The 114,977-nt window shown below is 56.5% G+C and carries 105 protein-coding genes (2 of these 105 running past the window's edge); 62 read left to right on the top strand and 43 right to left on the bottom strand.

Annotation, left to right across the window (positions count from 1 at the left end; all coding sequences use genetic code 11):
* On the top strand, positions 1–444 hold the 3' end of the coding sequence (locus LC417_RS02665; RefSeq protein WP_223565417.1) for an MFS transporter. It extends 792 nt beyond the left edge of the window; 444 of the gene's 1,236 nt are visible here — the last part of the coding sequence; its start codon lies beyond the left edge, outside the window; its stop codon occupies positions 442–444.
* Positions 445–536: 92 nt separating this feature from the next.
* Here the strand turns inward: LC417_RS02665 and pspF are convergent, their stop codons facing one another.
* Positions 537–1,538, bottom strand: a complete 1,002-nt coding sequence (gene pspF, locus LC417_RS02670; RefSeq protein WP_010244584.1) for a phage shock protein operon transcriptional activator — start codon at positions 1,536–1,538, stop codon at positions 537–539.
* A gap of 164 nt (positions 1,539–1,702) precedes the next feature.
* Between pspF and pspA the strand changes: the two genes are divergently transcribed.
* The 7 genes from pspA (at position 1,703) to tyrR (ending at position 7,626) form a co-directional block, all read left to right on the top strand.
* Entirely contained in the window at positions 1,703–2,368 is a 666-nt protein-coding gene (gene pspA, locus LC417_RS02675; RefSeq protein ID WP_052271819.1) for a phage shock protein PspA, read from the top strand.
* 35 nt (positions 2,369–2,403) lie between these two features.
* The gene (pspB, locus tag LC417_RS02680) at positions 2,404–2,631 is read left to right on the top strand and encodes an envelope stress response membrane protein PspB (protein WP_010670226.1); all 228 of its coding nucleotides are present in this window, start codon (positions 2,404–2,406) and stop codon (positions 2,629–2,631) included.
* Entirely contained in the window at positions 2,628–2,978 is a 351-nt protein-coding gene (pspC, locus tag LC417_RS02685; protein ID WP_061703921.1) for an envelope stress response membrane protein PspC, read from the top strand. Before pspB ends, pspC begins: the two co-directional genes overlap by 4 nt.
* A gap of 61 nt (positions 2,979–3,039) precedes the next feature.
* The gene (gene pspD / locus LC417_RS02690) at positions 3,040–3,288 is read left to right on the top strand and encodes a phage shock protein PspD (protein ID WP_010670225.1); all 249 of its coding nucleotides are present in this window, start codon (positions 3,040–3,042) and stop codon (positions 3,286–3,288) included.
* Positions 3,269–4,666 carry a YcjX family protein gene (locus LC417_RS02695; protein ID WP_010244602.1) on the top strand — a complete coding sequence of 466 codons (1,398 nt, stop codon included), beginning with the start codon at positions 3,269–3,271 and terminating at the stop codon, positions 4,664–4,666. Before pspD ends, LC417_RS02695 begins: the two co-directional genes overlap by 20 nt.
* A complete protein-coding gene (locus tag LC417_RS02700) occupies positions 4,663–5,724 on the top strand; it encodes a YcjF family protein (protein ID WP_010670224.1) in 1,062 nt (353 codons plus the stop codon). The genes LC417_RS02695 and LC417_RS02700 overlap by 4 nt, the downstream gene beginning before the upstream one ends.
* A gap of 336 nt (positions 5,725–6,060) precedes the next feature.
* A complete protein-coding gene (gene tyrR, locus LC417_RS02705; protein ID WP_031591537.1) occupies positions 6,061–7,626 on the top strand; it encodes a transcriptional regulator TyrR in 1,566 nt (521 codons plus the stop codon).
* Between the two features lie 50 nt (positions 7,627–7,676).
* Here the strand turns inward: tyrR and tpx are convergent, their stop codons facing one another.
* Positions 7,677–8,180, bottom strand: coding sequence for a thiol peroxidase (gene tpx, locus LC417_RS02710; RefSeq protein WP_010244619.1), 504 nt, complete (start codon positions 8,178–8,180; stop codon positions 7,677–7,679).
* A 146-nt stretch (positions 8,181–8,326) separates the two neighbouring features.
* Here tpx and ycjG point away from each other — a divergent pair, with 146 nt between their 5' ends.
* A complete protein-coding gene (gene ycjG / locus LC417_RS02715; RefSeq protein WP_010670221.1) occupies positions 8,327–9,310 on the top strand; it encodes an L-Ala-D/L-Glu epimerase in 984 nt (327 codons plus the stop codon).
* Here ycjG and mpaA read toward each other — a convergent pair.
* Positions 9,285–9,992: a murein tripeptide amidase MpaA gene (gene mpaA / locus LC417_RS02720; RefSeq protein WP_010670220.1), complete on the bottom strand. Its 708-nt coding sequence runs from the start codon at positions 9,990–9,992 to the stop codon at positions 9,285–9,287. The two genes, ycjG and mpaA, sit on opposite strands and share 26 nt — an antisense overlap.
* Before the next feature lie 152 nt (positions 9,993–10,144).
* Here mpaA and LC417_RS02725 point away from each other — a divergent pair, with 152 nt between their 5' ends.
* Both LC417_RS02725 and zntB read left to right on the top strand, forming a co-directional pair.
* Entirely contained in the window at positions 10,145–11,764 is a 1,620-nt protein-coding gene (locus LC417_RS02725; protein ID WP_223565418.1) for an ABC transporter substrate-binding protein, read from the top strand.
* A 117-nt stretch (positions 11,765–11,881) separates the two neighbouring features.
* The gene (gene zntB / locus LC417_RS02730; RefSeq protein ID WP_010244630.1) at positions 11,882–12,865 is read left to right on the top strand and encodes a zinc transporter ZntB; all 984 of its coding nucleotides are present in this window, start codon (positions 11,882–11,884) and stop codon (positions 12,863–12,865) included.
* Positions 12,866–13,351: 486 nt separating this feature from the next.
* Here zntB and ttcA read toward each other — a convergent pair whose 3' ends face one another.
* From ttcA to LC417_RS02745, 3 genes are all read right to left on the bottom strand, one after another.
* The gene (gene ttcA / locus LC417_RS02735; protein ID WP_033767345.1) at positions 13,352–14,287 is read right to left on the bottom strand and encodes a tRNA 2-thiocytidine(32) synthetase TtcA; all 936 of its coding nucleotides are present in this window, start codon (positions 14,285–14,287) and stop codon (positions 13,352–13,354) included.
* A 1,155-nt stretch (positions 14,288–15,442) separates the two neighbouring features.
* A complete protein-coding gene (locus LC417_RS02740; protein ID WP_050679887.1) occupies positions 15,443–15,703 on the bottom strand; it encodes a hypothetical protein in 261 nt (86 codons plus the stop codon).
* A 213-nt stretch (positions 15,704–15,916) separates the two neighbouring features.
* Entirely contained in the window at positions 15,917–16,573 is a 657-nt protein-coding gene (locus tag LC417_RS02745; RefSeq protein ID WP_050679888.1) for an MgtC/SapB family protein, read from the bottom strand.
* 184 nt (positions 16,574–16,757) lie between these two features.
* Here LC417_RS02745 and LC417_RS02750 point away from each other — a divergent pair, with 184 nt between their 5' ends.
* Positions 16,758–17,033: a DUF333 domain-containing protein gene (locus LC417_RS02750; RefSeq protein WP_003853763.1), complete on the top strand. Its 276-nt coding sequence runs from the start codon at positions 16,758–16,760 to the stop codon at positions 17,031–17,033.
* Between the two features lie 31 nt (positions 17,034–17,064).
* Here the strand turns inward: LC417_RS02750 and LC417_RS02755 are convergent, their stop codons facing one another.
* The gene (locus LC417_RS02755) at positions 17,065–18,057 is read right to left on the bottom strand and encodes a 2-hydroxyacid dehydrogenase (RefSeq protein WP_050679889.1); all 993 of its coding nucleotides are present in this window, start codon (positions 18,055–18,057) and stop codon (positions 17,065–17,067) included.
* 146 nt (positions 18,058–18,203) lie between these two features.
* On the opposite strand from LC417_RS02755, the gene LC417_RS02760 reads away from it, so the two are divergent.
* The 3 genes from LC417_RS02760 to LC417_RS02770 are packed head-to-tail and all read left to right on the top strand — an operon-like array spanning position 18,204 to position 21,369.
* On the top strand, positions 18,204–20,834 hold the full coding sequence (locus LC417_RS02760) for a YdbH family protein (RefSeq protein ID WP_304622682.1): 2,631 nt from the start codon (positions 18,204–18,206) through the stop codon (positions 20,832–20,834).
* Positions 20,831–21,019 carry a YnbE family lipoprotein gene (locus LC417_RS02765; RefSeq protein ID WP_009090058.1) on the top strand — a complete coding sequence of 63 codons (189 nt, stop codon included), beginning with the start codon at positions 20,831–20,833 and terminating at the stop codon, positions 21,017–21,019. Before LC417_RS02760 ends, LC417_RS02765 begins: the two co-directional genes overlap by 4 nt.
* An 11-nt stretch (positions 21,020–21,030) precedes the next feature.
* Positions 21,031–21,369, top strand: coding sequence for a YdbL family protein (locus LC417_RS02770; RefSeq protein WP_033779117.1), 339 nt, complete (start codon positions 21,031–21,033; stop codon positions 21,367–21,369).
* A 64-nt stretch (positions 21,370–21,433) separates the two neighbouring features.
* Here LC417_RS02770 and azoR read toward each other — a convergent pair whose 3' ends face one another.
* The gene (gene azoR / locus LC417_RS02775; RefSeq protein ID WP_010244651.1) at positions 21,434–22,033 is read right to left on the bottom strand and encodes an FMN-dependent NADH-azoreductase; all 600 of its coding nucleotides are present in this window, start codon (positions 22,031–22,033) and stop codon (positions 21,434–21,436) included.
* Between the two features lie 257 nt (positions 22,034–22,290).
* Between azoR and hrpA the strand changes: the two genes are divergently transcribed.
* Complete coding sequence (hrpA, locus tag LC417_RS02780; RefSeq protein ID WP_223565419.1) at positions 22,291–26,193, top strand: ATP-dependent RNA helicase HrpA; 3,903 nt, start codon at positions 22,291–22,293, stop codon at positions 26,191–26,193.
* Positions 26,194–26,251: 58 nt separating this feature from the next.
* Here the strand turns inward: hrpA and LC417_RS02785 are convergent, their stop codons facing one another.
* The 5 genes from LC417_RS02785 to rstA form a co-directional block, all read right to left on the bottom strand.
* Positions 26,252–27,061: a serine protease gene (locus LC417_RS02785; protein WP_010670211.1), complete on the bottom strand. Its 810-nt coding sequence runs from the start codon at positions 27,059–27,061 to the stop codon at positions 26,252–26,254.
* A gap of 277 nt (positions 27,062–27,338) precedes the next feature.
* Positions 27,339–27,866, bottom strand: a complete 528-nt coding sequence (gene asr / locus LC417_RS02790) for an acid resistance repetitive basic protein Asr (protein ID WP_223565420.1) — start codon at positions 27,864–27,866, stop codon at positions 27,339–27,341.
* Between the two features lie 158 nt (positions 27,867–28,024).
* Positions 28,025–29,512, bottom strand: a complete 1,488-nt coding sequence (locus LC417_RS02795) for a carboxypeptidase M32 (protein ID WP_039392257.1) — start codon at positions 29,510–29,512, stop codon at positions 28,025–28,027.
* A gap of 19 nt (positions 29,513–29,531) precedes the next feature.
* Positions 29,532–30,833, bottom strand: coding sequence for a two-component system sensor histidine kinase RstB (gene rstB, locus LC417_RS02800; protein ID WP_111533837.1), 1,302 nt, complete (start codon positions 30,831–30,833; stop codon positions 29,532–29,534).
* A complete protein-coding gene (gene rstA / locus LC417_RS02805) occupies positions 30,830–31,555 on the bottom strand; it encodes a two-component system response regulator RstA (protein WP_010244666.1) in 726 nt (241 codons plus the stop codon). Before rstA ends, rstB begins: the two co-directional genes overlap by 4 nt.
* Before the next feature lie 178 nt (positions 31,556–31,733).
* Between rstA and LC417_RS02810 the strand changes: the two genes are divergently transcribed.
* Complete coding sequence (locus LC417_RS02810) at positions 31,734–32,147, top strand: hypothetical protein (RefSeq protein ID WP_010244668.1); 414 nt, start codon at positions 31,734–31,736, stop codon at positions 32,145–32,147.
* 127 nt (positions 32,148–32,274) lie between these two features.
* On the opposite strand, the gene LC417_RS02815 is transcribed toward LC417_RS02810, so the two are convergent.
* Together LC417_RS02815 and ydgH are read right to left on the bottom strand one after the other, a co-directional pair.
* A complete protein-coding gene (locus LC417_RS02815) occupies positions 32,275–33,666 on the bottom strand; it encodes a basic amino acid/polyamine antiporter (RefSeq protein WP_033757764.1) in 1,392 nt (463 codons plus the stop codon).
* A 206-nt stretch (positions 33,667–33,872) separates the two neighbouring features.
* Positions 33,873–34,826 carry a DUF1471 family protein YdgH gene (gene ydgH, locus LC417_RS02820; protein ID WP_010244673.1) on the bottom strand — a complete coding sequence of 318 codons (954 nt, stop codon included), beginning with the start codon at positions 34,824–34,826 and terminating at the stop codon, positions 33,873–33,875.
* A 540-nt stretch (positions 34,827–35,366) separates the two neighbouring features.
* Here ydgH and pntA point away from each other — a divergent pair.
* Positions 35,367–36,899 (top strand): Re/Si-specific NAD(P)(+) transhydrogenase subunit alpha, encoded by a 1,533-nt coding sequence (pntA, locus tag LC417_RS02825; RefSeq protein WP_010670207.1) that lies wholly within the window; start codon positions 35,367–35,369, stop codon positions 36,897–36,899.
* 3 nt (positions 36,900–36,902) lie between these two features.
* The gene (gene pntB, locus LC417_RS02830) at positions 36,903–38,291 is read left to right on the top strand and encodes a Re/Si-specific NAD(P)(+) transhydrogenase subunit beta (protein ID WP_010670206.1); all 1,389 of its coding nucleotides are present in this window, start codon (positions 36,903–36,905) and stop codon (positions 38,289–38,291) included.
* A gap of 46 nt (positions 38,292–38,337) precedes the next feature.
* Here the strand turns inward: pntB and uspE are convergent, their stop codons facing one another.
* Both uspE and LC417_RS02840 read right to left on the bottom strand, forming a co-directional pair.
* Entirely contained in the window at positions 38,338–39,294 is a 957-nt protein-coding gene (gene uspE, locus LC417_RS02835; protein WP_010244683.1) for a universal stress protein UspE, read from the bottom strand.
* A 117-nt stretch (positions 39,295–39,411) separates the two neighbouring features.
* Positions 39,412–40,164 carry an FNR family transcription factor gene (locus LC417_RS02840; RefSeq protein ID WP_010244686.1) on the bottom strand — a complete coding sequence of 251 codons (753 nt, stop codon included), beginning with the start codon at positions 40,162–40,164 and terminating at the stop codon, positions 39,412–39,414.
* Positions 40,165–40,481: 317 nt separating this feature from the next.
* Here LC417_RS02840 and smrA point away from each other — a divergent pair, with 317 nt between their 5' ends.
* Positions 40,482–41,048 (top strand): DNA endonuclease SmrA, encoded by a 567-nt coding sequence (gene smrA / locus LC417_RS02845; RefSeq protein WP_033787783.1) that lies wholly within the window; start codon positions 40,482–40,484, stop codon positions 41,046–41,048.
* Here smrA and LC417_RS02850 read toward each other — a convergent pair.
* Entirely contained in the window at positions 41,045–41,965 is a 921-nt protein-coding gene (locus tag LC417_RS02850; protein WP_010670205.1) for a LysR substrate-binding domain-containing protein, read from the bottom strand. The genes smrA and LC417_RS02850 overlap by 4 nt on opposite strands.
* Before the next feature lie 322 nt (positions 41,966–42,287).
* Between LC417_RS02850 and LC417_RS02855 the strand changes: the two genes are divergently transcribed.
* The 4 genes from LC417_RS02855 to LC417_RS02870 all read left to right on the top strand — a co-directional run bounded on the left by LC417_RS02855 (position 42,288) and on the right by LC417_RS02870 (position 48,867).
* The gene (locus LC417_RS02855; protein ID WP_010244695.1) at positions 42,288–43,622 is read left to right on the top strand and encodes an aromatic acid/H+ symport family MFS transporter; all 1,335 of its coding nucleotides are present in this window, start codon (positions 42,288–42,290) and stop codon (positions 43,620–43,622) included.
* A gap of 67 nt (positions 43,623–43,689) precedes the next feature.
* On the top strand, positions 43,690–45,033 hold the full coding sequence (locus tag LC417_RS02860; protein ID WP_223565421.1) for a VOC family protein: 1,344 nt from the start codon (positions 43,690–43,692) through the stop codon (positions 45,031–45,033).
* 431 nt (positions 45,034–45,464) lie between these two features.
* Positions 45,465–46,985, top strand: a complete 1,521-nt coding sequence (locus tag LC417_RS02865; protein WP_154209983.1) for a carboxylesterase/lipase family protein — start codon at positions 45,465–45,467, stop codon at positions 46,983–46,985.
* 217 nt (positions 46,986–47,202) lie between these two features.
* Positions 47,203–48,867, top strand: coding sequence for a methyl-accepting chemotaxis protein (locus tag LC417_RS02870; protein ID WP_187493192.1), 1,665 nt, complete (start codon positions 47,203–47,205; stop codon positions 48,865–48,867).
* Here LC417_RS02870 and LC417_RS02875 read toward each other — a convergent pair.
* A complete protein-coding gene (locus LC417_RS02875) occupies positions 48,825–49,706 on the bottom strand; it encodes a LysR substrate-binding domain-containing protein (protein WP_223565422.1) in 882 nt (293 codons plus the stop codon). The genes LC417_RS02870 and LC417_RS02875 overlap by 43 nt on opposite strands.
* A gap of 125 nt (positions 49,707–49,831) precedes the next feature.
* Between LC417_RS02875 and LC417_RS02880 the strand changes: the two genes are divergently transcribed.
* Positions 49,832–50,998, top strand: a complete 1,167-nt coding sequence (locus tag LC417_RS02880) for a methionine aminotransferase (protein ID WP_033757747.1) — start codon at positions 49,832–49,834, stop codon at positions 50,996–50,998.
* A 65-nt stretch (positions 50,999–51,063) separates the two neighbouring features.
* Positions 51,064–51,840, top strand: coding sequence for a transporter substrate-binding domain-containing protein (locus LC417_RS02885; RefSeq protein WP_010670199.1), 777 nt, complete (start codon positions 51,064–51,066; stop codon positions 51,838–51,840).
* 36 nt (positions 51,841–51,876) lie between these two features.
* Here LC417_RS02885 and pepT read toward each other — a convergent pair whose 3' ends face one another.
* Positions 51,877–53,103, bottom strand: coding sequence for a peptidase T (gene pepT, locus LC417_RS02890; RefSeq protein ID WP_223565423.1), 1,227 nt, complete (start codon positions 53,101–53,103; stop codon positions 51,877–51,879).
* A 127-nt stretch (positions 53,104–53,230) separates the two neighbouring features.
* On the opposite strand from pepT, the gene LC417_RS02895 reads away from it, so the two are divergent.
* Complete coding sequence (locus LC417_RS02895; RefSeq protein ID WP_223565424.1) at positions 53,231–54,826, top strand: ABC transporter substrate-binding protein; 1,596 nt, start codon at positions 53,231–53,233, stop codon at positions 54,824–54,826.
* Positions 54,827–55,268: 442 nt separating this feature from the next.
* Here LC417_RS02895 and LC417_RS02900 read toward each other — a convergent pair whose 3' ends face one another.
* Entirely contained in the window at positions 55,269–56,183 is a 915-nt protein-coding gene (locus LC417_RS02900; RefSeq protein ID WP_033771823.1) for a LysR family transcriptional regulator, read from the bottom strand.
* A 140-nt stretch (positions 56,184–56,323) separates the two neighbouring features.
* Between LC417_RS02900 and LC417_RS02905 the strand changes: the two genes are divergently transcribed.
* Positions 56,324–57,745 (top strand): M20 family metallopeptidase, encoded by a 1,422-nt coding sequence (locus tag LC417_RS02905; RefSeq protein WP_223565425.1) that lies wholly within the window; start codon positions 56,324–56,326, stop codon positions 57,743–57,745.
* The gene (locus tag LC417_RS02910) at positions 57,742–59,010 is read left to right on the top strand and encodes an MFS transporter (protein WP_010244731.1); all 1,269 of its coding nucleotides are present in this window, start codon (positions 57,742–57,744) and stop codon (positions 59,008–59,010) included. The genes LC417_RS02905 and LC417_RS02910 overlap by 4 nt, the downstream gene beginning before the upstream one ends.
* Before the next feature lie 75 nt (positions 59,011–59,085).
* On the opposite strand, the gene aldA is transcribed toward LC417_RS02910, so the two are convergent.
* Positions 59,086–60,522 (bottom strand): aldehyde dehydrogenase, encoded by a 1,437-nt coding sequence (gene aldA, locus LC417_RS02915; protein WP_010244734.1) that lies wholly within the window; start codon positions 60,520–60,522, stop codon positions 59,086–59,088.
* A 196-nt stretch (positions 60,523–60,718) separates the two neighbouring features.
* On the opposite strand from aldA, the gene LC417_RS02920 reads away from it, so the two are divergent.
* A complete protein-coding gene (locus LC417_RS02920; protein WP_010244737.1) occupies positions 60,719–60,985 on the top strand; it encodes a DksA/TraR family C4-type zinc finger protein in 267 nt (88 codons plus the stop codon).
* A 3-nt stretch (positions 60,986–60,988) separates the two neighbouring features.
* Here the strand turns inward: LC417_RS02920 and LC417_RS02925 are convergent, their stop codons facing one another.
* Complete coding sequence (locus tag LC417_RS02925) at positions 60,989–61,087, bottom strand: YoaK family small membrane protein (protein ID WP_008925225.1); 99 nt, start codon at positions 61,085–61,087, stop codon at positions 60,989–60,991.
* A gap of 43 nt (positions 61,088–61,130) precedes the next feature.
* Positions 61,131–61,454, bottom strand: coding sequence for a hypothetical protein (locus LC417_RS02930; protein WP_010244743.1), 324 nt, complete (start codon positions 61,452–61,454; stop codon positions 61,131–61,133).
* 359 nt (positions 61,455–61,813) lie between these two features.
* Here LC417_RS02930 and rhaT point away from each other — a divergent pair, with 359 nt between their 5' ends.
* Entirely contained in the window at positions 61,814–62,848 is a 1,035-nt protein-coding gene (rhaT, locus tag LC417_RS02935; RefSeq protein ID WP_010670192.1) for an L-rhamnose/proton symporter RhaT, read from the top strand.
* 347 nt (positions 62,849–63,195) lie between these two features.
* On the opposite strand, the gene rhaR is transcribed toward rhaT, so the two are convergent.
* Positions 63,196–64,059, bottom strand: a complete 864-nt coding sequence (gene rhaR, locus LC417_RS02940; protein ID WP_062757684.1) for an HTH-type transcriptional activator RhaR — start codon at positions 64,057–64,059, stop codon at positions 63,196–63,198.
* 11 nt (positions 64,060–64,070) lie between these two features.
* Positions 64,071–64,892 (bottom strand): HTH-type transcriptional activator RhaS, encoded by an 822-nt coding sequence (gene rhaS / locus LC417_RS02945; protein ID WP_029519076.1) that lies wholly within the window; start codon positions 64,890–64,892, stop codon positions 64,071–64,073.
* A 291-nt stretch (positions 64,893–65,183) separates the two neighbouring features.
* Here rhaS and rhaB point away from each other — a divergent pair, with 291 nt between their 5' ends.
* The 4 genes from rhaB to rhaM are packed head-to-tail and all read left to right on the top strand — an operon-like array spanning position 65,184 to position 69,062.
* A complete protein-coding gene (gene rhaB, locus LC417_RS02950; RefSeq protein WP_223565426.1) occupies positions 65,184–66,656 on the top strand; it encodes a rhamnulokinase in 1,473 nt (490 codons plus the stop codon).
* Entirely contained in the window at positions 66,649–67,905 is a 1,257-nt protein-coding gene (locus LC417_RS02955; RefSeq protein WP_050680446.1) for an L-rhamnose isomerase, read from the top strand. Before rhaB ends, LC417_RS02955 begins: the two co-directional genes overlap by 8 nt.
* A gap of 10 nt (positions 67,906–67,915) precedes the next feature.
* Complete coding sequence (rhaD, locus tag LC417_RS02960) at positions 67,916–68,758, top strand: rhamnulose-1-phosphate aldolase (RefSeq protein WP_022625622.1); 843 nt, start codon at positions 67,916–67,918, stop codon at positions 68,756–68,758.
* On the top strand, positions 68,748–69,062 hold the full coding sequence (gene rhaM, locus LC417_RS02965; protein ID WP_010670186.1) for an L-rhamnose mutarotase: 315 nt from the start codon (positions 68,748–68,750) through the stop codon (positions 69,060–69,062). The genes rhaD and rhaM overlap by 11 nt, the downstream gene beginning before the upstream one ends.
* Positions 69,063–69,109: 47 nt before the next feature.
* Here the strand turns inward: rhaM and LC417_RS02970 are convergent, their stop codons facing one another.
* The gene (locus tag LC417_RS02970) at positions 69,110–69,760 is read right to left on the bottom strand and encodes a TetR/AcrR family transcriptional regulator (RefSeq protein WP_159226441.1); all 651 of its coding nucleotides are present in this window, start codon (positions 69,758–69,760) and stop codon (positions 69,110–69,112) included.
* A 307-nt stretch (positions 69,761–70,067) separates the two neighbouring features.
* Here LC417_RS02970 and LC417_RS02975 point away from each other — a divergent pair, with 307 nt between their 5' ends.
* Positions 70,068–70,325 (top strand): DUF1471 domain-containing protein, encoded by a 258-nt coding sequence (locus LC417_RS02975; RefSeq protein WP_010244768.1) that lies wholly within the window; start codon positions 70,068–70,070, stop codon positions 70,323–70,325.
* 39 nt (positions 70,326–70,364) lie between these two features.
* Entirely contained in the window at positions 70,365–70,622 is a 258-nt protein-coding gene (locus LC417_RS02980; protein WP_010670183.1) for a YdgH/BhsA/McbA-like domain containing protein, read from the top strand.
* A 61-nt stretch (positions 70,623–70,683) separates the two neighbouring features.
* Here the strand turns inward: LC417_RS02980 and LC417_RS02985 are convergent, their stop codons facing one another.
* The 4 genes from LC417_RS02985 to LC417_RS03000 all read right to left on the bottom strand — a co-directional run bounded on the left by LC417_RS02985 (position 70,684) and on the right by LC417_RS03000 (position 74,379).
* A complete protein-coding gene (locus tag LC417_RS02985; protein WP_010244774.1) occupies positions 70,684–71,868 on the bottom strand; it encodes a sugar transporter in 1,185 nt (394 codons plus the stop codon).
* Between the two features lie 174 nt (positions 71,869–72,042).
* Complete coding sequence (gene cybB, locus LC417_RS02990) at positions 72,043–72,585, bottom strand: cytochrome b561 (RefSeq protein ID WP_010244777.1); 543 nt, start codon at positions 72,583–72,585, stop codon at positions 72,043–72,045.
* 112 nt (positions 72,586–72,697) lie between these two features.
* Complete coding sequence (locus LC417_RS02995; RefSeq protein WP_010244780.1) at positions 72,698–72,958, bottom strand: hypothetical protein; 261 nt, start codon at positions 72,956–72,958, stop codon at positions 72,698–72,700.
* Positions 72,959–73,125: 167 nt separating this feature from the next.
* Positions 73,126–74,379, bottom strand: a complete 1,254-nt coding sequence (locus LC417_RS03000; protein ID WP_033771812.1) for an MFS transporter — start codon at positions 74,377–74,379, stop codon at positions 73,126–73,128.
* A gap of 95 nt (positions 74,380–74,474) precedes the next feature.
* Between LC417_RS03000 and LC417_RS03005 the strand changes: the two genes are divergently transcribed.
* From LC417_RS03005 to LC417_RS03020, 4 genes are all read left to right on the top strand, one after another.
* A complete protein-coding gene (locus LC417_RS03005; RefSeq protein ID WP_223565427.1) occupies positions 74,475–75,368 on the top strand; it encodes a LysR family transcriptional regulator in 894 nt (297 codons plus the stop codon).
* 130 nt (positions 75,369–75,498) lie between these two features.
* Positions 75,499–76,716, top strand: a complete 1,218-nt coding sequence (locus tag LC417_RS03010) for an ROK family transcriptional regulator (RefSeq protein WP_010244790.1) — start codon at positions 75,499–75,501, stop codon at positions 76,714–76,716.
* Between the two features lie 113 nt (positions 76,717–76,829).
* A complete protein-coding gene (bioD, locus tag LC417_RS03015) occupies positions 76,830–77,528 on the top strand; it encodes a dethiobiotin synthase (RefSeq protein WP_033767301.1) in 699 nt (232 codons plus the stop codon).
* 180 nt (positions 77,529–77,708) lie between these two features.
* Positions 77,709–79,085 carry a nucleobase:cation symporter-2 family protein gene (locus LC417_RS03020; RefSeq protein ID WP_010670178.1) on the top strand — a complete coding sequence of 459 codons (1,377 nt, stop codon included), beginning with the start codon at positions 77,709–77,711 and terminating at the stop codon, positions 79,083–79,085.
* Positions 79,086–79,515: 430 nt separating this feature from the next.
* On the opposite strand, the gene osmV is transcribed toward LC417_RS03020, so the two are convergent.
* From osmV to LC417_RS03040, 4 genes are read right to left on the bottom strand one after another with little or no spacing between them, the layout of a single operon-like run.
* A complete protein-coding gene (gene osmV / locus LC417_RS03025; protein ID WP_010244799.1) occupies positions 79,516–80,652 on the bottom strand; it encodes an osmoprotectant ABC transporter ATP-binding protein OsmV in 1,137 nt (378 codons plus the stop codon).
* The gene (gene osmW / locus LC417_RS03030; protein ID WP_010244802.1) at positions 80,652–81,299 is read right to left on the bottom strand and encodes an osmoprotectant ABC transporter permease OsmW; all 648 of its coding nucleotides are present in this window, start codon (positions 81,297–81,299) and stop codon (positions 80,652–80,654) included. Before osmW ends, osmV begins: the two co-directional genes overlap by 1 nt.
* A gap of 9 nt (positions 81,300–81,308) precedes the next feature.
* Positions 81,309–82,220 carry a glycine betaine ABC transporter substrate-binding protein gene (locus tag LC417_RS03035; RefSeq protein WP_010670177.1) on the bottom strand — a complete coding sequence of 304 codons (912 nt, stop codon included), beginning with the start codon at positions 82,218–82,220 and terminating at the stop codon, positions 81,309–81,311.
* Positions 82,221–82,237: 17 nt separating this feature from the next.
* On the bottom strand, positions 82,238–82,954 hold the full coding sequence (locus LC417_RS03040) for an ABC transporter permease (RefSeq protein WP_010244807.1): 717 nt from the start codon (positions 82,952–82,954) through the stop codon (positions 82,238–82,240).
* A gap of 392 nt (positions 82,955–83,346) precedes the next feature.
* Between LC417_RS03040 and LC417_RS03045 the strand changes: the two genes are divergently transcribed.
* Positions 83,347–84,813, top strand: coding sequence for an MDR family MFS transporter (locus tag LC417_RS03045; RefSeq protein WP_223565428.1), 1,467 nt, complete (start codon positions 83,347–83,349; stop codon positions 84,811–84,813).
* A gap of 39 nt (positions 84,814–84,852) precedes the next feature.
* Here the strand turns inward: LC417_RS03045 and LC417_RS03050 are convergent, their stop codons facing one another.
* Together LC417_RS03050 and LC417_RS03055 are read right to left on the bottom strand one after the other, a co-directional pair.
* Positions 84,853–85,149, bottom strand: coding sequence for a DUF1161 domain-containing protein (locus LC417_RS03050; RefSeq protein WP_033771805.1), 297 nt, complete (start codon positions 85,147–85,149; stop codon positions 84,853–84,855).
* A gap of 44 nt (positions 85,150–85,193) precedes the next feature.
* Positions 85,194–85,517 (bottom strand): DUF1283 family protein, encoded by a 324-nt coding sequence (locus tag LC417_RS03055; protein ID WP_010244816.1) that lies wholly within the window; start codon positions 85,515–85,517, stop codon positions 85,194–85,196.
* A gap of 280 nt (positions 85,518–85,797) precedes the next feature.
* Here LC417_RS03055 and LC417_RS03060 point away from each other — a divergent pair, with 280 nt between their 5' ends.
* On the top strand, positions 85,798–86,124 hold the full coding sequence (locus LC417_RS03060) for a YnfA family protein (protein ID WP_031292947.1): 327 nt from the start codon (positions 85,798–85,800) through the stop codon (positions 86,122–86,124).
* A 31-nt stretch (positions 86,125–86,155) separates the two neighbouring features.
* Here LC417_RS03060 and ydfG read toward each other — a convergent pair whose 3' ends face one another.
* Entirely contained in the window at positions 86,156–86,902 is a 747-nt protein-coding gene (ydfG, locus tag LC417_RS03065) for a bifunctional NADP-dependent 3-hydroxy acid dehydrogenase/3-hydroxypropionate dehydrogenase YdfG (RefSeq protein WP_010244822.1), read from the bottom strand.
* Positions 86,903–87,303: 401 nt separating this feature from the next.
* On the opposite strand from ydfG, the gene guaD reads away from it, so the two are divergent.
* From guaD to dcp, 5 genes are all read left to right on the top strand, one after another.
* Entirely contained in the window at positions 87,304–88,632 is a 1,329-nt protein-coding gene (gene guaD / locus LC417_RS03070) for a guanine deaminase (protein WP_111533821.1), read from the top strand.
* The gene (xdhA, locus tag LC417_RS03075; RefSeq protein ID WP_223565429.1) at positions 88,629–90,071 is read left to right on the top strand and encodes a xanthine dehydrogenase small subunit; all 1,443 of its coding nucleotides are present in this window, start codon (positions 88,629–88,631) and stop codon (positions 90,069–90,071) included. The genes guaD and xdhA overlap by 4 nt, the downstream gene beginning before the upstream one ends.
* A complete protein-coding gene (gene xdhB / locus LC417_RS03080; RefSeq protein ID WP_223565430.1) occupies positions 90,061–92,427 on the top strand; it encodes a xanthine dehydrogenase molybdopterin binding subunit in 2,367 nt (788 codons plus the stop codon). The genes xdhA and xdhB overlap by 11 nt, the downstream gene beginning before the upstream one ends.
* Entirely contained in the window at positions 92,414–93,190 is a 777-nt protein-coding gene (gene xdhC, locus LC417_RS03085) for a xanthine dehydrogenase accessory protein XdhC (RefSeq protein ID WP_010670170.1), read from the top strand. Before xdhB ends, xdhC begins: the two co-directional genes overlap by 14 nt.
* 61 nt (positions 93,191–93,251) lie before the next feature.
* Positions 93,252–95,297, top strand: a complete 2,046-nt coding sequence (gene dcp, locus LC417_RS03090) for a peptidyl-dipeptidase Dcp (protein ID WP_223565431.1) — start codon at positions 93,252–93,254, stop codon at positions 95,295–95,297.
* A 51-nt stretch (positions 95,298–95,348) separates the two neighbouring features.
* Here dcp and hpxO read toward each other — a convergent pair whose 3' ends face one another.
* Entirely contained in the window at positions 95,349–96,506 is a 1,158-nt protein-coding gene (gene hpxO / locus LC417_RS03095) for an FAD-dependent urate hydroxylase HpxO (RefSeq protein WP_010244840.1), read from the bottom strand.
* A gap of 619 nt (positions 96,507–97,125) precedes the next feature.
* On the opposite strand from hpxO, the gene LC417_RS03100 reads away from it, so the two are divergent.
* From LC417_RS03100 to LC417_RS03120, 5 genes are all read left to right on the top strand, one after another.
* Positions 97,126–98,307 (top strand): glycosyltransferase family 4 protein, encoded by a 1,182-nt coding sequence (locus LC417_RS03100; RefSeq protein ID WP_010670168.1) that lies wholly within the window; start codon positions 97,126–97,128, stop codon positions 98,305–98,307.
* Positions 98,308–98,374: 67 nt separating this feature from the next.
* The gene (locus tag LC417_RS03105; protein WP_022625634.1) at positions 98,375–98,620 is read left to right on the top strand and encodes a hypothetical protein; all 246 of its coding nucleotides are present in this window, start codon (positions 98,375–98,377) and stop codon (positions 98,618–98,620) included.
* Between the two features lie 31 nt (positions 98,621–98,651).
* Positions 98,652–99,806 (top strand): class C beta-lactamase, encoded by a 1,155-nt coding sequence (ampC, locus tag LC417_RS03110; RefSeq protein WP_052271938.1) that lies wholly within the window; start codon positions 98,652–98,654, stop codon positions 99,804–99,806.
* An 89-nt stretch (positions 99,807–99,895) separates the two neighbouring features.
* Positions 99,896–100,348: an antitoxin Xre/MbcA/ParS toxin-binding domain-containing protein gene (locus LC417_RS03115; RefSeq protein ID WP_010244850.1), complete on the top strand. Its 453-nt coding sequence runs from the start codon at positions 99,896–99,898 to the stop codon at positions 100,346–100,348.
* Positions 100,348–100,818, top strand: coding sequence for an RES family NAD+ phosphorylase (locus LC417_RS03120; protein ID WP_223565432.1), 471 nt, complete (start codon positions 100,348–100,350; stop codon positions 100,816–100,818). The genes LC417_RS03115 and LC417_RS03120 overlap by 1 nt, the downstream gene beginning before the upstream one ends.
* A gap of 40 nt (positions 100,819–100,858) precedes the next feature.
* Here the strand turns inward: LC417_RS03120 and LC417_RS03125 are convergent, their stop codons facing one another.
* The 3 genes from LC417_RS03125 to LC417_RS03135 form a co-directional block, all read right to left on the bottom strand.
* Entirely contained in the window at positions 100,859–102,682 is a 1,824-nt protein-coding gene (locus tag LC417_RS03125; protein ID WP_223565433.1) for a glycoside hydrolase family 15 protein, read from the bottom strand.
* 93 nt (positions 102,683–102,775) lie between these two features.
* Positions 102,776–103,669 (bottom strand): SDR family oxidoreductase, encoded by an 894-nt coding sequence (locus LC417_RS03130; RefSeq protein ID WP_010244858.1) that lies wholly within the window; start codon positions 103,667–103,669, stop codon positions 102,776–102,778.
* A gap of 264 nt (positions 103,670–103,933) precedes the next feature.
* Entirely contained in the window at positions 103,934–104,968 is a 1,035-nt protein-coding gene (locus tag LC417_RS03135; RefSeq protein ID WP_022625638.1) for a LacI family DNA-binding transcriptional regulator, read from the bottom strand.
* Positions 104,969–105,189: 221 nt separating this feature from the next.
* On the opposite strand from LC417_RS03135, the gene LC417_RS03140 reads away from it, so the two are divergent.
* From LC417_RS03140 to LC417_RS03155, 4 genes are all read left to right on the top strand, one after another.
* On the top strand, positions 105,190–106,215 hold the full coding sequence (locus LC417_RS03140; RefSeq protein ID WP_033771789.1) for an ABC transporter substrate-binding protein: 1,026 nt from the start codon (positions 105,190–105,192) through the stop codon (positions 106,213–106,215).
* Positions 106,216–106,302: 87 nt separating this feature from the next.
* The gene (locus LC417_RS03145; protein WP_223565434.1) at positions 106,303–108,528 is read left to right on the top strand and encodes an iron ABC transporter permease; all 2,226 of its coding nucleotides are present in this window, start codon (positions 106,303–106,305) and stop codon (positions 108,526–108,528) included.
* Positions 108,525–109,586 (top strand): ABC transporter ATP-binding protein, encoded by a 1,062-nt coding sequence (locus LC417_RS03150; protein ID WP_223565435.1) that lies wholly within the window; start codon positions 108,525–108,527, stop codon positions 109,584–109,586. The genes LC417_RS03145 and LC417_RS03150 overlap by 4 nt, the downstream gene beginning before the upstream one ends.
* A gap of 23 nt (positions 109,587–109,609) precedes the next feature.
* A complete protein-coding gene (locus LC417_RS03155) occupies positions 109,610–110,404 on the top strand; it encodes an inositol monophosphatase family protein (protein ID WP_022625642.1) in 795 nt (264 codons plus the stop codon).
* Between the two features lie 33 nt (positions 110,405–110,437).
* On the opposite strand, the gene LC417_RS03160 is transcribed toward LC417_RS03155, so the two are convergent.
* A complete protein-coding gene (locus LC417_RS03160; RefSeq protein ID WP_223565436.1) occupies positions 110,438–110,875 on the bottom strand; it encodes a GNAT family N-acetyltransferase in 438 nt (145 codons plus the stop codon).
* 180 nt (positions 110,876–111,055) lie between these two features.
* On the opposite strand from LC417_RS03160, the gene hipB reads away from it, so the two are divergent.
* From hipB to LC417_RS03185, 5 genes are all read left to right on the top strand, one after another.
* Positions 111,056–111,304 (top strand): type II toxin-antitoxin system antitoxin HipB, encoded by a 249-nt coding sequence (gene hipB, locus LC417_RS03165; protein WP_022625644.1) that lies wholly within the window; start codon positions 111,056–111,058, stop codon positions 111,302–111,304.
* Positions 111,304–112,617, top strand: a complete 1,314-nt coding sequence (locus LC417_RS03170) for a type II toxin-antitoxin system HipA family toxin (RefSeq protein ID WP_207090855.1) — start codon at positions 111,304–111,306, stop codon at positions 112,615–112,617. Before hipB ends, LC417_RS03170 begins: the two co-directional genes overlap by 1 nt.
* 104 nt (positions 112,618–112,721) lie before the next feature.
* Positions 112,722–112,928, top strand: coding sequence for a type II toxin-antitoxin system MqsA family antitoxin (locus LC417_RS03175; protein WP_010244885.1), 207 nt, complete (start codon positions 112,722–112,724; stop codon positions 112,926–112,928).
* Between the two features lie 171 nt (positions 112,929–113,099).
* On the top strand, positions 113,100–114,521 hold the full coding sequence (locus tag LC417_RS03180) for a Xaa-Pro peptidase family protein (protein ID WP_223565437.1): 1,422 nt from the start codon (positions 113,100–113,102) through the stop codon (positions 114,519–114,521).
* A gap of 75 nt (positions 114,522–114,596) precedes the next feature.
* Positions 114,597–114,977, top strand: the start of a protein-coding gene (locus tag LC417_RS03185; protein ID WP_223565438.1) for an FUSC family protein. 1,665 nt of this gene lie beyond the right edge of the window; 381 of the gene's 2,046 nt are visible here — the first part of the coding sequence; it begins with the start codon at positions 114,597–114,599; its stop codon lies off the right edge, out of view.

Consider the following 114,977-nt stretch of genomic DNA (forward strand, 5'->3'; position numbering starts at 1 on the left):
GCTCATAGCGTAGGTTTAATTGCAGGTTCATTTCTGGCCATGAAATGGCATCCACGTCGTGACCTTCTGATTGGCGCGATGCTGGCAGGTCTTTGCGCACTTCCAATATTTATGTTGAGCCAGGATGCGTCAGCAGCACTGCTGATAGTAGGGTTCTTCATTGCTGGCATGTCATTGGGCCTGTTCGGCGTAACCTGGGCGCACTCATTACAGACTCATATCCCACCGGATAAGCTGGCTCGCGTGTACGCTTATGATGCAATGGGTTCCTTTATCGCCATTCCCTTTGGACAACTGGTCGCGGGGCCGCTGGCAACACACTTTGGTATGAGTGCTGTATTGCTGATGTCAGCGCTGGCCGTGGTGATGGCTACCGCTGGCGTCGGTCTGGTTCCTGCCATCAGGCAACCTGAAAAAATGGGGACTAAGTCGCACAACACATAATGGATAGGTGGCTCAACGTGAAAAAAAGCCCGGTTTATACCGGGTTGTTAATTCACAAAGCAGAGAAAAATCATAGGTTGGGGCGGCGTTAATTAACTCTCTGCTTTTATATCGTGCTTCTTCATCATTGCGCGCAACTGATGATAGGTGACGCCTAATAAGCCAGCCGCACGGCGTTGGTTATAACGTGCCTGTTGCAGGCTGGCTTCCACCAGATCCCGCTCCTGCTGATTCTGCCATTGACGCAGATCCAGCGGCAGGGCAGGCAGCGCGCTGCTATCCGCCTCCTGACTGGTCCGGATGACAGCAATCGGTTCAGGGCGTGAAGCAAACGGGTTGATAATCACATTATCCAGCGGCTGCTCGCTGCTGTTATGACGATAGACGGAGCGCTCCACCACGTTTTTAAGTTCGCGAACGTTGCCGGGCCAGTGGTAATCAAGCAGAGCCTGCTGTGCCCGTGCGGTAAAGCCGGGAAAAAGTAACAGGCCGAGCTCGCGACACATCTGGATAGCGAAATGGTCGGCCATCACCAGTATATCGCTGCGTCGTTCGCGCAGTGGCGGTAACTGCACCACATCAAAGGCCAGACGATCCAGCAAATCGGCGCGGAATTTTCCCGCCGCCGCCAGCGCGGGCAGGTCTTCGTTGGTCGCACAGACCAGTCGCACATTTACCTGCAGGGAGTGATTGCCGCCGACCCGCTCCAGCTGTCCATATTCAATTACCCTGAGCAGCTTTTCCTGAACCAGCATTGGTGCCGTTGCCAGCTCATCGAGAAACAGCGTGCCGCCGTCAGCACGTTCAAAACGGCCAAGATGGCGCTTCTGCGCGCCAGTAAAGGCGCCAGCCTCATGACCAAACAGTTCAGAATCGAGCAGATTTTCATTCAGCGCGGCACAGTTCAGCGAGATAAACGGCCCCTGCCAGCGGTCAGAGAGATAGTGCAGTCGGCTGGCGATCAGCTCTTTGCCCGTTCCACGCTCGCCAATCACCAGTACCGGTTTCTCAAGGGGAGCCAGTTTGGAAACCTGCTCCAGCACCTCAAGAAAATTGTTCGACTCCCCCAGGAGATTATCGCTAGTGCCTGTCATGATGAATTTCGCCACCCCTTAATCATTTTGACTATCTTAAAACAAGCGGGAAGGGCTGTAAAATTTAAAATATTATAAAAATCAATAAATTATAAAATTGGCACGCATTTTGTATAAACTCAGCAGGGCTTCACGTTTTAAAACATTAAAAGAGGAACATCATTATGGGTATTTTTTCTCGTTTCGCCGACATCGTTAATGCCAACATTAATTCCCTGCTGGAGCGTGCGGAAGATCCGCAGAAACTGGTCCGGCTGATGATTCAGGAAATGGAAGACACCTTAGTTGAAGTACGCTCCACCTCTGCACGAGCACTGGCTGAAAAGAAACAGTTGTCACGCCGTATTGAGCAGGCGGAGATTCAGCAGGCTGAGTGGCAGGAAAAAGCGGAGCTGGCGCTGCGCAAAGATAAAGATGATCTGGCCCGTTCGGCGCTGATTGAAAAACAGAAACTGACCGATCTTATCGCCTCCCTGAAACAGGAAGTGGGTCATGTTGAAGAGACGCTGGAGCGCATGAAAGGCGAAATCAGCGAGCTGGAGAAAAAACTGAGTGAGACACGTGCCCGCCAGCAGGCGTTGACGCTGCGTCATCAGGCGGCCTCTTCATCACGCGATGTTCGTCGTCAGCTGGACAGCGGTAAGATCGATGAAGCAATGGCCCGGTTTGAATCTTTTGAACGTCGCATCGACCATATGGAAGCGGAAGCAGAAAGCCACGGTTTTGGTAAACCAAAGACGCTGAACCAGGAGTTTACTGACCTGAAAGCGGACGATGAAATCAGCGAGCAGCTTAATGCGCTGAAAGCCAAAATGAACCGCAGTGAGTAATCATCGACGTTGCGATAAGTGATTAAGGAGAGTCAATGAGCGCACTTTTTTTCGCCATACCGTTAACGATCTTCGTGTTGTTTGTCGCACCGATCTGGTTATGGCTGCATTACAACAACAAACGCAACGGCGGTTCGGAACTGTCGCAAAACGAAATCCAGCGCCTGCAGCGCGTGACCCAGGACGCGCAGCGGATGCGCGAACGTATTGACGCGCTGGAAGCGATTCTGGACGCCGAACATCCAAACTGGAGGCAGCCATGATTAAAGGACGCAAGTTGTGGCGCAAGCCAGATGAAGGGAAATTCATGGGTGTCTGCGCAGGCCTGGCAGAGTATCTCGATATTCCGGTTCGTCTGCTGCGTGTCATCGTGGTGTTATCACTGTTCTTTGGCCTGTTTCTCTTTACGGTGATCGCCTACTTTGTGCTGGGTTTTGTGCTGGATGTGAAACCCGCCTCTGCCTTCCAGACTGAGCGCCAGCCCAGCGCCAGTGAACTGCTGGATCAGCTGGAGAGCACCCTGCAACGGGATGAGCGCAGCGTGCGCGACCTGGAACGCTATGTGACGTCTGAAACCTTCAGCGTGCGCAGCCGCTTCCGCCAGATTTGATTCTGCTACTGTTATTGCCGGGCCTGTCTCAGGCCCGTTCGCTTACTCAATGGAGGTGTTGATGTCTTTTTCGCGATCCACTGCTTTTCGTCACCGCGCGGCACCTGCATTGAAGTCGGCCGCTAAATTCATCATTATTAATGCTGTTACCTACGGTCCCGCCGGTGTCACTGGCTGGGCAGTGAAATCGGTAGCGCGACGCCCGTTACGTCTGCTGCTGGCTGTGGCGCTTGAGCCATTGCTGAAACGCGTGATGAACCGGGTGGCATCGCGCTTCATCAGGGAGAAAGATGAAAAGACTGCAAACTGAATTGATGGCGTTGATGAACCGTGGCGTTGATCGCCACCTGCGGCTGGCGGTAACCGGATTAAGCCGCAGCGGCAAAACCGCCTTCATCACCTCACTGGTTAATCAGCTTTTAACCGTTCACAGCGGCGCGCGTTTGCCGCTGTTTTCCGTGGTGCGGGATGAGCGCCTGTTAGGCGTAAAGCGGGTGCCCCAGCGTGACATGGGCACGGCCCGTTTCACCTATGACGAAGGGCTGGCACAGCTCTACAGCACGCCGCCTGCCTGGCCCACACCCACACGCGGCGTCAGCGAAATGCGACTGGCGCTGCGTTATCGTCCCAATGATTCGCTGCTGCGTCATCTGAAAGAGACCGCGACACTCTATCTGGAGATTGTCGACTATCCCGGCGAATGGCTGCTGGATCTGCCGATGCTGGCGCAGGATTATCTCGCCTGGTCCCGGCAGATGAACGGTCTGCTGCAGGGCGATCGTGCTGAGTGGGCAAAGCCCTGGCGAACCCTCTGCGAAAAACTCGACCCGCTTGCACCCGCCGATGAAACCCAGCTGGCAGAGATTGCCGCTGCCTGGACCGACTATCTGCATCGCTGTAAATCTGAAGGCTTACACTTTATTCAGCCCGGTCGCTTCGTGCTGCCTGGCGATATGGCAGGCGCCCCCGCGCTGCAGTTCTTCCCCTGGCCGACGGCTGATGAAGCGCAACTCACTAAGCTGGCACAGGCGGACAAGGGCAGTAACTTCAGCATGCTGCAGCAGCGGTTTAACTACTACTGTCAGCATGTGGTGAAAGGTTTCTATAAAAATCACTTCCTGCGTTTTGACCGTCAGATTGTGCTGGTTGACTGCCTGCAACCGCTTAACAGCGGACCCCAGGCGTTTAACGACATGCGGCTGGCACTGACGCAGCTGATGCAGAGTTTTCATTACGGTCAGCGAACCCTGTTTCGTCGGCTCTTTTCACCGGTAATCGACAAATTGCTGTTTGCCGCCACCAAGGCCGATCACATCACCAGCGATCAGCACGGCAATATGGTGTCACTGTTGCAGCAGCTGGTGCAGGATGCCTGGCAGAACGCGGCGTTTGAGGGGATTAGCATGGATTGCATCGGGCTGGCGTCGGTGCAGGCGACGCAGAGCGGGCTGGTCGATCACCGGGGCGAGAAGATCCCGGCCCTGCGCGGAAACCGGCTGGATGATGGTGAGCCGCTCACCGTCTATCCGGGTGAAGTCCCGCCGCGTCTGCCTGGTAATGCCTTCTGGCAACAACAGGGTTTTCAGTTTGAACAGTTCCGGCCGCAGCAGCTTGACGTCGATCGCCCGCTGCCACATATCCGCATGGATGCCGCGCTGGAATTTTTATTGGGAGATAAATTGCGATGAGTGATCCGTTGAAGCCGCGTATCGATTTTGCCCGTCCGCTGGATGAGAGCAGCGCCACGCCGCTGCGCCCGGCACAGACTTTTGAAGCGGAAGCGCAGGCGGCGTTTCTGGCGGTGCAGGATGAAGAAGTCGCTGTCGAAGAGGAGGGCGCAGGTGAACGGGCGGTGGAGGCTGCGCTGAAACCTAAGCGCAGCCTGTGGCGCAAACTGGTGATCGCTGGCGCGCTGCTGTTTGGCGTCAGCGTGATTGCGCAGGGTGTCCAGTGGACACATGACGCCTGGCTGGCCCGCGACTGGTTTTCACTGGGCAGCGGCGTGGCGGGTGGTCTGATCGTCCTGGCGGGGGTGGGTGCGCTGACCACCGAGTGGCGTCGTCTCTATCAGCTGCGTCAGCGCGCCGAGGAGCGGGATGTGGGCCGTGAGCTGCTGCACAGTCATGGCATCGGCAAAGGCCGGGCCTTCTGCGAAAAACTGGCGCAGCAGGCAGAGCTGGATCAGGCGCATCCGGCCCTGCAGCGCTGGCATGCCTCGCTGCACGAAACCCACAATGACAGTGAAATTGTCCGCTTATATGCGCAACTGGTGCAGCCGGTGCTGGATCGGCAGGCGCGGCGCGAAATCAGCCGTCATGCTGCTGAAGCCACGCTGATGATTGCGGTCAGCCCGCTGGCGCTGGTGGATATGGCGTTTATCGCCTGGCGTAATCTGCGGCTGGTCAATCGCATCGCGGCTATTTACGGCATTGAGCTGGGCTACTTCAGCCGCATCCGGCTATTCCGTCTGGTGCTGCTCAACATGGCCTTTGCCGGGGCTTCCGAACTGGTGCGGGAAGTGGGTATGGACTGGATGTCGCAGGATATCGCCGCCCGGCTTTCCACGCGCGCCGCGCAGGGTATTGGCGCGGGTTTGCTGACTGCAAGACTGGGCATCAAAGCGATGGAGCTGTGCCGTCCACTGCCGTGGCTGGAGCAGGATAAACCACGGCTTGGCGATTTCCGTCGTGAGCTGCTGGGCCAGTTGAAAGAGGCGTTGCAGAAGGGCGGCAATAAGTCAGCCTGACGCTCTCGTGATAAATTAAAGGCGGCATTGCCGCCTTTATTCTTTAGTGTGGCTGGCGCAGCACTTGTCGGGAGTCGATGACCAGACACTCACCCGGACAGCCCGACTCATCAGTGATCACCGGATCCGCTGGCAGCGTGTAGGCCATTCCATTTTTCTCCCTGATAAAATGCGCCATCCCGGCAAATATTTGTGACCACTCATCAGGATTTTCTCCGGCAGTACAAAAGTCCGCCATACGCGCCGGAGCTGTCAACTTTTCCTGACAGATCCCTTTCTGCAGGTGCGCGACTTAGCGTATTATTGTCTTATCTGAACCTGATTAAGGCGAACGCAATGCGTCTGGAAGTGTTCTGTCAGGACCGACTCGGTCTGACGCGTGAACTGCTCGATCTGCTGGTGGCACGCAACATTGATTTACGCGGTATCGAAATCACGGCGCTGGGCCGCATCTACCTGAACTTTTCTGCACTGGAATTTGACGCCTTCAGCAATCTGATGGCGGAAATCCGGCGTACACCGGGCGTAACAGATGTGCGCACGGTAGCGTACATGCCCTCTGAACGCGAGCATCGTGCGCTGAGCGCCCTGTTGGTGGCGATGCCGGATCCGGTTTTCTCCATCGATCTGAAAAGCAAGGTTGAACTGGCTAATCCGGCCGCACAGAACCTGTTTAATCTCGATGAAGAGAAGATGCGCAACTTCAGCGCCGGTAACCTGATTAACGGCTTCAACTTCATGCGCTGGCTGGAGAGCGATCGGGTTGAAGCGCAGGCGCAGCATGTGGTCATTGAGGGCCGCGATTTTCTGATGGAAGCGCGTCCTATTTATCTGCCGGGCGAAGAGGGCCAGAATGACAGGCCGGTGGGGGCGATGGTGATGCTGAAGTCGACAGCCCGCATGGGTCGTCAGTTGCAGAATCTGGTGGTCACCGATGAATCGGAGTTTGACCATATCATTGCTGTCACGCCGAAGATGCGTCAGGTGGTGGATCAGGCGCGTAAACTGGCGATGCTTGATGCACCTTTACTGATTGTTGGCGACACCGGCACCGGGAAAGATATGCTGGCACGTGCCTGCCATCTGCGCAGTGCCCGCGGTAAGAATCCCTTTTTGGCGCTCAACTGTGCCTCACTTCCAGATGACGTCGCTGAAAGCGAGCTGTTTGGTCATGCCGCCGGAGCCTATCCGAATGCGCTGGAAGGCAAGAAAGGCTTTTTTGAGCAGGCTAACGGCGGCTCTGTGCTGCTGGATGAGATTGGTGAGATGTCGCCGAGAATGCAGACCAAGCTGCTGCGTTTTCTCAATGATGGCACCTTCCGCCGCGTCGGTGAAGAGCATGAAGTGCATGTCAATGTGCGGGTAATCTGCGCTACGCAGAAAAACCTGATTGAGCTGGTGCAGCGCGGAGAATTCCGCGAGGATCTCTTTTACCGGCTCAATGTGCTGACGCTGCAACTGCCGCCTCTGCGCGATCGTCCGCAGGATATACTGCCGCTGACCGAGATGTTTGTTGCCCGCTTTGCGGATGAGCAGGGAATGGCGCGTCCGCGACTCTCGCCGCAGCTTAACGCTTTTCTGACTCGCTACGCCTGGCCTGGTAACGTGCGTCAGCTGAAAAATGCGCTTTATCGGGCGTTAACCCAACTGGAAGGTTACGAACTGCGTCCGCAGGATATCGTGTTGCCTGAACAGGCACTGGATGTGTCACTGGGCGATGAGGCGCTGGAAGGGACGCTGGATCAGATCACCAGTCGTTTCGAACGGTCAATTCTGACGCGGCTCTATCTCTCCTATCCCAGCACCCGAAAACTGGCAAAACGGCTTGGTGTGTCGCATACGGCGATTGCGAATAAATTGCGGGAGTATGGTCTGGGGCAGAAGCGCACCGAAAGCGAGTAAACGGCAAACAGAAGATGAGAAGCGGATAACCTGGTTATCCGCTTTTTTTATTACTTCAGCGCGGTCAGCGCAGCGTCATAATCTGGCTCAGTGGTGATTTCATCAACCAGCTGGCTGTAGATCACTTTATCGTTCTCATCCAGCACAATCACGGCACGTGCGGTCAGACCTTCCAGCGCACCATCGGCAATTTCCACGCCATAATCATATTTAAACTCTGAGCCGCGCAGCGTCGACAACGTCACCACGTTGTTCAGGTTTTCTGCGCCACAGAAGCGCGACTGGGCAAACGGCAGATCGGCAGAGATGCATAACACCACGGTGTTATTCAGTTCGCTTGCAGCCTGATTGAACTTGCGCACCGATGAAGCACAGACACCGGTATCTACGCTCGGGAAAATGTTCAGAATTTTGCGTTTTCCTGCATACTCAGAGAGCGCGACGTTAACCAGGTTTTTCGCTACCAGCGTGAAAGCTTTGGCTTTATCGCCAGCCTGAGGAAACTGACCAGCAACCGGTACGGCATTACCCTGAAAATGAACAGTCTGAGACATAGTGATTCCTTTTAATGATAAAAAAGATCTGACACAAAACGGCTAAAGATAGCCGTTGTTTATGACATAAATGTTAAGGGTTTACGAGTTCAATTGTGGAATTTAACGTGGCGGTCTGCCACTGCGTCACACATTGTGGAGTGGAAATGAGAACGGTAAAAAGTTATCCCGAAGCCTGGCCGTTGCACACGCCGTTTGTCATTGCCCGTGGAACCCGGACTGAAGTCAAAGTGGTGGTGGTTGAAATTGAGGAAGACGGAGTAAAAGGCGTTGGCGAAGCGACGCCTTATGCGCGCTATGGTGAAAGCGAGGCGTCGGTGCTGGCGCAAATCGCCGCGCTGCTGCCCGCGCTGCAACAGGGCATGACGCGCGAGGCGTTACAACAGGCGCTGCCCGCCGGGGCGGCGCGCAACGCCATTGACAGCGCACTATGGGATCTCGCCTCACACCAGCAGCAGAGCAGCCTCTGGCAGCTTAGTGGCGTGACTGCACCGGAGGATGTGGTGACCGCGCAGACCGTCAGCATTGATACTCCCGAGGCGATGGCCAGCAGCGCGCTGGCGCTGTGGCAGCATGGGGCAACACTACTGAAGATTAAGCTGGATAATAATTTCATTACCGAACGGCTGATGGCGATTCGCGCCGCCGTGCCGGACGCGACCCTGATTGTGGATGCCAATGAATCCTGGCACGCCGAAGGTCTGGCGGCGCGCTGTCAGCTGCTGGCGGACATCAATGTGGCGATGCTGGAACAGCCCCTGCCAGCGGGTGAGGATGCGGCGCTGGAGAACTTTATCCATCCATTGCCCATCTGCGCCGATGAGAGCTGTCACACCCGCGAAAGTCTGGCGTCGTTGCGAGGCCGTTATGAGATGGTCAATATCAAGCTGGATAAAGCGGGCGGGCTGACCGAGGCGCTGGCGCTGGCCAATGCGGCTCTGCAGCAGGGTTTTGCGGTAATGCTCGGCTGCATGCTCTGCACCTCGCGGGCGATACGCGCCGCACTGCCGCTGGTGCCGCAGACCCGCTTTGCCGATCTCGACGGGCCGACCTGGCTGGCGGTGGATGCAGAACCGGCGATTAAAGTGCGCAACGGTCAGCTGATCATTGCTGCCAGCGCAGCAGATTAACCATCATCTCCAGGTAGGTTTCAGTGGCTTCATCCACTGAAATCACCGGCATTTCAGCGGTCACGCAGGGCAGGCTGAGATCTTTACACCAGCTGCCGAATGAGCCTGGTGTGTCATAACCAACACTGCTGACCCGCGGAAGGCCGGTGTGGCTGGCCAGCCAACCACCAATCTCTGCCTGATGCGGGTCGTCAATACAGCCCAGCGGTTCATGCCATGAGACGATCCAGCGTGGTTTCAGCTGATGAATCAGCGCGCAGAGCGCCTGGGTTTCCGGTTCAGAAGCCGGATGAGCCCCGGTCGAGAGCGCCACATCACGCTCATCGGCAGCGCTGTTCCAGCGATACACCGTCTCGCCTGACTGCCAGTTCGCCGCCGGAAAGTTGCGGTTGAGATCGACGCCGTTAGCGTTCGCGCGCAGTCCGAGCTGACAGCCATCAGGATTGACCGCCAACACCACGTGGTGCCGACGCATTCCATCAGGCAGCGTCCGTAATGCGGCGGAGAGGGTGGCGATGGCCGCATTCTCATCACCGTGAGTGCCCGCCAGAATCAACCCGCTCTCGGGATCGCCCAGCGGCGCCGGAAACCAGAGCAGCGGCGCGCCCAGCACTGAGCGGCCATACTGCTGATAGGGGACGTCCAGTTTGCCGCGCAGGGGACGTGGATGGAGTGGCGACATAGTTATTTCCTCAAAGGGTTTTACTAAAAGTAGCGGAAAAGCCGTGCGCGGAAAATAGCTATTTATCTGTCAGCCATTTGCGCTAAAGTGCCCTGCACAAGTTGCATCGGCAACAGACTGATGCAGCGCTTCTTTGGGGTAAAGGAGTGATAATGGTCAAGACCTTTCGCATGACGCTGGCAGCAATCAGCCTGAGCAGCATCATCACACCCGCCATCGCGGCGAATCCACCCGCTGGCGCACAGCTGGCTGAACAGCAGCAGATCGTTCGCCATATTAAAGATGAACCCGCTTCGCTCGATCCGCTTAAAGCGGTAGGACTGCCTGAAATTCAGGTGATACGCGATCTGTTTGAAGGGCTGACCAATCAGGATGCGCAGGGCAAAATCGTGCCGGGCGTGGCGCAGAGCTGGAGCAGCAGTGATAACAAAACCTGGGTCTTTACGCTGCGTAATAACGCGCGCTGGTCGAACGGTGATCCGGTTACGGCTCAGGATTTTGTCTACAGCTGGCAGCGCCTGGTCGATCCGAAAAACAGTTCAGCCTTTGCCTGGTTCGCGGGCTTAAGCGGTATTCAAAATGCGGCAGCGATAACCAAAGGCGAAATGACGCCCGACAAGCTGGGTGTGGTCGCACAGAGTAAAAACCAGCTGAAGGTGACGCTGGATCGTCCGGTGCCGTGGTTCCCGGCGCTGGTGGCTAACGTGGCGCTTTTCCCGGTGCCGCAGAAAATTATTGCGCAACAGGGTGACAGCTGGACGTCACCCGGCAAACTGGTGGGCAACGGGGCCTATCAGCTTAGCGAACGCGTAGTGAACGAAAAAATCGTACTGACACGTAATCCTCACTACTGGGATGATGCCCATTCGGTGCTGACGAAAGTGACTTTCGTGCCGATTAATGAAGAGTCGAGCGCCACTAAACGTTATCGATCCAACGATATTGATATCACCGAATCCTTCCCGAAAAACATGTATGCACTACTGAAGAAAACCCTGCCCGGAGAGGTCTACACACCTGACCAGTTAGGCACCTATTACTACGCGTTTAACACGCAGAAAGGGCCGACGGCCGATGTGCGGGTTCGCAAAGCGCTCTCCTGGTCTATCGACCGGAAAGTGATTGCTGAAAAAGTGCTGGGCACCGGTGAGAAACCGGCGTGGCACTTTACGCCAGATGTGACAGCAGGCTTTAAGCCATTGCCCACATTCATGCAACAGCACGATCAGAACAGCCTGAATGCACAGGCTAAATCGCTGCTCGCTGCTGCCGGTTACGGTCCCGGCAAGCCGCTGAAACTCAAACTGCTCTACAACACCTCTGAGAGCCACCAAAAGATTGCGATTGCTGTGGCCTCGATGTGGAAAAAGAACCTGGGTGTGGATGTCACGCTGGAGAACCAGGAGTGGAAAACCTATATCGACAGCCGTAACAGCGGAAACTTCGATGTGATCCGCGCCTCGTGGGTCGGTGACTACAATGAACCCTCCACTTTCCTGAATCTGCTGACGTCGGGCAACAGCAGCAACATCGCGCGCTTTAGCAACGCGGATTATGATGCGGTTATCGCCAAAGCCAGCCGGGAGACCAGCGATCAGGTACGTAACAGCGACTACAACCGTGCCGAGCAGATCCTGGCTGAGCAGGCTCCGATCGCCCCCATCTATCAGTACACCAATGGCCGCCTGATTAAATCCTGGGTCAAAGGCTATCCCATCACTAACCCTGAAGATGTCGCCTACAGTCGTGAACTGTGGATTGAAAAGCACTGAGTGCAGGTGGCCGGTCAACCGGCCACCCTCTGACATCTTTCTACACAGCCCGGAGATTGCAACTCAACACCGTCACGCTAGACTGTATCGTATTGATTTTAGTAGTGAGGCGACGGTGTGGACGTAATTGAAGGAAAAGCATTACAGGTTTCAGATGCCATAATTTCCTGCCAGCTGGATGGCAAGGGCGGGATGATCCCGATTGCTGAAGATGAAGTCATCCAGTGTGAGCAGCCCTGCTGGCTCCATCTGAACTATACCCACCGTAAGAGCGCGGAATGGCTGCAGTCGACGACACAAATCCCTGATGCCGTGCGTGACGCCTTAGCGGGCGACAGTATGCGTCCACGCGTCAGCCGGCTGGGCGACGGCTTTATGATCGTGCTGCGCAGCGTCAACCACAACAGCGATGCGCGTCGCGACCAGCTGGTGGTGATGCGGGTATTTATCAACGATAAGCTCATCGTCTCGACCCGGCGGCGTAAAGTTTCTGCCGTCGATGAAGTCCTCACGGATTTGCAGAATGGTAACGGCCCGATTGACTGCGGTAGCTGGCTGGTCGATATCTGTGATGCCCTGACCGATCACACCAGCGAGTTTATCGAAGATTTACATGACAAAATCATTGAGCTGGAAGATGCGCTGCTTGACCAGCGGATGCCGGCACGAGGCGAACTCGGCCTGCTGCGCAAACAGCTGATTGTGATGCGGCGGTATATGGCGCCGCAGCGTGATGTCTATGCGCGGCTGGCCAGTGAAAAACTGGCCTGGATGGATGACACCGAACGCCGCCGGATGCAGGAAATCGCCGATCGGCTGGGACGCGGGCTGGATGATCTGGATGCGGGGGTGGCGCGTACCGCGATTCTGGCTGATGAGGTTGCTTCTGCGATGGCGGAGTCGATGAACCGACGTACCTATACCATGTCACTGATGGCGATGATTTTTCTGCCAGCCACCTTCCTGACCGGCCTGTTTGGCGTCAACCTGGGCGGTATTCCAGGCGGCGAATGGCGATACGGTTTCTCTATCTTCTGTCTGCTGCTGGTGGCACTGGCCGTGGGGGTAGCGGGGTACCTGCGCAAGCGGCGCTGGCTCTAGCGTTATGCGTAGCGTATCGGTTATCTGCGCTGAAAATCCAGTTAAGGACGCAAAAGCTGATCGACATCAAGAACCCATTGTCGCTGCTGACGCAAACTCTCTCCCGCAGGTGAATGCAACGTCAAGCGATGGGCGTTGCGCTCCATATTGTCTTACTTCCTAATTTAGAATTAATGCATAGCACATTTAATTCGAAACATGCCGGCCCGTGTGCCGGCTTTTTTTTTGCCCGCCTGGCTGTAACGCCGTTCCTTACCTAAGCTTAAAGTCCATTCGCAACAAAAGGAGTACGGCATGAGCGCGATTCTTAACAGCGAGCCGATCCCCACGGATCCGATCCCGATTCCTGAGCCTATTCCTCAGCCACAACCCCAGCCTGATCCGCCGACAGATCCGGAATTTCCGCCGATAATGGATCCACCACCGCATCGCAACATATAAAAAAAGGGCGTGCTGCCAGCAGCACGCCCTTAACCTTTCCAGCACTTATTTAATCTGAATCACATCCAGACGCGCGCTGGTATCCGGGGCATCCTCTTCATCAGCCCGCCAGCCAATTGGCTGCAGCGGCAGAGATTCCCGGTCAAAGGCGAGATCCCCGCCGTCAACCACCGCATCGCCATGCTTAATGCCTTTAAAATCGAACAGGTTGATATCCGCCATATGTGACGGCACCACATTCTGCATCGCGCTGAACATGGTTTCGATACGGCCAGGATAGCGCTTATCCCAGTCTCGCAGCATATCGGCCACCACCTGACGCTGCAGGTTCGGCTGAGAACCGCAGAGGTTACACGGAATAATCGGGAACTGACGCGCTTCTGAGAAGCGGATGATATCTTTCTCGCGGCAGTAAGCCAGCGGACGGATCACAATCTGCTTGCCATCGTCGCTCATCAGCTTTGGCGGCATGCCTTTCATTTTTCCGCCGTAAAACATGTTCAGGAACAGCGTCTGCAGAATGTCATCGCGATGGTGGCCCAGCGCAATTTTAGTACAGCCCAGCTCAGTTGCGACGCGATAGAGAATGCCACGGCGCAGGCGCGAGCAGAGTGAGCAGGTGGTTTTGCCTTCCGGGATCTTATCTTTGACGATGGAGTAGGTATCTTCTTCGATAATCCGATACTCAACGCCCTGCGACTCAAGATATTCCGGCAGGATATGCTCAGGGAAGCCCGGCTGTTTCTGGTCGAGGTTAACGGCAATCAGGCTGAAGTTGACCGGCGCACTTTTTTGCAGACTGCGCAAAATTTCCAGCATGGTGTAGCTGTCTTTGCCGCCCGACAGGCAGACCATGATGCGGTCGCCTTCTTCAATCATATTAAAATCTGCAATGGCTTCGCCGACGTTACGACGCAGACGTTTTTGCAGTTTATTGAGGTTGTACTGTTCTTTCTTGTCAACCGTTTGATTATCTTGCATTTTTACCTATCTCAAAATCCAGAAAGCGTAGCTAAAGGGCAAATTGCCGTGCGCGTTCAGCCAGACACTTCACTGCGGTGTCACGAATATGCAGCGTATGGTACGGATTGTTGCCGCGAATGCCAGTACTGGAGTGAAGTAATCAGCGGATAGCCGCCCGGGAAATCCGGCAGAGACTACCCGTTAAGGGGGCAGCGATATAAATCGATGCGGCGGTACTCAGTGAAAAATGAGGGCGGGCCTTACCAGGTCATTACCCAAAAATTGCGGGCTGATGTGTCACGGATAGCGTTCAACTATGCGATGTCAGCTGGCTGGCACATCTTTCCACTGGCAATCGATTTCATCATTGTGCGCAGAACAGGATGGCAGTGATGCCTGGTAAGCATCAGCCCGCGCATTCTCTTTTTTTGCCGCACAACCCGCAGTCATAAAAATGATTGTGATAATTAACAGATATTTCATCAGAGCGACCAGTTAACAAAAAAAAGAGCATGCACCGCTATTAATCAATCATGCATAAACGGAGTCCTGTTTATGCTTATCTGATTTTAAATTTCCCTTCGAATTGTTGCTATAAATTCGCAGGGAGTTAAATATCCTGATGCACTGTTAATTTCATTAACGCCTGAATCTGAAAAACGCTGCTGTTGAATATGCGTTGACACTGCCGGGTTATAATTGGGAATGCGTAAGATGCACAGGCATCACTGTTTTTTTGTATCCCATTAAATCTGAATCGATTCTACTGGCAGATATCACCACGTCCAAAACTGTTGCTTTTCAAAGCAGAAGGGTGAAATTAAAGCCATTAAAATGAATATGAAAGTTAAAAAGGGCGGCTTTAATTTTTACACTCATAACTGTTTTTCCTGAGAGACCAGCTGTGACTTCATCGTTCCGCACATCGTGGTAATGCGGGCAGCGTAACAAATCGTTAAATTGCTGGCTATATAGGTGAATAAGGACGGAGCAAACTTTAAATTCGATGAAACATCCGGTAAACACTCACGATATAAAAAATTATGGTGTCCGATTTATATTGACGCTGATACTCTTTTTACTCTGCTATGTTGCAGTCATGTATTGCGGCGTTTTGTTGCTGGTAAACCGACACGGATTACTGCATTTCCTGCTGCACTGAATTCATTATTACTAACCACAGGCTTTAAAAATCCAGCGATAAGCATGATGTAAAAAATGTCTGAGCACTTCCAGCAAACTTTCAGCGCCTTCCCCCACCAGACACTGTCCGGTCTCAAGCGCATTATTTATGGAATTACGATGATCCAGGATCATCATGATGGCCACTGCGCCTGCTATCAGCGTAAAGATGAGCATGCTCAGTGCTGGCCAGCTACTTTTACGTACAGAAGCGGACAGGGTTTCGTCACGATGGTCAGAGTTCTGGCGCATTTTTCCCCGGATAAATGGTTACCTTAATAAACAATCACGGATTATGACATTAATTCCCGGCGGGCTCTATATCTCAGGTCAGGCTGCATGATGATGATAATAGATGAATCTGATGGAGAGGGCAGAAGGCAGTGCGCACCGATAACTCCCTTCTGCAACGTCCTAGCGCTGACCGGCCTGTGTTCAGCAGGAATGATCTTTATGGAAAGGAATTTATATCATCTCCAGCGACTGAACTCCTTTGATCTCCATGACCTTATCGTAGAGGTGAGCATCGTTTGATTTGCGGGACAGCGTTACCTGAACGCTGAGCTCACACAGACCACTCTCCTCATCCCGATTAATCACCGTCACATTGCCATAGCGAATGCCTTCCCGCTGCATGACCAGCAGCACCAGCGGCACACTTTTGGGCTTAAGAAAAACCAGCAGCGTATGATGTTTACCGATGAGAAAATGGCTCAGGCGGCGGAAGACTTCCAGCACCACCAGCGCCAGCACTGTGCCATAAATGCCTATCTCATACATGCCGCTACCAATCACCAGACCAATCGCCGCAGTCACCCATAATCCCGCCGCCGTGGTTAAGCCTTTCACCACCTGCTTCTGAATCATAATGGTGCCTGCGCCAAGGAAACCCATGCCGCTGACTACCTGGGCAGCAATACGGCTGGGATCCAGTGCCACATGGTCACTATTGAGCATATCGGCGAAGCCATATTTCGATACCAGCATAAACATCGCACTGCCGATACCGACCAGAATATGGGTACGCAGTCCCGCTTCTTTGGCCCGCATCTGGCGCTCCATGCCGATCAGGCCGCCGAGAATACCGGCCAGCGCTATGCGAATTAACATATCCATTAACATGGCTTTACTCCGAATTAATAAGGGCCGAAAAAGGGTGACAGTTCAGCGATAACAGGTAAACAAGATAATTCTGCTTGCAAATGACGCCGGAGAATTTTGTAAAAAGCTGTTTCACCTCTCGACCCGTTGTGCTGCCTGACATATGCTGAGCCAGCCTTTTCCCCCACTTCCCGGAGTCCGACTGATGAAAGCAGCCACTTTTTTGCTGGCCGGTGCCGCATTATTACTCTCTGCCTGCAGCAGCAACAGTGATGATAACGAGCCACCGCAACAAGCCACCGCCGCCCACATCCAGCCACGGGTGGTGATGTCTTCCCTGGCAGAAAGCACCTGTTCAAATGCGGGTGGAACGCTGGCATTTTCGCATCAGCTGGATGGCTCAAGAGTGGGGATGTGTCAGTTAGTCAATGGACGTCGCTGTGATGAGCAGGCGTTAATTGGCGGGAATTGCGCGCGCTGATGATCAGGCCGGATCGCTCCGGCCCGCACAGTCAGGCAGAGAGTCGGTTCGGGCAGTTTTCACCCCGGTCGAGCTGGCTGAGATTATTCAGTGTCGTTTCAGAAATGGCGGTCAGCGCTTCGGCGGTTAAAAACGCCTGATGGCCGGTGAACAACACGTTATGGCACGCCGACAGACGGCGGAACACATCGTCCTGAATCACATCATTCGACTTATCTTCAAAGAACAGATCACGTTCATTCTCATAAACATCCATGCCGAGCGCGCCGATTTTCTGCTGTTTCAGCGCGTCAATCGCCGCCTGTGAATCAATCAGACCACCCCGACTGGTGTTGATAACCATCACCCCATCACGCATCTGTTTAAACGCGTCGGCGTTGAGCAGATGATGATTTTCCGGCGTCAGCGGACAGTGCAGGGTAATGACGTGGGATTCAGCAAACAGCGTCTTCAGATCGACATATTCCGCGCCCAGTTCCAGCGCCTGCTCACTCGGGTAGGGATCATACGCCAGCAGCCGCATACCAAAACCTTTCAGAATCCGCATCGTCGCGATCCCGATTTTACCGGTACCGATAATACCCGCGGTTTTGTTATGCATGTTGAAACCGGTCAGGCCGTCGAGCGAAAAGTTTGCGTCACGGGTACGCTGATAAGCGCGATGAATACGGCGATTCAGGGTCATCATCAGGCCGATAGTATGTTCAGCGACCGCTTCCGGTGAGTAGGCCGGCACGCGCACCACTTCCAGACCCAGCTCTTTTGCAGCAGCCAGATCAACATTATTGAAACCGGCACAGCGCAGCGCGATGTATTTCACACCCAGCCCGGCCAGCTCTTCCAGCACCGGGCGACTGCCGTCATCGTTTACAAAGATACAGACAGCATCGCAACCCACAGCGGTTTTGGCGGTGCTTTCAGAGAGTAAAAAGTCAAAAAACACCAGTTCAAAGCCGAACTGCTGATTGACCTGCTCAAGGTATTTCTGATCGTAATGTTTGGTGCTGTAAACCGCGATTTTCATCGTTGTGCTCCTGCAGAGGTGATAGAGCAAGGATAACGTTTTCTGACTGACTTTGCTGAAACAGCTGACTTGTGTCCGGCGCAGACCTTCACCTCTGGCAGATTACATGCCATCATCGTTGTCAGGATACTGTAAGGAAAAGGATTATGGCTTTTATGCCACGGATGTTCCGGCGACGGCTGGCCGTCATTCTGGCGCTGATTCTGCTGCTGCTCGGCCTGATCTTGACTGTCACGCAATGGCTGCCGCGGCTGGTCGGCATCTGGCTACCTGAAGATACCCGCATTGAGCTGTCGGGCGCACCGCGCTGGCGGGAGGGTGGCCTGTGGTTGCCACAACTTCGTTATCTCGCAGGGGATTGCTCCCTGGCAACGGTAAAGGCGGTGTCACTGGGCTGGCATCAGTCGCGCTGGAAACTGAATGCGTCAGAGCTGACGCTGGATAGCACCTGCCTGCAAAAATTACCTGCCAGTGATGGCAGCACGGCAGCCCCCAAAACGCTGGCCGAATGGCAGGCAATGCTGCCTGGCGCCGACGTTCATCTGGGCAAATTAATCGTTACGCCGTGGCAGACGTATGCGGGCGCGCTGGATCTGACGCTGGAAAAAGATCGTCAGCAACTCAGTTATCAGGGCGATAATCTGCAGCTGGCGGCAACGCTGACCGGTCAGCAGCTCGCTATCAGTCGCCTGACGCTTACCCATCCTGCACTTCCTGAACCCGTCACGCTGAGTGGTCATCTGGCGTTACCCACCTTTGCCACTGATCTGCCGGTGAACGGCGAGGTGACCGGACAGCTGGCGCTGGACGCGCTGCCGCATCCCCTGAAGCTGACGCTTAACTGGCAGCAGCAGCAGGGCGAGCTACGCGTGGCAATGGCCAAAGTGACCCGGCCGCTTCTCAGACTGCCGTGGCAGATCAGCCGCGATCAGATTCGGATTGAAAAGGGCGAATACTTCTGGCCGCTGGAGGCTCAGCCGCTATCAGGGTTTGTTAACCTGACGCTGGATAACTGGCAGTCTGGCCTTGAAAGTAGCCAGATTAGCGGTCGCGTTAACCTGCTGACCCAGGGACGCGGCGGCAAGGGCAACGTGGTGCTCGGCGTCGGGCCCGGCAATCTCAGCCTGACCAACAGCAACCTGCCGTTTCAGCTAACCGGCGAAAGCAAGCTGGCCGACCTGCAACTTTACGGCTCCATTCCGGGCGTGCTCAGCGGCTCGATCCTCGATCCTCAACTGGTGCTGCAACCTAAATCGCTGCTGCGCCTGCGGGGCCGGTTGCTGTCAACGCTGGAAGTGGACGAAGCGCGCTGGCCGCTGGCGGGCGTACGACTCTCCTCGCAGGGTATTGATGGCCGCCTGCAGGCCATTCTCAATGCGCACGATGCCAGTTTTGGCCGCTTCCGGTTGCATCTTGATGGCCGCGCCGATGATTTCTGGCCCGATAAGGGCGAATGGAACTGGCGCTACTGGGGAGGTGGCGAGATGCTGCCGCTGCAGGCGCGCTGGGATGTTAAAGGCACGGGCGGCTGGCACGACACCCTGATCCATCTGGATACCTTGTCCACCGGTTTTAATCAGCTGGCGTATGGCAGTGTCAACGTTGCAAAACCGCGTCTGACACTGACTAAACCGGTAAACTGGCAGCGTGATGCGGCGCATCCGGCGTTCAATGGGCATTTCCGCCTGCAGGCAGGAGAGACCCGCTTCAGCTATGGCGGACATCTGGCAGACTCCACGCTCGACTTTGAGGCTAAAGGTCGTGATCCCGGCTATTTTATCTGGCGAGGCAGTTTACAGGCGGGCAAGGTTGGCCCGCTGCGGGTTAACGGCCGCTGGGATGGCGAACGGCTGCGCGGCCAGGCCTGGTGGCCGGCACAGTCGCTGACGGTGTTTCAGCCGTTGCTCAGCCCCGACATGAAAATGCAGATCCAGGGCGGCAGTTTGCAGGCACAGGTCGCTTTTTCCGCCGCAAGTGAGCAGGGTTTCCAGGCGGGAGGCCACTGGACGGTAAAACAGGGCAGCATCTGGACGCCTGACAGCCAGGTTAACGGTATCGATTTCTCGTTGCCGTTCAGATTCCATGAGCAGCAATGGCAGTTTGGTCAGCATGGCCCGGTATCACTGCGCATTGCCGAGGTTAAGAACCAGTTTGCGATGCAGAATATTCGCGCTGACCTGCAGGGTAACTGGCCGTGGTCCGAACAGGCGCCGCTGACGTTGCAGGATGTCAGCCTTGATCTGCTGGGCGGACAAATTACGCTGCCCGCTTTGCGCATGCCGCAGCATGAGCCAGCCCGGGTGTCGCTGCGCAATATCAGCCTCAGCGAGCTGGTGACGGCGCTGAAACCTAAACAGTTTGCCATGTCGGGCAAGGTCAACGGTGAACTGCCGCTGTGGCTCAATAATCCACACTGGCTGGTGGAGAAAGGGTGGATTGCCAACAGCAGTCCGCTGACCTTCCGGCTGGATAAAGATATGGCGGATGCGATTACCCGCAATAACGTGGCGACGGGCGCCGCGCTGGACTGGTTACGCTATATGGAAGTCTCCCGCAGCTGGGCCACGATCAATCTGGATAATCTTGGCGACCTCACCATGGAGGCGCAGGTGCAGGGCGTCAGCCAGTTCAGTAACCGTCGTCAGACGGTTAATCTCAACTATCATCATCAGGAAAACCTGTTTCAGCTCTGGCGCAGCCTGCGCTTTGGCGATAATTTGCAATCCTGGTTAGAGCAACATGCGAATTTGCCATCCAACAAGGACACTTCACCATGAGCCTGAGGGCACTACTGGTTCTGGCGGCCGGACTGCTGAGCATCGGCTGCGTGCCGCGCATTGAAGTCACGGCACCTAAAGATCCCATCACCATCAACATGAACGTGAAAATCGAACATGAGATCCACATCAAAGTCGATAAAGACGTGGAAGCGCTATTGAAAAACCAGAGCGGTCTGTTCTGAGGAGAGCAACGATGAAACGCATAAGCGCGGTGCTGTTCCTCGCCCTGACGATGGCGCAGCCTGCCTGGGCACTGACGCTGGATCAGGCGCGTCAATCGGGGCGGGCAGGTGAAACGCTCTCCGGCTATCTGGCGGCACGTGCGCAGGATAGTGAAACGCTGGCACTGGTGCAGCGTATTAATGCCGGACGTCAGCAGGAGTATCAGCGACTGGCAGAACAGAATAATCTCTCCACGGCCGATGTCGCCAGTATTGCCGGACAGAAGCTGGTGAGCCGTGCGGCAGCGGGGGAATATGTGCGCGGCATTAACGGTCAGTGGCTGAGAAAAGCGGCAGAAAGCAGTCAGTAACCGGCGAAAAAAAACCGGGCGCATGGCCCGGTCTTTTAAAGCGTCATCCTGAGATGAGTGAGACTTATGCCGTCACGATCTGCTTGATAGCGTCTTTCGCTTCAGCGGTCGCTTTGCTGGCCACTTCCGGACCGTAAGCGATGCCTTCAGCAAACACGAACTCAACGTCAGTGATGCCGATGAAGCCCAGGAACAGCTTGACGTAAGGGGTCAGCAGGTCAGTAGGGGTATCTTTATGAATGCCGCCACGGCTGGAGATAACGACTGCCGTTTTGCCTTTAACCAGACCTTCCGGGCCTGCTTCGGTGTAGCGGAACGTCACGCCAGCACGGGCAATCAGGTCGAAATAGTTTTTCAGTTGCGTCGGGATGTTGAAGTTGTACATTGGCGCGGCAATCACCACTTCATCATGAGCCTGCAGTTCTGCAATCAGTTCATCAGACAGGTCCAGAGCCTCCTGCTGACGAGGTGACAGCGGGGTATCAGAGGGACGCATTGCACCCACTAACTCGCCATCCAGTACCGGGATCGGGTTAGCCGCCAGGTCACGTACGGTAACCTCTTTACCCTGGGCCTTTGCCTGTTCGATGTAGAAGTCAGCGAGCTGGCTTGATTGTGAGTAGCCTGCAAGAATGCTTGATTTCAGAACTAAAACTTTGCTCATGGTGGTTTCCTGTCTGTTACGCGGAAGACTTTCCGCTCAATGGTTTACACTCTACGGTTATCGATGGCGCGGTGAAAGCGCAATATTTCGAGACCCATGTTCGAATTTATTGAATGAGCGTAACCAGGGCCAGCCGCCGGAACAGTTCAGAATGTGCTATGATGCGCGCAATTATTTTTATTGAATCAGCTGGTTATCCCGGCTTGCAGGGCGCTGCTTCAGGCAGCGACACCGTCTGAGTAAGGTACGTCACTATTATGTCATCTCCCGATACTTCCCCACTGGCAGCGCTCTGGTCACGCCTCGAGGGTGTAATGCTGCGCGATCGCCAGCGGTTACAGCGCCGTTTACAGGGTGCCAGAAAAGCTAAAAATCCCGAGGCACAGCAGGGCATTGCCAGCGAGCTTGAGCAGGACTTTATCGCTGCCGAGCAGCGCGTGGCCCAGCGCCGTGCGGCCACGCCAGCCATTACCTTCACGGACAATCTGCCGGTCAGTCAGAAGCAGCAGGATATTGCTGAGGCGATTCGCGATCACCAGGTAGTGATTGTCGCCGGTGAAACCGGCTCGGGTAAAACCACGCAGCTGCCGAAAATCTGTCTGGCGCTGGGGCGTGGTGTGACGGGTCTGATTGGTCATACGCAGCCGCGCCGTCTGGCCGCACGTACCGTGGCGAATCGCATTGCCGATGAGCTCAGCACTTCGCTGGGCGGCTGCGTCGGCTATAAAGTACGGTTTAACGACCAGGTCAGCGACCTGACGCAGATTAAACTGATGACCGACGGGATTCTGCTGGCGGAGATCCAGCAGGATCGTCTGCTGATGCAATATGACACCATCATTATTGATGAAGCGCACGAACGCAGCCTGAATATCGATTTCCTGCTCGGTTATCTGCGTGAGCTGCTGCCGCGTCGCCCCGATCTGAAAGTGATTATCACTTCCGCCACCATCGATCCACAGCGTTTCTCGCGTCATTTCAATAATGCGCCGGTGATTGAAGTCTCAGGCCGGACCTATCCGGTTGAAGTGCGCTATCGGCCGGTGGTTGAAGAGGCGGATGATGGCGATCGTGACCAGCTGCAGGCGATTTTTGATGCCGTAGATGAGCTGGGCCGGGAAAGTCGGGGCGATATCCTGATCTTCATGAGTGGTGAGCGTGAAATACGTGATACCGCCGACGCGCTGAACAAACGCGATCTGCCACACACCGAAGTGCTGCCGCTCTATGCACGGCTGTCGAACGCCGAACAGAACCGGGTGTTTCAGTCGCACAGTGGCCGTCGTATCGTGCTGGCGACCAACGTCGCGGAAACCTCGCTGACGGTGCCTGGGATTAAATATGTGATCGATCCCGGTACGGCGCGTATCAGTCGTTACAGTTTCCGTACCAAAGTGCAGCGCCTGCCGATTGAACCGATATCACAGGCGTCTGCCAACCAGCGTAAAGGGCGTTGCGGCCGCGTTTCAGACGGTATCTGTATCCGCCTTTACGCGGAAGATGACTTCCTGAGTCGTCCGGCCTTTACCGATCCTGAAATCCTGCGCACTAACCTGGCGTCAGTCATCCTGCAGATGACCTCGCTGGGCCTCGGCGATATCGCCGCCTTCCCGTTTGTGGAAGCGCCCGATAAGCGCAATATCCAGGATGGCGTCCGCCTGCTGGAAGAGCTGGGCGCGCTGACCCTGAACGAAGAGACCGGTCACTACAAGCTTACCGGTTCCGGGCGTCAGCTGGCGCAGCTGCCGGTGGATCCCCGCCTGGCGCGGATGGTGCTGGAAGCGCAGAAATTTGGCTGCGTGCGCGAAGTGATGATTATCACCGCTGGCCTGTCGATTCAGGACCCGCGTGAGCGTCCGGCAGATAAAAAGCAGGCGTCCGACGAGAAGCACCGGCGCTTTGCCGATAAAGACTCCGACTTCCTCGCCTATGTGAACCTCTGGAACTACCTGGCGGAGCAGCAGAAAGCGCTGTCCGGTAATGTTTTCCGCCGCCAGTGCAAAAGCGATTTCCTTAACTATCTGCGCGTGCGGGAATGGCAGGATATCTACACCCAGCTGCGGCAGGTGGTGCGTGAACTGGGCATTCCGGTTAACAGTGAACCGGCTGAGCTGCAGCCCGTCCACTGCGCGCTGTTAAGCGGTCTGCTGTCGCATATCGGGCAGAAAGACACCGATAAGCAGGAGTATACCGGCGCGCGCAATACCCGCTTCGCGATCTTCCCTGGCTCCGGGCTGTTTAAAAAGCCGCCGAAGTGGACCATGGTGGCGGAACTGGTCGAGACCAGCCGCCTGTGGGGCCGCACGGCGGGCCGTATTGAACCGGAGTGGATTGAGCCGCTGGCACAGCATCTGATCAAGCGCAGCTACAGTGAACCGCACTGGGAGAAATCGCAGGGCGCGGTGATGGCCACCGAAAAAGTCACGCTCTATGGCCTGCCGATTGTCGCCGCCCGTAAAGTTAACTATGGCAGCATCGATCCCACCCTGAGCCGTGAACTGTTTATTCGTCACGCGCTGGTGGAGGGCGACTGGCAGACCCGACACGCCTTCTTCCGCGCAAACCAGAAGCTGCGCAGCGAAGTGGAAGATCTGGAACACAAATCCCGTCGTCGCGACATTCTGGTCGATGACGAAACGCTGTTTGCTTTTTATGACCAGCGCATTGGCAAAGAGGTGGTCTCAGCGAAGCATTTCGACAGCTGGTGGAAACTGGCCAGTCGCGAAAACGCAGAACTGCTGAATTTCGACAAGCAGATGCTGATCAAAGAGGGTGCGGATAAAGTCAGTCAGCTCGACTACCCCAACTTCTGGCATCAGGGCAACCTCAAACTTAAGCTGAGTTATCAGTTTGAGCCTGGCGCAGATGCGGATGGCGTGACGGTACATATTCCGCTGCCGCTGCTGAACCAGGTAGAGGATAGCGGTTTTGAGTGGCAGATCCCCGGTGTACGCCGTGAACTGATCATCGCACTGATTAAGTCGCTGCCAAAGCCGCTGCGCCGTAACCTGGTGCCTGCGCCCAATTACGCCGAAGCGTTCTTAGGAAGAGTGAAAGCGATGGAGATGCCGCTGCCTGATGCGCTGGCGCGGGAATTTCGCCGCATGACCGGCGTCACGCTGGAGCGGGAAAGCTGGCAGTGGGAACAGGTGCCCGATCATCTGAAAATGACGTTCCGGGTAGTCGACGAGCACAACCGTAAACTGCTGGAAGGCAAAGATCTTACGGCGCTTAAGGCACAGCTGAAAGACAAAGTGCAGGAAACGCTGTCGAAAGTGGCGGATGACGGGCTGGAGCAGAGCGGGCTGCATATCTGGAGTTTTGGCGATCTGCCACGCAGTTATGAACAGAAGCGCGGCAGCTACCAGGTTAAAGCCTGGCCTGCGCTGGTGGACGAGAAAGAGAGCGTCGCCATTCGCCTGTTTGACAGCGAGCAGGAGCAGCAAAAAATGATGTGGCGCGGTCAGCGTCGCCTGCTGCTGCTGAATGTGCCGTCACCGGTTAAGTATCTGCACGAGAAGTTGCCGAACAAAGCCAAGCTCGGACTCTACTTTAACCCTTATGGCAAAGTGCTGGAGCTGATTGACGACTGCATCGCCTGTGGCATCGACAAGCTGATGGGGGAAGCGGGCGGTCCGGCCTGGGATCAAACCTCGTTTGAGCAGTTGCGTGACAAAGTGCGCGGCGAACTCAATGAAACCGTGGTGACCATCGCGAAGCAGGTCGAGCAGATCCTGACGGCAGTCTTCAACATTAATAAGCGTCTGAAGGGCCGGGTCGATATGACCATGGCGCTGGCGTTATCTGACATCAAAGCGCAGTTAAGTGGCCTGGTTTATCGCGGCTTTGTCACCGGCAACGGCTGGCAGCGACTGGCCGATACGCTGCGTTATCTGCATGGGATTGAGCGCCGACTGGAAAAACTGCCTGCCGATCCGCACAGCGATCGTGCGCGGATGTTAAAAGTGCAGGCAGTGGAGCAGGCTTATCAGGCGTGGCGCAACAAGTTGCCGCCGCAGCGTCAGGATGATGAAGAGGTGCAGAGCATCCGCTGGATGATCGAAGAGCTGCGTATCAGTTACTTTGCTCAGCAGCTGGGTACGCCTTATCCCATCTCAGATAAGCGTATTCTGCAGATGATGGAGCAGATAGCGGGTTAAACGCAGGGATGCGCGCCGTAACCGGCGCGCATCCGATGATGGCGAGTGAGAGTGCGGACTACTGCGCGAGGGATTCCAGCTTATCTTTAAACGAAGTGACCGAAATCGCGCGGTTATCAGCCAGATAGCGATCTTTCGCTGCCGGTGCTGAGCTTTGTACCGCGATTAACTGCCAGCCTTTATCGCTGTTGAGCAGCAGTGGCGAACCGCTGTCACCTGGCAGGGTGTCACACTGATGCGACAACACGGCGCGCTGCGCCCAGCCGGTGATCAGGCAATCGCTGTGAGAGTAAAGCGTGTCCAGATGATCAGCCGGATAGCCTGCCTGCGTCACTTTGCGTCCGGTCAGCTTCAGCGCCGCAGTGAGATCGCTGCGTGAGCCATCGAACAGCGGGATAGGCGTAATCGCTGAGGGCGGATTGCGTAAAATCACGATGCCGTAATCATAGGGTGCTGCACTGCTCGGCACGATCCAGCCTTCACCATCCGCTTTTAACTTTGACGCCAGCGAGGGTTCAACCCGCGCATCAATATCATGAAGCTCGTAGCGCCAGCCTTTATCGCTGGCCATAAATCGCAGCGCAACCGGCTTATCGAAATTACCCGGCGGGGCAAGCAGACAGTGTCCGGCGGTCAGCGCCAGATGCGGAGAGATGAGTGTGGCAGTACAGAGGTTGCCGCTTTCGGTTTCCAGCTGACCAATGGCATCCCAGGGGGCAGCGGTAATATCGGTGATTGCCTGGCGATGATCCTTACCGAAAAACAGCATCTTAATTTCAGCAGGAGTAGGCGAGTCATCGTCATCATCGGCATGAACCGTGGTGGCAAAGCTGAAGAGTCCAACCATTAACAGGGTAGCCAGGCGCATAGAAATCTCAATGGCGAGAAAAAATTAACGTTATTGTTATTACGTAAGTACGGTAACTATAGTCGGTGAGCGTTGAAAAAGGGAGTTTTATTGGTTAATCAGTACGCTACAGCGGTTAAACAAAAAAGCTTGCTGCAACAATGCCACACAGGATCATCACCAGCAGAATAATTTCGAAGCGATAGCGACGCACCATATCATCCACTCCAGTAAAGAAACACCCGGCAGAACCGGGTGTTTTTAATCATCATCTCGTGGCCGTGCGCTGAAGGCGACCTTAGTTTTTAGCTGCTGGTTTCACAACTTTTTTGTGGTGAACTTTTTTAGCAGCCTGAGCTTTCTGTGCAGCTGGTTTAGCTACTTTTTTGTGGTGAACTTTTTTAGCAGCCTGGGCTTTCTGAGCGGCTGGCTGAGTGGCTTTTTTGTGGTGAACTTTTTTAGCGGCCTGGGCTTTCTGAGCAGCTGGTTTAGTGACTTTTTTGTGGTGAACTTTTTTAGCGGCCTGGGCTTTCTGTGCAGCAGGTTTAGCTACTTTTTTATGGTGAACTTTTTTAGCAGCCTGCGCTTTCTGCGCGGTATCTTTTTTCACAGCTTTTTTGTGGTGTTTCTTAGCAGCCTGCGCTTTCTGAGCCGCTTTATGGTGTTTCTTGTGCGCAGTTTTGTGAACGGTTTTAGCCGGTGCTGCAGCGGTAGTAGTGGTTGTTGCGGCTGGCGCAGCTGCTGGAGCAGCTGTGGTGTCAGCAGCGAAAGCAACAGAAGACATACCCATAGCAGCGGCGACAACCAGTGCAAATAATTTTTTCATTGCAAATCCCTCGAAGACTATTTTTCATGTGTAGCCCACTGCGGGGCCGGTGAAGAGAATATAGGGATATCAATGAACGGTGTCCGTGGGTGTTTGGTATCGGCGTGTAACCGATTGTACAAAGGCGGGAAAGGGCGGTCAGCTGACCGCCCGAGAGCTTAGCTATTCAGGTAACGTTGTTCAAGGTGCTGGCGGAAGAAAGCCGGATTCAGCGCTTCGCCGGTGGCGTTGATCAGCAGCTGATCGGTAGAGAAACGGCTGCCGTGCTGCCAGATGTTCTGTTGCAGCCAGTCGAATACCGGCTGCAGCTCACCGTGCTGAATCAGCTCGCTGAGCTGAGGAATCGCAAGATGTACCGAGCGGAACAGCTGTGCGGCGTACATCGCGCCCAGCGTATAGGTCGGGAAGTAGCCAAAGGCGCCGTCGGTCCAGTGGATATCCTGCATACAGCCATCGCGGTAGTTACCCCGGGTATCCAGACCCAGCGACTGCATCATTTTCTCATCCCACAGCGCCGGGATATCCTCAACCTCAATCTCGCCTTCAATCAGCGCCTGCTCGATTTCATAACGCAGAATGACATGCGCCGGATAGCTGAGCTCATCGGCGTCAACCCGGATCAGGCCAGGCTTAACCTGCTGGGTCAGGCGCACAAAATTATCCGCCTGCAGGGCAGGCTGATCGCCAAAGGTGGCGATCACCTGCGGCAGAATGCGCTGCAGGAATTCGCGGCTGCGACCAAGCTGCATCTCCATAAACAGGCTTTGTGATTCGTGGATAGCGGTGGAGCGCGCCAGCGCCACCGGCTGCCCGCGCCACTGCTGCGGCAGATTTTGCTCATAGCGGGCGTGGCCGGTTTCGTGGATCACGCCCATCAGGGCGCTGAGAAACTCATTCTCGTTGTAACGGGTGGTAATGCGCACATCTTCCGGCACGCCACCGCAGAAGGGATGCGCACTGATATCCAGACGGCCATGGTTAAAGTCGAAACCCAGCGTTTCCATGATGCTCAGGCCGAGCTGACGCTGAGCAGGCAGGGCGAACGGCCCCTGCGGCGTGACAACAGTCTGCTGCGCCTGTTTTTCCACGACCTGCTGTAACAGATCGGGCAGCCAGGTTTTCAGTTCGCCAAAGGTTTCATCCAGCCGGGCGCGGGTCATCCCCGGCTCATAAAGATCCAGCAGCGCATCGTAACGCGAGCAGCCAGTGGCGTCGGCGCGGCGCTGGGCCTCTTCGCGGCTCAGACGCACCACCTCTTTGAGATTGGCGGCGAAGCCCTGCCAGTCGTTGGCGGGACGCTGAGTGCGCCATGCATGTTCACATACCGAGCCGGCGATTGATTTGGCTTCAACAAAATCATCAGGCAGCAGGGTGGCCTGCTGGTAAGCGCGCTGCATCTCGTTGAGATTGGCCCGCTCAACATCGTTGAGTGACTGCTGCTCTGCGGCCCTGAGCCACTCACCAACCTGAGGGGCAGTGAGGATCTGGTGCTGCAACACGCTCATTTCGGCCAGCGCTTCACCACGCGCCTGACTGCCGCCTGGCGGCATGGTGGTTTGCATGTCACATCCGGCGATGGCCGTGACGTGGCTGAAACGGGAAAGGCGCTGGAACGTCTTGGTAAGTTGTTGATACGCTGAGGTCACGTAAGACTCCTTGTGGTTTTTAACGCAGCGGAATTTCCCGCAAGGTTAGATCAACCGGCCAGCAAAAGCGAACGCTGGCGCCGCCCAGTGGACTGGACTCAATGGTCACATTGCCGCTCAGCGCCTGGGCAATAGAGTGCACAATCGCAAGTCCCAGTCCGCAGCCGCCTGTAGCGCGATCGCGGCTGGGGTCCAGCCGGACAAAGGGTTCAAAAACCCGCTCACGCTCTTCAGGCGGAATGCCGGGACCGTCATCTTCCACCTGCAGACATCCTATCGGACCGTCGAACCACAAACTGACGCGCAGCCGCTGTTGCGCATAACGCAGCGCATTGTTCACCAGGTTATCCAGTACCCGCTCCATCAGGCGGGTATCAGAAATGCCGATGTTTTCACGCTGCGGCAGCTCAAGGTCGAGCCGCACGTCGGGATTAATGGTGCGGAAATCGTCAAGCCGCTCGCGCAGCCAGTTGGCCAAATCCAGTGTTTTCAGATTGAGATCGACGCGCGGCCGGTCAAGACGCGCATAGGTCAGCAGCTCCTCAATCAGGCTTTCGAGCTGGCCGATGTCGCGATTCAGCGCCACCCGTTCGCCATCCGTGAGGTTGTCGCTCATCTCCAGCCGGTAACGCAGGCGCACCAGCGGTGTGCGCAGCTCATGCGCAATACCGTCTATTAGCTGCTTCTTACTGGCAACCAGCGTATTGATGTTCTCGGCCATCTGGTTAAAGGCGATGCCGAGCCGGAAAAGGCTGGAGGTGCTGTCGAAATGGGTGCGCACGTCCAGCTCGCCACGGCCAAAGCGCTGAGCCGCTTTTTCCAGTCGCTGCATCTCCTGCCAGTGGGGGCGCAGCCAGATAAACACCGGCAGCGCCAGTGACATCCCTATAAACACCAGCAGGGCAATATCCAGCAGTCGCATCTGATGCAGATAGAAGAGATAGGGAATCGGCCCGACTGACAATACGTAGTGGCTGCGCGGAATGTGCTGCAAAAAGGTGTATTGATCGTCGAGCGCCACGATCTCTCCGGCGCGTAACCGACGCATGTTGCCTTCATCAAGCTGATATTTATTCATCGGCTCGATGTGCAGATCGAACGACAGGCCGAGATCGAGACTCTTGATGGTTTTATTCCAGTCGCGTGGCGGGATCTCGCGCAGTTCGCTGCGAATCAGGTAGAGCGAACTGGCCATCAGGTCATTCATCGACTGGCGGCCCGCACGCTCAGCGGTGAACTTGTAGACCAGCCCCACCAGCAGCGCCATCACCAGAAAGCAGACAAACAGCAGCAGATAAAACTGAATAAAAAGCTTTCTCATAGTCCGCGGGTATCCCAGGCCTGGGGCGCAAACAGATAACCTTTGTTACGAATGGTTTTAATGCGGAACGGCTCGGTGGCGCTGTCGTGCAGCTTTTTGCGCAACCGGGAGATAGCCACGTCGATGCTGCGGTCAAGGCCGTCATAGCTGACCCCGCGCAACGTTTTCAGCAGCGCATCACGGTTAAGCGTCTGGCCCGCATGGCTGGCGAGTACCCACAGCAGATCGAAATCCGCGGTGGAAAGGGCGATCTGCTCGTCAAACAGCGTGACCTGGCGGTTCAGCGCATCGATGGTCAGCGAGCCAAAACGCAGCATACGGTTGGCGGCGGGTGCGCTGGGCGCATCGTCCGGCTGTCCCTGCTGCGACTGACGCAGATGAAGGCGCAGGCGGGCCAGCAGTACCGCCGGCGGCGTGGTTTTCAGAATGTAATCCTGCGCCCCCATCTCCAGGGCCAGAATATGGTTCATGTCGCTGTCCAGTGAGGTGAGCAGCACGATCGGCCCCTGCCAGTTGGCCCGCAGGTCACGGCAGATAGTCATGCCATCTTTGCCTGGCAACATGATATCCAGCATCACCAGATCGGGCTGCTGTTCGGCAATGACCGCTTCAGCACGGTCGCCGCGCATCTCGACAATCACCTCAATATCATGACGACCCAGATAGGCCGCAATCAGTGAGCCCACTTCGGGTTCATCTTCTACATAAACAATTTTGTTCATAGTTCACAAAGCAGAGACAGGGATGGACGGAAGCATATCTTTTCCTGGTCCTGAGCTCTACGTTACCGCACGAAATATCCGTGGCTTGCTGGTATATAACCGGCAAAATGTGCAATCATTAGCGCGGCCTTTTTGCGCCAGGTTTGGGATATTGATGATTATCATGAGGAGCGTTAGTGTGTCTGATAAAGAGCTGGCATCAGCCATATACCCCGACCGCATCTGCTTCAATTACAGTGACTTTCTCTCCGCTTCCTGCAAAAAGCGCTGGAGCTTCGTCGATGCTATTTATGGTGTGATGCCGATATTTGGCATGGTGACACGTAAATCGGCACACCGCTTACAGGGCAGTGACGACCCGTTAAAAGAATTAGCATTACAAATCATTTCTACTCAGGTCAGCGACGAAATTAATATCGCACGCCTGATTACCCTTGCGGAACAACAGCAGATTAGTCGCTTCGATATTCAGCTTCCTTATCCGCTTTCGGCGGAGCAGCTGGACGCGATCCATCATGAATATTCCAGGCCGCTGAATCTGACACAGCAGGATGACCTGCTGTGTGTCTCAATACCTGTGCAGTCACACTGAGAACCTCTCCCATCAGGCTCTGAACCTGGGCAGTGCTCACCATCCTCACGTACTATCTGTACGCCTGGTTGCTCCGCGCTGGCCGGGTTCGCACTGCCTGCAACCATTACGCCTGCCGGGCCAGGCGCTAAGTCGTCAACTGCCACACGGCGGGCAGCGTCGCGGCAATCAGCAATCCCATTGCAATCCGCTCCAGCGAAGTCAGCGCAAACTCTGCGCGGCCACCGCGTCGTGCAAACAGAAACAGCAGCAGGCCCGGTGTATAGAGCACCACAGACATCATCAGGTGCAATGGCCCCGAGGCGTAAAGCAGCCAGATGCCATACAGGCTGGCACCGATACCGGTCGCCATCGCCAGCGGTTTATGCTGTCCGCGTACTACTTTGATCAGATATAACCCCACCAGCAGATAGGGCACCAGAATCATCTCAGAGGCGATGGTCAGCAGGTTGTTGTAATTCGCACCAGTCAGGGCAATCAGGATCAGGCAGAGCTGAATACTGCCGTTGGTCAGCCACAGTGAGGCGGCTGGCGCGTTATGGCGGTTTTGTCGGGCGATACTGCGTGGAAATGCACCCTGTTGCGCAGCAATCAGGGGCACTTCAGCGGCCATAATCGTCCAGCTCAGATAGGCACCGCACACCGAGATAACCAGACCCACCGCAATCACCGCATCGCCCCAGTTGCCCATCAGTCGGGTCATCAATCCCGCCATGGAGGGGTTACGCATCTGAGCCAGTTCAGCACGTGGAACCACGCCAAGCGACAGCAGTGTCACCAGCAGATAGACCAGCAACGCTGCCAGCACGGCGAATAGTGTAGCCCGGCCCACATCCTTTTTCTGGCGCGCGCGTGCAGAGACCACCACCGCCCCCTCGACGCCGATAAAGACCCACAGGGTAATCAGCATGGTCTGTTTGACCTGCTCCCATAGCGGTTGCCCTAGCGTGACGCCGGAAAAATCAAAGCGGAAGCGATCATAGTTGAACGCCATCACCGCCAGCACAATAAACAGCAGCAGCGGCACCAGCTTGCCGAGCGTCGCCATCAGATTAATGCTGGCAGCGGTCTGCACGCCGCGCAGCACCAGCCAGTGAACCAGCCACAGCAGCACGGATGCACCCAGCATCGCCTGCCAGGTGTTGCCATCGCCAAAGATAATCCGGTCCGGCGTATCGGTGAAGAAGCTCAGGGCAGAGAAGACAATCACCAGATAGGAGACGTTGGCGATCACGGCGCACAGCCAGTAGCCCCACGCGGAGCAGAAGCCCATCAGCTCGCCGAAACCGGCACGGGCATAGGTAAAGATGCCGCCATCCAGCTCGGGTTTAAGGCGGGTCAGCAGCAGCATCGCCAGCGACAGAAAGATGATGCCGACGCCGGTAATCAGCCAGCCCAGCAGCAGCGCCGCCGGACCGGCCACTGCAGCCATATTTTGCGGCAGACTGAACACGCCTGCGCCCAGCATAGAGCTGAGCACCAGCGCCGTCAGCGCACCGAGACCTAATTTTTTCTCCAAAACAACCTTCCCGCTAGCATATATGGCTGGGTAAATCGGATTCTGTCGCTGGGTTATGTCACACCAAAGGCACAATACAGGGACAATATCCGGTAAAACAGGCGGAGGATTTTACGGAGTGTGGCAGGGGATGGCAATGCGTGACTATGCAAAACAGCGCAGGAATTATGCAAACAGCAGGGCGGCAGGCGCCGCCCTGAGGAGGATTACTTAAACAGGTCAGCCGTGACGGTCAGGTTACCGCCACTCTGGTTCTGCCACTGGCGGGTAACGTGGTAGAACTTGGCACCTTTGTCCGCCGCACGCTTCGCCACTTCTTCTGAAATCTCAGTTGGCGTACCGAAGTGACCGGTGAAGGTTACGGTATCGAACGGCTGCATCTGAGCAGCAGTAATGGCATTCACTTCCTGCACCGATTTGCCGTTTGGCAGATTAACGGTATAGCGCTTGCCGGTAGAGCTTTGGGTTTCGAAGAAACGGCCCACTTTGTTGCTTGGCGTTTCAGACGAGGCCACGCCTGGAATCTCTACGTTAGCCGCCGCAGCGCCACCGGTTGCCAGTGCGGCTTTACCCGCTTCTGAATCGGCAGGAATCGCATTTGGTGTCTGCACCGCGCGCTCTTTAGCATCCGCTTTATAGACATAGGCGGTGACATACTGATTGCCGCCGCTGTTGGCATCGATCTGGCGAACGATAAAGAAGGAGGCTGCGCCTTTCTGTTTTGCGGCTTTCGAAATTGCGTCGTTTACATCCGGCTGGCTGGCAAAGAAGCCGCTGACCGAAACGGTATCGAAGGGTTCGAGTTTATACGCTTCTGCTTTTGGCAGTTCGTTTACGCCGTTGAAACGACGGTAAGTCGTTGACTCTGTGGCTGCCGGGGCATCGGCTTTATAGAGGTCAGCCGTAACGCGCCAGTTACCGCTGTTACCGTTGCTGTCGTTGATCGCCTGGATGTAATAAGAGGCCGCGCCCATCTGATCTGCACGTTTTGATACCGCATCGGCAGCGTCGCCAATTGCGTTGAAACGGCCGGTGATATTAATACGTTCGAATGGCTTCAACGCGGCCGCTTTTTCTGGCGTAAGTTCCTGCGCAGCGAATGCGTTGGCTGCCAGCAGGGACAACAGAGTGGTCGCCAGAATAGTGTTCTTCAGCTTCATAAAAATAATCCTTCGCCTTACGCAAAAATGAGTACGAAAACGTGCTGGACTCTTGATGTATAACAGAATAGCCGCTGATTATTGCATGTTATAAACAGACTGTCGCAGCGATTTTTTGTGTCAGATCGCGTTATTCAACCATGATTTTTTCATTTGTTTGTCATCAAACGTAGTTATGGCCAATTTTAGTGACAGTTACCACTAAAAGCGGTAACTATTAGCGATAAAATAGTTAATGCATTGTTAAATAAAGGTTTTTGTTGTTGATTAATTCGTCCTGGTACAATTATCTCTGGCAGATTATCTGCCTGTGAGACTATTTTGCAGTGGGATAACGCAGGTTTCTTAACAGAACACTGCATAATTGGGTGAATGTCATCACTCTGCGTGGTCGCTGTAGATCGCTCGTCACATTTTCAGTAGGTTATAAACACTTTGAAATACCTGCGTTTCGTCCAAAAGCGGCTGAAATCGCGTTTCAGTCGCGCTCTCGTGGTGCAGGTTCGGGCCATCATCCTTTAACCGATGAAAGGAAACACTATGTTAATTGGAATACCCAAGGAAAGGTTGCCAAACGAGTCGCGCGTGGCCGCCACGCCTAAGACCGTGGAACAACTCATCAAGCTGGGTTTCAGCGTCACCCTTGAGCATGACGCCGGTAAACGCGCCAGCTTCGATGATGAAAGCTATATCGCAGCCGGTGCCACACTCAGCGACAGAGAGCAGGTCTGGCAGTCCGATATCGTGCTGAAGGTGAATGCGCCGGATGACGAAGAGATTGCGCTTACGCGTGCGGGCAGCACGCTGGTCAGTTTTATCTGGCCCGCACAGAATCCCGAACTGCTGTCAAAACTGGCCGCACGTCAGGTCACGGTAATGGCAATGGATTCAGTGCCGCGTATTTCACGGGCGCAGTCGCTGGATGCCCTGAGCTCTATGGCGAACATTGCCGGTTATCGCGCCATTGTCGAAGCCGCCCATGAATTTGGTCGCTTCTTTACCGGTCAGATCACCGCAGCCGGTAAAGTGCCACCGGCAAAAGTGATGGTGATTGGGGCCGGTGTTGCCGGGCTGGCCGCGATTGGCGCAGCGGGCAGCCTGGGCGCGATTGTCCGGGCGTTTGATACCCGTCCCGAAGTCAAAGAGCAGGTGCAGAGTATGGGCGCCGAATTCCTCGAGCTCGACTTTGAAGAGGAAGCGGGCAGCGGCGACGGCTATGCCAAGGTCATGTCCGAGGCTTTCATCAAAGCTGAGATGGCGCTGTTTGCCAGTCAGGCCAGAGACGTGGACATCATTGTCACCACGGCGCTGATCCCAGGCAAACCGGCTCCGAAACTGATCACCGAAGAGATGGTCGCCAGCATGAAGCCGGGCAGCGTCATTGTTGATCTGGCGGCGCAGACCGGCGGCAACTGCGCGCTGACCGTCGCTGACCAGGTTACCGTCACGCCGAATGGCGTGAAAATCATCGGTTACACCGATCTGCCCAGCCGTCTGGCGACACAATCCTCCCAGCTCTACGGCACCAATCTGGTCAATCTGATCAAGCTGCTGTGTAAAGAGAAAAATGGCGAAATCCAGGTCGATTTCGAAGATGTGGTGGTGCGTGGCGTCACCGTGGTACGCGATGGCGAAGTGACCTGGCCAGCCCCGCCGATTCAGGTCTCCGCCGCACCACAGGCTGCCGCTGCCGCCGCGAAGCCGTCAGAAAAGATTGAGGCGAAGCCCGTTTCACCGTGGCGTAAATATCTGCTGATCGCCCTGGCTATTGTGCTGTTTGGCTGCCTGGCAAACGTGGCACCGGCCGACTTCCTCTCCCATTTTACCGTGTTCGCGCTCGCCTGCGTGGTGGGGTATTACGTGGTCTGGAACGTCAGTCATGCGCTGCATACACCGCTGATGTCCGTAACCAATGCCATTTCCGGCATCATTGTTATCGGTGCGGTCTTGCAGATGGGCCACGGTGGCTGGGTCACCTTTATCTCCTTTATTGCCGTGCTGATTGCCAGCATCAATATCTTTGGTGGCTTCACCGTCACCCAGCGCATGCTGAAAATGTTTCGTAAGGGGTAACACATGTCTGGCGGATTAGTCACTGCAGCCTATATTGTGGCTGCGATTCTGTTCATCTGTAGCCTTGCTGGTCTTTCGCGTCATGAGACCTCTAAGCGGGGTAATATTTTCGGTATCAGCGGTATGGCGATTGCGCTGATTGCCACCATATTTGGCCCGGACAGCGGTAATGTGGTCTGGATCCTGCTGGCGATGGTCATCGGCGGCGCTATCGGCATTCGTCTGGCGAAGAAAGTCGAAATGACGGAAATGCCAGAGCTGGTGGCGATTCTGCACAGCTTTGTTGGCCTGGCCGCAGTGCTGGTGGGCATCAACAGCTATATCGACCATGCGCCTGGCCTGCCAGCGGTGATGGAGAATATCCATCTCAGCGAAGTGTTTATCGGTATCTTTATCGGTGCCGTCACCTTCACCGGCTCGCTGGTGGCGTTTGGCAAACTGTGCGGCAAAATCTCTTCACGGCCGTTAGCGTTACCGCATCGTCACAAGCTGAATCTGCTGGCGCTGGTGGTTTCGTTCCTGCTGCTGCTGTGGTTTGTTAACACCAGCAGCACGGCTGTGCAGGTGTTTGCACTCTTGCTGATGACGGTCATTGCGCTGGCGTTTGGCTGGCATCTCGTCGCGTCGATCGGCGGCGCGGATATGCCGGTCGTGGTGTCGATGCTTAACTCCTATTCAGGCTGGGCCGCCGCCGCTGCTGGTTTCATGTTGAGCAACGATCTGCTGATTGTGACCGGTGCGCTGGTGGGGTCATCCGGTGCGATCCTCTCCTACATCATGTGCAAAGCGATGAACCGTTCGTTTATCAGCGTGATCGCGGGCGGCTTTGGTACTGAAGCCAGCAGTGGCGATGAAAGTCAGGAAGCGGGCGAGCATCGGGAGATTACGGCTGAAGAGACCGCTGAGATGCTCAAGGCTTCCAGCTCGGTGATTATCACCCCAGGCTACGGCATGGCGGTAGCGCAGGCGCAGTATCCGGTCGCGGAAATGACTGCCCGACTGCGTGCGCTTGGCATCAAAGTGCGCTTCGGTATCCATCCGGTGGCGGGGCGTCTGCCGGGTCACATGAACGTGCTGCTGGCAGAGGCGAAAGTGCCTTATGACGTGGTGCTGGAGATGGATGAGATCAACGACGATTTCAGTGACACCGACACGGTGCTGGTCATTGGCGCTAACGACACGGTCAACCCGGCGGCGCAGGATGATCCCCGCAGTCCGATTGCGGGCATGCCGGTGCTGGAAGTGTGGAAGGCGCACAACGTGATAGTGTTCAAACGCTCAATGAACACCGGCTATGCCGGGGTGCAGAATCCGCTGTTCTTCAAAGAGAATAGCCAGATGCTGTTTGGCGATGCCAAAGCCAGCGTGGAAGCGATTCTTAAAGCGCTGTAATAAAAAAGGGCGGCTAATCAGCCGCCCTCTCTGTTTCTGAGGAGGATTAATCCTCCTCATCCTCTTCATCATCCAGGTCAATCGGCGATTTGAAATCGTCCGGCTTAAGCGCCAGCAGATCGCAACGCAGATGATCAATCACCTGTTCCGCCGTATTACCGAGGAATGCCGCCGACAGGCCGGTGCGTCCAATCGTGCCCAGCACCACCACACCGGCTCCCAGATGTGCCGCCAGATCGGGGATGACCTCTTCCGGCAGGCCCTTAGCCACATGGGTGAACTCTTCACCAATCGAGAACTTCTGCCGTAGCGCTTTCATTGCCACCAGATGCTGACCACGGATCGCGTCGTTGTAGACGCTGGGATCAAAATCGGGCAGTTCGATAGCAATATTGATAGGGGTAATCGGGTAGGCGCCGACCAGATGCACTTCGGTCTGATTCACCTTTTCCGCCAGGATCACCGTTTCACGAATCAGCTTCTGATTCAGGCCATCGTGATGCGGCTCTTCGCTGGCAAGATTGACCGCGACAATCGCTTTACCGCCTTCCGGCCACGGCTGATCTTTAACCATCCACACCGGACACGGGCATTTACGCAGCAGGTGCCAGTCGGTTGGAGTGAAAATCACTGACTCAAGGCGATCGTGCTGATGCGCCATCTTCAGCACCAGGTCATGCTGATGGGCGAGCACTTCCTGAATAATGGCTTCGTAGGGACGGTTGTGCCAGATCACTTTGATGTCAATTTCGACACCGGCATCAAGGTAAGCGCGGGCCTGCTCGCGGATCCATTCGGTACGCTGGCTGATCACGCCCTGGCGCATCGACGCGCGCTCATCCGGCGAAAGCAGGGTGGTCATCTCATATGAGAAGTCATAGATAGGCAGGAAGGCTTTAATTCTTCCGCCAAGACGTTGATTCAGATAGACCGCACGTCGCAGCGCGGGCTGATCGTCTTGCTGGGCATCAATGGCGACCAGAACATTTTGGTACTGGGACATGAGGCGTTCTCCTTAAACCAGAGCGACTGGAATAAAGATAGCCTATGTTGCACAGCGGAAGAAGTGAAAAAGTTACTGCCGGATCAACAAAATAAGATTTATTGATCCGGCTGAGGATCAGGCGGCCTGGTGGCTCTGACCGGCGAGCTCTTCCAGCAGGGCGTGGTTTTCAATCGTGATGTACTTGCCTTTCACCGCCAGCATACCGGACTTCTGAAAACGCCCCAGCAGGCGGCTGATGGTTTCAACCGTCAGGCCCAGGTAATTACCGATATCGCCACGCGTCATGGTGAGGCGGAATTCGCGCTGTGAAAAGCCGCGCTGGCCAAAGCGACGGGAAAGATTCCAGATAAACGCCGCCAGGCGCTCTTCAGCATTTTTCTTTGACAGCAGCAGGATCATGTCCTGATCGCCTTTGATTTCACCGCTCATCAGACGCATCATCTGCTGACGCAGGGCCGGCATTTTGCCCGACAAATCATCAAGCGTTTCAAAAGGGATCTCACACACCATTGCCGTTTCCAGCGCCTGAGCAAAGCTGGGATGGCTGGAGCCCATAATCGCGTCAAAGCCGACTAAATCGCCCGCCAGATGGAAACCGGTGATCTGCTCATCACCCTGTTCAGTGATGGTGTAGCTTTTAATGGTGCCGGAGCGAATCGCATACAGAGACTTGAGTTCATCGCCTGCTTTGAAAAGCGTTTGCCCTTTCTGAATGGGTTTTTTACGCTCAATGATATTGTCGAGCTGATCCAGCTCATGTTCATTTAGCGTAAAGGGGATGCAGAGCTGACTGATGCTGCAATCCTGGCAGTGAATGGCACAACCGCCCGACTGAATACGACGAATGCTGCGTTTTTCAGGGATCATAATGGTTTGCTCGACGATTATTGACTGGGGTCAATTTTAACATTTTTTGTGCTGAAGGGAACTCATCCGAGCAGTTTTACACTTACAAATATTATGGACTAAGCACACAACGACAAACGCTGATGTGACGGGCTTCTCAGAATCCCGACAGGGCCGACTGTCAAGAAAACTTTCCGCTTATGTGATCTGTCACACGCTTCTGCACTGGCAGTGACTTTCGAAAAAGTGGGGTGGGCCGGTGATTCCAGCTTTTGCTACGCTAACGGGTAAAGCGTGATTTGCACATTCCATCAATTTTAACCAGGTGTGAGAAAACCATGAACCTTGATGATAATGATCTCTTTCGGGATGCCATGGGCGATGTCACGCCGTTAAAAGACACCACCACAACCTTATGGCTTAAAGCACCCTCAACGAAGGCGCCACGAAAACCGCCAGGTGAATCGGAGGAGGAAAATTTCCTGACCCGGGGCGATCTGGAGATCGTTCCACTCAATACCCCGCTGGAATACAAAGCCGACGGCATTCAGCAGGGTATTCTGGATAAACTGCGCAGAGGAGAGTATCAGCTGGATGCCAGCCTCAACCTGTTGCGGCAACCGGTTGAAACCTGTCGTCAGGCGCTCTTTAACTTTATGATGCAGGCGCACAAACAGGGATTGCGCAATCTGCTGATCATCCACGGCAAAGGTCGTGATGATGAATCGCATGCCAACATTGTGCGCAGCTATCTGGCGCGCTGGCTAAAGCAGTTTGATGACGTACAGACCTTTTGCGTGGCCCAGACCCGGCATGGCGGGGCCGGGGCGCTTTATGTCGGATTGCGCAAAACCGATAAAGCCCGGCTTGAAAACCGCGAGCGGCATGCGAAACGCAGCCGCTAACTGTGAAACTTACGGATGGTGGACATCAGCACTTCAGCACTCAGGCTCAGTTCTGCGCCGGTGCGGGTAATGATGCCCACCGGTTCGCCCGGCCCGGAAGAGGCGATCGGCAGCGCACAAACAGCGTTGTGGCTCAGATCCTCTTTAATCGCCCCGGAAGGGACGAACCAGATGTAGTCGTAGCGAAGAGCCAGCTGGCGTGCCAGTGAAGTCGAAGAGGTCTCAATGCAGTGAGGCGGAAGGGTGCAGCCCTGTTCATCCAGCATCTGCTGTGCAATCCGGCGCGGAGCCGTGCCCTCGGGCGATATCACCACCGGCCACTGCATCGCACGCGAAAGCGTGACGTTGTCACTTAAAAGCGGGTGTTCCGGCCTGACCACCAGCTTGAGCGATTCCAGAAACAGCAATTCATAGGTCAGCCCGGTCATCATGGCGCTGTCCGCCATCCGGCCAATGCCGATATCGAATTCACCGCCGCGCAAGCCTGCCAGCAACACATTATTGTGAAGTGTCGCCACCTGAATGGTGGTGTTGGGCTGCAATTGATGAAAACGATCCAGGATGCGTGGCAGCATCCCCATCGCAGCAGTGGTCAATGCCCCCAGCCGGATAATCACCGGCGCATCGCCCGGCTGCTCATTAAAACTCTGTCCGGCATGGTTCAGCGCGTCGAGTACCCGTACCGCATGGGTCAAAAACTGCTCTCCCATGGTGGTCAGCTGCGCGCCCAGCCGGCCACGTTCAAACAGACGAACGCCAGTCAGCTCCTCCAGCTCATTCAGGGTCTTGGAGAGGGCAGGCTGGCTGAGGCTAAGCGTCTCTGCCGCCCGGCCCAGTGTGCCTTGCTGCGCAACCGCAACAAAGGTATGTAGATGGCGCAAGCGAATGCGCTGATTGAAAAGGATATTTTTTTCCATATCCTAAACTTAATGAGAATGACCGGCTTCAGGCAACTGTTTAAAATGAATTCTGTTAACTTTGCTGCAAATTTATTTTAACAAACGATTTGAAATGACCGCGCTACCCTTTAACTCTCTGATTAAAAAGCGCTCAGCCGGGTATGCCTCTGAAAAACGCCATCCTCTGACTACGGTATATCAATAACTTAACGGCTTAAAGTTGAATAATTCTCAATATCATATAAAAATCTGACCGCTTAAGGTTAACGATCGGCTATCATTAGCGCCGTTTTTTTTACTTAAACTGATGTCAGATTTCGTTACTCCAGAGGAGTGTTCATTGACCAGCGTCGAGGCGGTAGATGTCCGCCAGCTTATCAACCAGCAGGGGCTGAGCCACTGGCAAAAGCGGCTCATTGCGCTCTGTTTTATCGTGGTGGCACTCGATGGCATGGACATTGCGATCATGGGATTTATTGCGCCGACACTGAAAGCCGCGTGGGGGGTGAGTAATCATCAGCTCGGGGTCGTCATCAGCGCAGCGTTAATCGGGCTGGCGCTGGGTGCCATGGTGGCAGGGCCGCTGGCTGACCGCTATGGCCGTCGCATGATGATTATCCTCAGCGTCTTCTTTTTCGGTCTCTGGACGCTGGCAACGGCGCTGTCACAAAACATTGAGCAGATGATGCTGTTCCGTTTCCTGACCGGGCTGGGACTGGGTGCGGCGATGCCCAACGTCGGCACGCTGGTGGCGGAATATGCACCTGAGCGGCGGCGGGCTTTTATCATCACGGTGGTGTTCTGCGGCTTTACCTTTGGTGCCGCCAGCGGGGGATTTGCTGCCTCCTGGCTGCTACCGCGCTATGACTGGCACTCCGTGCTGCTGCTGGGCGGCATTCTGCCGCTGCTGGTGTTGCCATTACTGATCCGCGGCCTGCCGGAGTCGGTGCGATTTCTTATCAGCCGTGGCGCACCGGCTGCCCGCATTCACGCCATCCTCGACCGGATGATGCCGGGCAAAACCGCGCCCGACTGTGCGTTTCACGCGCCTGAGGCCACCGTGCCGGTGAGCGGCGCGATAGGCACCGTACTTTCACGCCGCTATCTGTTTGGCAGCACTATGCTGTGGGGCGGCTACTTTATGGGGCTGTTCATGGTTTACCTGATTGGCAGCTGGCTGCCGTCGCTGGTCAACACCCTGGGCATGTCAGTGACCGAAGCGGCGATTATCACCGCGATGTATCAGGCGGGCGGGACGCTGGGCTCCCTGTTTGCGGGCTGGATGATGGATCGCTTCAACGCTAACCTGGCCCTGGCGGCGATCTACGGCTGCGGCGGGCTGTTTATTGTGGCACTGGGCTTTTCACCCGCGGAAGTGGGTATGATGAGTGCGATCGCCTTTTGCAGTGGCTTCTGTTTCAACGGGGCCAATACTGGTATGAATGCCTTATCCGCCAGCTATTATCCTACCCACGCCCGCGCTACCGGTTCCAGCTGGATGCATGGAGTGGGCCGCATCGGCGCGATTTTAAGCGCCTTCGTTGGCGCAGAGATGATGTCTCTTGGATGGTCTTTCAGCGTAATCTTTCTGCTGCTGGCAATACCGGCTGTGATCACCACCCTGATGCTGCTGTTAAAAAACCGCTACGGCTTTAAGCCGATCACAGATTCGTGATTTTTTCCGCTGAGGCCAGCGTGTTGCATTACATTAGCAGCAACGCTAACGGTGTCAGGTGGATAAGATGGACAACTTTCTCAGTGCGGATCTCATCCGCACCCGTTTCTCTCAGGCGATGTCAGCTATGTATCAGCAGGAAGTGCCACAATATGGCACGCTGATGCAACTGGTGGCGACCGTCAACGACCGCGCGCTGGAAGCGGATATCGCGCTGAAAGATCGTCTCACCGCAGCCGATGAGATCGACCGACTCAACCTGGAGCGTCACGGTGCGATCCGTGTGGGCACGGCAGACGAATTAGCCACACTGCGGCAGCTGTTTGCGGTGATGGGAATGCACCCGGTTGGCTATTACGATCTCTCTCAGGCTGGTGTGCCGGTGCACTCCACGGCGTTCCGGCCGATCACCGATGCGGCGCTGCGGCGCAATCCCTTTCGGGTCTTTACCTCGCTGTTACGCCCTGAACTGATCGACGACCGCGCGCTGCGTGAAAAGGCGGCGGAGATTCTTGCCGCGCGCGACATTTTCACCCCCCGTTGCCGGGCGCTTCTGGAACTGCATCAGCAGCAGGGCGGATTAACCGACGAGCAGGCCACTGAGTTTGTTACCGAAGCACTGGAAACCTTCCGCTGGCATGCCCATAGCAGCGTGGACAGTCAGACCTATCAGGCGCTGAACCAGCAGCATCGGCTGATCGCTGACGTGGTCTGCTTTCCCGGCTGCCACATCAACCATCTCACGCCGCGCACGCTGGATATTGACCGCGTACAGCAACTGATGCCGTCGCGCGGTATCGATCCGAAAACCCTGATCGAGGGACCGCCGCGTCGTCAGGTGCCGATCCTGTTACGTCAGACCAGCTTTAAAGCGCTGGAAGAGCCGATAATCTTTCAGGATGGGCATCAGGGAACCCATACTGCACGCTTCGGTGAAATTGAGCAGCGCGGCGTGGCGCTGACGCCCCAGGGCCGTGCGCTCTACGATCGACTGCTCAGCGAGGCGGGCAGCGGTCAGGATAATCAGCAGCATCAGCAACATCTGGCGGCGATTTTCCGTGACTTCCCCGACGACGAAACCACGCTGCGCCAGCAGGAGCTGGCCTGGTTCCATTTTCGCCTGAGTGAAAAGGGCATCGCGACGCCGCCGGCTCAGGGTGAATCGCTGGAGACCCTCATCGAAGAAGGTCGTGTGCTGGCAGACCCTATCATCTACGAAGATTTTCTGCCCGTCAGCGCGGCGGGCATTTTCCAGTCCAACCTCGGCGATCGGGCGCAGGTTCGTTCGGCGGGACAGGCGAGCCGCCAGGCATTTGAAGCCGCGCTGGGCGCTGTCGTGCTGGATGAGATGGCGCTATACGAAGAGCGCCAGCAGCGCTCGCTGGCACAGTGTGGCTTACGGCCAGACTGACGCCTCTGCAGGCAACAGGCGCGTTGCCCGCAACGCTTTCTCCGCACTCGCCCTGCTAAGGCCAGTGGACCTGAAGTGGGGCAACGCGGGTAATATGCTGACAGGACTGGGGAAAAACAACGCTTTACCGCTCAGCGCAGGTTTACCCGCGTGAGTATCTTAATCTATTAGCAGACTGACTGATTAACAGCCGCACAACCGCACGTGATAATAGAGCAACGACGCGCCACTCCGGCGCTGGCAGCGTCATTGACCAATTGCGAAAAGATAAACAACGTTGAATCATAACCCTAACTGACTCTCTGAACCTGTTGATGAGCATGTTCACGCCTGCCCCTCACGCTTCGGCATATTCTGCAAATCCCTTCCGTACCTGGACAATGCTGGCGGGCCTGCAAATAATGGAGGGACGTTTGAACAGGGAAACAGGAATGAAAAACGAAACAGGTCTGAGGATCATGACTGCTGAGGGGGAGTTGCGTGGATGCATGGACGATGACCTTTTCGTATTCAAAGGCATACCTTATGCGGCGGCACCGCTTGGCGCACTGCGCTGGCGTCCGCCTCAGCCGGTTACGCCCTGGCAGCAGGTGCGCGACGCCACCGCGTTTGGGGCTTCCGGCTGGCAAAATCGCACTTACTGCCAGGCCGTGGGCGGTGGCGATCCGGGTGAGTTCAGCGAAGATTGCCTCTACCTTAATGTCTGGACGCCCGATGTCGCGCCCGTGAAACCCCTGCCGGTAATGGTATGGCTGCACGGTGGTGGCTACACCATTGGTGCTGGCGGGCTGGCACCTTACAACGGCAAGCCGATGGCTTCACGCGGCGCGGTGGTGGTGACGCTCAACTACCGGCTAGGCCATCTCGGTTTCTTCTCTCATCCGGCCCTGGATGCTGAATATCCTGTTGCCAGCACGGTGAACAATTTTGGCCTGCTGGATCAGATTGCCGCACTGCAGTGGGTGCAGCGCAACATCCCTGCCTTTGGCGGCGACCGCCGCAATGTGACACTTTTCGGTGAATCCTCAGGCGCACGCAGCGTACTGTCACTTTGCTGTTCGCCGCTGGCCGAAGGGCTGTTTCATAAAGGGATCGTGCAGAGCGCCTACAGCCTGCCTGACACGCCGCTGAAAAAAGCGCGTCAGCAGGGTATGGCGGTGGCCCGCCATTTCGGTCTGCCGCCCGATGCCAGCGCTGATGACCTGCGCGCACTGCCTGCCGATGCCTTCTGGTCGCTGGAAGGGCCGCTGGCGATCCCGCCGGTGCCGATTGCGGGTGATGCTGTCCTGCCTGAACCGATGCTGAAAACCTTTATGGCTGCAAAACAGCACCGTCTGCCGCTGATGGCGGGCAGCAACAGCGATGAAGCCAGCGTGCTGGAATATTTTGGCGTGGATGCCACCGCGGTGCTGCATCAGTTACGCGATAAAAATCGTCTCACTTACCGGACGCTTAAATGGATGTATGACATTCATGACGATCAGCGGCTGGGACGTGCCGTGGCGCGCGATATGGCCTTCAGCCTGGTGCCGTGGCTGGTGATGCGGGCGCAGCACAATGCCGGAATGCCAGGCTGGCGCTACTGGTTTGATTATGTCTCTGAACATGCCCGTGACCTCTATCCGCACGGCACCTGGCACGGCAACGAAGTGCCTTATGTGCTGAACACGCTGAGTCAGATGCCGGATCCCAACGAAGAACGACCCTTCAGTGAGGCCGATCGGGCGTTTGCGGCACGGGTCAGCGAGTACTGGTTTACCTTTGCCCGTGATGCTACGGAATACAAGCATCAGCTGGAGGGGGAAGTCGTGTGGCCAGCCTGGCACCCAGGCTCTGACGTGACAATGTCACTCGGTGATGATCGGAAGAGCGGGCTGGTTCTGAAGCGGAACTTTATGCGCGCCCGTATGCGGCTTTTCCGTCTCTTAATGAGTCGTATGGTCAGGCTTTAAGCGGCGGCTCATGGTTAGCCTGCTAACCATCAAATTGCGCGAATGGAATTAATCTGCTTTTTAAAGGTTAACCTGCTGAATAAAAGGGCTATAAAGTGAAATTTGCCTTAGGGACGCTGTAAAATATTAGGTAACAAAACAGTTACATCTTCACAATCGCATGCCGATAAACCTCCTATGCCCGACGCTTGCGGGTCAACGTGTATAGGATTTTGGTATGGGAATGCTCAAAAATTTTACCATTCGCGCAGTGATGCTCTCTATTCTGGGACTGTTTTGTTTACTGTGGAGCGGCGTCGGGCTGTATAGCATTCACTCTCTTGGCGCGCTCAGCGAAGGGAATGATGTGGACCGTCATCTGGTTGAGCAAATGACGGTGCTGAGCAAAGGCAACGATCAATATTTTCGTGTCATCACGCGCTTATCCCGCGTGATGGAAAGCAAAGCCGCAGGTCAGACCCTGAGCGATGAGGCTTATGCTCCGGTGCAGCAGGCGCTGGACAGCATGACCCAGCAACTGGCGCGCTTTAAACAACTGGCACCCGGCCCGATGAACCCGGATGTCGTGGATGGGGTGATTCAGAGCTGGCAAAAGCTGCTGGATGCGGGCGTTACTCCACAATTGCAGCTGGCCCGTCAGGCCTCGCCTGATGCTTATCGTCAGCAGGCAAATAACGTCACGCCGCCACTCAGTCGTGCCTTTGGCATCAGCGCAGAGAAATTCAGCCAGGGCGCAGCTGAAAAGCTGGATGCAACCCGGGTTGAAGTGGATCACCTCACCGCGATGACCAAAACGATTATTACCATCACGGTAATTATCGGCCTGTTTATTCTGCTGTTTACCGACCGCTATCTGGTGGCGATGCTGGTCCGTCCGCTGGAAAGTATCCGTACCCACTTCGCGGTCATTGCCACGGGCGATCTGAGTCAGCCGGTATCCGATTTCGGACGCAACTGCGTCGGTAAACTGGTGCCGCTGCTGAGCGCCATGCAGGATAGCCTGCGTGAAGCGGTCAGCGCCATTCGCAGCGGCACTGAGAATATCTCGCGCGGTGCCGCAGAGATTTCTGCCGGTAACAACGACCTCTCTTCACGTACCGAAGAGCAGGCCGCTGCGCTCGAACAGACTGCGGCCAGCATGGAGCAGTTGACGGCAACGGTAAAATTCAACGCCGATAATGCCCGCCAGGCCAGCCTGCTGGCAGAAACCGCCACCACCACGGCACAACGTGGCGGTCAGCTGGTCAGTGAAGTCGTCAGCACTATGGATGGCATCTCAGGCAGTTCGAAGAAAATCGCTGAAATCACTAACGTGATCAACGGTATCGCTTTCCAGACCAATATTCTGGCGCTGAACGCCGCCGTCGAAGCGGCACGTGCTGGCGAACAGGGTCGGGGTTTTGCGGTCGTTGCCTCTGAAGTGCGTAACCTTGCACAGCGCAGCGCCAATGCCGCCAAAGAGATTGCGACGCTGATTGAAGATTCGGTTCAGCGTGTAGGTAAAGGCGCCGAGCTGGTCAGCACCACCGGCGGCACCATGAATAATATTCTGAAATCGGTGCAGGATGTTGATGCGATCATGAAACAGATTGCCTCCGCCTCGGAAGAGCAGAGCAAAGGCATCTCTCAGGTGGGTGCCGCGGTAACCGAAATGGATAGTGTGACCCAGCAGAACGCCTCACTGGTTGAAGAGGTCTCGGCCGCGGCGAGCGCACTGGCATTGCAGACAGAAGCGCTGCAGGCCTCTGTGTCGAAGTTCCGTCTCTCCAGCAACCGCCAGACCGCACCGGTCATCACGAATAAACCTGCCGCGCCGAAAGCAACCGTGCTGAATGCGCCTCAGGCTAAACCGGCGGATAACGGCGACTGGGTCACCTTCTGATCCCTGCACAGCCACGCCACCAGCTCCGCCAGGAACGGTGGCGCATCCTGCGCGGACCGTTGCAGTAAACTGTAAACCGCACCGGTTTTTGCCTCGCCAGCGAACGGCTTAATCAGCCTGCCGCTGGCTATATCACTCTCCACCAGATTGCTGTCGGCCATCGCCACACCAAACCCCTGAATCGCTGCACTGATCGCTAAGTCCATGGTGGCAAAATGCTGGTTCCGCTTCATGTTCAGTGTCACCTGCTGCGCCTGCAGCCAGCACTGCCAGTCACGCGTATCTGCCGTCGGATGCAAAAAGGTCATTGTGGCCAGTGCCGCCGGGGAGTCCGGGCGGGGTTGATCGGCTGCCATCACTGGCGTCAGCGACTCACTGAACAGGCAAATTCCGTCAGGGTGCGGCTTACCATAGACAATCGCCACATCGAAGTTCTCAAGCTGCGCGGCATGATCCAGCGTGGTGGTCAGAGCTACATGCAGTTCAGGTCGCTGATGCTCCAGCGCCATCAGCCGGGGCACCAGCCAGCGCATCGCACAGGTTGGCGCTTTCAGGCGAATGCTGACCTGACTACGGCGGACCTTCTCGCTGGCCTGAACCATCAGCTCAAAACCCTGCTGTAAGTCGGGCAGCAGCGCCGCGCCCTGAGGGGTCAGGCGCAGACCGCGCGCGTGGCGGTCAAACAGCGTCACGCCCAGCCACTGCTCCAGGGCGGCAATCTTACGACTGACGGCGCCCTGCGTCAGGCAAAGTTCGCGGGCAGCGTGGGTCAGATTGAGATGTCGGGCGGTCACCAGAAAGGCGTGAATGGCATTAAGCGGCAGCGATAAGCGTGACACGGTGAACCTCAGCTATGCATTTTTGTCATGGCTATTATGACGACATTTCGCTTTCCGACTCAAGTCGCAGCCCGTTGAATAGCTATTTACCGCATCTGAGCGGTTAAGCCCCTGACGGAGAGAGTATGTCCCTGAAAACGCCTGTCGCTATCCACTCAAAATTGCCGGACGTCGGCACCACTATTTTCAGCGTGATTGGCCAGCTTTCGGCGCAGCATCAGGCGATTAACCTGTCGCAGGGCGCGCCCAATTTCCCCTGTGATCCGGCGCTGGTCGACTCAGTCAGCCGCGCGATGCAGGAAGGACATAATCAGTATGCCGCCATGATGGGCTTGCCCGCCTTACGCGACGCGCTTGCCAGCAAAGTGCAGGCGCTCTATGGACAACAATATGATGCCGCCAGTGAAGTGCTGATCACCGGCAGCGCCAGCCAGGGGCTCTATATGGCGATTACCGCGCTGGTTCATCAGGGCGATGAGGTGATCTTCTTTGAACCGGCGTTTGACAGCTACGCGCCGGTGGTGCGGTTGCAGGGCGGTAAACCGATTGGCCTGAAGTTGCAGGTGCCGTCATTTGCTATCGACTGGGATCAGTTGCGGGCAGCAATCACGCCGCGCACCCGGATGATCATTATTAATACGCCGCATAACCCCAGCGCGCAGGTGCTGACCCCCGACGACCTGAATCAGCTGGCAGCCTTAATCCGCAACACCGATATCGTGGTGCTCTCCGATGAGGTTTACGAGCATATTCTGTTTGATGGGCGACCGCATTGTGGGATGGCGACGCATCCGGAGCTGGCAGCCCGCAGCGTCATTGTCTCTTCGTTTGGCAAAACCTTCCACGTCACCGGCTGGCGGGTAGGCTACTGTCTGGCACCGGCAGAGCTGATGACTGAGCTGGTGAAAGTGCATCAGTTTATGATGTACGCCGCCGATACGCCGATGCAGGTCGGTTTCGCACACTACCTGCAGACGCCAGAGAACTATCTGTCGCTCAGCGCCTTCTATCAGCAGAAGCGCGACCGGCTGATCGCCCTGATGCAGAACTCCCCGTTCCGGCTGCTGCCGAGTGCGGGTTCGTTCTTTATGCTCGCCAGCTATGGACATTTCAGTGACGAACCGGACAGTGAAATGGTAAAACGTCTTATCGTCGATCACGGTGTGGCGACCATACCGCTGTCGGCGTTTTATATGGATGGCACAGATAACAAACTGATTCGGCTCTCTTTTGCTAAAGACGAGGCGACACTTGAGGCTGGCGCGGCTGCGCTATGTGCTTTTTCTCGCTGAATCACGCCACCGCGTGAGGCAGCTCGGGGAACAGGTAACCAGGACTTTTCGGGGTAAATGACATAATGAAGAAACTGAACGCGCTTTTTCTCGCTCTGGGCATGATGACATCGGTACAGGCACTGGCACAGGATTTACGCTACGGCGTGGAGTCACAATATCCGCCTTTTGAAAGCCGCAATGCTAAAGGGGAACTGGAAGGCTTTGATATCGAGCTGGGCAATGCCATCTGTAAGGCGGGCAACTTCAGCTGCCACTGGGTTGAGAGCAGCTTTGATGCGCTGATCCCGGCACTACAGGCGAAAAAGTTCGACGCCATTAACTCGGCGATGAACATCACCGAAGCGCGCGCCAGAAGCATTGCGTTTACGCAGCCGATCTACCGTATTCCGACCATGTTAGTGGCGAAGACCGGTGAAAATCTGGCACCGACCGCCGAAGGTCTGAAGGGCAAGAACATCGGTGTGTTACAGGGATCCATCCAGGAAACCTATGCCAAGAAGCACTGGGAGCCGCAGGGTGTGACTGTGACCTCGTATCAGGATCAAAACCAGGTTTACAACGACATGGTCGCGGGCCGCCTGGATGGCACACTGGTGATGTCCGCTGCCGGTCAGTCTGGCTTCCTCGATAAACCGCAGGGCAAAGGCTTTGGTTTTGTTGGCAAGCCAGTCGAAGATGACGCGATTCTTGGTTCAGGCATCGGCTACGGCCTGCGCAAAGATGATGCGCAGCTTAAGCAGTCACTGGATGCGGCGATTGCTAAAGTGCAGGGCGATGGCACCATCAAAAAGCTGGCTGAAAAATATTTCCCAGGCATTGATGTCAGCGCGAAGCCATAATCGCAATCGGGCGCGTTCTGCGCCCGATTCCTCCGCTTATTCCGCCGCCAGATAACAGAGTTTTTCCGCCACCTGATAGGACTTCACAAACGACGTTACCGGCAGAAATTCGAAGCGTGAATGGAAGTTGTGCGCGCCGGTAAAGAAGTTCGGCGTCAGCAGACCTTTGGCTGACAGCGCGGCACCGTCTGTACCACCACGCATCGGAATCACCTTCGGCTCAATCTCCAGCGCGGCAAAGGCACTGAAGATCAGGTCAATCGCCCGACGATCTTCACCCAGGGCATTGCTGATATTGCTGTAAGTATCGCTGATACCCACGCTCACCTTGCCGGTGGGGTAACGCGCTGCCAGATCCTCTGCTGCCTGCTGCAACTGCTGCTTACGTGCCGCAAAGCTGGTCAGATCAAAATCACGGATTGAGGCCTTAAGCGTCGCCTTGCTGGCGTTGGCCTGAATCTCATTGAACCAGATATAGCCTTCACGGCCTTCGGTGTGCTCCGGGGTCTGCTGCCGATCAAACAGGCTGATGTAGTCATGGGCCATCAGCAGCGGATTGACCAGCACCCCTTTGCCCGACATCGGATGGGCCGGTACGCCGGTAAACACAATTTCTGCAGCGGCAGCATTGAAGTTTTCATAGACCACTTCGCCCAGTTCGCAGCAGTCGATGGTCCAGGCGAAATCAACATTAAAGCGCGTTTCCAGATCCAGCGCTTTCGCGCCGCGCAGCCCAATCTCTTCGTCCGGCACAAAGGCCACCACGATGTCGCCGTGGTCGCCGTTAAGGTTCTGCATCAGCGTCATCACCACGGTGACCGCCGCTTTGTTGTCCGCGCCCAGCACGCTGGTGCCGTCGCTGAAGATCACCTGCTGACCGACGTAGGGCGCGATCTCCGGATGTTCATCGCGGCGCAGCCAGATATCCTGCTCTGCATTCAGACAGAGATCTTCGCCCTGCCAGGTGAGGATCTGCGGGTGGATATCGGGCGACAAACCGACATCAACGGTATCGATATGCGTAATAAACCCGATGCGCGGCGCGTCAGGCCGGTTGCCGCGTTTCACCGCCGTCACCGTGGCATGTTCATCAACCACCACCTCATCCAGCCCTGACGCGCGCAGCTCATCCGCCAGCAGTTCCGCCATGGCGTGCTGGCTCGGCGTGCTGGGCAGGGTGGTGGATTTGGCATCGCTCTGACTGCTGATGGCGAGGTAACGGAAAAAACGTTCTGTGAGCTGCGACTCAAGTTTGTCTGTCATCACTATTCCTTATTAGTCAGCCACCGGCGGGGTTCGTTATGGTGCCGAATCGTGCTATCAATGAAGCATCTGAATGATTCATTTAGATATTGTGATCACCGGAAGTCAATACAAAGCGAGGATAATAATGAAAATCAAGATAGCCACCTTAGCGCTTGTTACGGCTGGGATAGCGCTGGCTGGCAGCGTTAACGCCAAAACGCTGGTCTTCTGTTCTGAGGGATCGCCAGAGAACTTTAACCCGCAGCTCTATACCTCCGGGACCAGCGTTGACGCCAGTGCGGTGCCGGTCTTTAACCGGCTGGTGGACTTTACGCCCGGCACCACCAATCTGGTGCCCAGCCTGGCGGAACGCTGGGAAATCAGCCCGGATGGCACGGTTTACACCTTCTATCTGCGCAAGAACGTGAAGTTTCAGAGCAATAAAGCCTTCAAACCCAGCCGCGACTTCAACGCCGACGATGTGATCTTCTCGTTTATGCGCCAGATGGACCCGAAAAATCCCTACCACAATGTCTCTGGCGGCACCTATTCCAACTTCGAAAGCCTGGAGCTCTCCACGCTGATTAAAAGTATCGACCGGGTCGATGACCACACCGTACGTTTTACGCTGTCCCATCCGGAAGCGCCGTTCCTTGCCGATCTCGCCTGGTATTTCGCCTCGATCCACTCGGCGGAATATGCAGACGCGATGCTGAAAGCGGGGACGCCGGAGAAGGTCGATATGAACCCGATCGGCACCGGCCCGTTTGAGCTGGTGCAGTATCAGAAAGATTCCCGCATTCTCTACAAAGCGTTCCCGGACTACTGGCAGGGCAAGGCGAAGCTCGATCGGCTGGTGTTCAGCATCACGCCGGATGCCTCCGTGCGCTACGCCAAGCTGGAGAAGAACGAATGTCAGGTAATGCCATTCCCTAATCCCGCCGATCTTGAAAAGATGCGCGCTAACCCGGATATCACCCTGGAACAAAAGGCGGGTCTGAATACCGGCTTCCTGGCGTTTAACACCACTAAAGCGCCAACCGATAACGTTAAAGTGCGTCAGGCGCTGGCGATGGCGATCAACAAACCGGCAATAATCGAGGCGATTTTTAAAGGCACCGGCACGGTTGCGAAAAATATCCTGCCACCGGGCGTCTGGAGCGCCGACAAAGATCTGAGAGATTACGACTACGATCCAGAGAAGGCCAAAGCCCTGCTGCAACAGGCGGGTGTGAAACCGGGTACCGAAATTGCGCTCTGGGCGATGCCGGTTCAGCGGCCTTACAACCCGAATGCGCGCCGCATGGCGGAGATGATTCAGTCGGACTGGGCTAAAGTGGGCATCAAAGCCAATATCGTCAGCTATGAGTGGGGCGAATACCTGAAACGCGTGCGCAGCGGCGAGCATCAGGCGGCGCTGATGGGCTGGACCACCGCCACCGGCGATCCGGACAACTTCTTTGGCCCGCTTTACAGCTGTACCTCTGCACAGGGCGGTTCCAACTCCTCAAAATGGTGCTATCAGCCGTTCGAGAAGTTAATCACCGAAGCCCGCGCCGAGCCGGATCAGGGCAAACGCACCGCGCTCTATCTGCAGGCACAGCAGATGATGCATGACCAGATGCCTGCGGTGATGATTGCGCACTCCACCATCTTTGAGCCGGTGCGCAAATCAGTCAGCGGCTATCAGGTCGATCCGTTCGGCAAACACATCTTCTATCAGGTTGATATTAAGCAGTAAGTGATTGCCGCTAAAACCAGAGCCCCACTTCCGAGTGGGGCTAAGTTTATGCACTAAAGTCAGGGTTTATATGACCGCAATGATAAAGCTCAACGCGAAGGGAACACGAGCAGAGGAGGAAAGCGTCCCGCCGCCCGGATAAAAACGCCGGGAGCGTTTTTGAACAACGCAACGCGTTGGCCCGGCTACGGGCGCACCTCAGGGATGAGGTGCGTAATCGCGTGGGCCGGGCATGCCATGGATGGCGACTGTTGCGACTTTCCGATCGGGTCGTGTTTCCTTCGCCGGCACCCTCTCACAGCGAATCGGTGCAGACGTAACCCGTGTTCCTTAGCCAACACCCTCTCACGGAAGCAGCCAGGACGTTAACCCATATTCCCTTATCAACCTGAATCATATGGCAATCTGGTACCGAGCTGGTTAAACCACAACCCTGTACCCCTCATCCCATCCTCACCTGCTGATCCATCTCCGTTAGCCGCTGCTGCAAAAAATGCAGAAACAGCGTCAGCGCCGCATTCCGCTGGCGGCCGGACACCGTCTGAAGCTGCAACGTACGCTGACTCAGCTGATCCACCCCCATCGAACGCAACACCAGATTTTGCGTGTCGCGCTCAAATAACAGGGTAAACGCACTGCAAATGGTTACTGCCTGCGGGGTATGCAGCAAAAAGTGGTAGAGCGTAGCGAAATAGTCGCAGGTCAGCACCGGCTCGACCACGCAGTCGTTCATCTGACAGGAGAGGTCAAACAACTGCCGCACGGTAGTATGCTGACCTGGCAACGCCAGCGGCCAGCCATGCAGATCGGCCAGCGTCACCTGACGCGACGCCAGCGGATGTGACTGATGCATCGCCAGCAACACCGGCGCCGGCCACGAGCCGAGCACCTCAACGCTGCGCTCCGGTTGCAGACTGAACTGCAGCGCAACATCGCATTCACCAGCTCTGACGCATGCCGCCACGCCCTGAGAGTGCGTCACGTTAAGCGCAAACAGCACGCCGGGGTTGGCCTGACGGAACTCCGCCAGCAGACCCGGGAGCAGACTGAACGCCATTCCGTCGGTACAGGCGATGCGGATCAGGCTGCGCCGTATTGCTTTCAGCCCCTTAATCTCCGCAAGCGCATATTCCATATCGAGCTGACTCTTGCGCACATGATGCGCGAATATTTCACCGGCTTCGTTCAATACCATGCCGCGTGCATGCCGCTCAAACAGCGGCACACCCACCTGCGTTTCCAGGCGCTGGATCTGGCGACTAATCGCCGACACCGCCACAAAGAGCTGCTCGCTGGCGGCGCTGAGCGATCCGCACTGTACGACCGCCAGGAAATAGCGGATCTCACTGCTTAACATGGTCACTCCGGCAAAACGCATCATAAAAGGGCAGGCGTGGCTTGCTTTAAAAGCAAGGCTCACTCGATAAATTAATAATTGTGGCAAAGAGAGAAGTTTGTCAAAGATAAAGCACGATAAAAAGAACAGACAGGGCAAACATGACAGAGCAACAGACCGTTGACCAGGCGATGCACTATTTCGACAGTGGCGAGTTTCAGCAGCTGCTGGCACGACGAATTTCCTGTGTGACCGAAAGCCAGCACGCCAGCAGGCAGGTGGAGCTTGAGAACTATCTGCAGCAGGAGATCGGCCCGCAGCTGGCGGCGATGGGCTTTACGCTGCACCCGTTTGAGAATCCGCAGCCCGGCAGCCCGCCGTTTCTGATCGCCACGCTCATTGAAGATCCCTCCAGACCGACGCTGCTCTGCTATGGCCACGGCGATGTGGTGTTCGGCGACGATGAGAACTGGCGCGACGGTTTATCACCGTGGCAACTCACGGCTGAAGATGACCGCCTGTATGGGCGCGGCAGTGCGGACAACAAAGGCCAGCACTGCATCAATCTCGCGGCGCTGGAGCAGGTGTGGCAGGCACGCGGTGGCGCACTGGGCTTCAACTGCAAAATTTTGTTTGAAATGGGTGAAGAGATCAGTTCACCGGGGCTGGCGGAGATTTGTCAGCAGCAGCGGGCGCTGTTACAGGCCGACCTCTTTATCGCCTCTGATGGCCCGCGACTGAACGCGGTGCGGCCGACACTGTTCCTGGGTTCGCGTGGCGCGGCGAACTTTCGTCTGACTATCAGGGCGCGCGACAACGCCTATCACTCCGGCAACTGGGGCGGACTGCTGAGTAATCCCGGCACCCAGCTGGCGAATGCGCTCGCCTGCCTGGTGAATGCAAAGGGTGTTTTGCAGGTCGCCGCGCTGAAACCGGACTCCCTGACCGATGCGGTGCGCGCCATCCTCAGTGATATTGAGGTGGGCGGAATACCGGGCGATCCGGCGCTGGCCGACAGCTGGGGCGAGCCGGGTCTGACGCCTGCGGAGCGTCTTTATGGCTGGAACACGCTGGAGGTGCTGGCGTTTGAAACCGGTAACCCGGCGCGCCCGATGAACGCCATCCCCGGCAGCGCCACGGCAGTGTGTCAGCTGCGATTTGTGGTCGGCACCGACTGGGAAAATCTGGTCCGGCATGTCGAAAGTCACCTGCATCAGCACGGCTTCGATAACGTCAGCGTGGAGTTTATGCGCGGTTCACCTGCAACGCGGCTCGATCCGCAGGATCCGCTGGTGGCCTGGGCGCTGGACACGCTGGCCCGCAGCAGCGGTAAAAAACCGGCGCTGTTGCCCAATCTCGGCGGTTCACTGCCCAATGAGGTATTTGCCGATATCCTCGGCCTCCCGACGCTGTGGGTGCCCCATTCCTATCCGGCCTGCGGCCAGCACGGCGTTAACGAACACATGCTCACCTCTGTTGCACGTGAAGGGCTGGCGATCATGACCCGCCTTTTCTGGCAACTGGGTGAAGAGGGCAAACAACTGATGTCGCGCCACCATCAGTGGCGGAGAGGTGAACAATGAGCAGCATCGCACAGAGTACTCCGCAGGTGAAACCGAGCCTGCACAAAACGCTGTTCGCTACCTGCATTGGTAACGCGCTGGAGTGGTTCGACATCGCGGTGTATGGCTTCTTCGCCAGCTACATCGCGCACGTCTTCTTTCCGGTCAGCGATCCGTCGGTGTCGCTGCTGCTGACCTTCGGCAGCTTCGGCATCTCGTTCCTGATCCGTCCGCTGGGTGCCATCGTGCTGGGCAACTATGCCGACCGTCATGGCCGTAAAAAAGCGCTGCTGCTCTCAATCAATCTGATGATGCTGGGCGGGGCAATCATTACCTTTATGCCGGGTTACGCCACTATTGGTCTGGCGGCGCCGCTGCTGATTATCCTGGCGCGCCTGATTCAGGGCTTCTCTGCCGGAGGCGAATTTGGCAGTTCGACCGCTTTCCTGGTAGAGCACTTTCCCGAGCGCAAAGCCTTTATCGCCAGCTGGCAGTTCGCCACACAGGGCGCCAGTACTCTGATGGCATCGGCGTTCGGCCTCGGGCTGACACACTGGCTGAGCGAAAGCGAGATTCAGGCGTGGGGCTGGCGTATCCCGTTTGCCTTCGGCTTACTGATTGGGCCGCTGGGGATCTACATTCGCCGTCACGTGCAGGAGCCCGCCAGCTTTGCGACGCAGGAGAAGGAAGCCGCACCGCTGAAAACGCTGTTCGGGCGGCAGAAAGCGCTGATCACCCTGGCGATTGGGGTGATGGTGATCTCGACTGCGGTCAACTACATGCTCAATTACATTCCGACCTACGCCACCAAAACGCTGCATCTGCCGGGGTCAGTGGCCTTCACCGCCACGCTGGTCGCAGGGATTATCCTGACGGTGGTGACGCCCATAATGGGATTGTGGGCGGAGCGGATTGGCCGATTGCCGCTGATGTGGGGATCGCTGCTGCTGCTGATGGTCACCATCTATCCCGCCTTCAAATGGATGGTCGATCACACTACGCCCACCACGCTGATCCTGCTGGTGGCGTGGATGGCGCTACTCAAGTCGGTCTATTTCTCCACGGTGCCGTCGGTGATGGCCGATCTCTTCCCGGCGACCACGCGCGCCAGCGGCATGGCGATCAGCTACAACGTGGCCGTGACGGTATTTGGCGGGTTTGCACCGCTGATTTGCAGCATGCTGATTGCCGCCACCGGCAGCAGTCTGGCGCCTGGATACTACCTGATGGCTGTGGCGGTGCTGAGTGGCATCGCGCTGCTGCGCTGCAGTAAGCGGGTGGCATAAAAGAGTGGGCCAATTACTGGCCCACTCTGGTACTGACAACGTCAGGTACGGGAGGAGGTAAGATCGAGCCAGTGATTAACTGAACTGTAAATAGGCAACATGGGTCTGTAGATACTCCTCCAGACCATGTTTTCCATCGGCACCGCCGACACCCGATTTACGCCACCCGGCATGAAATCCCTGCATCGCTTCGAAGTTTTCACGGTTAACATAGGTTTCGCCGAACTTCAGCTTTCGCAGCGCGGTCATGGTGGTATTCAGATTCTGCGTATAAATCGAAGAGGTCAGCCCATACTCGCAGTCGTTGGCCAGCGTAATCGCCTCGTCAAGCGTTTTAAAACTCATCACCGGCAGAACCGGGCCAAAAATCTCCTCCTGCATAATCGCCATCTCCTGGCGCACCTCAGTCAGCAAGGTGGGCTGGAAAAAGAAGCCTCTGTCTCCGGCGCGCTTGCCGCCCAGAACCACTTTCGCCCCTGCGGCGACGGCCTCTGCCACCTTCTGCTCCACCCGATCCCGTGCTGCGGCATTAATCAGCGGACCCATATCGATATCGCTGCGTTCGGCCGGGTCGCCAAATGTCACCTGCTGAAACGCGGCGGTCAGTGCGCTGATAAAACGATCGTAAATGCCTTCCTGCACATAGAGCCGCTCTACGCAATTGCAGACCTGGCCGCTGTTAATGATCCGCGAGCTGACGACCGCCCGCACAGCCAGCTCGAGGTCGGCATCATCCATCACGATGGCGGGGGCTTTGCCACCCAGTTCCAGCGACACTTTGGTGACATTTTTAGCCGCGGCTTCCATGGTGGCAATGCCCGCACCGACGCTTCCGGTCAGACTCACCAGACCGACCTTAGGATTTGCCGCCAGCTCCTGTCCCACTTCCGGTCCCAGACCATAAACAAAGTTAATGACGCCAGCAGGCAGACCCAGCTTTTGTATGATGTCGGCAAAAAGTGCCGCATTATTCGGTGTCAGCTCACTGGGTTTGATCACGATGGTGTTTCCGGTGATCAGGGCCGGTGCCGCTTTGCGGGCAATGAGGAAGAAGGGGAAATTCCACGGCAGTATTCCGGTAGTGACGCCGATCGCTTTTTTAAACAGGAAGATATTTTCGTTGGGGCGGTCACTGTTGATGATCTCACCTTCATAGCGCCGCGCCCACTCCGCCATGTAATCGAGGTAGTCGGCGGTGAACATCACTTCGGTCTTCGCCAGCCCCTGGGTTTTTCCACCCTCAGCCACAATGGTTGCCGTCAGTTCAGGCTCACGCTGGCGGATGGCGGTGGCAATTTTGTGCAGCCAGACGCCGCGCTCTACTGCAGGCAGCGCTTCCCATCCAGGCTGAGCCACTTCTGCGGCGCTGATGGCAAGGCTGGCATCCTGACGACTGCCCTGGGGAATACGGGACAGCAACGCCTCCGTGGACGGATTGATCACTTCAATCCACCGGTCACCCTGGTGGGCTACAAATTCGCCATTAATGAAATGTTGATGATGTGTTGTCATTCGCTTAGCTCTCCGCTATCGATACGTTGCAGTAATGTGATAGCAGGGTGAAACAGATTGCTCAGGTCTACCTTTAGCTGATTGCCAGCTGCCAGGAGCGGCTGGCAGCCAATCACAGATATCGGTGAGTTCTGCGGCAAAAACGTCAATATGTTGTAGATTTAAAGGAGTGAAGTGGTAATAAAGGGGTTAAATCATGGCAAATGGATGGGCGTCAGAAGGCGCAGTACAGGAACAGATCGATAGCACCGTCAATGACGGCATTGAGCGGGTAAGACAGTCGATTGGACAGGGCGAAAGCGCCACCGAATGCGAGCTCTGCGGCGAGCCGATTCCCGAAGCGCGTCGTCAGGCGCTTAAAGGCGTGCACTATTGTGTGGCGTGTCAGGAAAAAATCGACAAGCAGCAGCAGACCAGCAGTTTATATAACCGTCGGGGCAGTAAAGACAGTCAGTTGCGCTGACCTTCAGGAGCCTGGCATCGCCAGGCCACTGCCAATAAACCACGCCAGAAAGCCCACGCCCGCCACAATGATGGCGATCGGAAACAGAATTCCAATTCTCATAATTTACCTGCTGCAAACAGCGATTTCAGGGGCTGCGATCTTATCATGAGATCTGCAATACGGCGCGGTGGGTTTTCAGCAGAGTGAACAGCTGGAACTGCGTTGCATCATTTTCCTCCCGCAACACCTCACCTTTTTTATAGAGAATATGGTGAACATGTCCGAGCTGACGCCAGACCACTATCGCTGAGGCGATCAGGGCGCAATGCTGATCCGCCTGCACACACTCAAGGGTGGCATAGTGGGTTTCATCCAGGCCATTCACAAACACCTTTATCGCATCTGCAGGTAATATCGCGCGCAGATCATCCAGCATGACCTGGCTGACTGACTGCGAAAGAAACAGCGTTAACCACTTTGTCGTCATCCCATTCCCTGATCCGATCAATTTTCCCCAGTTTATACGACCTTGCCCGCGTTAATGAAAGGCTTCTTTGCACATTTGCCAACCTTCCCTTGTGAATGGCAGTCAGATCAGAATTGTGCTGCGCCACACAGCAAAAATGAAAAAAACATTGAATAATAAGTTACTTACTTAACTAATCGTCCGGTTTTCTGACAACGGTGAAATTGTGATCCCTGATGGGCACAACGGGTAAATATTGCCACTTCACTGTGGCTTCCGGCATTTATCCAAAGGCTGAGGAATTCCTGCTGAACGTAGACTGCCTGCTGAGCGGAAGCAGACAGGTTTCCGACAGGCCTCAACCTAACCGGGGAATAACAATGAACAGTGCCATTATTGCGGGTATCTTCTGGCATTTTGTCGGAGCTGCCAGCGCCGCGTGTTTCTACGCGCCTTTTAAACAGGTGAAAAGATGGTCATGGGAAACCATGTGGTCGATCGGTGGCCTGATGTCGTGGCTGATCCTGCCGTGGGCGGTAAGTGCCATTTTACTGCCAGATTTTATGGCCTATTACAGCAGCTTCTCGCTGTCCCAGCTGACACCGGTATTTCTGTTTGGCGCGATGTGGGGCATAGGCAATATCAACTACGGCCTGACCATGCGTTATCTCGGCATGTCGATGGGGATCGGTATCGCGATTGGCATTACCCTGGTGGTCGGCACGCTGATGACACCGCTTCTGCAGGGGCGCTTTGGTGAGCTCTTCGCGTCGGCGGGTGGCCGGTTAACCCTGCTGGGCGTACTGGTGGCACTGATTGGCGTCGGGATTGTGTCGCGTGCCGGGCTGTTAAAAGAGCGGGCGCTGGGGATTAACGCAGAAGAGTTTAATCTCAGAAAAGGACTGGTGCTGGCGGTGATGTGCGGCATCTTCTCGGCGGGTATGTCCTTTGCCATGGATGCGGCTAAGCCCATGCATCAGGCCGCCGCTAATCTTGGCATCGATCCGCTGTATGTAGCTCTGCCCAGCTACGTGATCATTATGGGCGGCGGGGCTCTGGTTAATCTGGCCTTCTGTTTCTGGCGGCTGGCCACCCGGCCAGAGCTGTCGGTGCGTAAAGACTTCTCGGTCGGGAAGTCGCTGCTGATTACCAATACCGCTTTTGCGGTGCTCGGCGGCACCATGTGGTATCTGCAGTTCTTCTTCTATGCCTGGGGCCATGCCAGAATCCCGGCGCAGTATGACTATGTCAGCTGGATGCTGCACATGAGTCTATACGTCCTGTGTGGTGGTCTGGTGGGGCTGCTGATGAAGGAGTGGAAGTCTGCGGGACGCCGCCCGGTCAGCGTGTTATCAATCGGCTGTGTGGTGATTATCATTGCCGCTAATATTGTGGGACTTGGCATGGCGGCCTGATCGCGAATACAGAGACGCTGTTTTAATACAGAACGGGCCTGCTATGCAGGCCCTTAGCGTTAGCAGAATGGCGGTCAGATCGTGCCCGCTCAGGGAACACGGTCAGATCGGAAAGACGCAAAAGCCGCCATCCATGGCATGCCCGGCCCGCACGATTACGCACCTCATCCCTGAAATGCGCCCGTAGCCGGGCCAACGCGTTGCGTTGTTCAAAAACGCTCCCGGCGTTTTTGTCCATGGTGCGGGACGCTTTCCTCTTCTGAGCGTGTTCCCTGCGCCTTTTAGCTGATTTATTGCTGCTTTTGTGCAGTAAATTGCTCGACAGCGTTCAATGAAGGCCCGTTTTATTAAGACGTGGCACTTTTCAGCGCCTGGCGTGGCGCGATAAATTGCTGTCGCCAGGCGCTGGGAGGTAAACCGGTGTCACGGGTGAAGACCACCGAAAAATAGTTACTGTCATCAAAGCCGCAGCGGGCGGCAACCTCGCTAATCAGACAATCCTGGGTGCGCAGCAGATATTTTGCCTGACAGAGCTGCAGCTGACGCAGGTAATGACCGATAGTCATCCCGGTCTGCTGACGGAAAAGCTGCCTCAGCGCCCGTTCGCTGAGCTGGTTCAGCTGACAAAACTCCGCGAGATCAAAGGGGCGGGCAATCGCACCCTGTAACGCTGACATCAGCAGATCGAGCTGTTCCCCCTCCGGCAACGCCCAGGGGCGGTCGGCCGCGTAGCCGTGGCGGCGCAGAATCAGCGCCAGCTGTAAAAACAGCGCCTCCGAGAGCTGAACTGAAAGGGGGTCGCTTTTGCGGCTTTCACGCTCCAGCTGGCTGATCACTCCCCGGGCCAGCGCCATCCCTCGCGTGGTCAGCCGCCAGCCGCCTGGCGCATCCGGGCCCTGTTGCGGCAGCAGCTGATTCCAGTCAAGAGCAAGACCAAAGCGGTCACGACAGTAGAGGATGTTATCCAGCACCAGATCGTTAACGCTGTCGTAGCTGTGGCAGTCACTATCGCGGATATAAAAAACGTCGCCACAGGTAATCAGCCAGGGGCGATCGTTGAGGACGTGCAAGCCATTGCCGCGCCAGACAATCACGATTTCACTGAACTCGTGTCGATGCGGCGGGAAAGAGGGTTGTGGCATCCTTTCGGCGACCGCCACCGGTAGAGTAGTGGCGGGAAAATAGTCATCCCGACTGAGTATCAACGCCATGATTGGCTCCTTTACATCATCTGCTGGCGCTCCGCTCGCGGTGCGCAGCCAAATTCGCGCCTGAACAGGGTTGAGAAATGGTTGCTGTCCCCAAATCCACACTGGAAGGCGATGTCGGTAATTCGCATATCACTGTGACGCAGCAGATGACGGGCCTGCAACAGCCGCACACGGTTCAGGTAGCGCTGCGGCGTGCTACCGGTTTGCTGTTTCATTTGCCGATGCAGGGTACGCAGCGACAGGGAGAAGCGGTCAGCCAGTTCATCCCAGATAATCTCATCACTGTAATGCTCACCCAGCCAGTCGAGCAGACGATGCAGCCGCGCCTCCTGATCCTGACTCTGTCCGTCAATGCACGCCTCACGCAACAGCACCAGCAACTGTAAAAAGAGCTGTTCCTGACGCGCCTGTTTTTCCATCGACCAGGTATCATCCGGCTGCATCTGCGCCGCCACACTCAGCGCCTGCGTCATCACCTTTTGATTGATGCGCCAGTGGGAAGCATATTGCCCGTCCTGATCGCAGGGCAGTAAAGCCTGTAACCCGGAGAGAAAGCGAAACGCGCCGGGGCTGCGATAAAGCACGTTGGTCAGACAAAGGTTGTCGGTCTGCTCATAAAGATGACGATCGTGATCGCGCACAAAGCAGACGCAACCGGCGCACAGCGTTTGTGGCTGACCATTAAACACATGAATGCCAGAGCCTTGCTCAACCAGCACAATTTCATGGAAATCATGATGATGCTCCGGGAAGGCGGCCTGGGGTATGCGGGGTTCAATCGCAATGGCGTAATCGCCTTCGGGGAAAAAATCCGCACTGTGCAATATGGTCATGGTCATCTCTCGCTGCTTAACAAAACCGTAACGCAGTCTAATCAGCACGCTCTAACCTTACCTTGAATTTTCAGCCTGACTCAGCAGGAATCATGCTGATTTTTCAAGAAATCCTTAGCAGTTAACAGATTTGCGGCAGGGGTCACATCCTCCCGCCTTTCGCCTCTGTGATCTCTCTCACGAAGTTCTTTGCAAGTCTGCCAGGGCTTATCAGCCGCTGGCACTCCGGGGAAGGTCTTTAACCGGCCAGGTTTTTACTCTGTGACCACTCAATCACAGGGAAAAGTCGCCATGACCAGGAGAAACATTGTTGCTATTGATCTCGGGGCATCCAGCGGGCGGGTCATGCTCGCAAGCTGGGATGCTGCGCAGCGCCAGCTCGCGCTTCGTGAGGTCCGGCGCTTTAAAAATAAGCGCCAGCGTCGTGCCGGTTATGACTGCTGGGATCTGACGATGCTTGAGCAGGAGATACGCGCCGGGCTGGCTCAGTTAGACGAAGAGAAGATTGTGCCAGACAGTATCGGTATCGACACCTGGGGCGTTGATATGGTGCTGCTGGATGCAGAGGGCGAGCCGGTGGGTGAGGCGGTCAGCTACCGCGATGCGCGCACCCACGGCCTGATGGAGCAGGCGCAGCACGAACTGAGCCGCAGTGCCATCTACGCCCGAACCGGCATTCAGTTTCTGCCATTCAATACGCTCTATCAGATGCGCGCCCTGCATCAGCAGCAGCCCGACTGGCAGGCCCGCGTGGCGCATGCGCTGATGATGCCGGACTATCTGCATTATCGCCTGACCGGTAATCTCAACTGGGAATACACCAACGCCACCACTACGCAAATGCTCAATATTCACAGCGGCGAATGGGATCGTGATCTGCTCGCCTGGGCGGGCGTTGCTCCTGAATGGTTCGGCCAGCCGCAGGCACCGGGCAACACCGTCGGCCACTGGGTCAATAGCGCAGGTGTCCCGGTCCCGGTTATTGCTGTCGCCACCCACGACACCGCCAGCGCGGTTCTGGCAACGCCGCTGATGCAGGACGATGCGGCCTATCTCAGTTCCGGAACCTGGTCGCTGATGGGCTTTGAAAGTTTGCAGCCTTATGCCTGCGATGGCGCGTTACGCGCCAATATCACCAATGAGGGCGGCGCAGAAGGCTACCGCGTACTGAAAAATATCATGGGCTTATGGCTGTTGCAGCGCATCTGCGGCGAACTTCAGATTGACGATCTCAGCGCACTGATTGATCAGACGGCACGGCAGCCCGCCTGTGTTTCACTGATTAGTCCCAACGATGCGCGCTTCATCAATCCCGACAGCATGGTTAACGAGATTCAGAACGCCTGCGCAGAGCAGGGAATGCCGGTACCACAATCTGCCGCCGCGCTGGCCCGCTGCATATTTGACAGCCTGGCACTGCTCTATCGCGAGGTGATCCAGGAGCTGGAAGAGCTGCGAGGCAAACCTTTCAGCCAGCTTCACGTGGTAGGGGGCGGCAGTCAGAACCGTTTTCTTAACCAGCTCTGTGCCGATGCCTGCCAGATTCCGGTGCTGGCAGGTCCGGTTGAAGCCTCCACGCTGGGTAACGTTGGTTGCCAGCTGATTGCACTTGGCGAACTGATCGATGTGGCTGATTTCCGCTGCAGTGTCATCAACAACTTCCCACTGGAAAAATTCGAACCGCAAACTCACAGCGTCTTCAGTGCCAGTCAGGCACGCTTCGCGACGCTGAGTCAACCCGCTAAGGAACCCGCTTATGACTAAGCAGATTGAACAGGCTTTTGAACTGGCTAAACAACGCTACGCTGACAATGGAGTTGATGTTGAACAGGCCATTCGCCAGCTGGACGGCATTCCTGTCTCGATGCACTGCTGGCAGGGGGACGATGTCCGGGGCTTTGAGAACCCACAGGGCGCATTGACTGGCGGCATCCAGGCGACCGGCAACTATCCGGGGCGGGCACGCAATGCCAGTGAATTACGCAGCGATATCGACAAGGCGATGTCTCTGATCCCAGGCGCAAAACGTCTGAACCTGCACGCTATCTATCTGGAAAGTGACAAGCCAGTCGATCGGGATGCCATTGAACCTGCCCATTTCGCCAACTGGGTTGCCTGGGCGAAAGAGCACAACTTAGGACTGGATTTTAACCCCAGCTGCTTCTCGCATCCGATGAGTGCCGACGGTTTTACGCTGTCACACAGTGATAAAACCGTGCGTCAGTTCTGGATCGATCACTGCAAAGCGAGTCGCCGCATCTCCGCTTCGTTTGGTGAGCAGCTTGGCACGCCGTCAGTGATGAATATCTGGGTGCCGGACGGCATGAAAGATATTACCGTGGATCGACTGGCCCCGCGTCAGCGTCTGATGAGCGCACTGGATGAGGTCATCTCAGAAAAACTGAATCCGCAGCACCATATCGACGCGGTTGAGAGCAAGCTGTTTGGCATTGGCGCAGAGAGCTACACCGTGGGCTCCAATGAGTTTTATCTTGGTTACGCCGCCAGCCGCCAGACGGCACTATGCCTGGATGCGGGACATTTTCATCCCACCGAAGTGATCTCCGACAAAATTTCTGCCGCGATGCTCTATGTGCCGCGTCTGCTGCTGCACGTCAGCCGCCCGGTGCGCTGGGACAGCGACCATGTGGTGCTGCTGGATGATGAAACTCAGGCGATCGCCAGCGAGATCGTCCGCCATCAACTGTTCGACAAAGTGCATATCGGACTCGATTTCTTCGACGCCTCTATCAACCGGATTGCCGCCTGGGTTATCGGCACCCGTAACACCAAAAAAGCGCTGCTGCGTGCCCTGCTGGAGCCAACCGATCGTCTGCGCCAGGCCGAGAACGAGGGTGATTACACCGCGCGGCTGACGCTGCTGGAAGAGCAAAAATCATTGCCGTGGCAGGCGGTATGGGAAGCCTGGTGCCTGCGCCATGACGTCCCGGCTGATGCCAGCTGGTTAGGCGACGTCCGCCATTATGAACAACAGATTTTGAGCCAACGTTAAGGATTTCACTATGCAAAGCATTCTTTCTTCCGGGTTTGTTAAGGGAATGGTCAAAGCAACCAGCGATATGTGGCTGAAGGGCTGGGACGAACGTAATGGCGGCAACGTCAGCCTGCGTCTGCTGGAAGAGGAGGTTAAACCTTTTGCCGCTGATTTCTGCCTGCAACCGCGCTGTATTGAGCTGACACAACCCGCGCCGGCGCTGGCGAACGACTGGTTTCTGGTGACCGGGTCAGGAAAATTCATGCGTAATGTCCAGCTTGATCCGGCGGATTGTCTGGCACTGCTGCAGGTCGATGACAAAGGGCTCTCTTATAAAATTCACTGGGGCCTGTCGAATGGCGGTTTGCCCACCTCCGAGCTGGCGTCACACTTTCAGTCTCACGCGGTGCGTAAAGCGGTCAGCAAGGGTGCAGACCGGGTGATCATGCACTGTCACGCTACCAACTTTATGGCCTTAAGCTATGTAGTTGAGATGGATTCCGCCCGCTTTACCCGCCTGCTGTGGGAAGGGAGTACCGAATGTCTGGTGGTGTTCCCGGACGGTGTGGGTGTTTTACCCTGGATGGTACCCGGCACCGATGAAATCGGCACCGCGACCGCCGGACAGATGCAGTCACATACCCTTGTGATGTGGCCATTCCACGGTGTCTTTGGCACGGGCCCGACACTCGATGAGACTTTTGGTCTGATTGATACGGCGGAGAAATCGTCAGAAGTGATCGTCAAAGTGCTGTCGATGGGCGGTATTCGTCAGAGTATCACCACAGAACAGCTGGTTGCATTGGGTGAGCGCTTTGGTGTGAAGCCGTGGCAACCGGCGCTGGATGCAGGGCCTGCTAATGCTGCGTAAAGCCTTTGTGATGCAGGTGAATCCTTATTGCCATGCAGAGTATGAGCGTCGGCACTCACCGATCTGGCCAGAACTGGCCGAAACCCTGAAAGCGCACGGCGCGCATAACTATGCCATCTGGCTGGACGCCGAGCGGCATCTGCTGTTCGCCAGTGTTGAGATTGAATCTGAGGAGCGCTGGAACGCGGTGGCGGAAACGGAGGTCTGTCAGCGCTGGTGGGCATCAATGAAAGATCTGATGCCGTCTAATGCAGATAACAGCCCGATCAGTGAGCCGTTAAAACCGGTTTTCTTTCTGGAATAAAATCGGGAATAAAAGATGAAAAGGGCGGCATCGCCGCCCTGATATTTTTAACGCTTAGCCTGACACAGGCCGGTGAGTGTCGGCCACATCGCCATCAGCGTATCAATAATGCTCTCCAGATCGTCACGCTCAACGCCTTCACGCGCCCGCACCGACATGCCCTGCAGCATACAACTCAGATAACGTGACAGCGCGGAAATGTTTACTGACGCACTCAGTTCACCACGCTGCTGACGCGCCAGCAGAAAATCTTTTAACACATGCTCCTGCGACTGATGCTGCTGTTGCAGCATGGTGGCAATCTCTGCTGAAGCCGCCGACAGGGCGGTTGAGGTGCAGATAAAGAAACAGCCGCCGGGAGAGTCGCGTTCGGTAAAACAGGCCGCGGTGGCGCGGAAATAGGCTTCAATAGCCCGATCCACCGGTAACTGGTCATCGCCCAATGCCGCTTCACGCCATGCACTGAACTTCTCCACGTAGCGCTCCATCGCCGCGCGAAACAGTCCCTCTTTATTAACAAACTCGGCGTAGAGGGTTGGCGCTTTCGCGCCGGTTGCGGCCACCAGATCGGCCAGAGAAGTTCCCTCGTAACCGTGCGTCCAGAACAGGGTCAGAGCTTTATCGAGCGCTGCTTCGCGATCGAACACTTTTGGTCGGCCGCGGCATTTCTTTACATCGCAATCCTGAACCTGACTCATACACCCTCACTGACAGTAAAACACCCTATTAAATTACCGATCATTATAAAAATGTGCAAGGCCTGGCGTGGATGTCGCCGGCAGGGGTTGCCATTTTGTGCGCCAGCGCATTATTACAGCCCCTTAGGTTAAGTCAGAAAAGAGGCTGAAGCCCATAATCACGCCACTCCGCGAATAAAATAACGCTCATTAAATAAATGTTGACGACAAACCGTATCGGGGTCTATCATTTGTTTAACGGTCATTAATTAAATAGTGACAACCCATTCAGACCAACCGAATTTCAATATTGAATAGAGAGATTATTATGAAAAACATCAAAATCACCCTGGCAGCACTGGCACTGACTACTCTGACTTTTGGCGCATCTGCCGCTGACCTGGTGACCAGCGAACCTGTTAATCAGCAGCCAGTTGGCACCATCTCTGTACTGGGCGGCACCAATCTGTCTTCTGTTGAAGCGCAGCTGAGTGCTAAAGCGGATGAAGCGGGTGCGAAATCGTTCCGCATCACCTCAACCAGCGGCCAGAACAAACTGCACGGCACGGCTGTGATTTATCAGTAATTTTGGTTTTTCAACAGAATAAGTGAGAAGGGGTTCGTTATGAAAAGTATCAATATGATGGTCGTGGCGGCTGTGCTAAGCGGTCTGTCATTTGCCAGCGTAGCGGCCCAGCAGGTCAGCAGCACACCGCTGGATCAGCAAAAAATCGGTGTCATCAGCGCAACGGGCAGTACTAATCTGCTCTCGCTGGAGCAGCAACTGTCAGAAAAGGCCAGCGATGCAGGGGCAAAGTCTTTCCGCATCACTTCGACCTCTGGCAGCAACAACCTGCATGGCACAGCCGTTCTTTATAGATAAAGTGATCGGTAAATAACCCTGAACAGGCTTCAGATAACCCGCTTATCTGAAGCCTTTTTTATTATCCGTTACTGCGTAACTGTGGATAACGACGGAAGATATAAACACACCAGAGTAACGCCACCAGGCCAATCATCCCGCCGACATTGCCAACTTCCGCCATGCTCAGATGCAGGCTGACCTGATTACCCAGCAGCGCACCCGCGCCGATACCGATATTGTAGATACCGGACATCAGCGACATCGCCACATCCGTGGCATCCGGTGCCAGCGACAGCACCCGCACCTGCATACCCAGTCCGATCATCATCATCGCCATTCCCCAGACAACGCACAGCGTTGAGATAGCCGCAGGGCGAACGGCAGCAAAAATCAGCAGGCCCATGCACAGGGTGATCAGCGCGATGGCCGCAATCAGCAGTCCGGAGGGAAACTTATTACCGAGTGTGCTGAACAGTACGCTACCCACAATGCCCGCAGAGCCAAACAGCAGCAGTAGCAGGGTGGTGAAGTTGCCACTGGAATGGGCCACGGTTTGCATAAAGGGCTCGATATAGCTGTAAGCGGTGTAATGCGCGGTAACGACCAGCGTCACCAGCAGATACATGCTGACCAGCGCCGGACGGCGAAACAGCATCGGCACACTGCTCAGCGAGCCGGTATGTTCACTCGGCAGACGCGGCAGGATGCGCACCAGCATAATCATCAGCACCAGTGCCGAAAGGCCAATCGCGCCGAAGGTCGTACGCCAGCCAAGATACTGACCCACCACGCGGCCAATCGGCACGCCCAGCACCATCGCCAGCGCGGTACCGGTTGCCAGCATACTTAGCGCCTGAGTTTTCTTACCGGCCGGAGCGACGCGAATCGCCAGCGAGGCGGTGATCGACCAGAACACCGCGTGAGACAGGGCGATACCCACGCGTGACACCATCAGCGACCGGAAATCCCAGGCAACGGTAGAAAGAACGTGGCTGACGATAAAGATCAGGAACAGCACACCCAGCAGCAGTCGTCGCTCAATATTGCGGGTCAGCAGCATCAGCGGCAGTGAGAGCAGTGCAACCACCCAGGCATAGATGGTCAGCATGATCCCGACGTCAGCCGTCTGCATTGAAAAGTCAGCAGCGATGTCAGATAACAGGCCAACCGGCACAAATTCGGTGGTATTAAATACAAAGGCGGCGATGGCCAGCAATACCACGCGTAGCCAGGCAGTTTTACGTGAAACAGTAGTTGGTTGCATGAGGAGTCAAGTCAGTCAGTACAGCGAATCGGATGCGGCAGAAACATCCAGCGAAAGTGACCTGCGTCACAAATTACTGACCATTGTAGTGAATAAAGCGGGAAGAGAAACCTTATAAACGCCTTTTAATGCTGAAATTTTTTTATCGCCCCATCACAGGGCGATAGCCTGAGGTTATTGACCGCGACGCCGGGCGGGCATCATTCGCAGCAGAGTATTGTCTTTAAGCAGATAGTGATGGAACAGTGCGGCAGCAGCATGCAGTCCGATCAGCCAGTAACCCAGCGGTGCCAGGGTTTCATGCCAGCCAATCAGCATATCCGCCATATCAAAGTCAGGTTCAGGCGCGACCGGCATGCTGATGCCAAACAGCCACCATTCCCGACCTTTAAGATAACGCGATGTCAGGCCGAGAATCGGCAGAGTGATAAACAGGGCATAGAGCAGGGTATGAGTCAGATGTGCCAGCCCGGTTTGCCAGCGCGGCGGAGCGGGAGTAATGGGCGGTGTGCGATGCCGGGTGCGTAAAAAGAGGCGGGCAAGCATCAATACCAGGATGGTCGCGCCGGCGCTGAAATGGGTAATGATCATGGCATAACCCTGCCAGGATCCGCGCTGTGCAAAACCGCGCAGTTCAATGGTGGCGTAGGCCGTCACCACCAGTAAAAAGGTGAGCCAGTGAAGGGCTATCTGAGCGCGCGCAAACTTATCCCGCATTGTGCATTCCATTAAAGAGAATCAGGAAGATTAACATAACGGAAAACAGCGGTAATTCTTAACAAATTAGCGCAGCGGGAAAAATTTTTCCCCCCTTACCAGGTGGATCAGATTAACGCGAAGCCGGGGTGTGCTTCAGGGCCACGCTGAGCTGGGTGGCCTGCTGGTCAACATTTTTGAGAGGACAACAATTTTCACAGCCGATTGCGCCAGCATAATATTTTTTAGCCTGCAGGATGGCGGCATTCACATGGTAAAAACTGCCCAGAAACATACGGTTATCGATGTCGGGAAGATGGGGGCAGCCTGCGGCATGAACCACATGATTATTGTTATATCCTGATTGTTTATTGACGTAGTAGTAGAGAGCCACAGGCGTTCCTTGTTGCCGTGTTAAAAGGCAAAGCAGATGAATTATTACAATAAAAACGATTATAGCGGGAAACCTGCATTTTGTTTGCTGTGGCTCTGAATAGCGCGTTTATTGTGATAAACCGCCAGGCCCGCAGGAGAAGCCAGGCCTGGCATGAGAAGACGTTCTCAGAGTTTTTTACTGTGCAGACGCCAGGCAACCAGTAACGCCAGGATCAGCAGCACGCTGATAAACAGCGTAATCCCGCTCCAGCCAAAGTTATGCCAGAACACGCCACCCAGCGTACCCGCGACGCTGGAACCCACGTAGTAGCTGAACAGATAGAGCGAAGAGGCCTGGCCTCGTGCCCGGCGCGCCCGGGGGCCAATCCAGCCGCTGGCGACCGCGTGGGCGGCAAAAAAACCGGCGGTGAACAGCATCATCCCAGGCAGGATCAGCCAGAGGGAGTTGAAGGCGGTAATCAGCAAACCCAGCAGCATGATGGCGGTAGCACCCAGCATCACAGGACCCCGACCCAACCGGTTGGTCAGCGCGCCCGCCTTAGGCGAACTCCATGAGCCGGTGAGGTAGACCACTGATAACAGCCCGACCACAGCCTGGCTGAGATGCCAGGGCGCATCCAGTAAACGATAGCCAATATAGTTAAACAGGGTGACAAAGGCTCCCATCAGCAGGAATCCTTCGGCAAACAGCCAGGGAAGGCCCGGATCGCGCCAGTGCAGCCGGAAGTTAATCAGCAGATTACGCGGACGCAGCGTAATGGGCCGGAAATGGCGCGACGCAGGCAGAATCTTCCAGAACATCAGCGCCGAGGCCAGCGAAAAACAGCCGATTACCGCCACGGCGAGTCGCCATGAGAAGAGGTCAGTCAGCACGCCGCTCAGCAGTCGACCGCTCATCCCGCCTATCGAGTTACCGCTGATATATAACCCCATGGAAAAGGCGACGACCCGTGCATCCATCTCCTCGCTGAGGTAGGTCATGCCGACCGCCGCCACGCCACTCAGCGACAACCCCATCAGCGCCCGCATAATCAGAATGCCGTGCCAGCTGGTCATGGTGGCCGAGACCAGCGTGCAGATGGCGGCCAGCATCAGGGCTGTGACCATCACCGATTTACGACCGATAGCATCAGAGAGCGGCCCGGTGACCAGCAGGCCCAGCGCCATCAGGCCGGTCGAGATGGAGAGTGACAGGCTGCTGGTTGCCGGAGAGATACCAAACTGCTGTGACAGCACCGGCAGAATCGGCTGCACACAGTAGAGTAGGGCAAAGGTCGCCAGCCCGGCGGAGAAAAGCGCCAGCGTCACGCGCATAAACTGTGGCGAATCCCGGCGGATATGACCTGAAGCGGCAACTGACTCTGGCGGCGCAGAGACCGCATTCTCATCCACTGTGACAGCATGTGTTGAGCGACTCACACATCTTCCTCAAATTTAGAAAACCTGTCGTCAGCTTAGGAAAGCGGCATTATGATGTCTAATATATTAATAATCTCAAATGAGACGTTTAAGATATGAATATCGAACTGCGTCATCTGCGCTACTTTGTTGCGGTGGCGGAAGAATTACATTTCGGGCGGGCGGCCCAGCGACTGAACATTTCTCAGCCGCCGCTCAGCCAGCAGATTATTCAGCTGGAAACAGAAACGGGCGCAAGGCTGTTCAATCGCACTAACCGCAGCGTGCAGCTTACCGCTGCCGGACAGCAACTGCTTAGTGACGCCCGCGCGATTCTGTTGCAGGTCGAGCAGGCGGCCGATCGCGCCGCCCGGCTGCATCGTGGTGAAGAGGGGGAGCTGCGGATTGGCTTTACCTCCTCGGCCCCGTTTACCGCCGTGGTCTCTGACGCGCTATTCCGGTTTCGTCAGCGCTGGCCGCAGGTACATATTCAGATGCAGGAGATTAATACCCGCCAGCAGCTCGCACCGCTTCATGATGGACGGCTCGATCTTGGCGTGATGCGCAACACGCCGCTGCCCGCCGATCTGCGTCATCAGCTGCTGCTGAGTGAGCCGCTTTATGCCGTGGTGCATAAGGCGCATCCGTTGGCTGACGCCGATAAAATCTCTGTCACTGCCCTGGCGGTGGAACCCTTTGTATTCTTTGACCCTCAGGGCGGAACCGCGCTCTACAGCGATATTCTGGCGCTGCTGCACCGCTACCATATAAAGCCCTTTATTACTCAGGAAGTGGGTGAGGCGATGACCATCCTTGGGCTGGTGGCAACCGGGTTAGGCGTCTCCATTCTGCCTGCCTCATTTCGTCGGGCGCGGCTGGCCGATCTGGTCTGGTTGCCATTAACGGAAGAGGATGCCATTTCAGAGCTGTGGCTGGTCTGGTCAGCCGGACGCGAAATAAATGCGCAGATGGAAAACATGATGGCGTTGCTGCGGCGAAACCGGCACTGATGCGCGGGCAACACCGCATCAATCTGTGCGATAAATCACATTTCTAATCAAATATTTGACGCTGTCGCCGGATCTGGCTCACCATGGCGCATGTTTATTTAGAAGCGCGAAAATAACCGGGAGCAGGGTTGTGAATCCGGACAGTCAACCTGGCCACATTGACCAGATCAAGCAGACTAATGCAGGTGTCGTATATCGATTAATTGACCGTTATGGTCCCATTTCGCGTATCGAACTTTCCCGCCGTGCCCAGCTTGCTCCGGCCAGCATTACCAAAATTGTGCGTGAAATGCTGGACGCACATTTAGTGCAGGAGACCGAGTTTCAGGATCCCGGCAGTCGTGGTCGTCCGGCGATAGGCCTGATACTGGATACCGACGCCTGGCACTATCTGGCTATTCGCCTGCATCGCGGCGCCATGACGTTTACGCTGCGCGATCTCAGCAGCAAGGAACTGGTGGAAGAGAGCCTGCCGCTGCCTGATGAGTCTGCTCAGCCGTTACTTACCGCGCTGATTGAACAGGTTGATGCCTTCTTTATTCGTCATCAGAAGAAGCTGGAACGCCTTACGGCCATTGCCATTACATTGCCAGGGCTGATCAACGCCGCGTCAGGTGTGGTGCATCGGCTACCGGGTTATGAGGTGCGCGATATGCCGCTGGGCGATGCGCTGGCGGCACGAACCGGCTTACCGGTGTTTGTGCAGCACGATATTTCAGCCTGGACGCTGGCGGAGTCGCTGTTTGGTGCCTCACGTGGGGCGCAGGATGTGATTCAGATTGTGATTGATGAAACCGTGGGAGCCGGGGTGATCAGTGGCGGTCAGCTGTTGCATAAAAGTGGCAGGGCGCTGGTCGAGATCGGGCATACCCAGATCGACCCGTATGGTCAGCAGTGCTACTGCGGTAATCATGGCTGTCTGGAGACCGTAGCCAGCACCGGCAGTCTGCTGGCGCTGGCGGCGCAGCGTCTGCCGGCCCAGCCCGACAGCCTGCTCAATAATCAGCCGCTGACGCTGGAGTCGCTGTGCGCGGCGGCGCAGTCTGGCGACCGTCTGGCGCGCGACACCATCGCCAGCGTGGGTCATCATGTTGGCCGGATTCTGGCGATGATGGTCAACATCTTCAATCCTCAACATATTCTTATCGGTTCCCCCCTGAATGCCGCCGCGGATGTGCTGTTTCCGGCCGTGAGCAACACCATTCTGCAGCAATCACTCCCGGCCTACAGCGCGAGTATCCAGCTGGCACCTACCGAATTTAGCGAGCCGGGAACGTTAGGCGGCGCAGCCCTGATCAAAGACGCGCTCTATAACGGGCACCTGTTAGTGAAACTGTTGCAAGGTTAAGCGGGCCTAATCTTGCGCTAACGCAATCTGTTCTCATCCTCCATTCCTTAAAATGCCGGTTCGCAGCAAGGTTAATCACCGATTAACCGCAACGGTTCGAGAGGAGAAGTTGAGTGAATAGACTATTTGTTACCGGCACTGACACCGCAGTGGGCAAAACGGTGGTGTCACGCGCCCTGTTACAAAGTTTTATCCAGGCCAGGCTCAGTGCCGTCGGGTACAAGCCCGTCGCGCGCTGCGCGGTCAAAACCGCTGACGGCCTGCGTAACAAAGATGCACAGGTTCTGCAAAGCGCTTCATCTATCGATTTACCCTATCAGGCGATCAATCCGCTGGCCTTTCAGGAAGAGGAGATCTGCACCCATCCGAGCCAGATCATTGATTACGCATTGCTGACACAGGGCTTAAGCAGCCTGACGCAGCAGGCCGATCGCGTGGTCGTGGAGGGCACCGGCGGCTGGCGCAGCCTGATGAACGATGGACGTCCGCTCTCCTGCTGGGTCGTTGAGCAGCAGCTGCCGGTGGTGCTGGTGGTCGGTATCCAGTCGGGCTGTATCAGTCACGCCCTGTTAACAGCAGAAGCGATAGCGCAGGATGGACTGCCACTGGTGGGCTGGGTGGCCAATCGCATCAATCCGGGACTGGCGCAGTACAGCGATATTATTGAGATTCTGCGTGAAAAAATTAGTGCGCCGCTGCTGGGCGAGCTGCCTTATCTGCCGCGTGCAGAACAGCGTGATTTGACGCCTTACATCGATATTTCTCTGCTGGAGCAGAACAATCTGCACGCTGTGAGTGCAAAGATCGCCTGATTATGAAACAAACTAAGTCATCTGAGTCGGCAATGAGCCTAAAGTTTCAGGCTTGTTGGCGGCTGTCTTTAACTATTTCCATTTAGAATTGAAAGACCTGGCTCGGATATCGCGAAATCGTGGCGTCATGGCGCAGAAAATGCATTAACTCCGCTTATCACACTGAGCTGGAGCCCCATCATGTCGCACTCGCACGAGAAAGGTTTGTTATATGGGCTTGAAGCCCGCATTGGCCCCGCCCCGGCGTTTTTTGCCGCACTGCAACATCTGCTTGCCAGCGTGGTGGGAATCATCACGCCGCCGCTGATTATTGGCTCCGTTCTGGGGTTGCAGGCCTATATTCCTTATCTGATCAGCATGTCATTGTTCGTTTCCGGCTTAGGCACGTTTATGCAGGCCAGACGCTTTTATGGCATCGGGGCGGGCATGATCTGTCTGCAGGGCACCAGCTTCGCGTTTCTGGGGGTGATCCTCTCGGGTGGTCTGATGGTGAAAGGGCGCGGTGGTTCGCCGGAAGAGATTATGGCGATGCTGTTTGGCTGTAACCTGGTGGCGGCGTTGATTCCGATTCTGATCAGCCGCTGCGTTGGCTCGCTGCGCAAAGTGCTGACGCCGGTGGTGACCGGCACGGTGATCACCCTGATTGGCATCAGCCTGATAAAAGTCAGCATTACCGACTGGGCGGGCGGGCACAACGCCACAGATTTTGGATCGCCGGGAAATCTGGCGCTGGGGGCGCTGACGTTGCTGGTGATCGTGGCGCTGAACCGCTCGCGAAATCGCTGGGCTCGGCTGGTGGCGGTGGTGGCCGGAATAGCGGTGGGATGCGTTGCCGCGGCCTTGACCGGTCATCTGCAACTTAATGTTGCGCCGGAGAGCAACTGGCTGGTGCTGCCCGCGTTCTTCCGGTTTGGTTTTGCCTTTGACTGGACCATTTTCCTGCCGATCGCGCTGGTGTCAGTGATCGCGGTAATTGAAGCCGTCGGTGACCTTACCGCTAACTGCCTGATTTCACAGCAGCCGATCACCGGCAAACCTTTTCAGCAGCGGTTGCAGGGTGGCATTGTCGCCGACGGCCTGAGCTGTGTGCTGGCAGCGGTCTTCTCCGCCTTTCCCAACACCACGTTTGCGCAGAACAATGGCGTTATCCAGATGACCGGCGTCGCCAGCCGTTACGTCGGTATGCTGCTGGGAATCATGCTGGCGCTGCTGGGGCTCTTTCCCTTTATTGGCTCCCTGCTGCAGCAGATTCCGCCGCCGGTGCTGGGCGGGGCGACAATCGTGATGTTTGGCAGCGTGGTTGCCGCGGGCATCCGGGTGATGACCCAGACGCCGCTGGGTCGCCGCGAGATGCTGATTGTGGCGATCGCTTTTGGTATTGGTCTGGGTGTGGAGGCGGTGCCGGATGTGCTGAAGCAGTTCCCGCCGCTGATTAACAGTCTGTTTGGTCATGCTGTGACGACCGGCGGCATTCTGGCGATTGTGCTGAATATGGTGCTGCCAGACGAGGCGCCTGTGGTGGAAGAGGTGGAGGCGGAAACGCTGACGGAGAGCTAAAAAGCAGAAGAGCCGATGTATCTCTCACATACGGCTCAAAAATCCAAAGCGATGGGAGCATATGCCTGTATCAAAGCATCGCGGACCAGGGATGGGCCGCGCTGAGCATGCCATGGATGGCATCTTTTGCGTCTTTGCTACAGGCGTATGCTCCCTGAGCTACTACCTGAATTGACAGACAGGACAGGCCGTGACTTAACTGGCTTTAAGATGGAGTCTGCGAAGGGAACAGGGTCAGATCGGAAAGTCGCAAAAGCCGCCATCCGTGGCACGCTCGGCCCGCGCCGTCCTGGCGCGGGACGCTTTCCTCCTCTGACCCGGTTCCCTGCGCGTTAAGCTTGTTTGTTGCTGTCTGATTTACCCAGGCTTGGGTATATCTGCTTATATCTGCTGTTTTAATGGGCCGGTAAGACCCATTTAGGTGACGAAATTATGGATTCAGACGACGGCGGGTACGACCAGAACTGAGGTAATCCGCAATATAATCCTGCGAAATCTCACCGCTGTAGCGACCCTCTTCATCGACAATCGGCATCCAGACCGTGTTGTGCTCATAGAGTTTTGACAGCACCACGCGCAGGTTCTCTTCCGCTTTACCGGTGACCTTAAAGGTGTGCAGTCGCTCTTCACAGCGGCCACTGACGTTACGCGCCTCGCGACGCTTCACGAAGCCCAGCGGTTTGCCATCCTCATCGACCACGGTAATCGACCGCATATCGTTCTCATCCATGGTGCCAAAGGCTTCTTCCAGCGGAGTAGAGCGGCGGACGGTGATGGTCGGCTGCTGGTCAGTCACATCGCCCGCCTGCACCAGTAACAGGCGCTTAAGCGTACGGTCCTGACCCACAAACGAGCCGACGAACTCATTGGCAGGGGTCGCCAGCAGTTCATCCGGGCTGGCGCACTGCACGATTTTACCCTGACCAAATACCGCAATGCGATCGCCGAGCTTCAGTGCCTCGTCAATATCGTGGCTCACCAGCATCACGGTTTTTTTCAGCTGACGCTGCATGTCGAGAAACTCGTTCTGGATCACTTCGCGGTTAATCGGGTCAACGGCGCCAAACGGCTCATCCATCAGCAGCACCGGTGGATCCGCCGCCAGGGCACGAATCACCCCGATACGCTGCTGCTGACCGCCTGACATCTCACGCGGATAGCGATGCAGGAATTTGGTGGGATCCAGCGCAACCATGCTCATCAGCTCGGTAGCACGCTCGTGGCACTGCTTTTTGTTCCAGCCCAGCATGCGTGGCACGACGGTAATGTTCTCTTCGATGGTCATGTTGGGGAACAGACCAATCTGCTGGATAACATAGCCAATGTTTCGGCGCAGGGTGGTGGTGTCCTGCGTACTGGTATCTTCGCCATTAATCAGGATCCGGCCACTGGTGGCGGGAATCAGGCGGTTAATCATCTTCAGTGTGGTGGTTTTCCCGCAGCCCGAGGGTCCCAGCAGCACGCACATCTCACCGGCTGGCACGTGCAGGCTGACGTTATCGACGGCTTTATTGGTCGTGCCGTTTTTCTGGGTAAAGGTTTTCGTCAGGTTTTCCAGCGTAATCATTATCGAATCCCCTTTGGAGTCAGCGCCTGCTGCAAACGGTGCAGCAGCCAGTCAAGAAAAATAGCCAGCAGACAGATCATCAATGCCCCGGCAATCAACATACGAATATCACTGCCGCTAATACCATCCAGCAGCAGCTGGCCCAGACCGCCCGCGCCAATCACGGCAGCAATCGCCATGACGCCAACGTTCATCACCACGGCGGTACGGATGCCACCGAAGATCACCGGCAGCGCCATCGGGATTTCAACCCAGCGCAGGCGCTGCCAGAATGTCATGCCGATACCACGACCCGCCTCACGCAGGCCGTCCGGCAGATTCTCCAGCGCGGTGTGGGTGTTGCGAACAATCGGCAGCAGCGAGTAGAGGAACACGGCGGTAATCGCCGGCAGCGCGCCAATGCCCTGACCGATGAGTGAAAACAGCGGGATCATCAGACCAAAAAGCGCAATGGTGGGAATAGTCAGCACCACGGTGGCGATACCGAGAATCGGCGTTGCCAGCCATCTTACACGCACGATCAGAATGCCAAGCGGCACGCCAATCACAATTGCCAGTCCGACCGCGACCAGCACCAGCCAGCTGTGCTGCCAGCTCAGGGTGAGCAGGGTGCTCCAGTTATCCATGATGTAGTGAAGGGTATCCACAGTGCCTCCTTACAGCATGTTTTTGGATTTAAGGAAATCACGCGCCACGGTTTCCGGTGACTGATGATCGATATCGACCCGCTTGTTCAGCTCCGTTATCGCCTCATCGGTGATCTGCGCAGAAAGCTGATTAAGCGCGGTATCCAGCCCCGGATGACTCGCCAGCACATCCTGACGCACAACCGGCGTCACGTTGTAGCTTGGGAAGAAGTGCTTATCATCCTCCAGTACTTTCATGTTGAAGCCCTTAACCCGGCCATCGGTGGTGTAGATCAGACCGGCATCCACGAATCCGTCGCGAATCGCGTTATAGACCAGACCCGGGTCCATCTGGCGGATCTGCGGGCGATCCAGCGTCAGGTTGTAGGTTTTCTGCAGCGGCTTCATGCCGTCTGAACGACCCGAGAACTCCAGGTCCAGACCCAGTCGCCAGTTATGATCCGGATCGGTTTTACGCACCTGCTCAATCTTCGCAACCAGCTGCGACATGGTGCTGATGCCCTCTTTTTCGGCCCGTTCACGGGTCATGGCAAAGGCATAGGTGTTGTTCATTGGTGCCGGGTTAAGCCAGACCAGCCCCAGTCTGGCATCCAGCTTTTTCACCGTCTCATATGCCTGCTGTGAAGACATCGGCTGGTTGATATGGTTAAAGATGATCAGCGAGGTGCCGGTATATTCCCAGACCATATCAATCTGCTTATTCAGCAGCGCATTACGGCCAATGGTGGTGGCGATATTGCGTTTAGGCACCACCTCGAAGCCTTTTTTCTGCAGCCAGAGCACCGTCATTGCTGACAGGATATGCTGCTCGGTAAAACTTTTGGTCGCCATCACCAGCGGTGCAGCAGCCTGTGCCGTCTGGCTTAACAGCAGTGTCGCGGTCAGCGCGACAACGCTTTTCTTAATCCAACGCGTTAGCATTGCAAAGCTCCTTGTGGTCAGGCCGCAGCGTGCGGACTCAGAAAGCGGCCCAGCGCGGCCAGCATCATATCCAGTACCAGTGCCACCAGTGCAGTGGCGACAGCGCCGAGTATCAGCGTCGGAAAGTCATTCAGATAGATGCCCGGGAAGATCAGCTCGCCAAAGCTGCTGGCGCCAATCAGGAACGCCAGTGGGGCGGTGCCGACATTGATGGCGGTGGCGATGCGCACGCCAGAGAGGATGACCGGCAAGGCATTCGGCAGCTCTACCTGACGCAGACGCTGCCATTTGGTCATGCCGATGCCGTTGGCCGCCTCAATCAGCGACGGGGGAACTGCGCTCAGACCAGAGAAAGTGTTGCGGACGATAGGCAGCAGCGAAGCCAGAAACAGCGCAATCAGCGCCGGACGGTCGCCAATCCCGATAATAACCATCGCCAGAGCCAGTACCGCCAGCGGTGGCAGGGTGTTACCGACATTGAAAATCTGCATCACGTACTCTGCCCAGCGACGTGCAAACGGGCGACTTAGCAGGATGCCACTGGGGATACCGACCAGCAAAGCGAACAGCATTGACCAGAAGACTAAGAAGAGGTGTTGTTGCCCGAGATAAAGCAGATCGACTTTACGTGCGACCAGCTGATCCCAGCCAAGGCCCCAGATCAGCACCGCGATCACCGCGACCACTGCAAGCAGTGCCAGACCGGCGCGTCGGGCCAGTGAAGCATTTTGCATAGGAGAATCTCCCTGATTACGATCTCAATTGTTATAACAACCATAAACAGCCCGACAGGTACGGCAAAAAATGCCGCCGCGCCCAATACCGAAACTGCGATAAAATGTAGATAAAATGACTGTTTACCCACTCTTTTTCAGTGAATACTGAATAAGATGGTGTAATGCTATAGCAGCCCTTTATTGCACAAGCCAGCTTTTAAGCCACAAATCAGAGAGATAGAAACAGGTTAAAATGGTGTTAAAGCCGCGTAGCCGCTGGGCTAATGCGACAATAAAAAATTTTCATCGACTTCTGGTGACACTGTCACAGAGGGCGCAGAAAATGCGCACGCGCGGGAAACTGCATTGTCTGTTTTTCAGCTAGCCTTGCAGATTAAAAAAGGAACCCTATGACTGAAAGCGCACAACTCCGGACCGGACATCGCCACTGGATCTTAATCGCCTGCATGCTGGCGATGTTTATGGCGGCCATTGAAGTCACTATTGTGGCCACCGCGATGCCCACCATCATTGCTGACCTCGGCGGTTTTTCGCAGTTTGGCTGGGTCTTCTCGATCTATCTGCTGACCCAGGCGGTCAGCGTGCCGCTCTATGGGCGGCTGGCGGATATGGTGGGTCGCAAAACGATGTTTTTTGTCGGCACGTCGATTTTCCTGGTGGGGTCGGTGCTGTGTGGCTTTGCCCATACCATGACCTGGCTGATCCTGTTCCGGGCGTTTCAGGGCCTGGGAGCGGGGGCGATCATGCCGCTCAGCTCCACCATCGTGGCGGATATCTATTCGCCGCGCGAACGCGCCAGCGTGCAGGGCTGGCTCTCCAGCGTCTGGGGTGTAGCGGCGATAGTGGGGCCGCTGACCGGCGCGTGGCTGGTACAGCACTTTAGCTGGTCGGTGATTTTCTGGGTCAATCTGCCCATCGGCCTGATCAGCATGCTGATGCTGTGGCGCTGGCTACCGTCGCACCAGAAGGAGGAGAAATCGCAGCCGCTGAACCTGGCGGGCAGCGGCTGGCTGATGCTCTGCGTGACGGCCTTGCTGATTGCGCTGTTGCAGGCGGAACAGCTGGGCGTCTGGCTGGTGCCGTTTCTGCTCTTCTCACTGTTCGCTGGCTGGCAGCTCAGACGCCACGAGCTGCATTCAGCGGCACCGCTGTTTCCGCTGATAATCTGGCGCAGCCGGCTTATCGTGGCGGGCAATGCGGGCAATCTCATCATCGGGGCGGCCATGATGGGCATCAGCGCCTTTTTGCCCACCTGGATTCAGGGGATCAGCGGCGGTTCACCGTTACAGGCGGGCAGTGTGCTGGCGATGATGTCGATTGGCTGGCCGCTGGCCAGCACCCTCAGCGGCAGACTGATGCTGCACACCTCCTACCGCTTCACCGCCCAGCTCGGGGCGCTGTTGCTGGTGACCGGCAGTGCCTTGCTGCTGTTTTTACAGCCTGCAAGCTCACTCTATCAGGCGGGCTTTACGGCGTTTCTGATCGGTACCGGCATGGGAATGACCAGCACCACGTTCCTGGTTTCAGTACAAAACCAGGCGGATTACCAGATTCGCGGCATCTGTACCGCTTCAATTATGTTCAGCCGGATGATCGGGTCGGCGGTAGGGACGGCGATCATGGGCGCGGTGCTGAATCTCAATCTGCAGTGGCGTTTGCCGCAGGTCGAGGATCCGGTGCAGAAGATTATGTCCGAACCCAGCCGTCAGCAGTTACAGCCGGAAACCCTGCAGCAGATGGTAGGGTCGATTGCCGCCTCACTGCACTGGGTGTTCGTGGTGGCACTGGTGATTGCGTTGTTTGCGGTGGGTGTGGCATGGATGATGCCGCGTCAGCGGCCGGAACAGGCGGACTAACAGGCAGGGCGACAGGATGTCGCCCTGATTTGAACAGAACTACTGGGCAGATGAGTCCTGCGAACTGCCGGCACTGGCAGGTACGCTGGCTTCGTTGTCACTGCCTGAGCGCTTATAAACAATTTTTTGTGTGTCGTTCTCACAATGTCCGACGACCTGGCCACCCGCCTGATCAACCTGATCGTTGGCGACGATGTCGAGACTAAAACCCGACTCAGGCACACCGTTCTGAATAATTTTCTGGCTGATTTCGGTTTTTACCGATTCACAGGATGCCTGCGCCATTAGCGGCAGAGCAAATAACGCCGCGCTTAACAAAACCCTCTGTAGCTTCATCACGTCTTCCTTATGTTAGTCGTCGTCATTACTATAGCTCAAATTTACGGCGCTACCGGGCGACCGGAACGGCGATCCAGACAACGCAGGGTGTTGGGCTCCCAGTATGCGTTGAGATTGAGGCTCTGCTCGCACTTGTCGCGGGTATCAAACGCACGATCGGTTTTATCAAACTCTTTTTCGACGCGGGTGTTCACTTTGTTGCGCAGCATGCGCGTGTCATTCCATTGCTCTTTATCCTGGCGCGCTGCTTCATTGCTCAGCGCGGAACTGCCATCTTCGATAATCAGACGATTAGTATTCGCAGTGGCAGTGAATGCCGCAGTGGAGAGGAGAACCATCAGCACGGCAGGGATCATTTTTTTCATCACACTATCCTTTAGTTAACGCAAACATCGCCATCCACGACAGCGGTTGCAGCGGGCATGCTTAGAGCCTGGCTCATCAGGGGTCATTGAGGCAGACAGTCTGGACACAGACAGCGCATGACAACCGGCGCGTACAGGGTGTACGTGAGGAGGATGAGCACTGCCCGGGTTCAGACGGACAAATAAAACAGCCTGATGGGCCTGGCTCTTAGTATATCATCGCCGTTTCTTTGCTCACCAGCAGTGAGTCGTTTGTTTACGTTAAGGAGAGGTAAGGATGCTGATTAAAACCGCCTTGCTGTTTTTTATTACCGCGCTGGCGGAGATTACCGGCTGCTTTCTGCCGTGGTTATGGCTGAAAAAAGGCGGGTCAGCCTGGTTGCTACTCCCTGCGGCAGCAAGTCTGGCGCTGTTTGTCTGGCTGCTGACGCTGCATCCCGCGGCCAGCGGACGGGTTTATGCCGCCTACGGTGGCGTCTATGTGCTTACCGCGCTGCTCTGGTTGCGGGTGGTGGATGGCGTGAAGCTAAGTGTGTGGGACTGGAGCGGGGCTCTGATCGCATTCAGCGGCATGCTGATTATCGTGATGGGCTGGGGACGCGGGTAACGCCAGCCGTGAGGGCTGGCGCTGCAGGGAGTTAAGGTTTATGCACTTTCAGCCCCGCCAGCGTCTGGCTGACCGGCATCATCTCAAGGCTATTGATGTTGACATGTTTAGGCAGTGTGGCCACCCAGTATACGGCTTCTGTCACATCTTCCGGCGTTAAGGCGGTAGCCCCTTCGTAGACCTGACCCGCCTTGTCATCATCGCCCTTAAAGCGCACGTTGGAAAACTCTGTGCCGCCGACCAGACCCGGTTCAATGTCGGTCACGCGCAGCGCGGTGCCGTGTAAATCGGTTCGCAGATTCAGGCTGAACTGGCGCACAAAGGCTTTGGTGGCGCCGTAGACGTTGCCGCCGGCATAGGGCCAGCTGCCGGCAATCGATCCGATATTAATGATATGACCGACATCACGCTCCACCATCTGTGGCAGCAGGGCGCGGGTCATATAGACCAGGCCTTTGGTATTGGTGTCAATCATGTTTTCCCAGTCTTCGACGTTGGCCTTGTGCGCCGGTTCGACGCCCAGCGCCAGACCGGCGTTGTTGACCAGCACGTCGATATTGCGCCATTCCGCCGGTAACTGCGCCACCGCCTCTTCAATGGCGGCACGGTTACGCACATCGAGCTGTACCGTATAAATATTCTCGCCCAGTTCATCCTTCAGCGCTTTTAAACGTTCAGCCCGTCGTCCAGTGGCAATCACTTTATGACCATTCTCAATAAAGCGACGGGTGATGCTTTGACCAAAACCGGCGGTCGCACCGGTGACAAAAATAATCATCTCACTGTTCCTTATGCCATTTTCAGAGTCGATGGCTTCACCATAGCATTTCATTTCCGCTTCTGCGCGTGGAAAAACTGCCTGACCTGTAAACGGATTTTAACGGGTAGCCAGCTGCGCCTTTTCAGGGCAGATTGCACCGTTAAAGGGCAGGTTTGCGGGTAACCCGCCATACTCAAAATGTTCAGGGCGCGCAATATTGAGTAGCAACCGTTTGCATCCGTTCCGCAAACGGTTGCTAAGCCATCTCAGTCCTTATTTGTTGCGCAACTTCACTTTTTTAGCTTATTTAACTGATATTTAAAGAATTTATTCTATTTCAATTCTGGCACGCAGGTTGCACAGGATTATTCAGATAATCATCTGCAGATATAACATCGCGCTTTCAGAAAGGACTACCCATGCTTTCAGCAACCGACACGGCGATACGCGCCAGCTTCTTTGACTTTACCGGCGTGGTGGATCGTCCCGACGACCTGGCTGGCCAGGCCCGCTATCTTGAGGATGCGGTGCTGCTGCTGCGTGATGGATGCGTAGTGGGGCTGGATAGCTGGGAGAATAGCGAGGCGATGCTGGCGGGGCATCCGGTCATCGACCTGCGCGGCAGACTGATCGTGCCGGGCTTTGTCGATACCCACATTCACTATCCGCAGACAGAGATGATTGGCGCATTTGGCGAACAGCTGCTGGAGTGGCTGAATCACTACACCTTCCCGGTTGAAGCGCAGTATCACTGTCCCGATCATGCTGCGCGGATGTCCGCCTTCTTCCTGCATCAGCTGCTTTCCAACGGCACCACCAGCGCGCTGGTGTTTGGCACCGTCCATCCGCAATCGGTGGAGGCGCTGTTCAGCGCCGCCGAAGCGCTGAACATGCGGCTGATTGCCGGGAAAGTGATGATGGATCGTAATGCGCCTGACAACCTGACCGAAACCCCTGAACAGAGCTACCAGCAGACCCGGGCGCTGATTGAGCGCTGGCACCAGCGCGGACGCCTGAGCTACGCCCTGACGCCGCGCTTTGCGCCGACCTCATCCCCACAGCTGCTGGAAAAAGTGCAGCAGCTGCGTCAGGAGTTCCCGGATACCTGGCTGCATACCCATCTCAGCGAAAACCCGCAGGAGGTCGCCTGGGTCAAAGAACTGTTCCCGGAGCGTGAAGGCTATCTGGATGTTTATCATCATCACCAGCTGACCGGCCGCCGCAGCGTCTTTGCTCACTGTCTGCATCTGGAAGAGAACGAATGGCAGTGTCTGCACGATACCGATTCATCCATTGCTTTCTGTCCCACCTCAAACCTGTTTCTCGGCAGCGGCCTGTTTAACCTGAAACGCAGCTGGCAGCAGGGGGTAAAAGTGGGGATCGGCACCGATGTCGGGGCGGGCACCACCTTTAATATGCTGCAGACCCTGGGCGAAGCCTACAAGGTGGGCCAGCTGCAGCACTACCGGCTCAGCGCGGCCGAAGCCTTTTATCACGCCACGCTGGGCGGGGCGCGCGCGCTGGATCTCGACCACGCCATCGGAAATTTCAACATCGGTAAAGAAGCGGACTTTGTGGTGCTGGACCCGGCGGTTTCTGCCCTGCAGCAACTGCGCATCGGCAACAGCAAAGATATCTGGGAAAAACTGTTTGTATTAATGACGCTCGGCGACGACCGCAATATTGCCCAGACCTGGGTAGCCGGTCGTCCGGTCTGGCAGCGCGACGCACAGGAGCAAGCCGCATGATCCAGTTTCTGTTAAATAACCAGCTGGTCAGCGAGGACGCGCTCGACCCCAACCTCACGGTACTCAACTACCTGCGCACCCGTCAGCAACGCCCTGGCACCAAAGAGGGCTGTGCATCTGGCGACTGTGGCGCCTGCAGCGTGACTCTGGGCAAAGCCGTAGGGGGAACAATGCAGTATGAAACGGTCAACAGCTGCCTGACGCTGGTCTCCGCGTTACAGGGCAAGCAGCTGATTACGGTTGAGGATCTGCGTCACGGCCGCGCACTGCATCCGGCGCAGCAGGCGATGGTCGACTGCCACGGTTCGCAATGCGGATTCTGCACGCCAGGCTTTGTGATGTCGCTGTTCAGCCTGCAAAAAACCGCTTCGGGCTGGGATCGCCATCAGGCGGAAACTGCGCTGGCGGGCAACCTCTGCCGCTGTACCGGTTACCGGCCGATTATGGCCGCCGCCGAACAGCTCTGCTCGCAGCCGGTGACAGATCAGTTCGATCAAGGTGCCGCCGCAACCGTGCAGCGGCTTGAGGCGCTGGCAACCCCGGAGATGCAGGAATTAGGGGGTGAGGGACGCCGTTGCTTCCTGCCCAAAACTCCGGCTCAGCTGGCGGCGATCTATCTGGCACATCCCGAGGCGAGGCTGATTGCCGGTGGCACCGATCTCAGCCTGCAGATTACCCAGCAGCATAAAAGAATACCGTTGCTGATTGCGCTGGAGCAGGTTGCCGCGCTCAAAGTCTGCAGCGAATTTGATGACCACTACCTGCTGGGCGCAGGAGCTTCGCTGCAGCAGGTCAGCGAATTTCTTGCCAGCCGCATTCCCGGCGTCAGCGAGATGCTGCAACGCTTTGCCTCGCTGCAAATCCGTCTGCAGGGCACATTAGGCGGCAACATCGGCAACGCTTCCCCCATTGGCGACGCCTCGCCGGTGCTGCTGGCCCTGAACGCCAGCCTGTTGTTACAGCGCGGTGAGCAGCAGCGCAGCCTGCCGCTGGATCAGTTCTTTACCGGCTATCGCCAGACCCGGCTCGAAAAAGGGGAGTTTATTCGCGCCATTCGCATCGATAAAGTGACGGTGTCACCTGATTTTGTGGCCTGGAAAGTGTCCAAACGGCTGGACGATGATATCTCCGCCGTGTTCGCCGCTTTTAATCTGCAGATTGAACAGGGCGTAGTCAGCAGTGCCCGCATCGCCTTTGGCGGCATGGCGGCAACACCGCAGCGTGCCCGTCACTGTGAACAGGCATTCATCGGTCAGCCGCTGAATTCCGTGACAGTGTCACGCGCAGCCGCGGCGCTGGCAGAGGATTTCCAGCCGCTCTCCGATTTCCGCGCCAGCAGTGACTATCGTCTGCAGGTCGCACGCAACCTGCTGCGCCGCTACTGGCATCGCCACAACGGCGAAATAACCTGTATTGAGGTGGCCCGCTATGTCTCATAACCGTCCTGAACTCAACGAAGAGGTCATTAAGGCGCAGTATGCCGCTGATTTACAGAGCGGCGTTGGTCGCAGTAACCGCCATGAAAGCGCGGAAAAACATGTCTCTGGCGAGGCGCGTTTTATCGATGACAAGCCAGAGCTGCCGGGTCTGCTGCATCTCTGTCCGCGCCTGAGTGAGTATGCTCATGCGCGCATCCTGCATATTGATGTGCAGCCCTGTTATGCCATTCCCGGCGTCGTCAGCGTCCTGACCTGGCAGGATGTGCCGGGCATCAATGATGTCGGGCCGCTGGAGCCGGGCGACCCGCTGCTGGCCCATGACAAAGTGGAGTATCTGGGACAGATCGTGATCGCGGTGGCGGCGGATTCCCCCGAGGCTGCCCGCCTTGGCGCGGCCGCTGCGGTAATTGAATATGAGGTGCTGGAACCGCTGCTGGATGTGGAACAGGCGCTGGCTCAGGGCAGCTTTGTGCAGGAACCTCACATTCACCAGCGCGGTGATGTGGAAGCGGCCCTGGCGCGTGCGCCGCATCGGGTCAGTGGGGCGTTTCACATTGGCGGCCAGGAGCATTTCTATCTGGAAACCCAGACGGCAATGGTCATTCCCGGTGAAGATCAGCAGTTGCAGGTTTTCTCTTCAACCCAGAACCCCACCGAAGTGCAGAAACTGGTGGCGGAAGTGATGGGCATCAGCCTGAATCAGGTGACGATAGATATGCGCCGGATGGGCGGTGGCTTTGGTGGTAAAGAGACGCAGGCGGCCGGTGTCGCCTGTCTCTGCGCCATCGTGGCGCGCCAGACCGGCCGGGCGGCGAAGATGCGGCTTTCACGTCGCGACGATATGCGCGTCACCGGCAAACGCCATCCGTTCTTTGTGCGCTACGAAGCGGGCGTTGAAGAGGATGGGCGTCTGTGCGGCATCAAAATCGATCTGGCCGGAAACTGCGGTTATTCGCTGGATCTTAGCGGATCGATTGTCGATCGTGCCATGTTCCACGCCGATAACGCCTATTACCTCGGGGATGCACGGGTAACCGGCTATCGCTGCCGTACTAACACCGCCTCGAACACCGCCTATCGGGGTTTTGGCGGGCCGCAGGGCATGGTGGCGATTGAACAGATCATGGATCATATCGCCCGTGAGCGCGGGCTGGATCCGCTGGCGCTGCGCAAGCGTAACTACTATGGCAAGCAGGATCGCAACATCACCCATTACCACCAGCAGGTAGAGGATAATCTGCTGGATGAGATTACCGAACAGCTGGAGCAGAGCAGCGACTATCAGGCTCGCCGCGCGGAGATTAAGGCGTTTAATGCCCGCAGTCCGCTGCTGAAACGCGGTCTGGCGCTGACGCCGGTAAAATTCGGCATCTCCTTTACCTCCAGCTTTCTCAATCAGGCGGGGGCGCTGATTCTGATCTACACCGACGGCACGGTGCAGCTTAACCACGGCGGCACCGAGATGGGCCAGGGCCTGAACACCAAGGTGATTCAGATTGTCGCCGAAGTGCTGCAGATTGAGATCGATAAAATTCAGATCACCGCCACCGACACCGGCAAAGTGCCCAACACCTCGCCAACCGCGGCCTCCAGCGGGGCTGACCTCAATGGCAAAGCGGCGCAGAATGGTGCTGAGATCCTGCGCGACCGTATGACCGCCATGCTCTGCGAGCTACACCAGTGCGACGCGGCGGCGGTGAGCTTCCGCAACGGAGTGGTGCGCGCCGGAGATAAACATTACACCTTCGCCGAGGTGGCGAAGCTGGCGTGGCTGAATCAGGTGCCGCTCTCCGCCACCGGCTACTACCGCGTGCCGGGGATTCATTACGACCGGGTCGCGGGTCGCGGGACGCCATTCTATTACTACGCTTACGGTGCAGCCTGCTGTGAAGTGGTGATTGATACTCTGACCGGCGAATCCCGCCTGCTGCGCGCCGACATTCTGCATGACGTCGGCGCCTCGCTGAATCCGGCCATCGACATCGGCCAGGTTGAAGGAGGCTTTATTCAGGGCGTCGGCTGGCTTACCTGCGAAGAGCTGGTGTGGAGTAATAAAGGCCAGCTGCTGACCGATGGCCCGGCGAGCTACAAAATTCCCGCCATCAGCGACGTTCCGGCGGACCTGCGGGTCACACTGGTGGAGAACCGTAAAAACCCTAAAGACACGGTGTTCCACTCCAAGGCCGTAGGTGAACCGCCGTTTATGCTGGGCATCGCCGCCTGGTGTGCCCTGCAGGATGCGGTCGCCAGCGTCTCCGATTACCGGCAGCACCCGCTGCTGGACGCGCCCGCGACGCCGGAGCGCATCTTCTGGGGCGTGCAGCGCCTGACGGGAGGGGTTGATGATTTATCATGACTGGATTGGCGTGCTGCATCAGCTGCGTGAAAAACGTCAGAGCTGCGTATTAATCACCGTGCTCAGTGAGCACGGTTCGGTGCCGCGCGACAGCGGCAGCAAAATGGTGGTGACGCAGCAGGAGAGTTATCTCACCATCGGTGGCGGTCATCTTGAGTTTGAGTGCATCGCCCAGGCTAGGGCGATGCTGCAGAGCGGGGCGACTGCGCCACACACCGAGGATTTCAGCCTTGGCGCGCGGCTCGGACAGTGCTGCGGCGGCAAAACCACGCTGCTGTTTGAGCCGCTGCTGCAGGCGCAGCCGGAGATCTACCTTTTTGGCGCAGGCCATGTGGGACAGGCGCTGGTCAATCTGCTGTCAACGTTACCCTGTCACATAAACTGGATCGACAGTCGCCCGGCGCAGTTCAGCCACGTTCCGGCTGGCGTGGTGACGCTGCAGCCGGACGATCCGCTCGACTGCGTAGCACAGGCACCCGCAGGCAGCTACTTCATCATCATGACCCATCATCATCCCCTCGACTTCGAACTGTGCGAGGCGGTGCTGAAGCGCGGCGATTTCCGCTATGCCGGGGTGATCGGTTCTGAAACGAAAAACCAGCGTTTCCGCTACAGGCTGGCGGGCAAGGGTGTGGCGAACGAACCGCTGGCGCGCCTGCGCTGTCCGATTGGCCTGCCGGACGTCAAAGGCAAGCTGCCCGCCGAGATTGCGGTGGCGATTGCCGGTGAAATCATCAGCGTTTATCAGCAGCACGTCGCCTGAGTTGTCGCTTTCGCGGCAACCTGTCAGGATAAGACTTTGCGATGCCCACCAGGAGCGAACCATGAACGCCCGTCAGAATCCCTTCTTTAGCGTCAGCACACTGCCTTACCAGACTCCTCCTTTTGACCAGATTGAGGAGCAGGATTTCCTGCCCGCGCTGCAGGCGGGCATTGAGGAGAAGCGTCAGGAGATCGAGGCGATCGCACTGAACAGCGACGCGCCCAGCTTTTTCAACACTTATGAGGCGCTGGAGAGGAGCGGACAGCTGCTCAACCGGGTGAATCTGGTGTTCAGTGCCATGACCTCGGCGCATACCAGCCCGTATCTGCAGCAGGTGGATGAGGAGATTGCGCCTCAGCTCACCGCGCTCAACGATGACATCATGCTTAATCGCCCGCTGTTTTCGCGGCTCGATGCGGTTTATCTGCAGCGCGCTAAACTGGATGCCGAATCAAAACGGCTGGTCGAGGTGATCTGGCAGCGCTTTCAACTGGCGGGGGCTAATCTGCCGGAAGCGCAGAAACAGCAGCTCAAGACACTGAATCAGGAAGCGGCCCGCCTCGGTACCCGCTTCACCAACAAATTGCTGGCCGCCACTAAAGCGGGCGGGCTGGTCGTCGATGATCTGCAGAAGCTGGCGGGACTCTCACCGGCCGATCTGGCGGTGGCGCAGGCGGAAGCGCAGGCACGCGGACTGGAAAAGCACTGGCTGCTGGTGCTGCAAAACACCACCCAGCAACCCGCACTACAGAGCCTGGCCGATCGCGCAACCCGTGAAGCGCTGTTTAAGGCGGGCGTGACGCGCACTGAAAAAGGCGATGAGAACGACACCCGCGAGCTGGTATTACGTCTGGCGCAGGTCAGGGCCGAGCAGGCGCGGCTGCTGGGATTTGCCAGCTATGCCGAGTGGAAGTTACAGGATCAGATGGCCAAAACGCCTAAGGCGGCGCTGGCGTTTATGCATAACATCGTGCCTGCCGCGCGCGGTCGTGCGGAGCGTGAAGCGGCGGCTATCCAGCAGACCATCGACCAGCAGCAGGGCGATTTTACCCTGCAGGCCTGGGACTGGCGTTTTTATGCCGAACAGGTGCGGCGCGCCCGTTACGATCTGGATGAGAGCCAGATTAAGCCCTACTTTGAACTGAATTCGGTGCTGCAGAATGGCGTGTTCTGGGCGGCGACGCAGCTCTATGGCATCCGTTTCACGCCGCGACAGGATCTGCCGGTTTACCATCCCGACGTCCAGGTCTATGAGATTTTTGACGCCGATGAGACCCCGCTGGCGCTGTTTTACACCGACTTCTTTAAGCGCGACAGCAAAGGCGGCGGCGCCTGGATGAGCAACTTCGTCAACCAGTCCACGCTGCTCGACAGCAAACCGGTGATCTACAACGTCTGTAACTACACCAAACCGCCAGCCGGTGAACCGGCGCTGCTGAGCTGGGACGACGTCATCACGATGTTTCACGAGTTCGGCCACACGCTGCACGGTCTGTTTGCCAGCCAGCGCTATCCGAGCCTGTCGGGAACGGAAACCCCGCGCGATTTCGTTGAGTTTCCTTCGCAGATCAACGAGCACTGGTCCAGCGAGCCAGCGGTGTTCCGCAACTACGCTCGCCACTATCAGACTCAGGCGCTGATGCCCGCTGAGCTGCATGAAAAAATCGTCCGGGCCGCCACGTTCAACAAAGGCTACGAGATGAGCGAGCTGCTGGCTGCCGCGCTGCTGGATCTGCACTGGCACAGCCTTAACCGTGATTCCGCGCCGCAAAGCGTGGAGGGATTCGAGCAGCAGGCGTTACAGAGCGATAATCTGGCGCTGACGGCGGTGCCGCCGCGCTATCGCTCCAGCTATTTCCAGCACATCTGGGGCGGTGGCTATGCTGCAGGTTATTACGCCTATATCTGGACGCAGATGCTCGCCGACGATGGCTATCAGTGGTTTGCGGAACAGGGCGGACTGACGCGCGAGAACGGCGACCTCTTCCGGCAGAAAATTCTGTCCCGGGGGAACAGCAGCGATCTTAAAACACTGTATGAAAGCTGGCGGGGCGGGCCTCCGCAGCTGGAGCCCATGCTGAAAAATCGCGGTCTGGCGGAGTCATAGCAGAACGGGCTGTCACGCGCTGGTCGCGCTGACAGCCCGGTTTTATTCGTGTTAACCCAGCGGGCCACCTTCAATGGTTTCGCACATTCCGGCCAGCACCCGTTCACCGGTTTCGCTTTTCAGAGAGTCATACCATTCTGCCGTGATCGCCGGATCGCGCGCATGGGTGACGTCACAGCGTTTGCGCGCTTTCAGCACCAGATCTTTTACCCGTTCAACCCGTCGCGCCTGATAGCGCAGCAGTGCATCTTCAATACCCAGTGAATGAGAGGCCAGCGTCGAGGCCAGTACCACGGCATCCTCCATCGCCGCGCAGCCGCCCTGGCCGATATCGGGCGTGGTGCTGTGGGCAGCATCGCCCAGCAGGGCCACACGTCCTTTAACAAAGCGGCTGAAAGGTTCGATGTCGTGAATCTCAACCCGATTGGTGGTGTCAGGATTGATTGCCGCGATCAGCTGCTGTACCGGCTCCGCCCAGCCCTGAAAATAGCCGGTTAAGTCCGCTTTCACCGTACTGCGATCCTGCGGCAGTCCCTTCGGCAGCGGCACATCAAAGAAGAAGTAGAATCGATTGCCGCTGACCGGCATCAGCGACACCCGCTTGCCGTCACCGACAAAGGTGGTCCACTGATCGGCGGGCGCAATCTTCTCATCAATGGTGACCAGGCCATTCCAGTTAACGTAACCGGCGTAACGTCGTTCCAGCTTCTGCTCCAGCACATACTCGCGGATCACCGAATGGGTGCCATCGGCGGCAATCAGGAAATCGCCGGTGGCCTGAGTGTTGTCGGAAAAGGTGGCAATCACGCCACTGCCGGTCTGCTCGACCTGGATCACCCGCTTACCAAACTGCACCCGTTCACGCCCGAAGGTATCAATCAGCATCGCCTGCAGTTCTGCCCGCGCCACCGGACAGGGATATTCGCCAACCTGCTGCACCAGCGGCGCCATACTGAAGCGGGTCAGGGGTGCGCCGGTGGTGCCATCGTGATAGGCCATATAGGCCATGTTCCCGCCCAGCTCACGCAGCGCGGTTTTCATGCCCAGCGCATTCAGGCATTTAACACCGTTGGGCCAGATGGAAATCGCCGCGCCGACGGGCTTCATCTCCTTTACGGCTTCAAAGACCTCAACGTCAATTCCGGATTTCTCCAGCGCAATGGCACTACTCATACCGCCTATACCGCCACCAATCACGATTGCTTTCATAATGCTCTCCTGTCTGCATAGGTCACTTCCTGCAACTTTTGTACCAGAGAGGGGGTTGTAGAGCGCCTCCTTTAAATAATGATGTAAATCATATGCTTAATTAATGATAGGAGGCGCATGGCACCCGCTTGCCTCTTAAGCAGTTGCACTGAATTGTGGCAAACAGGCGTGCAAAAAGGGTGCGGCTATAACCGTACTGCATCATTTGTTTCATTATCGCCCGTCTGTGTCTGTGTTAATCATCAGCCAGTGGAACGCGCCGGGCACTTTTCAGCATGGTCATTCTTATTACTTTAAAAGTTATTAACTAAAATCCTCATCCGCTTCGCTAATATTCCTGACAATTAATTAAACATTTACATAACAACTGGCGCGAATATTTCCCGGAAAATAATCGTTATATTCAATAAGGGGTTAGCCTGACACAGTTAAACACACCTGTTAATAAAAAATGCAAATTCATAACCAGACACAATTGTGTCTGTTTTAGCACCGTGCGCAATCATTAGCAAAAGCGTTCAGGCCGCGTCATTACGGGCTTTTAGGATATTGCTCAGACCCGCCAGTCACGATCACGTGATATAGATCACTCCGGACACAAGGACTCTGGAAGGCGAACATGAAAATTGGAATCACGAATAACCAGTATCCGGAGCAGCGTAATATCTTAGTTAATCCGGATAACGAATATATCAATCTGAAAAAGAGCAATCTGTTCTACTTTATTAACCCGCTACGAACCCGATTGCTCAAAAAAAATAAAACCTTTGTCTTTCAGCCTGTGCCTTTTTCAGGGGCATCGCGGGCTGACATCCTGCATCTGTTCAATGAAGTGGCGATAACCCCTCAGAAGTGGGTCGCGTCATTTGAAACGGAGCTGCCGCGTGTGCTGCCGGTGGCGGGCGTCGCCAAGCAGGACAACCCCGAGCTGAAACGCCTCATTCCTTATCTGTTAAAAGATAACTGCCTGGGGTTGATTGCCATCTCAGATGCCACCCTGAACATTCAGATGAAACTGTTCAGGCCTGATATTGCCCAGCAAATCCGCCGTAAAACCCTGGTGCTGCATCCGCCGCAGAAGCTGTTTATCCAGCAGAAAACGCCGCGTCAGCCCGGTATTCTGAAACTGACCTTTGCCGGTAACGAGTTCTACCGCAAAGGCGGGGCTGAAGTCGTGCTGGCGATCAGTGAGCTGATTGAAGAGCGCAAACTGGAAGAGTCCCAGCTGGATGTGCAGCTGATTGGCGATCTCGCCAAGCGTCGTAACGTGGCGCACCGCCAGTTCCAGGATGATGAGACGTTCTATAGTGGCATTGAGAACCGCATCAAACGCTATCGCTGCTTCACGCATCATTCACAGATGGATAACGGCGCCCTGATGCAGCTGTTCCGCCAGAGCGATGCCGGACTGCTACCAACCTGGCAGGAGACGTACGGTTTCTCAGTGCTGGAGATGCAGGCTAACGGCTGCCCGGTAATCACCAGCAACGTGCGCGCATTGCCAGAGATTAATCCCGCCAGTGCAGGCTGGGTGATTGCGAGTCCGCTGAACGCTGACCGTGAATACAGTATTACCTCGCCAGAGCAGAAAACGCAGCTACGCCAGTCGCTGGTGGAGGGGCTGAAATCGATACTGCTCGCTATTATCGACCGTCCTGAGATGCTGCAGGAGAAAGGTGAGGCGGCGATTCTGCGCATCAAAGATCAGCATGACACCCAGCGTTACATTGCCCGGCTCAACGATATCTACAGCCGTGGCGTGATTAATGTCACTCAACATCCCCCTGTGGTCTCAATTTGATTAGATTTCTCTGACGGGGCGCGCCAGACTGGCCATACTTAGTGCAGCGTCCCTCTGGAGAACTCTTATGAAAATGATCATCAGCCTGCTGCTGTCCGGATTACTGGGCAGCAGCGCCTTCGCTCAGCCCGCACCGCTTTTTCCGGCCCGCGCGCCCCTGGCACAGCTGACGCCCGTCGCTGCCCGCTGCGATGTCTCCGCCTGTCAGACCAACTGCTACACAGAACAATCGCACTGCAACACCCGGGACAACGGTGGCTGCAGTTCTCAGGCTCAGATGTGCGTGCAGGCCTGTGCCGACCAGTGTAAATAATTTAATTCAGTGAAGAATCCCTTAGTTGCCAATGAAAAAGTCTTTGTTTTATCTCGCGTTATTCTCTCTTTCTGCCAGCTGTGTCGCCGCCGATCTCTCTTCACAGCAGGTTACTTCTCTGGTTAAAGCCGCGATCGAACCGCTGATGGAGCAGCAGGAGATCCCCGGCATGTCGGTGGCGGTGCTTTACAAAGGCCGGGCGCAGTTTGTGAACTTCGGCGTGGCCGATCTCGAATCACGCCGCCGGGTCACGGAAAACACGCTGTTTGAGCTGGGCTCCGTGAGCAAAACCTTTACCGGCACCCTGGCTGGCGTCATGATCCGCAACGGCGAAATACGCCTTAACGATCCGGTGCAGAAGTACTGGCCGCAGCTGACCGGTGAGCAGTGGCGTCCGGTGCGGATGCTGCATCTGGCGACCTATACCGCGGGCGGCCTGCCTTTACAGTTGCCGGATGACGTCACCGATCAGGCTTCGCTGCTGCGTTTCTATCAGGAATGGCAGCCAGAGGCAGCGCCCGGCACGCTCCGGCAGTACTCTAACGCCAGCATCGGTCTGTTTGGTTCGCTGATGGTGAAAGGGGATTATGAGCAGGCGATGGCGCGAAATGTGTTTCAGCCACTGCGTCTGACGCGCACCTATATCACCGTGCCGCCCTCGATGATGCTGGACTACGCCTGGGGCTATAAAAATGGCCAGCCGGTACGGGTCTCACCCGGCATGCTGGATGCAGAAGCCTACGGCGTTAAATCCACCGCGCGTGACATGCTCACCTTTATGCAGGCAAATGTGGATCCTAACCGTCTCTCTTCGGGGAATGCCGTGCTGCGTAATGCCATTCGCACCGCGCAGGCGCGCTACTTCAAAGTCGGCACTCTGTTTCAGGGACTGGGCTGGGAGATCTACGACTGGCCGGTGACTGCCGACACGCTGATGGGCGACAGCGATAATGGTGTTGCGCTGCAACCCCGCCCGGCAACGCTGCTCAATCCGGTCGGGCCGTCGCAGAGCGCCAGCTGGGTGCATAAAACCGGTGCAACCAATGGATTTGGTGCCTATATCGCCTTTATTCCTGAGAGGAACAGCGGCGTCGTGATACTCGCCAACAAGAATTACCCTAATCCGCTGCGTATAAAGGCGGCGTGGCAGATTCTGCAGGCGTTACAGCAGGAGAAGCCTGAGTAACAGGCATCACGCTTGCTAAGCGACGGGGTAAAGCTGGCACCGCCTGTTCATTTGCGCTAAAATAAAAATCAAATGAACAGGAGGCTGCTATGTCTATCGCCATCTACACACCCGCTCAGCATCGTCGCGACAATTCGCTGCTGCATGCTCTGAATCTGCCGGAAACACTGCCTGATGCGCACCAGCGTATTGCGGTAGGGTTCAGCAGCGGCGTGCTGAAACGCACGGCGTCGTTGTCTACTTTTGACGAGGGCTGGCTGTGCCGTCTGGCGGGCATTGATCGCACCACCTACAACCGCAAAGTTAAAGATCCGCAGCAGACCTTTTCGCCCGATCAGAGCGGACGGATCTACATGCTGATCCGCGTCCTCTCTGCTGCCAGCAAACTGTTCCGCGACGACAGGCAGCGTCTGGTGCAGTGGCTGGAAACGCCCGCCAAAGCGCTGGGCGGTAAGAAACCGGCGGAGATGACCACCACGGTGGCGGGTGCAGAAGCGGTGATTAACCTGATTGGCCAGCTTGAGCATGGCGTGATTACCTGATGGCAGTACGTTTCTTTCGCCTGGTGAAGAGTGAGTATGCGATGAGCGCCTTTGATGGTTTTGGTGCCCGCACTTACGGGGGGCGCTGGAATTCCGTGGGAACGGTCTGTGTCTATATGGGATCAAGCCGGGCGCTCTGTGTACTTGAGGCGCTGGTTCATCTCACCATTCAGGATCTGTCACACGACTACTCAATGCTGTCGATTAGCGTCCCTGAATCGCTGATTACCGAGCTCTCGCTGGTGGCACTCCCCGATGACTGGCAGGCCGATCCTGCGCCATCGTCCACGCGGCAAATTGGTGACGACTGGCTTGCCAGCCCGGATAACGGCCTGGTGCTGAAGGTGCCGAGCACGCTGACCGGTGAGTGGAATGCACTGTTCAATCCCCGTCATCCGGCAGCGGCTGGCATCATCAGTAAGGTGGTGGTAGAGCCATTTTTCTTCGATCCGCGTTTCAGGCTGCAATAGGGCGCCGGATTCGCCACTTTTCTCACCGCAACATCTCACATCACGCAGGCGCCTGCGATTCCGATAGCGCCTGCGCCGCGCAGATCAGCGCCAGATGACTCAGCCCCTGTGGCATATTGCCGCGCCAGCTCTGGCTGCGGACGTCATACATCTCATTGAAGATATCGACATTACCGTGGCCGTTCAGTGTAGCCAGGATCTCCTGCATCGCCTGTTCTGCCTCATCCGCCTCACCCATCTCTGCCCAGGCTTCCACCAGCCAGAAGGCGCAGGCGAGAAAGGTACTCTCTTCTTCTCTTACCCCGCTGTAGCGATAGAGCATGGCGCTGCCGTCACCCAGTTTTTGCCGGATAGCACGGTAGGTCGAGAGCATCCGCTGCGGATTGACCGCGTTGCCGTAGCTGTGAACCAGCGCCAGCGACGCGTCGAGGCGATCGTCACTGCCGGCGTAAAAGAGATAAGCCTGCTGTTGCTCTGACCAGCAGTGCGACTCAATCCAGTCGCGGATACGGTCACGTTCCCGCTGCCAGCGTCCCAGCCAGGTCGATTCGATATGCTGGCTTTCTGCCAGCGCCACCGCCCGATCCAGCGCCATCCAGCAGGCCATTTTGGAGTGGGTGTAGTGTTGCAGCTCCGGCAGCTCCCAGATGCCGCAATCCTTCTGCCGCCAGTGATCGGCGCAGCAGTTCGCCAGCTCGCCCAGCATGCGCGAGGTGGTGATATCCAGCACGTGTCCCGCCTCGATAAAATGCTGGGCTGTCACCAGCATGTCGCCATACATACTGAGCTGCAGCTGGTCGCGGGCATTATTGCCGACCCGCACCGGCTGAGAGTTCTGATAGCCGCTCAGCGGCGGATAACGTTCAGCGGGGACCTCATCACCATTCAGGGCATAGCAGGCGCGCAGCCTGACGCCATGGCGCATGATGGTCTGCGACAGCCAGGAAAAGGCCGCCTTACAATCTTCCAGCGCCCCGAGATAGACGAAGGCTTTAATAATCAGGCAGGCGTCGCGCACCCAGGCGTAGCGGTAATCATAATTTTTTTCGCCGCCGATCCCCTCCGGCAGGGAGGTGGTAGCAGCAGCAGCCAGTGCGCCGGTCGGGGAGTACCAGAGAAACTTCAGCGACAGGGCTGAGCGCTTCACCAGCGTCGGGTAGCGGCCCTCATAACTCAGGCTCTCCACCCAGCTGGTCCAGCCGGTGTGGCTGGTTTCAATCCGCTGATCGATAGCCTCCAGCGGCGGCACCGCCAGTGGCTCTTTCTCGGTCACCAGCAGCGCGCAGAGCGAGCGGGAACCGGCATAGGTACGCAGCGTAGCGCAGACCTGCTCGTCATCCAGCTCTGTGATCTGAATATCTTCGCTGGTGCGCAACATCGCCATGATCTCCGCGATGTGAAACACCTTGCCTTTCTCATTATCGGCCACCCACGGTGAACGGGTTTCAGCGGCGGTGCCGAAGCGCAGGGTGATCGCTAATTCCACTTCACCGCTGACACCCTCTATGCGGCGAGCCAGTTCGCACCAGGGCAGACGGCCCGCCAGCGTGCTGTTAATCGATTCGGTCAGCAGCACGGTGCCGTCACGGGTTTCGAAGCGGGTCTCCAGCACGTTGCTGTTATCGCGGTAGCGGCGTGAGACCTGATAAGGCGCACGCGGGACAATCTGGAAGTAACCACCAAGTCCGGCATCAAGCAGGCGATCAAACAAGGGCTTTGCGTCGAGATTGGGCGCGCACCACCAGTCAATGGAACCGTCCGGCGCAATCAGCGCAACAGAACGGCCTTCACCAATGGCGGCATAATCACCCAGGCCCGCAAAGCCCTCTTTTCTGACCGGCGAATGAAAGATCGGGTTTTCCATAATCTGCTTCCTTATATCACGGTGGCGAGGTTTCTTAAGCGGGGCAAAAGCGGGACAAAAAAATGGCCGCGTTATGCGGCCACCTGAGTGAGATTACAGCGTACCGGTGCCGCCATCAGAACACCAGACCTGCCCGGAGGAGTAACTGCTCTCGGTTGAGGCCAGGGTAACGTAGAGCGGGGCGATCTCAACCGGCTGGCCCGGACGGCCCATCGGTGTATCGGCACCAAACTGCTTCACTTTCTCCATCGGCTGTCCGCCGCTGGACTGCAGCACGGTCCAGTACGGCCCTGGTGCAACGGCGTTGACCCGGATACCGTCACCACCCAGCTGCTTCGCCAGGGATTTGGTAAAGGCGACGATGGCCGCTTTGGTCTGCGCATAGTCGAGCAGAATATCGCTGGGTTTAAACGCCTGTACGGACGAGGTATTAATAATGGACGCACCGCGTGGCAGATATTCCAGCGCCGCTTTGGTGATCCAGAACATCGCATAAACGTTGGTTTTAAACGTCGCATCAAAATCTTCCGTACTCAGGGTACGGATGGACTCATTAAATTGCTGACGACCGGCGTTATTAACCAGAATATCCAGGCCACCTAATTTATCGGCTGCCTCTTTAACCAGCTGCTGACAGAATTCTTCAGAACGAATGTCGCCCGGAATAGCAAAAACTTTACGGCCTTCCGCTTCGATTAATTTAATCACTTCATCGGCGTCGGGCTGTTCTTCCGGCAGGTAGTTAATCACCACATCTGCGCCTTCACGTGCATAAGCGATAGCCACCGCGCGGCCAATACCGGAGTCACCGCCGGTGATCAGCGCCTTGCGGCCGGTCAGTCGGCCCGTGCCGCGATAGCTGGTTTCACCGTGGTCGGGAACCGGGATCATTTTGCTGGCCAGGCCTGGCGCCTGTTGTGGCTGGTCCTCAAAAGGAGGTTTAGGAAATTGATCCAGATCGAGCGTCTTGTTAGTTGGTGTAGCCATTGTATGCTCCTTGAACAGAGTTATCTGAGACATTAAGCCTGGCACAAATGTGATATTTGTCACATCTGACTGCTGATTCATTGAGCAGTTAAAACCAGAAGAACTTAATAATGCAGATAAAGCGTAGACAGAAAATCGGAACACTGTGCAGTAGCGTCCGATTATTTTTCAGTGCAGGGGCGGGATATTTAAAGCGAAGCGTAAGATCGGTTGTGGATTATTTCAGGGCGTAATTACATAGCGGAAGAAAATAAAAAAGGGCGGTTAACCGCCGCGTACCGAACCGCGCCAGACCACATCTACCGGATATATTCTCCGCTCCTGCTGCTGTTCATTTTTTGGCATCAGCGTCTCCGGTTGCGCTTCCGTCTCCACCAGCCAGGCAATGGCATCGCGGGCGAATTGCTCCACCGGCTGTGCAAAGGTCGTGAGGTTGTAAGAGGCCCAGCCCGACTGCGCGATATTATCGTGTCCGATGATGCAGAGATCGTCCGGAATACGCAGAGCAAAGCGGTGACGCGCCTCATCCATAAAGCCGCAGGCGAGCAGGTCGGTGGCACAGTACACCGCATCAGGGCGAACTTTACGCGTCAGCAGACGCTGGGCCAGAATCTGGCCGCTTTCGTAAGAGGTGGTGCCGAACCGCTCCACCTGGACCGTGACGCCCACTTTCTGCGCGGCGGCCAGAAAATCCGCTTCGCGCTTCAGCAGACTCGGCGTTCCCGCCAGCGAATTCACAAAGGCGATGCGGCTGCATCCCGCCCGCACAAACGCGTTAACCGCCATTTCTGCGGCGGGGCGGGAGTCGAGGTTGATACTGAGCGTGCCGGGCAGGGATTCGTCGCGGTTAATCAGCACCAGATGCTGACCATGTTTGTAGCAGAGCCGGGTGATACCGCTGTCCGGCATGCCGGAGAGAATAATCGATGCGTCGGCGCGAAAATTAATCGCCTGCTGCAGCGCGGCGGAAACGCGCGCATCGGATCGGTCAGTGTTAATCAGCATCGCCACTTTTCCCGCTTCCTGCAGATACTGGGTCATCCAGCGCACCAGGCTGGCACGGTAGGGCGTGTCAACCTCGGAGGCAATTAAGCAGACGATGCCGCTGCGGTTGCGCACCAGGCCGCGCGCCAGATGATTGACGTGATAGCCCAGTTCCTCCGCCGCTTTCATCACCCGCTGACGGGTAGCATCTGACACGCTGGCTCCCGGTGTAAAGGTGCGGGAGACCGCTGAGCGGGAGACGCCCGCCCGGTCAGCCACATCCTGTGCACTCACCACCGCCTTAAGCTGCTGCATGTTCTCTCCTCGCCTGACATTGTCTGCACTGAGTTTGCCTGAAGTTGCAAGCCTGTGCAAAAAATACAGATGGGCGAAAGGTTTCAAATTTGTGACAGCGACTGACAATTGCTTAACAACTGAATTGACACTGCAGCAGGGCCGCCGTACTAATCTGCACACACGTTTGCACACATGTGCAAAAGCTGGCGCGCCTGCGTCATCCAGCCCAGGAGAACACCATGCGTTATTCCTCTCTGCTCGCTGCTGTAATCGTCTGCCCTATGATGCCATTTGCTGCCTCGGCGGCGGGCAATCTTAATATGATCTGCTCAGCCGACGTGGTGGTGTGCGAACAGATGACCACGCTGTTCAGCCACTCCCATCCCGATATCAAACTCAGCATGGTGCGGCTCTCTGCCGGTGAAGCCTATGCCCGTATCCGCAGCGAGGCACGCAATCCCCGTACCGATATCTGGTGGGCCGGTACCGGCGATCCGCATATGCAGGCCGCCGAAGAGGGGCTGACCCAGGCCTATAAATCGCCACTGCTCGATCAGCAGCAGCCCTGGTCACAAAAAGTGGCGGAGATCTCCGGTTATCGCACCGTGGGCGTTTATGCCGGTGCGCTGGGCTGGGGCTATAACACCAGACTGCTGGCGGAGAAAAAGCAGAAAGTGCCTGCCTGCTGGGCGGATTTACTCGACCCTGGCTTTAAAGGCGAGATTCAGATCGCCAATCCCAACTCTTCCGGCACGGCCTATAACACCCTGGCGACGCTGGTGCAGATCATGGGCGAAGACAAAGCCTTTGACTACCTGAAGAAGCTCAACGCCAACATCTCGCAATATACCAAGTCCGGCTCTGCTCCGGTCAAAGCCGCCGCGCGCGGTGAAACCACTATCGGCATTGTCTTTATGCATGATGCCGTCGCGATGGAAGTGGATGGCTTCCCGATTAAGCCCGTCGCGCCCTGTGAAGGTACCGGCTATGAGATTGGTTCGATGTCGATCATCAAAGGGGCACGAAACCTGGCCAATGCCAAAGCCTGGTATGACTGGGCGCTCAGCGCTGAAGCACAGTCGCATATGAAAGAGGCGAAATCGTTCCAGCTGCCCTCTAACCGCAAGGCGGAGATCTCTGAATATGCACCGCGCTTCGAGAACATCAGGCTGATCGATTATGACTTTAAAACCTATGGCGACTCAGCAAAACGAAAAGCGCTGCTGGGCCGCTGGGATAAAGAGATTGGTGCCAGCGCACAATAACGGTGGTGCGCCCCGGCCACCTGAGCCGGGTCTGTGCCAGACCGCGGTGGCGTAAGCCTGATGTCCGCTTCCTGATCGAGGTGATTTATGAATGCGCACAATCGTCGCTTAACCGGCGCGCTGCTGGCGGGCGCCATCGCGCTGACGCTGCTGCCCTGGTATAGCCTGGAGCAGGGATTCTTCTCGGGTGACTGGCTGTTCAGCTTATGGGGTGATGAGAACAATGCGCCTGCGCTGGGGCAGCTCGCGTTACACAGCTGGCTGGGCATCGCCGTGGCGCTGTGGCTGCTCTGTGCTGGCAGCGCCTTTCTGCCCCCGGGCCGCACCCGCAGCACGCTGCTGCTGCTGTTCAGCACCTGCGGCATTCTGTTTCTGGTGCTGGAAGGGCATGCCATCGGTTTCAGTGGCTGGAACTGGTTATGGCTGGAGAACCTCACCGGCCCGCTGGCGCAGGGGCAACCGGCGATGGGCGCGGGCGCGCTGCTGCTGCTGACCATATTTTTGCTGATTTTCGCCTTTGCCCTGGCGGAGCGCGGCGTGCTGAAAGGCGATGCCTTTGTGGTGGCGTCGATTGTGCTGCTGGTGGCGCTGGTCACGACCTTTGTGCTCTATCCGGTGCTGAGCCTGTTTGTCGCCTCGGTGCAGGATATTGATGGCAGTTTTAAACCTGACGGACTGATTGCCAATATGCAGGATCCCGCCATCTGGAGCCTCGGCTGTTTTACCGGTGGCACCTGCGGCACCGCCTGGCGCACGCTGGGACTGGCGCTGATGACGGCCAGTGGCGCTACGCTGCTGGGACTGGCGTTTGCACTGGCGGCGACGCGCACCTCGCTGCCGTGTAAAAAAGCGCTGCGGATGCTGACCATTCTGCCGATTATCACGCCGCCGTTTGTCATCGGTCTGGCGCTGATCCTGCTGTTTGGCCGCTCCGGCGTGGTCACCGAATCGCTGGCGACGCTGTTCGGCATCGAGCCGGGCCGCTGGCTCTATGGCATGACCGGCATCTGGATTGCCCAGGTGCTCTCCTTTACCCCCATCGCCTTTCTGGTGCTGATTGGGGTGGTCGAGGGCGTCAGTCCGTCACTGGAAGAGGCGTCACAGACCCTGCGTGCCAGCCGCTGGCGCACTTTCTCCCGCATCTCGCTGCCGCTGATGGCGCCGGGGCTGGCCAACGCCTTCTTAATCAGCTTTATCGAAAGCATGGCCGATTTCGGTAACCCGATGGTGCTGGGCGGGAGTCACGGCGTGCTGTCGACGGAGATCTTCTTCTCCGTGGTTGGCGCACAGAACGACCCGAGTCGCGCGGCGGTGCTGGCGATGATCCTGCTGGGCTTCACCCTGGCCGCTTTTCTGGTGCAGCGCGTCTGGCTCTCCGGCAAAAGCTTCGCCACTGTCACCGGCAAAGGCGATGGCGGCCGTCATGTGATGCTGCCGCGTCCGGTGCGCTACAGCGTCTATGGCATGGTAATACCCTGGGGTCTGTTCACCCTGGTGATCTACGGCATGATCATGATTGGCGGCTTTGTGCAGTCCTGGGGGCTGAATAACGACCTGACGCTGGATCACTACATTCGCGCCTTTAGCGTCAGCGTTAATCAGGGGCAACTGGTCTGGAGCGGCGTTGCCTGGAGCTCTTTCTGGACCACGCTGGAGATCGCCCTGATCGCCGCGCCCCTCACGGCCATTGTCGGACTGCTGACCGCCTGGCTGATTGTGCGACAGAAGTTTGTCGGTCGTCAGACCTTTGAATTCATGCTGATGCTGAGCTTTGCCATTCCCGGCACGGTGATTGGTGTGAGCTATGTGATGGCGTATAACCTGCCGCCGCTGGAGATCACCGGTACCGCGATGATCCTGATCGCCTGCTTTGTCTTCCGTAATATGCCGGTGGGCGTGCGTGGCGGTATTGCGGCGATGAGCCAGCTGGATAAAAGCCTGGATGAAGCTTCACTGACGCTGGGCGCAAACAGTTTCCGTACCCTGCGCAAAGTGGTGCTGCCGCTGCTGAAACCGGCCATCAGCGCCGCGCTGGTTTACGCCTTTGTGCGGGCCATTACCTCTATCAGTGCGGTGATTTTCATGGTCAGCGCCCAGTACAACATGGCGACCTCGTACATTGTCGGGCTGGTGGAGAACGGTGAGTATGGCGTGGCGATTGCCTACTCCTCGGTATTGATCGTGGTGATGCTGCTGATCATTGGCCTCTTCCAGTTGCTGGTGGGCGAACGTCGCCTGCGTCGTGCAACCCAACCGGCGGTGATTATTGCCGCACCCTCTGCATCCACTCTGACTCAGGAGAGAGCCGTATGACGACCATTAACGCCGGATCGGTGGTGTTTGAACATGTCGCAAAGCGTTTTGCCGGTTTTACTGCCGTGCCGGATCTGTCGCTCACCGTAGAGCCGGGTACGCTGGTGACGCTGCTCGGGCCGTCCGGCTGCGGCAAGACCACTACGCTGCGACTGCTGGCCGGGCTGGAGCATCCCACCGCAGGGCGGATTCTGATTGGCGGCAAAGATGTCACCCATCTGCCCGCCAACGAGCGCGACGTGGCGATGGTGTTTCAGTCCTACGCGCTGTTTCCCCATATGAACGCCATCGACAATATTCTCTACGGGCTGCTCTCCTCGGGCATGAACAAACGCGAGGCGCAGGACAGAGCGCGCGAGGGGCTGAAGCTGGTGGGTCTGGAGAGTCAGGGGCAGCGGCTGCCGTCGGAGCTCTCTGGCGGACAGCAGCAGCGTATTGCGGTCGCCCGCGCGCTGGTGCTGGAACCGCAGGTGCTGCTACTCGATGAGCCGCTGTCGAACCTTGATGAGCGTCTGCGCCGTCGGGTGCGCACCGACATCCGCGATCTGCAGCAGCGGCTCGGGTTTACGGCGGTTTATGTGACCCATGACCAGGAGGAGGCGCTGGCGGTCTCCGATAAGATTATTGTCATGAAAGAGGGGGATATTGCCCAGCAGGGTGAGCCGGAGACGCTTTACCATTCACCCAATTCGGTCTTTATCGCGGACTTTATGGGGGAGGCGAATATTCTGCCCTGTGAAGTGGAAGAGGCGGATGCGGATGACGCGCTGGTCCGCCTGGGTAATCAGCGCTTCCGGGTACGAGGTGCCGGTGCAAAAACCGGCAGTGCTCAGCTGGCGGTGCGACCGCAGTTTATTACGTTGTCCGGCGACGGTCAGGGGGCGCTGCAGGGGGAGGTCATTCACAGCACCTGGCTGGGTGACCATATCGAATATGAAGTCGCCACCGAACTGGGCGCGCTGTTCATTATCGATCCGCAGATGGAACAGCGTCTGCCGCTCGCCACCACAGTTGGCGTCAACTTTAAGCCGCAGGGCCTTGCCCTGATTGCCCGTTAATCTGACTAACTCAAGGAGTTCGCATGGAATCGCATGATGAAATAATGGCGCGTCTGGCTTTAGCGGAAGCCGTTGCCCGTGAAGGTGGCGCGACGGCGTTATCTTACTTCAACCGTCGCGAGACGCTGGTGGTGGAGACCAAGTACGATTTGCAGGATGTGGTATCAATCGCCGACCGTGAAGTGGAGCAGCTGATTGCCAGCCGTATACGGGATGCGTTTCCCGATGATGGCTTTCTGGGTGAGGAGTCGGGACTGCAGGCGGGAGAGTCTGACTACACCTGGGTGGTTGATCCAATCGATGGCACCAGCCCGTTTCTCAATGGGATGCCGAGCTGGTGTGTTTCCGTCGCGGTACTGCGCGGCGATGTGCCGGTCATCGGGGTGATTTTCGCGCCGACCTATCAGGAGTGCTACGTGGCGGCACTGGGGCAGGGCGCGACGCTCAACGGTCATCGTCTGCAGGTCGATCCCACACGCACGCTGCAAAACCACGTTACCGGGTTTGGTGCCAACAGTTATGTCAGCCCGCAGCAGGTAGGCGAGATTGTGGCAGCACTGCTGTCAGCAGGCGGTAACTTTATCCGCATTGGTTCCGGCGCACTGATGCTTGCCTGGGTCGCCGCCGGTCGGGTCGTGGGTTACTACGAACCCTATATGCACGCCTGGGATTGCCTGGCGGGTTACTGCCTGGTGAAAGAGGCGGGCGGCTGGTACCACCCGTTTAACACCGAAGGCAATCGCATCACTAAAGGCGCGCAGGTCCTGGCCGTGGCACCGGGAGCAGAAGCAGATCTGCGGCGCATTGCTGGTTTGTAATTATGTGACCCTGTCACGCTGATGGCACTGCGGTCAGCGTGATGCCTTTGGCCGTAGCGTTTTGGTCAGATAGTGACGCTGCATACCGGTTTGCGGAAAATCGGGCAGGGACATCTGCGGCTGATAACCCTGTTTCTGATAAAACGGCAGGGCCTGAAAACTAAAGGTATCCACCAGCGCATAGAGACATCCCATCTTTCCCGCCTCCTGCTCTGCGGCTTCCAGCAGTGCGCTGCCCAGACCACTGCCACGGAGCGTTTCGTCCACCCAGAGATAATCGATACAGAGCCAGTTTCCTTTGCGTGCGGCGATCACTCCCCCGCGCAACGTTCCCTGTTCGTCCCTGTGAGAAACCGACAGCGGTCCCCAGTTATCGCGGCTGATAAATTGCCGGTTGTAAGCCCCCAGTCCTGCCAGCAACTCTTCCCGATCGTCGTCGTTGGCCTCATGGGTAAGGGTAAATGTGCTCATCCTCGTCCTCTTTTAATCGTGGTTCCTGTTTATCCCTTTCAAAGGATAATTGTGCGATTATCCGCTATGGGGTATAAAGTAATTATTATCCTCTCCAGGGGGTAAAGGCTGCTTTATACCCTGTCGGGGATAATGCCCCTGCGCTATGCTTACAGCCTGTGATCCAGAAGGAGCCACCCCATGATATACAGCCCGCTACAGCTGGCAAACCGGCTAAAGCTCATTCGTCAGCGCAATGGCTGGACCCAGAGTGAACTGGCGAAAAAGGTCGGCCTGAAACAGGCCACCATCTCTCACTTTGAAAATGCCCCTGACAGTACCTCGCTGGCAACGCTGTTTAAGCTGTTACAGTCGCTGGAGCTGAGTCTGGAAGTTCAGGAGAAAGAGGAGGCCAGTGCGCCTCAGCTGCATGATGAGGATGAGTGGTAATGCAAAGGCTGATTGCGTGGATGAACGGCGAGCGGGTAGGCGTACTCACCCGGCAGCGAAACGGCGCTCATGAGTTTCAGTATGATACCGGCTGGCTGAGTAATCCGCTCTCCAGGCCGCTGTCACTTTCGATGCCGTTGCAGGTTAAGGCGATCACCTCACACGCCGTGATTAACTTCTTCGATAATCTGCTGCCGGATAGCCCATTGATTCGCGACAGAATCGTGGCGCGTTACCAGATTAAATCCCGTCAGCCGTTTGATCTGTTGCAGGAAGTGGGACGTGACAGCGTCGGGGCAACAATGCTGCTGCCGCCCGATATGCCACTGCCCGCACTGCAGGCCCGCTATGAAGTGCTGGATGAAACCCGGCTGGAAAGCGTGCTGTCGGCCTATCAGTCAGATATCCCGCTGGGGATGCTGCGTGAAGAGACCGATTTCCGTATCTCGGTCGCGGGGGCGCAGGAGAAAACCGCACTGCTGCTGACCGATGAAGGCTGGAGCATTCCTGCCGGTGCCACGCCCACCTCGCACATCATTAAGCTGCCGATCGGAGAGATTAAACAGCCGGCCGCGACGCTGGATATGCGTGAAAGCGTGGAGAATGAGTATCTCTGTCTGGCGCTGGCACGTGCACTCGGTATCGACGTGCCGCAGGCAACGATTATCCGTGCCGGACAGATGCGCGCCCTGGCGGTAGAACGTTTTGACCGCCGCTGGTCACGCGATAAAACCCGGTTGATTCGCCTGCCTCAGGAGGATTTCTGTCAGGCGCTGGGACTGCCATCTTCAACCAAATATGAGTCGGATGGCGGGCCGGGCATTGCGGAGATCATGCAGATACTGATGGGATCGAGCAACGCCATCGAAGATCGCTATCGCTTTATGATGTTCCAGGTTTTTCAGTGGCTGATTGGCGCAACCGACGGTCACGCCAAGAACTTCTCACTGTTTATTGAGCGCGGCGGCAGTTATCGACTGACTCCCTTTTATGATGTGATCTCCGCTTACCCGGTACTGGGCGGCACCGGTCTGAACAAGCGAGCACTGAAACTGGCGATGGGTCTGCGTGCCACTAAGGGGAAGAAGACAGAGATCGACAAAATCTTCCCACGCCATTTTATCGCCACGGCAAAAAGCGTCAGTTTTGATCGTGACAGTTTGCAGCAGATCTTCGACTTCTTTATTAAGGCCTTTCCCCAGGCAGTGGTCTCGGTGCGCGATGCCTTGCCGCCCGATTTCCCGCAGCACATCGCCGACGCCATCTTCAGTCATTCACTCATTATGCTGGAGCGGCTGCGGCACAAAGAGTGATGGCGCTTATGAGCTGGCAATATCCTGAAAAACCTCTCCTCCTGTGTATGGCTAAAAGCCTGTCGGCTATGCTTATCTGACAGGCTTAACAGGAGAGTCATGGTATGAAGTGTCCGGGATGTGAAGGAGAGGCGTTTGTGTACGCCACGCGCGACGTCAGTCTTAATACGGGTAATCCGGAGGACGTTGTGCCAGATGTGAAGGGCGATCACTGCATCCGCTGTGGAGCGGTGATTATGAATGCCGGAACGTCGGAGTTGTATCCCGAAAAGGCTGAAGCGCTGGAGAATGCAGGCGTGCCCATCAAATAACACAGAGAGCCCGCTTAGCGCGGGCTTCTTTGTTTCTGTTACAGGGGGATGTCCCTCTTTTGATAACACGCAACGAGTAAGTTGTGTGATTGTGGCACCCTACAGGTTAAACCTCAGGTTTACCCTGGTAACGGAAATCAAACCGCGTCAATCTGGCCACTGGAGTGCGTTATGGATGCCAATCGCTATGCCCTGGAAACAATCCCGTCACCGCCGGCATTTCCCGGTGCTGCCAGCCCTGTGATGTCTGATGAAACACTGCATCGCCGTCTGGCCGCCATTATTGAGCGGATGGAACAGCAGCAGATTGTGCAACTGATTATCTATGCCGACAAAGAGCACGGCAGCAATTTTGAATATCTGGCGGGATTCATTCCGCGCTTCGAGGAGGCGCTGCTGGTGGTGACTCAGCAGGGCGAGCTCACCTATATCATGGGTAATGAGAACCTCAAGCTGGTGCCGTTTGCCCGCAATCCGGGACGCTGTCTGCATGCGGCGGTCTTTTCTCTGCCCAACCAGCCTATGCGCGGGGAGCAGCCCCTGGATCAGCTGTTAGCAGAGGCAGGGATTGTAGCAGGCGAACGCACCGGGCTGGTGGGCTGGAAGTTATTTACCGGCAGGGAGCAAGGGATGTTTGATCTGCCGCAGTTCATCTATGCCGCGGCGGCGCAGGCAGCGGGAGGCGATGCACAACTGGTAAACGCCACCGGATTGTTTATCTCGCCTGACAACGGTGCACGCTGCGTTAACGGCGCCGATGAAGTGGCGTTTTATGAGGCGGGGGCCAATCTTGCTTCAACCGCGATGCTGGCTGCGCTGGATAGCGTAGCGCCGGGCGTCACAGAGAAGGCGTTAGGCGCACGTCTGAACGCAGAAGGGCAGCCAAACACGGTGGTGACGATTGCCGCGACCGGCGATCGTTTCGCCCAGGCCCGGCTCTATCCGTCTGATAAACGGATTGCGACAGGCGACAAGCTTTCTCTTACCACCGGCTACAAAGGCGGGCTGACCAGCCGCTCGGCTTACGTGGTCAGTAAAGCTTCTGAGTTACAGTGTAACGTCTCCGGCTGGCTGACCCGGCTGGCGATCCCCTATTATCACGCGGTGGTCAGTTGGCTGGAGCAGCTGCGGATCGGGATCACCGGCGGCGAACTCTATTCGCTTATCGAAACGGTTCTGCCGAAAGCGAAGTATGGCTGGCATCTTAATCCGGGGCATCTGGTGGCTGACGAAGAGTGGTTAAGCTCGCCCATCTATCCCGATTCAGCCGTGACCCTGAAAAGCGGTATGCTGCTGCAGATCGATATTATCCCGTCGGTGCCGGGTTATGGCGGCTGCAGTATCGAGGATACGGTCGCACTGGCGGACGCGGCATTGCGTGATGAGCTGGCGCGTCGTTTTCCCGATCTCTGGCAGCGAATGACTCAGCGCAAAGCGTACCTGACAGACGTGCTGAAGATTGAGCTTGCCGAAGAGGTGATTTTGCTCTCGAACACGGTAGGCTATCTGCGCCCTTTTTTACTGGATAAGCGCCGTGCACTGGTGCGCCAGCAGGGGCTTAACCGGCCTGATGCGGCCGGTAATAATTTGTAAAATTTAACTGAGAGTAAAACGCAGGCGCATCTGTCAGGATACGCGCCTCAGAAAGTTCCTGGTTGCTCTCATTCGATGAAATGGTTTACCAAAAACGCGGTTTTGTTTGCCTGCAAAACCTCCTTTGCCGCGTTTATCGCACTCTCTGTGGCGCTCGTTCTTAACTTCGAAAAACCCGCCTGGGCGCTCACCACGGTGTTTGTCACCTCGCAACTCTATGCAGCATCGACCGTCTCGAAATCGCTGTTTCGCCTGCTGGGCACGCTGCTGGGCGGCATCTTTATTCTGCTGATCTACCCCGAAACGGTGCAGTCGCCAGTGTTGTTCAGCCTGTGCGTATCGCTGTGGGTAACGGTTTGCCTCTGGCTCTCTCTGCATGACCGCACGCCGAAGAGCTATATCTTTATGCTGGCTGGCTACAGCGCAGCGATTATGGGATTTCCAGACGTTGAGTCA

It is taken from the genome of Pantoea sp. OVA07A (genome assembly GCF_019969975.1).
GTDB lineage: Bacteria > Pseudomonadota > Gammaproteobacteria > Enterobacterales > Enterobacteriaceae > Pantoea > Pantoea agglomerans.

What these genes read in the sequence shown, in the direction of transcription:
- pntB (WP_010670206.1), top strand. Translation starts at nt 36,903, where the DNA reads ATGTCTGGCGGATTAGTCACTGCAGCCTATATTGTGGCTGCGATTCTG.
- rhaB (WP_223565426.1), top strand. Translation starts at nt 65,184, where the DNA reads ATGACCAGGAGAAACATTGTTGCTATTGATCTCGGGGCATCCAGCGGG.
- LC417_RS03175 (WP_010244885.1), top strand. Translation starts at nt 112,722, where the DNA reads ATGAAGTGTCCGGGATGTGAAGGAGAGGCGTTTGTGTACGCCACGCGC.
- LC417_RS02700 (WP_010670224.1), top strand. Translation starts at nt 4,663, where the DNA reads ATGAGTGATCCGTTGAAGCCGCGTATCGATTTTGCCCGTCCGCTGGAT.
- xdhA (WP_223565429.1), top strand. Translation starts at nt 88,629, where the DNA reads ATGATCCAGTTTCTGTTAAATAACCAGCTGGTCAGCGAGGACGCGCTC.
- pspD (WP_010670225.1), top strand. Translation starts at nt 3,040, where the DNA reads ATGTCTTTTTCGCGATCCACTGCTTTTCGTCACCGCGCGGCACCTGCA.
- hipB (WP_022625644.1), top strand. Translation starts at nt 111,056, where the DNA reads ATGATATACAGCCCGCTACAGCTGGCAAACCGGCTAAAGCTCATTCGT.
- rhaT (WP_010670192.1), top strand. Translation starts at nt 61,814, where the DNA reads ATGAACAGTGCCATTATTGCGGGTATCTTCTGGCATTTTGTCGGAGCT.
- LC417_RS02880 (WP_033757747.1), top strand. Translation starts at nt 49,832, where the DNA reads ATGTCCCTGAAAACGCCTGTCGCTATCCACTCAAAATTGCCGGACGTC.
- LC417_RS03035 (WP_010670177.1), bottom strand. Translation starts at nt 82,220, where the DNA reads ATGCTAACGCGTTGGATTAAGAAAAGCGTTGTCGCGCTGACCGCGACA.
- LC417_RS02930 (WP_010244743.1), bottom strand. Translation starts at nt 61,454, where the DNA reads ATGACGACAAAGTGGTTAACGCTGTTTCTTTCGCAGTCAGTCAGCCAG.
- LC417_RS02755 (WP_050679889.1), bottom strand. Translation starts at nt 18,057, where the DNA reads ATGAAAATCGCGGTTTACAGCACCAAACATTACGATCAGAAATACCTT.
- pspB (WP_010670226.1), top strand. Translation starts at nt 2,404, where the DNA reads ATGAGCGCACTTTTTTTCGCCATACCGTTAACGATCTTCGTGTTGTTT.
- ydfG (WP_010244822.1), bottom strand. Translation starts at nt 86,902, where the DNA reads ATGATTATTTTTGTCACCGGTGCGACCGCCGGTTTTGGTCAAAGCATC.
- LC417_RS02850 (WP_010670205.1), bottom strand. Translation starts at nt 41,965, where the DNA reads ATGGAAAAAAATATCCTTTTCAATCAGCGCATTCGCTTGCGCCATCTA.
- LC417_RS03170 (WP_207090855.1), top strand. Translation starts at nt 111,304, where the DNA reads ATGCAAAGGCTGATTGCGTGGATGAACGGCGAGCGGGTAGGCGTACTC.
- ycjG (WP_010670221.1), top strand. Translation starts at nt 8,327, where the DNA reads ATGAGAACGGTAAAAAGTTATCCCGAAGCCTGGCCGTTGCACACGCCG.
- smrA (WP_033787783.1), top strand. Translation starts at nt 40,482, where the DNA reads ATGAACCTTGATGATAATGATCTCTTTCGGGATGCCATGGGCGATGTC.
- LC417_RS03045 (WP_223565428.1), top strand. Translation starts at nt 83,347, where the DNA reads ATGACTGAAAGCGCACAACTCCGGACCGGACATCGCCACTGGATCTTA.
- LC417_RS03150 (WP_223565435.1), top strand. Translation starts at nt 108,525, where the DNA reads ATGACGACCATTAACGCCGGATCGGTGGTGTTTGAACATGTCGCAAAG.
- LC417_RS02860 (WP_223565421.1), top strand. Translation starts at nt 43,690, where the DNA reads ATGGACAACTTTCTCAGTGCGGATCTCATCCGCACCCGTTTCTCTCAG.
- LC417_RS02750 (WP_003853763.1), top strand. Translation starts at nt 16,758, where the DNA reads ATGAAAGCAGCCACTTTTTTGCTGGCCGGTGCCGCATTATTACTCTCT.
- ttcA (WP_033767345.1), bottom strand. Translation starts at nt 14,287, where the DNA reads ATGCAAGATAATCAAACGGTTGACAAGAAAGAACAGTACAACCTCAAT.
- rhaR (WP_062757684.1), bottom strand. Translation starts at nt 64,059, where the DNA reads ATGGCGTTGATACTCAGTCGGGATGACTATTTTCCCGCCACTACTCTA.
- LC417_RS03115 (WP_010244850.1), top strand. Translation starts at nt 99,896, where the DNA reads ATGTCTATCGCCATCTACACACCCGCTCAGCATCGTCGCGACAATTCG.
- LC417_RS03005 (WP_223565427.1), top strand. Translation starts at nt 74,475, where the DNA reads ATGAATATCGAACTGCGTCATCTGCGCTACTTTGTTGCGGTGGCGGAA.
- LC417_RS02865 (WP_154209983.1), top strand. Translation starts at nt 45,465, where the DNA reads ATGAAAAACGAAACAGGTCTGAGGATCATGACTGCTGAGGGGGAGTTG.
- LC417_RS03050 (WP_033771805.1), bottom strand. Translation starts at nt 85,149, where the DNA reads ATGAAGCTACAGAGGGTTTTGTTAAGCGCGGCGTTATTTGCTCTGCCG.
- tyrR (WP_031591537.1), top strand. Translation starts at nt 6,061, where the DNA reads ATGCGTCTGGAAGTGTTCTGTCAGGACCGACTCGGTCTGACGCGTGAA.
- LC417_RS02765 (WP_009090058.1), top strand. Translation starts at nt 20,831, where the DNA reads ATGAGCCTGAGGGCACTACTGGTTCTGGCGGCCGGACTGCTGAGCATC.
- LC417_RS02725 (WP_223565418.1), top strand. Translation starts at nt 10,145, where the DNA reads ATGGTCAAGACCTTTCGCATGACGCTGGCAGCAATCAGCCTGAGCAGC.
- LC417_RS03155 (WP_022625642.1), top strand. Translation starts at nt 109,610, where the DNA reads ATGGAATCGCATGATGAAATAATGGCGCGTCTGGCTTTAGCGGAAGCC.
- LC417_RS02840 (WP_010244686.1), bottom strand. Translation starts at nt 40,164, where the DNA reads ATGATCCCTGAAAAACGCAGCATTCGTCGTATTCAGTCGGGCGGTTGT.
- LC417_RS02970 (WP_159226441.1), bottom strand. Translation starts at nt 69,760, where the DNA reads ATGAGTCAGGTTCAGGATTGCGATGTAAAGAAATGCCGCGGCCGACCA.
- LC417_RS03140 (WP_033771789.1), top strand. Translation starts at nt 105,190, where the DNA reads ATGCGTTATTCCTCTCTGCTCGCTGCTGTAATCGTCTGCCCTATGATG.
- uspE (WP_010244683.1), bottom strand. Translation starts at nt 39,294, where the DNA reads ATGTCCCAGTACCAAAATGTTCTGGTCGCCATTGATGCCCAGCAAGAC.
- LC417_RS02920 (WP_010244737.1), top strand. Translation starts at nt 60,719, where the DNA reads ATGGCAAATGGATGGGCGTCAGAAGGCGCAGTACAGGAACAGATCGAT.
- azoR (WP_010244651.1), bottom strand. Translation starts at nt 22,033, where the DNA reads ATGAGCAAAGTTTTAGTTCTGAAATCAAGCATTCTTGCAGGCTACTCA.
- xdhB (WP_223565430.1), top strand. Translation starts at nt 90,061, where the DNA reads ATGTCTCATAACCGTCCTGAACTCAACGAAGAGGTCATTAAGGCGCAG.
- LC417_RS03040 (WP_010244807.1), bottom strand. Translation starts at nt 82,954, where the DNA reads ATGCAAAATGCTTCACTGGCCCGACGCGCCGGTCTGGCACTGCTTGCA.
- rstA (WP_010244666.1), bottom strand. Translation starts at nt 31,555, where the DNA reads ATGAACAAAATTGTTTATGTAGAAGATGAACCCGAAGTGGGCTCACTG.
- rhaD (WP_022625622.1), top strand. Translation starts at nt 67,916, where the DNA reads ATGCAAAGCATTCTTTCTTCCGGGTTTGTTAAGGGAATGGTCAAAGCA.
- LC417_RS02760 (WP_304622682.1), top strand. Translation starts at nt 18,204, where the DNA reads ATGGCTTTTATGCCACGGATGTTCCGGCGACGGCTGGCCGTCATTCTG.
- LC417_RS03055 (WP_010244816.1), bottom strand. Translation starts at nt 85,517, where the DNA reads ATGAAAAAAATGATCCCTGCCGTGCTGATGGTTCTCCTCTCCACTGCG.
- LC417_RS02985 (WP_010244774.1), bottom strand. Translation starts at nt 71,868, where the DNA reads ATGCAACCAACTACTGTTTCACGTAAAACTGCCTGGCTACGCGTGGTA.
- hpxO (WP_010244840.1), bottom strand. Translation starts at nt 96,506, where the DNA reads ATGAAAGCAATCGTGATTGGTGGCGGTATAGGCGGTATGAGTAGTGCC.
- rhaS (WP_029519076.1), bottom strand. Translation starts at nt 64,892, where the DNA reads ATGACCATATTGCACAGTGCGGATTTTTTCCCCGAAGGCGATTACGCC.
- LC417_RS02975 (WP_010244768.1), top strand. Translation starts at nt 70,068, where the DNA reads ATGAAAAACATCAAAATCACCCTGGCAGCACTGGCACTGACTACTCTG.
- LC417_RS03180 (WP_223565437.1), top strand. Translation starts at nt 113,100, where the DNA reads ATGGATGCCAATCGCTATGCCCTGGAAACAATCCCGTCACCGCCGGCA.
- aldA (WP_010244734.1), bottom strand. Translation starts at nt 60,522, where the DNA reads ATGACAACACATCATCAACATTTCATTAATGGCGAATTTGTAGCCCAC.
- LC417_RS02895 (WP_223565424.1), top strand. Translation starts at nt 53,231, where the DNA reads ATGAAAATCAAGATAGCCACCTTAGCGCTTGTTACGGCTGGGATAGCG.
- pepT (WP_223565423.1), bottom strand. Translation starts at nt 53,103, where the DNA reads ATGACAGACAAACTTGAGTCGCAGCTCACAGAACGTTTTTTCCGTTAC.
- LC417_RS03160 (WP_223565436.1), bottom strand. Translation starts at nt 110,875, where the DNA reads ATGAGCACATTTACCCTTACCCATGAGGCCAACGACGACGATCGGGAA.
- LC417_RS03125 (WP_223565433.1), bottom strand. Translation starts at nt 102,682, where the DNA reads ATGGAAAACCCGATCTTTCATTCGCCGGTCAGAAAAGAGGGCTTTGCG.
- LC417_RS02925 (WP_008925225.1), bottom strand. Translation starts at nt 61,087, where the DNA reads ATGAGAATTGGAATTCTGTTTCCGATCGCCATCATTGTGGCGGGCGTG.
- pspA (WP_052271819.1), top strand. Translation starts at nt 1,703, where the DNA reads ATGGGTATTTTTTCTCGTTTCGCCGACATCGTTAATGCCAACATTAAT.
- tpx (WP_010244619.1), bottom strand. Translation starts at nt 8,180, where the DNA reads ATGTCTCAGACTGTTCATTTTCAGGGTAATGCCGTACCGGTTGCTGGT.
- osmV (WP_010244799.1), bottom strand. Translation starts at nt 80,652, where the DNA reads ATGATTACGCTGGAAAACCTGACGAAAACCTTTACCCAGAAAAACGGC.
- LC417_RS03120 (WP_223565432.1), top strand. Translation starts at nt 100,348, where the DNA reads ATGGCAGTACGTTTCTTTCGCCTGGTGAAGAGTGAGTATGCGATGAGC.
- LC417_RS02770 (WP_033779117.1), top strand. Translation starts at nt 21,031, where the DNA reads ATGAAACGCATAAGCGCGGTGCTGTTCCTCGCCCTGACGATGGCGCAG.
- ampC (WP_052271938.1), top strand. Translation starts at nt 98,652, where the DNA reads ATGAAAAAGTCTTTGTTTTATCTCGCGTTATTCTCTCTTTCTGCCAGC.
- guaD (WP_111533821.1), top strand. Translation starts at nt 87,304, where the DNA reads ATGCTTTCAGCAACCGACACGGCGATACGCGCCAGCTTCTTTGACTTT.
- LC417_RS02695 (WP_010244602.1), top strand. Translation starts at nt 3,269, where the DNA reads ATGAAAAGACTGCAAACTGAATTGATGGCGTTGATGAACCGTGGCGTT.
- LC417_RS02785 (WP_010670211.1), bottom strand. Translation starts at nt 27,061, where the DNA reads ATGCGCCTGGCTACCCTGTTAATGGTTGGACTCTTCAGCTTTGCCACC.
- xdhC (WP_010670170.1), top strand. Translation starts at nt 92,414, where the DNA reads ATGATTTATCATGACTGGATTGGCGTGCTGCATCAGCTGCGTGAAAAA.
- rstB (WP_111533837.1), bottom strand. Translation starts at nt 30,833, where the DNA reads ATGAGAAAGCTTTTTATTCAGTTTTATCTGCTGCTGTTTGTCTGCTTT.
- LC417_RS02910 (WP_010244731.1), top strand. Translation starts at nt 57,742, where the DNA reads ATGAGCAGCATCGCACAGAGTACTCCGCAGGTGAAACCGAGCCTGCAC.
- LC417_RS02870 (WP_187493192.1), top strand. Translation starts at nt 47,203, where the DNA reads ATGGGAATGCTCAAAAATTTTACCATTCGCGCAGTGATGCTCTCTATT.
- mpaA (WP_010670220.1), bottom strand. Translation starts at nt 9,992, where the DNA reads ATGTCGCCACTCCATCCACGTCCCCTGCGCGGCAAACTGGACGTCCCC.
- LC417_RS03100 (WP_010670168.1), top strand. Translation starts at nt 97,126, where the DNA reads ATGAAAATTGGAATCACGAATAACCAGTATCCGGAGCAGCGTAATATC.
- cybB (WP_010244777.1), bottom strand. Translation starts at nt 72,585, where the DNA reads ATGCGGGATAAGTTTGCGCGCGCTCAGATAGCCCTTCACTGGCTCACC.
- LC417_RS02745 (WP_050679888.1), bottom strand. Translation starts at nt 16,573, where the DNA reads ATGTTAATGGATATGTTAATTCGCATAGCGCTGGCCGGTATTCTCGGC.
- LC417_RS02980 (WP_010670183.1), top strand. Translation starts at nt 70,365, where the DNA reads ATGAAAAGTATCAATATGATGGTCGTGGCGGCTGTGCTAAGCGGTCTG.
- hrpA (WP_223565419.1), top strand. Translation starts at nt 22,291, where the DNA reads ATGTCATCTCCCGATACTTCCCCACTGGCAGCGCTCTGGTCACGCCTC.
- ydgH (WP_010244673.1), bottom strand. Translation starts at nt 34,826, where the DNA reads ATGAAGCTGAAGAACACTATTCTGGCGACCACTCTGTTGTCCCTGCTG.
- LC417_RS03105 (WP_022625634.1), top strand. Translation starts at nt 98,375, where the DNA reads ATGAAAATGATCATCAGCCTGCTGCTGTCCGGATTACTGGGCAGCAGC.
- rhaM (WP_010670186.1), top strand. Translation starts at nt 68,748, where the DNA reads ATGCTGCGTAAAGCCTTTGTGATGCAGGTGAATCCTTATTGCCATGCA.
- LC417_RS02900 (WP_033771823.1), bottom strand. Translation starts at nt 56,183, where the DNA reads ATGTTAAGCAGTGAGATCCGCTATTTCCTGGCGGTCGTACAGTGCGGA.
- LC417_RS02885 (WP_010670199.1), top strand. Translation starts at nt 51,064, where the DNA reads ATGAAGAAACTGAACGCGCTTTTTCTCGCTCTGGGCATGATGACATCG.
- LC417_RS03135 (WP_022625638.1), bottom strand. Translation starts at nt 104,968, where the DNA reads ATGCAGCAGCTTAAGGCGGTGGTGAGTGCACAGGATGTGGCTGACCGG.
- pspC (WP_061703921.1), top strand. Translation starts at nt 2,628, where the DNA reads ATGATTAAAGGACGCAAGTTGTGGCGCAAGCCAGATGAAGGGAAATTC.
- LC417_RS02740 (WP_050679887.1), bottom strand. Translation starts at nt 15,703, where the DNA reads ATGCGCCAGAACTCTGACCATCGTGACGAAACCCTGTCCGCTTCTGTA.
- LC417_RS02905 (WP_223565425.1), top strand. Translation starts at nt 56,324, where the DNA reads ATGACAGAGCAACAGACCGTTGACCAGGCGATGCACTATTTCGACAGT.
- pspF (WP_010244584.1), bottom strand. Translation starts at nt 1,538, where the DNA reads ATGACAGGCACTAGCGATAATCTCCTGGGGGAGTCGAACAATTTTCTT.
- LC417_RS03130 (WP_010244858.1), bottom strand. Translation starts at nt 103,669, where the DNA reads ATGGCTACACCAACTAACAAGACGCTCGATCTGGATCAATTTCCTAAA.
- LC417_RS03145 (WP_223565434.1), top strand. Translation starts at nt 106,303, where the DNA reads ATGAATGCGCACAATCGTCGCTTAACCGGCGCGCTGCTGGCGGGCGCC.
- dcp (WP_223565431.1), top strand. Translation starts at nt 93,252, where the DNA reads ATGAACGCCCGTCAGAATCCCTTCTTTAGCGTCAGCACACTGCCTTAC.
- LC417_RS03020 (WP_010670178.1), top strand. Translation starts at nt 77,709, where the DNA reads ATGTCGCACTCGCACGAGAAAGGTTTGTTATATGGGCTTGAAGCCCGC.
- pntA (WP_010670207.1), top strand. Translation starts at nt 35,367, where the DNA reads ATGTTAATTGGAATACCCAAGGAAAGGTTGCCAAACGAGTCGCGCGTG.
- LC417_RS02955 (WP_050680446.1), top strand. Translation starts at nt 66,649, where the DNA reads ATGACTAAGCAGATTGAACAGGCTTTTGAACTGGCTAAACAACGCTAC.
- asr (WP_223565420.1), bottom strand. Translation starts at nt 27,866, where the DNA reads ATGAAAAAATTATTTGCACTGGTTGTCGCCGCTGCTATGGGTATGTCT.